Consider the following 107045-nt stretch of genomic DNA (forward strand, 5'->3'; position numbering starts at 1 on the left):
CTTGCTGAGGTGGTAGGAAATAAAAGTCGGGTAAGTGAAGTGTTGAATAGAAAAAGAAAACTTTCGCTGGATATGATTCGAAAACTGAACACCTATCTTCGAATTCCTACAGAGGTGTTGGTTCAGGAATATTGATCCCATGATTTATTTTATTTGTTGTTTAGGCTTACTTTTTCAAATTCAAGAACAGCATAGCAATAGAGTACCTTAGGATAAAATACTAAAAACCCAGGTTGCGATGACCGTGACGGGGGGAAAGGTGGTTTTCAAAAAGTAATGGGTAGAAATCTGAATTCCGATTGTACGTTGTTTGACCTTCCAGGATTTGAAAACCTGGGAGGTTTTTTTATCTCCTCATTGCAGAAAAGCAACATAAAATCTACCCTGTGGACAGCGAGAATTTTTTAGCTTGGCAAGGGCCTTGATGTATTAACCTAGGATATTCATTCTCCATGGAGAGTACTTTGCAGGGACTAGGTACCATCGAATATTTCTCAGAGACTTAATTACTAATTCTCTTATGCCTATCAATCAACAAATAAATCTTATCAGAGTAAAAACATCCTGTTAACTTGTTCGTTCAAGAATTTATTAATTGAACCTTATCAATCTGCTCTATGAAATCGAGCCTGCCTGAAACAGACAGGCATGTCGAAAGTGACAAACACTGGGATGCCCGATTGATCGGGGAACTCATGCGAGATTCTCCCGAATCAAGTTCGGGACAAGCTATCTGACCTCTAAAAAACAAATTATAAACAGATGAAAAAAAGATTTTGGATAACGCTTCTTCTCCTGTTTCCCATTTCATTTGCTAGCATTTCTTTAGCCCAAAACACCCAAGAGTCCCGAACCTACTTTCCTGGAAATTATTCTACACAACCCATCATTACCTTCAAAGAAGGCTTTTTGAATCAAACCACCTACTACTTGGATGGGCAAAAATCCAATCCCGCAGAAGTAGCGGCCTTACTAAATTCTGTACAAAGTGAAGAGTTTAGATTTTCCGCCTACCAGCGAAAAAAGAATTGGGGTACTGCCATCAATCTCACAGGCTTGGCAGTAAGTATCGGTTCGGTTGCCTATCTATTTACCAACGAAATCACCCCGGCCAATGTCCGCCCTTGGTTTTGGGTAACTTTTGGTGGAGGAGTTGTACAGGGGACTGGGAGTATTCTGATTCGGGATGCAGACAGAAGAATTCGACGTTCGATCAATGATTTCAATGCCTATCATTATTCTGGAGGTGCAGATGCATTTCTGAGCATGGATATCATGGATGGTTTTTTGGGTCCAAAAATAAATGTCTACGAAGGTCCCATGCAGCTGGAAAGGGATCAGGTTCTAACACGATTTCAATCCAATCCGGAAGCTTTGCAGCTTTATGAGGAGGTTCTAAGAAGAGAAAAAGTGAGCACAGTAGCCAATGTAGTCAACTCAGCCCTAGGGATCGGGATTTTCTTCTTGGCAGTTGGTTTCGAATCCCAGTCTTCCAGTCAGAATGATCTGCTGATCCCCTTAACATTCACTGGAGTTGGGCTGAATATTTTTTCAAGATTTTATGAGCGAAAAACGAGAAATCTTACCCGGGAGGCCCTGTACAAGTACAATTATCAGTAAGCTTGGCTAGCATTAGGATATATTCTATTCAAACGAGCTTTTGATCCTTTCTCAATTCTTCAAAAGGAAAAATTAAATGCAACAATATTGCTTTTTTTGACCATTCCTGAGATATCGCTCAGGACTATCCTTTATTTTCCCTAATTTCCTGCTTCAGAAAAAAGATTTACCAATGATCAAAAAACACTTACTCACATTCTGGGCACTTTTCCTTGTTGCCAGTTTGGCAATAGCCCAAGACACCAAACCCATTACCTGGAAAGACATCCCCACCTGGAAATACATGCCAGGTTCAGCCTTTCAGCTCTCCCCCGATGGACAATGGATGGCCTATGGGCTTGTTCAGCTGGAAGGGGATGGAGAAATCATTCTTCAAAAAGTGGGGGACGAGGACTCCAAAAAGACTTTGAAAATCGGTTCGACCAGTTATCCTTCCATGCAATTCAGCGAGGATGGAAAGTGGTTTGCCTACACCGAATACCCAACTTTCTCTCAGAAAAAAGCCAATGAAAAGAGTAAAGGAAAACCGCTCAAGAACAAGGCTATTCTAGTCAAGCTGGGCACTGAAGACAAAAAAGAATTCGAAAATGTTTCGAATTATTCATTCAATGGGGAAGCGGCGACCGTTTTAGCTATCAACCTATCCAAAGAAGGCAATGGAGATGCAAGAGGCTCGGATTTATTGATTTACCACCTCAATTCCGAGAAAGCACTCAACCTGGGTAATGTGGCTGATTTTTCATTTAACAAAGCCGGAAACTATCTAGCCTACACGGTAGATGCAGCCAACCAATCCGGAAATGGTTTGTATTTGATGAATGTAGCAGCCAATAGCATGCAGATCTTGGATTCTGATAAGGCTTCCTACCGTTACTTGGCCTGGACTGAGAAAGGAGATGCTTTTGCCGCTTTGAAAATGATCAAAGACAAAAAGTACAAACAAGATAAGGGTCAGGTCATAGGTGTGAAAAACCTAGCCGCTCCTCAAGTGACGGTTTATAATCCGGAAAAGGATTCGGTCAATTTTGATCAAGACTACACCATTTCGCAAAATAGGAGACCTATGTGGTCGGAGGATTTGACTCGTCTGTTTTATGGCATTCACCCATTGGTTTTAGCCGAGAAAAAAGAGGAGGAAAAGGAAGTGGATCAAGATTCGGTCAAGCAGGCTGAAGCTGAGGCTATGAAAAAAATCATGGCAGACACCACCATCAAATCCATCTCTGACCTCCAAAAAGCCATCGCCAAGCTGGATTCTGGCAAGGTCAAAGACAAGAAGGAAAATGATGCAGATACTCCCGACATGACTATCTGGCACTGGAATGACAGCCGCCTTCAGTCAAGACAGCAGGTCATGCAGAATCAGGACAAAAACTACAGTTTCTGGGCCATGTATGATGTCAATGCAGGTAAGCATATCCAATTGCAGGACAGCAGTATGCGGGACTTGAATATCCTAGACAAGCAGCGCTATGCCCTAGGGGCTGATTATTCAGCCTACGAACTGGATATGAATTTGGATGGACAGCGTTATCAGGATTTTTACATCGTGGATTTGAAAACCGGTGAGAAAAAGGAGCTTTTCAAAAAGATGTATCTCCCTAATTACTCCTCATTCCCCAGAGAATCTCCTGACGGAACCAAATTGATTTATGGACTTGATGGACATTACTACATCTATGATATTCCCACCGGCCAAAGCCGAAATATCACAGAGGGAATGCCCGTTTCCTTTATCAATGTCGAAGACGATCACAATATCGAAAAGCCACTTTATGGAGCCTTGGGCTGGAGTTCGGACAGTAAATACGTACTTCTCAGAGATGGATGGGACATCTGGCAGGTACCTGCCATGGCTTCCAAGGAAACGCCCATCAATTTGACCGTGAATGGCAAAACAGATCAGATTCGCTATCAGTACAGATTTGGTTTGGATCCTGAGGAAAAAGGCATCGATCTCAGCAAGCCAGCTTATATCCGTATGTATGGAGAGTGGACAAAGAAGTCTGGTATTGCACAGCTTTCTCCTGCGAAAAAAGGAGGCTTGACTCCCGGTGCTAAGGTTTTGATATGGGATGATTTCAATGTGGGAAATCTATCCAAGGCCAAGAACGCAGAAACCTATTATTTCTTCCAAGAGAAATTCAACGAGCCTACTCAAGTATATCTGGCGGATGCATCCCTTTCTAATCCCAAGCAAGTCACCAACAATGCTCCGGATGCAGAGAAATATACCTGGTCTGCCGGAACCATGCTGATCGATTATGTCTCTGACAAGGGTGACAAATTGCAGGGTACGCTGTTTTTACCTGCAGGCTATATAGAAGGGCAAAAGTATCCTACTGTGGTCTATTACTACGAAAAGCTATCTCAAACCCGTCATAACTGGTCTAACCCAGGATACAGCGGAACAGGATGGAACCCTAACGTCTATACTTCCAATGGATTTGCGGTATTCATTCCAGATATCGTGTACAAGCTTGATGATCCAGGCATGTCTGCAGTTTGGTGTGTGATTCCTGCTGTGAAGGAAGCCATTAAAACCGGAGTCATTGACGAAAATAACATCGGAATCCACGGACACTCTTGGGGTGGCTATCAAACTTCTTTCCTGATCACGCAGACGGATATGTTTAAGGCTGCTGCTGCCGGTGCACCATTGACCAATATGATCTCCATGTATGATTTGATCTACTGGAATTCAGGTGGTGGAAATATGTCCATCTTTGAAGCCTCGCAAGGCAGATTCAGAGGCGGTCCTTGGGAAAACTGGGAAGCCTATGAGCGGAACAGCCCGGTGTACCATGTGAAAAATGTGACTACACCGCTATTACTCTTGCACAATGACAAAGATGGTGCAGTGGACTTTACCCAAGGCATCGAGTACTATTCGGCCTTGAGAAGATTGAAAAAGCCAGTGGTGATGATGCAGTACAAAGGCGAAAACCACGGTTTGAGTAAACTGGAAAACCGCAAAGACTACAGCGTTCGGATGATGGAGTTTTTTGACCATCACTTGAAAGGTGAGGCAGCTCCTGACTGGTGGAAAAGCGGCGTGAATTTGCTGGACTTGGAGGAGCATTTGAAGGAAAGAGCTTTTTGATGGTCGTAAGGAAATAAAAATCAAGACAAATCCCCCGAAAGCTCTATCGGGGGATTTTTTTGAAAGGATTTTATATTTGATTTATGAAACGGTTTCTAGCCCTCACTCTATTGACCATTTGCTTGGTGAGTACCTCCCAAGCCCAGCAGGATCTGGGGTTAGAAAAGCAATTTTTGATCAAAGTATCACCTCTGAGTTTCTTCGAACCGGAGACGATCATTATTCAGGGAGGGTTGGAGTATTTTTTCAGCAAGCAAGTCAGTATTCAATCTGAAATAGGAATAAATGGGGGACTATTCGGAATGCCAGCAGGAAGAGGGAAAAATGAGAATTTTGAAATTTGGCGGAGTAAAAGTGAGCTTAAATTCTACTCTAAAAAATACTACTGGGCAATCGAATTTTTTGTAGTCAATAAGGATTTTATTCGCCTCGACGACCACTACACACCTTTCAAGCGAGAAATTCATTACGATCGGGCCCGCATTGAATTTCAGGTATTTGGAGGAGGTCTGAAGTTTGGAAAGCAGCTTTTCACCTCCAAGAATATAGTCATGGACATGTATGGAGGTTTGGGGATACAAAGTAGGTTTCGGGAAGTACAGGTCTTAGAATTAGCAGAGAATCAAAGCCGGGAATTTTTTGAAATCGGCAATCCTTTTGCAGAGCGCTATCGATTTACGGGTTGGGATGCTGTACCCCAACTTTCACTGGGAATGAAGGTGGGAATTCTTACCGGCAAATAGTCCTTTTTTCAGCTTTAGAGTACATCCAAAATAGCATACAGCCATTATTAAATCTTTCTTTCCTTTTAAAAACCCTTTCAAATCCCTAGATTAATAATCGACCCAATACTTTTAGCATGAAACCTGACAGTACTTTTGACTCAATCATCATCGGTTCAGGCCAATCAGGGAACCCTTTGGCCTTTTTCCTTGCCGATCAAGGAGAAAAAGTGGCCTTGATCGAAAAAGGAAAGTTGGGTGGTACCTGCGTCAATACAGGTTGTACACCCACCAAAACCTACGTAGCCTCCGCCAGAAGGGCATGGGAACTCTCGCAAGCCAACCGAATTGGAGTTAAAGTTTCAACCAATCCTAAAATTGACTTAGCGGAAATCTGGAAGCGAAAAGAAACCATTATTGGCTCTTCCAGAAAAGGATTGGAGAAGGGAATGGAGGAAAATGATAAAATCAGGCTATTTAAAGGTGTGGGAAAATTCCTTCAACCCAATTTGATTCAAGTAGCAAAGCATAGACTTACCGCCAAGAAAATTTACATCAATGTCGGAACGAGGCCCAGGATCATTCCAGGTTTTGAAAATGTCCGCTACTTCACGAATGAAAGCATTCTGGAAATTCAAGAAATCCCCGATCATCTCCTGATTGTGGGTGGAAGTTATGTGGGGCTGGAATTTGCCCAGATTTTCAGAAGACTGGGAAGCAAGGCGACTGTCTTAGAAAAGGGAGACCGAATCATCCATCAGGAAGATCCTGAGCATTCCAAAATGGTTCAGGAAATTTTAGAAGCTGAGGGCATTCGATTTGAACTCCAATCCAATTGCCTTTCCGGAAAAAACCGGGGAAAATCCCAAGTAGAAGTGCAAATGGATTGCCATGGAAAAAAAAAAGCTGTGCGAGGAAGCCATTTACTATTGGCCACGGGAAGAGAGCCGAATACCGATTTGCTGCAATTAGAATTAGCGAATATTTCCACCGATGAAAAGGGCTTTATCCCAGTCAATGAAAAATTGGAGGCTGAGATCCCGGGCATTTTTGCAATCGGTGATTGCAATGGGAAGGGAGCATTTACTCATACAGCCTTCCATGACTTTGAAATCATCCAAGACCATATCAGCGGTGCGGAAAAGAAAAAAACCAGCGACCGTATTCTTAATTATGCCCTCTACATCGATCCACCCTTTGCACGAGCTGGCATCACGAAAACACAAGCTCTAACCTCTAAAAAGAACTATTTATTCGCAGAAATGCCCATGTCCCAAATCAATAGAGCCAAAGAGAAAGGAGAAACTCAAGGGAAAATGGAGGTTTTGATTGAAGAGAAAAGCGGACAAATCGTGGGAGCGATGATTTGCGGTACAGGAGCTGATGAAATCATCGGTATTTTTCTAACCGCGATGTATGGTAAACTGCACTTTGAAGTTCTGATGAATGGAGTCTTTACCCATCCAACTATCACCGAATTAATTCCTACACTTTTACAATCCCTTCAACCACTCAAAAAATGAAGAAAGCCCAAAAAGCCATCGCAATTATCAACTTACTCGTCTTACTGGTCCTCATATTTTGGAATTATCGAGTCAACGCTATCGGAATCAATGGAAATACGGTAGGCTCGCTGAGCCGGGAATATGAAAACCTATTTACACCCGCATCCTATGCCTTTTCGATATGGGGTTTGATATTCTTGAGTTTGACTGCACAGGCTATCTACCTGGTCAAATCAGCCTTCAGCGATGGAAAAAGCAGGTACATCCTACAAATGGGACCATTTTTGATTCTAGCTAATCTACTAAATGGAGCTTGGCTTTGGTTTTGGCTTACTGAGCAGACAGGATTGAGTGTGGTGATCATGCTGGGAATTCTAGCCTCATTGGTGGCTGTCATCCTTCGACTGAATATGGAGCGATGGCATGCTCCCCGCTACATCATAGGCTGGATTTGGTGGCCCATTTGTTTCTATTCAGGTTGGATTGCAGTAGCCACTATTGCCAATTTTTCCGCCTACCTGGCAAAGATAGGCTGGACAGGCGGACTGGATGAACTCACATGGACGATCATCATGATTTTAGTGGCAACAGTATTGAATCTTTGGATGATTTACACCCGATCCATGCGGGAATTTTCCTTGGTTGGAATTTGGGCATTGGTAGCTATTTCAGTTCGACATTGGGGAGAAATAATGCCTTTACAGATTACCGCTTTAGCTGGAGCTGGATTGATCTTTCTTTACAGTTCATACCATGGGTTCAAAAACAGAAAGACCAACCCTTTCAATCCAAAAAATTTCACATAATCACCTGGATTTCAAATAATTGAATAACCGAAAAAATCTCAAAAAATAATTATTGACCCCTGATCTAAATGAGACTTTTTTCCATCTACATTTGCGCGATTTAATTAAAGAATTTTAATCATTCTTCAGAACTATGGTAGTTTCAATTCTCTTATTGCTCATCGGGTTAGTTCTTTTAGTCAAAGGGGCAGATTGGCTCGTGGATGGCGCCTCTGTTTTGGCAAAAAAGAAGAATGTCTCGGACCTAGCCATAGGTTTGACGATTGTAGCTTTTGGTACTTCTGCTCCAGAGCTGGTAGTCAATGTAGTGGCTGCTTCGGGAAACTATCCGGACATCGTCTTCGGGAATGTGATTGGCTCCAATAATTTCAACCTGTTCATCATCCTGGGAATTTCTGGGCTGATCATTCCTCTTTCTGTGCAGTCAAGCACGGTATGGAAGGAGATTCCTTTTTCTCTCATTGCTGCTGTAGGCTTATTTTTCCTAGCCAACAACTTCTTTTTCTCGGAGGAAAGGCTCCTATCCCGCTGGGATGGGCTGATCTTGCTTATATGCTTTGCGGCTTTTTTGTACTATGTGGCCACTCAGCTCAAATCCGACCCTCAGACCGAGCAAGTAGAGGAAAAAGATTACTCGAACCTGAAAATATGGACCTTGATCGCCATAGGACTGGCTGGATTGGTCGGCGGAGGTAAACTCGTGGTTGACAATGCAGTGTCCATGGCCCAATCTCTGGGAGTAAGTGAAAAAATCATAGGGCTTACCATCGTGGCTGCAGGAACATCCCTTCCGGAACTTGCCACTTCAGTGGTCGCGGCGATGCGGAAAAATGCCGATATCGCAATCGGAAACATCGTAGGCTCAAATATTTTCAACCTCTTTCTAATTCTTGGAGTCAGTTCAGTTATCCGACCTTTAGAATTCAATATCTCCTTCAATACTGATCTTTATATTCTCGGCGCAGGAACCGTATTTCTATTCCTCGCGATGTTTACCGGAAAGCGGCAAAAATTGGATCGCTGGGAAGCCTTGGTACTGCTGAGCTCTTACTTACTTTACACCGGCTATTTGATAGGACTTGAAAGCTAAAGTTCACTCATTCCCCTGCAGATTCAGATTATTGAGCCCATTCCATGCAATCATTTCTTCCTCCGCAATCTCCATTGCTTTCACCACGTATTGAAGGCTTTGGATATTGGGATCAGAGGCATGATCAAAATCGCTGGACCTAAAAGAGAACAGCTCTCCTTCATCAAACAGCTCATTGATATCTTTGAATTCGGAAGCCATCGCCACATTGATCAATGCTGTAAAAACCTGGATTTTAGCATTTTCTAAAGCTTCAAATGCCTCTTTAACTTTTTCCTGATAGTTCATCTTTCGATTTGTTTAAGTAGAAATTCCATTTTTGGTTGGCTTGAAGGGCTTGCTTTCCCCTTAGGTAGTGTTGATAGGCCGACCGAAACTCAGATTTGTATCGGGAATGGACTTCCAAGGGAACCAAACCGAAAATCGGATATTTGTCCAAGAGTGCAGTAAAAGCTTCCTTGAAATTGTCGAACTCTTCGATGTAGTTCACCCCCTCTTTTTTCTCAAACTCAAAGTCAGGCTCAAAGTCAAAATACCCATTCTCATCCGCAATGAAGAAAAAACGATCCCGATTTCCCTTTTTGAATCGGAAAAAACTGATCGTGCCTCCCTCCCCGCCAATTTCGCAAATCCGATCAAAGTCCAGATTGAACTCCACATCTTCCAGCACTCCCATGAAGATGAGTTCGGTATCTTCCTTTATCCTTGCCGAAGGAAAATAGGATAATCCGGCATTTTGAACCCGGTTCCAAGCTTCATTCGCTTCACAAGTCAGCGCAATCACCTCGGTTCTTATCCCCAGAGATTTAGCTTTCTTGATCATCGCAAAGAGACCATCATCATAGCCATCCGTGTAGTATTCTACCACTACTTCCTTCCCGTCCATCAGGGACATAAATGCTTCGCTGCAGGAGGCATTGATTGCTTGCAGCTCCTGATCCCCATCTTCCATCGCTTGAAAGCTTCCAAAAAGCTCTTTTGCTTTCCTCGCTATATTGAAAATGCAGACCTCTCTCTTTTCGGCATACTCCCGCTCAATAAAACTACTCTTTCCTACCCCACTTGGCCCGATGACAAAAATTACTTTCATGACAATCAGTGGTTCTTGGCATAATCCCACATCACTCCCCAAATGTCATGATAGGCAGACAGTTTGTCTCGCTGCTCCGGGTTCTGAGCGATGGCATTTTTGAAATTTGGATAGTCTATTTCCCACACCTGCTGAGAAATGACCGATACCGCTTCCTGTTTACTGACATGGACCCGGAAGCCATAGTCTGCTTCGGGAGTTTCGATGATGCTTTCCTTCGGAAAAAGCGACTCCAAATCCTTTCTTACCCGAGCTCGAAAAAGTACCTGATCTGGCTTGTCTCTATGCTGTACGATAGAAACGAACCCATTTTTACTGGCAATCCACATTTTGATTTTGAATTGATTACAGGAATAAATCTACGGGCAAAAGAATTATCGAACTAACTTTTGACAGTAAGTGTCGCTGAATAGTTTTGCTAGCATTTATTAGATCCCTACTTTTTTCAACTCAAAATTTTCTCCTGCCATTGATCAAAAAGAGAGGCTATATCACCAAATAACGAGGTAATTTTGAAACCTAATTTGGCAGACTAACCATTTGCCCTCCCAGCCTGAAAACCTATGCACCGCCCAAAAAGCCTCCTTCGGTATAGCCTTGCCGTTTTTGCACTATTTCTATTTGGAAGCAGTGCTGCTTTCTCTCAAGGGAAACTACGAGGGATGGTTCAAGACCAAACCTCCAAACAGGCCCTGCCTTTTGCCTCAGTAGCCGTTTATTCAGAAAGAGACAGTCTGATTGGAGGTGGAATTACAGAAGACAACGGAAGCTTTTCCATTGACCTCCCTTTGGGAAGGTTTTATGCTTTGGTGGAGTTTATGGGTTTTGACTCCTTCAAAAGCTCAGTCTTTGAGCTCTCTAGAGCCAATGCAAATGTCAATTTAGGAACTGTCACCCTTCAAGCATCTGATCAGAAACTGGATGAAGTAGTCGTCCAAGGCGAAAAGACGCTGATGGAGCTTTCTCTGGACAAGCGTATTTATAACGTGGGAAAAGATTTGGCAAATGCCGGTGGTACCGCCACGGATATTTTGATGAACTTACCTTCAGTAGCAGTAGATACCGAAGGCAATGTCAGCCTTCGCGGCTCCTCCAATGTCCGGATTTTGATCGACGGAAAACCGTCTGGACTCGTGAGCTTCAAAGGCTCTTCAGGGCTCAGACAGCTACAAGCCAATATGGTGGAGCGGGTCGAGGTCATCACCAATCCCTCCGCCCGTTACGAAGCCGAAGGCATGGCTGGAGTGATCAACATCATCCTGAAAAAAGACAGCAATCAGGGTTTTAACGGTTCCTTTGAAGTGATAGCAGGTACCCCGCTTAATTTGGGCTTTTCTACCAATCTGAATTACCGTAAAAACCGCATCAACTGGTTTATCAATTACAGCTTCGCCCGACGCTACCAGCCTTATGTGAGCGAGCAGTATCAGGAAGTTTATGAAAACGGGGAAACACTCATTCTCAGTCAGGCCAATGCCGGTGAGCTCCGCGGCTGGAACAACAGCATCCGGGGAGGATTGGACTATTTCTTTTCGGAGCAGAGCATTTTCACCGCTTCCTACCTCTGGAGAAGAACCGACGGAAGGAGAATCACCGACATCCGCTACGATGATTACCTGAATTCCCTGGACAACTTCCAAGGTTATTCACTACGTAGGCAGGATGAAAAAGAAAAAGAACCCAATTCCGAGATAGCTTTGAACTACAAGCGGACTTTTGGTCAAAAAGGACATGAACTGACGGCTAATTTCACCTATCTGAACTACTGGGAAAATTCCGATCAGCTATTCACCGAGTTCAGATTTGATGCCGAAGGTAAGCCAGTTCCTGAAGAGGATTTGGTGCAGACTTCTCTCAATGATGAATTTGAAAATCAATACCTCTTTCAGCTCGATTATGTCAAACCCATAGGCTCGGAGGGCAAATTCGAAACCGGGCTGCGGACCAGCTTTCGGGAAATGGAAAATGACTTCAATGTTTCCGAAGAAAACGAAAGCGGGGAATTGGTTCCCTTGCCCGGACTGGACAATATTTTCCTCTACAATGAAAATATCCTTGCTGCCTATGGAATAATCGGCAATAAAACCGGAGACTGGACCTATCAGGCAGGGCTTCGCGTAGAGCATACCGATGTGGAAACCATCCTTGCCGAAACCAACGAGCGCAACCCCAGAAACTACACCAATCTTTTCCCAAGTGCTCATTTGACTTACAATGTCTCCGAGGAAAACGCCTTCCAACTCAGCTACTCCCGAAGAGTGAGAAGGCCGGTTTACAATGACCTCAGCCCCTATGTGACTTTTTCCGATCAGCGAAATTTCTTTAGCGGAAACCCGGATCTGGACCCGGAATTTACCGATGCCTTTGAGTTGGGGCACATCAAGTATTTCGAGAAAGGAACCCTGTTTTCCACCGCTTACTTCCGAAACACGGTGGATAAAATCGAGCGGATCCGAACAGTCAATGAGGAAGGTTTTGCAACCACTTTGCCTTACAATCTGAATGGGGAAAAATCCTTTGGCCTGGAATTCAGTGCCGATTACCGGCCCAAAGACTGGTGGAAGCTGGATTTGAACCTGAACTTCTTCCATGCCAATATTGACGGAAGTAATATTCAGTCAGACTTTGAGGCAAGGACTACTTCATTCCTTGCCCGGCAGACTTCCAGATTCACCTTGGATGGAGGTTGGGACCTGCAGCTGCGCGCAAATTACGATGCCCGTCAAAAAACAGCTCAGGGAGTACGAAAAGGCATCTTTTTCATTGACCTTTCTGCCAGTAAGCAAATCATGCAGGAGCGGGGCAGGCTGATCCTGACTGCCAATGACATCTTCAATTCCCGAAGAAACCGCTACATCATCGAGGGAGAAAACTTCTTCACCGAAGGAGACTCGCAGTTTATCCGACGCCAGATCAATCTGACCTTTTCTTATCAAATCAATCCATAAAACCCTCCCTTTTGCGACTCCTGTCACTGAAATCCAAGCCTTCCTTTCTCAATTTTGGGAGGTTAAATGCTATGCTCCGATTTACCGCTTCACTTCTCTTCCTTTCTCTAGTTTGCAATAGTCACGTTCAGGCTCAAAAAATCAATGATGCCTACCGCCTTCAAATGAAGAGGGCTACATCTCCGATTTTGATCGACGGAGTGATGGATGAGCAAGCTTGGGAAGAGGCTGAGGTGGCCTCCGACTTTTTTATGATCACACCGATGGATACCAGCTTTGCACAGGTGCAGACGGACGTCCGGATGACTTACGATGATCAAAATCTATATCTCATCGTGGTCAATCATCATCTGTTGGAGGGACCTTACATGGTCGAGTCGCTTCGAAGAGATTTCTCTTTTGGTAAAAACGACAACTTCTTGCTATTCATGGACCCATTTGATGATCAGACCAACGGCTTCACCTTCGGGGCAAATGCTGCTGGAGCCCAATGGGATGGAATCATGTTCAACGGAGGATCGGTCGACCTCAGTTGGGATAACAAATGGACCTCCAAAGTCAGCAATTACGAAGACAAATGGATCTTTGAAGCGGCAATTCCTTTCAAGTCCATCCGGTATAAAAAGGGTATCAAAGAATGGGGAATCAACTTTTCCCGACTGGATCTAAAAGCCACCGAAAAGTCAGGCTGGGCGCCCGTACCCCGTCAGTTTCCTTCAGCTTCTTTGGCTTACACAGGCGTTTTGGTTTGGGATGAGGCCCCTCCGGAAGCCGGAGCCAATGTTTCCGTGATCCCTTACCTGTTGGGAGGGGTGTCCAAAGATTTCGAATCGGAAGGAGAAACCCAGTATCGAAGAGAATTTGGAATGGATGCCAAGATTGCCTTGACTTCTTCATTGAATCTGGACTTGACGGTGAACCCGGACTTTTCTCAGGTAGAAGTCGATCGCCAAGTGACCAATCTGGATCGTTTTGAGCTCTTTTTCCCCGAACGAAGGCAGTTTTTTCTGGAAAACGGAGACCTCTTCGCCAACTTCGGCTACAGCACCATTCGGCCCTTTTTCTCCAGAAGAATCGGTCTCAATGCGCCCATCCAGTTTGGAGCCCGACTCAGTGGAAAGATCAACAAGGACTGGCGGATCGGGGCTATGAATATGCAAACGGGAGCAGTGGATTCAGAGGGTCTTCCTTCCCAAAACTTCACCGTGCTGGCTTTGCAAAGACAGGTCGGTGCCCGCTCCAATATCACCGGCATCCTGATCAACAAGCAATCCCTGAACTACAACCCGGACCCCGAATCTGAGCATCCGATTTACAGTCAATTCAATCGAAATGTAGGTTTGGAATACAATTTGGCTTCATCCAATAACCTCTGGACAGGAAAAGCCATGGTTCTGAAAAGCTTTGGGCCGGATGGAACACAGGAAGGCTTTGTCCATGCCGCCAATCTCCGCTATGCTTCAGGAAACCTAACCTGGAATTGGCAACATGAGTATGTGTCTGAAAACTACACTGCTGAGGTGGGCTTTGTACCCAGAAACGGCTTTTATAAAATCAGCCCGACTGTAAGCTATCGCTGGTTTCCCAAAAGTGAAAAAATCCTTTCTCATGGACCCGATGTGGGAACTACCTTCTTTTTCAATACTACCGGCGAGCAAACCGACAATACTACTTATGCAGCGTACAATGTGAAATGGAGAAGCCAAAGTACATTCATGCTTTGGGCCGGTTATGATTTTGTAAAGCTGCAACGCCCCTTTGACCCGACCAATTTCTCGGGAGAAACCCTGCCCGCAGGAACCATTCACACTTGGAGAGCTTGGGGCACCGAGTATGCTTCCAAGCCTCAAAGTCTATTCACATACAGCTTTTCCACTCGAATGGGCGGATACTACGCTGATGGGGATCGGTACAACATCAGCACCGAGCTGGGCTATCGATTCCAGCCCTATGTCAGCATAGCCATGAGCACCAATTACAACCGGATCGTGCTGCCTGAGCCCTGGAATACGACCAATTTCTGGTTGGTCGGCCCTAGGGTAGATGTGACGATGACCAACACGCTCTTTTTCACGGCCTTTGTACAATACAATGAGCAGATCAAAAACATCAACCTGAATACCCGCTTCCAGTGGAGATTTCAGCCGGCTTCGGACTTATTTATCGTGTACACAGATAATTATCTACCCGCACCATTTTACACCAAAAACCGCTCAATCGTGCTGAAATTCACCTATTGGTGGAATGTCTGATCAAAAAATGGACTAAGTTTGAAAATCTCACGTATAAGAATTAATTTTATACGTATGAATAAAAAGCTCACACTTTCTTTGGACGAGGACATCATTGAGAAAGCAAAAATCTATGCTTCCCAAACCGGTAAAAGTCTTTCAAGTCTGGTGGAAGATTTTTTTGAAAACCTGACCGAGAAATCCTCATCCACTCAAATTTCAGCGAAAATCAAACGTATTTCAGGGAAAATCGAAGTTCCTACTGACTTTGATTGGGAGGAAGAGTTGAGAAAAGGCTTAGAAGAAAAGCACCTGAGATGAAGCTTTTTTTGGACACCAATATCATCATTGACTTTTTGGCCAATCGGCCGCCATTTACGCAGGAATCAATAGCTCTTTTTCAACTTGCAGAAGGCGGAAAAATTGAGCTTTTCACCTCCACACACGTTTTGGCCAATACCCATTATGTTTTGAAAAAGTTTGTTGAGGACAAAAAGTTAAGGGGCACTTTACTCGAATTAGCCGAAATGATTACGATCACTGATGTAACTGCCAAAGGTTTTTTGACTGCACTCAAGTCAAATCACAAGGACTTTGAAGATGCGGTTCAAATCAGCACTGCAGAGCAAATTGGAGACTTGGATTATATCATAACCCGAAATCTTAAAGATTTTAAATCCTCATCTATTCCTGCAATTTCAGTTCATGAGTTGATGAGAATACTTTCCGGAAAGTAAAATCACCCCAAAAATCAAGGAACCAACCAAGCCCCTTTCCAATCCTTTTCCTTTGAAAACATCACCCGAAGATGTCCTTCTCTTCGAAGCTGTAAAACCTCGATTTCCATAGGAGAAAATTCCAAAACGCAGAAAAAGTGATTTTCTAAATCTCCTTGGTTCCATCCTTCCTGAGAGCTAGAAATGGGTGTTCCCGGAGCTTGGGAACCGGTATACTCTGACCTTCGGTGGAAGGGAATTGTTTTCCAGATTTCTTTAGCCAAATCATCCTGAAAATGAAGCTTAGCCTGAGTTTTTACCCGGATTTGAACCTGCTTTTTGGGATGGTAAAAATGAAGCGTCGCATTCGGGTTGGACTTCAAATCCGAACATTTCTCGGATCGGTAATCGGTGTAGACAAAGAAATTAAGCTCTTCATTGACCTTCCGAAGAACCACTGTTCGTACAGAAGGAAATTTGCCTGAAACCGTTCCCAAATTAACCCAATGAAAAGGGTGTTTTATGTCCAAGGCTCCACGATGCAGCTCATGCTTGACCGCCTGCCAGATTTCTTCCAAAGTATCTGTTTCCTGAAAAAGCATTATTGCTCAATGGAATTTGCTTCAAAATAAACCAATTCTCCCTCTTCAAACTCCACCTGAAGCTCAATGGGATTGCAGCAAACTTCGCAATCCTCAATGTACTCCTGCCTGGAAACCGAGGGATCAAGCAACATGGAAATCTCCTGAAAGCAATGAGGGCATTGGAAGTAGTGTTCGTGCATGATGTAGAAACTTGTGAGGATGGAAAAAGTTAAGGCTTGGATTACAAACCCAAGCCTTATTTTAATTACAGCTATCCTGCTTTTCCGAAAGCAGGATAGAAAACTTTTAAGTAGGAATTCCTGCTTCTGGAGAAGCAGGACAGCCGGAAATCTCGTAGAAAGGTTGCGCAGATTCTCGAGAAGCAGAACACTGGAAGTAAAAAAAAGACTTTAATCTTGAAAAATTAACGGAAAAGCGTTTTTACTTTGGATTTTAGGTAGTAAACAGGATCCATAATAAATAGTAGCTGGTTTATACTCCCAATTCGGTCTTTGGGGTTCTTCTTTAGACAAAGCGAAACAGGAATTCTCACAGCTACAGGCAGCACAGTCAAATCAAATTCACATTTCAAAACTTCAGTTTTAACTTCTTCGATAGATAAATTATTTTTTCTGGTTTGGAAGGGCATTTTTCCTCCAAAGATCAGGTAAAGAACTAGACCTATCGCCCAAATCTCTGCCTTCCTATCATAATCTGAAAAGGAGTTTACCTCTGGTGCTAGAAATTCCGGTGTAGTTACAAGTAATTGATTCAGCACATCACCCTTGAAATCCAGATCAATTATTTTAAAATAATAGTTTCCTTTTTCGAGATAGATCAACAAATTGTCTGGCTTGATATCCCGGTGAAGAAGATGATTCGCATGAAGAAACGAGAATCCTTCTAGTAATCGTATGATCATCTTTTTCAAATGATTCTGTGATAAACCCGATTGGAAAACTCCGGAAGGCTGAACTGTCTGGACAAGCTCCAATACTTCCACTATGTTATAGTCTATTTCAGGATTTTCTAACTTAAAGATTTCATAATGAGTCAGAATACTGGGATGGGATTTCAATTTCGAGACTTCTGAAAAATTCTTTATATAAAACTCAACTAAATCTAGGCTGATTTTTGAAAACTTCAAGGCGACAGGACGGTCGCCTACATGTTGACTTTTGCCTACAAGAATCAGTTTAGAGTCAGATTTATAAATTGGCTCTTTTTCCTCAAACTCTAAACCTAAATGATTTCGAAGATACTCTTGGTTCATTGACTTAGAATTTTATAGGTAGGGTTTGAAAGGAAGCTACGGGTTGTCCGTTTAGCTGACCGGGAGTCCATACCGGAGAATTTTCCAAAATGGATTTCAATTCCCTCGCGGCTCGAAGTGGAATTGGCGTTTTGATGGATATCTGCCTTACTTTGCCTTCTTTATCAATTACAAAATCGATAAAGATTTTCTCTTCTAATTGGTCAAAAGTACCCTCAGGAGCATTTTTTATTGATTCAGAAAGGTAGCGGATGAATTGATTGTATCCTCCCTCAAAGTCAGGTGCAACATCTAACTGATTCAAAAGATACACTTCAGCTGGTTCAGATGTGCTTGAATGCGAGCAAGAAACCATCATCACTACCAAAAGCGAAATGAGGAAAAAATCACGAAAAACGGTATGTGTCATTTCATTCATTTTTCGCCAAAAAGGAAATCACGTCCTGAACCTCATCTGTTTTAAAACAGAGATAAAATACTGTATCAGCTTTGGATAGCAGGAGTGCAGGCCTCTCAAAACAATCACTTGCAACAGGGCGATGTTTGATTTCTGTATGTACCTGAACTCTAGGATTACTAATAAATTCCTCTCCATAATTAAGACGCAAGTCTCTTTCCCTGCTGACTCCTATCATACTAAGTCTGGTTTGGATTTTTTGCTCTTGATACTCATTTATCAAGAGATTAATGCAGCTACTGCATCCCACTTGAGGAACGAGTAACTCAAGGCTATCCCAATCCGATACACTGGAAGCAAAAACTTCCTGAGGGCTGATAGGCATATAGATCAGTTCATTCTTCAGACTAATACCACAAGCGAAACCTGTCCATAAGACCACAAAAAGTAAAGCCTTAATACTTAACCTCGAAGATTTCAAAAACATTTTTGTCTTCATCGTCAGATTGAACTGGGACAAGAAGTCCCTCTTTGACTACACGAATAAAATCCACAAAGTATCTCTCCTTGTCTAACTCTAAAATTCCTATTTCTTTGAAATTTCGATCAAATACCATGATCATTCGTTTAGGGTATTCATTTTTCTCATCCCAAGTCATAAAGTTGGATCGAGCCATATTTTCAATGGTGGTTTCGGGATAGGGTCCATTATAAACACGATAATACAAATCTCGATAAGGGTCAAAAAGAATAGATTTATTCGAAGGATTAGAATAGATATGTGGATAATAGATTTCTGGCTCTAAGGAGGGTTCGTTAAGTGAATTAAACTTACCCTCATAATATTCTGAAAAAAGCGAAGGATTATCTATTAAGTTTAGATCAAAATCATAAACCATTAGTCCGTCTTCTATTGGAAAGGATTGAATAATTGTTGAATCTTTAAAATTCACAACAGTAGAAGCCATTTCAAGTTGCATTCCCCAAAAGCCACTATCATGATAGGATTTAGGATAATTAAGGTGATAGCCAAAATTTCCATTCTCTAAGTTTAAAACAATTCCTGTATTAAAGTGTTTGTAGTTATAATTTTCAAGTGGATTCACATCGGGTCTTGCTGGCAAAAACAACTTTTTTCCAAAATCAACAATTGGGTAAGTAGGTAAACTCCCGGGCAGATAAGTTAACTCTTGAGAAGACTTTTTCTTCTCATCTAAAAGTGAATATATATTTTTAACCTCACCAACCTTATCGATTTGATAAAGTCTGTACGCAAACCTGTTTAAAACATAAATGCTATCTAAATTCTTTACATGCACTCCATCCAAGTGACCCACACCATTTGGGCCCTCAATTGAAACGTTAACTTGAAAAGTTTTTTCAGCATCATTAAGATGAGAAAAATGTATTATTTTATTTTGAGATTTGATTAGATCATGAAATACCAGATATTCATCTGTACCCAAATCCAAATACTGCAGGGTACCCCAAACTGTAGAGGTATTCTCGTCCAATGGTATTACCAACATTCGTTTCGATACTAATTCTAATTTAGAATATTTTTGTATTGAAGTTGAACATCCAAAAACCCAACAAAATGGCATAAAATAAAATAAGTAGTATTTTCCCATGACAAAAAACAAGAAATTGGGGAATCATTGAGAAATATTGACTCAATAATTCCCAATCTTTCAAATAACTGAAAATTCAGAATTAGTGCTTCAAATCATTGATTACGGTTCGGCGACATCGTAATCGCCAATTGTAACAGTTGGAAGACAAGTTCCTCCATTGTCATCGCACCACATTAGAACCACCTCATTAACCTGTACTGCATAGAAGTTCCTATACCCAAAGGAAGCACTTATAGAAAACACCAGTGCAAAGAACATAAGAATTAACTTTTTCATCTTGATTTAGAATTATGTGATAGACCCTAATTCACATCTTCCTCATAGTCAGGGTCAGAAAATCCTAGAGAAAGAAAGTCCAATTCCGGCGCCTGATTTGAACTACATTTTAAATCTACTAAATGCCCCCCCATATTTCCAGGTTTTTCTTAACTTTTTTTCCTAATTTTTTTGAAAAAACTGATTTCCCGTCACTAAGCCCAACTTTCGCAGGACAATTTCATCAGTCATTATTTCGGCAAATCTTGCTACTCTCCTTCTTCAGAAGCAGAGTAGCTGGTGAATAATATCAATTTAATCCTTCTTCGGAACCAAAATCGGAATCTTTTGATCGATCATGGACTTTTCTAAGGCTTGGGTAGAAGCCATTACCCCTTCGACTTGCCCTTTGACTTTTTCATAAACTCCCAAAAGATCTTGTGCTCGTTGCTTTTGGCCCTCGGTGATCGGAGGTTCACTTTCATTGATTGCTCCATAGATATGCAAAAGGTCGGCATCCAGTTTATTCGGGAAGTTGATCACATCCTGGAAGGTCTTCTGCTTGGTCTGAATCAATTCTGACTCGGCTTCATCGATAGCGGAAATGACTTCCTTGGCCTGAGTATGCCAAGCCTCGTATTTCTCAGCATCCACTCTTTCTGACAAATCCTTGATCTGACCTCGAAGGCTTCGAAGGTCTTCAGCCATTTTTCGGGTTGAAACAATAGCTTCCCGAAGACTCGTAAGTTGAATATCCTGCTCTTGATATTGGGCTGCGGTAGCCGTCCATCTTGGGTCGGGCTTTACTTCTATTTCCTTGCTGATTTCCTGGTCTCCGTAGCGCATCACCAACCTGTATTTACCAGGAATGACCCGCTGGGCCGAAGAACCGATTCCAGAAAACACACCTTTGACTGACTCAAAGGAATCCAAACTCAAATCCCAATTCAGTCGGTTCATACCCGCCTTCTTTTTGATTTTTCCGGTTTTGGCTTCCGAATCGGTCGTGAATTTGCGAAGCACTTTACCACTCATATCCTGAAATTCGGCTTCCAAAAGCACCGAATCCACATTTTCTTTTAGGTAATACATCACTGAAAATCCGGGATAAGGATTCTGCCCTGCTTGTGGATTATTTCCACGGAAAGCAAAATCACGAATCGCAGCCTCAGGCTCGTAAACGTAGAAGTCAGCCTCTGCGGCAGCTTTCAGCTCATACAGTGGATTCAAATCATCCATCACCCAAAATGCCCTTCCGGAAGTGGCAATGATCATATCATTGTCCTGAATCATCAGGTCATTGATGGGCACTACCGGCAAATTCTGCTGGAATTTTTCCCATTGTTGGCCTCCATTGAAAGAGACATAAAGACCCGTTTCGGTACCTGCATACAGCAAGTCCTTTTGGTTAGGATCTTCCCGCACCACTCTTACAAAAGCTTCCTCCGCTATTCCACTGACCAAACGAGTCCAAGTGGCGCCGTAATCGGTCGATTTGAAAATATGCGGGGTGAAGTCATTGTATTTGTAACTGGTAAATGCCACATAGACCGTCGCAGGGTCATGAGGAGATACCTCGATCTGATTGGCCATGCCTTCCGGTGTATTGGGGATAGTGATATTGGACCAACTTTCCCCTCCATCTTTGGTGACATGAAGCAAACCATCGTCCGCACCGGCATACAAAACATCCGGAGTATGTGGAGATTCTGCCAAATACATAATCGTGTGGAAAACTTCCCCACCTGCACCTTCATTGGTAATCGGACCTCCACCATAATCCAAATGGGCTGGATCATTTTTGGTCAGATCCGGAGAAACTTCCTCCCAGCTTAATCCTCGATTGGTCGTCTTCAAAATCACATTTCCAGCATGGTAGATCACCAAAGGATCATGCTTGGAAGCGATGATGGGTGCATTCCAGTTGAAGCGATACTTGACTTCGGCAGGCTTGGAAGCCAAGCCCTGGTAAGGATAGGCCATCACGTCCTTTTCCTGCTTGGTTTTAGCATTCCACTCGGTGATGATGCCCTGATAGCAACCCGAATAGATATAAATGGGATTTTCCGGGTCGAAAGCAGAAAATGCAGATTCGCAACCTCCTACCGGATAAAACTCATCCCAGCCGATTCCTGAACCATTTGCACGGGAAGCAATGGATACGGACGAATTATCCTGCTGACCTCCATAAATGCGATAAGGGAATTGCTGATCCACATTTACCCGATAGAATTGAGCGGTAGGCTGATTATCCTGACGGGACCAATTTTTACCGCCATCGATAGATACGTTTCCTCCCCCGTCATTAGCATTAACCATGTATTGGGGATGCATAGGGTTGATCCAGAGCGCGTGATTGTCTCCGTGTTGGGTTTGCAAATTTACAAAAGTCTTACCTCCATCTTTGGACTCTACCAAAGGCGCATTCATTATGTAAACCGTTTCTGGTTCTGTCGGGTGGGCCAAAATATGCATGTAATACCAAGAGCGTGCGCGAAGCAGTCGGTCTTCATTGACCAATTTCCAGCTTTTTCCGGCATCATCCGATCGATACAAGCCCCCGTCTTCGGCTTCGATGATAGCCCAGACGATATTGTTATTGGCACGGGAAACGGATATTCCGATTTTCCCCATCACTCCTTTAGGAAGACCTTCGGTCAGTTTGGTCCAGGTTTTTCCCATATCCGAGGACTTGTAGATTCCCGAACCCGGGCCTCCACTCTGTACCTTCCAGGGAAATCTTCGATGATCCCAATAGGCAGCATAGATCATTCGTGGATTTGTCATATCCATGCTCAGATCCGAAACACCGGAATTTTCATCCACATAATGGACTTTCTCCCAAGTTTCCCCTCCGTCTTCCGAGCGATAGATTCCCCGGGCATCGGTCGCGCCGTAGGGACTTCCCTGTCCGCCGACGATAACCAGATCCGGATTGGTTGGATGAACTACAATCTTGGAAATCTGTCGGACCTCAGAAAGCCCTATGTGCTTCCAGGTTTTTCCTCCATCCACTGATTTGTAGACTCCATCTCCATGAGATGTCATCACTCCTCTGACAGGCGCTTCTCCCATTCCTACATAGACTACATTAGGATCGGACTCTGCTACAGTGATAGCACCGACAGAAGCAGTTCCGAAAAAACCATCGGAGACATTAAACCAGCTTTCACCGGCATCGGTGGTCTTCCAGACACCCCCGACCGAACCTTGATAGAAAGTCATGGGTTCCTGAACTACTCCTGCCACGGCCGTAGCCCGACCTCCACGGAAAGGTCCGACGAGACGAAACTCCATGGCATTATAAAGGGCGGTGTCATAAGTGGCTTCTTGAGCCGGCTCAGATTTCTTTTTGGATTTCTGTGAAAAGGCGCTTTCGGGTGAAAAAAGCAAAAGCAACCCTAGTAAAAGAGGGCAAAATTTTAAACGCATGATTGATTGGGTTTGGTGGTAAGCAGTAAGTTACAAAAGGCTAAGAAAAATCAGAGTAGAAAGCTAAAATTAGCTTTCTCAAAAGCAGACAACTGACGGAATTTACATGAATTAGATCAACTGACTGACGGAATTAACATTAATTGCGTCAAATAACTGACGGAATTAACATAAATTACGTCAACTTAATTTGGATTTATTGAATGAATGAGTCAATTTTAGACTGATATTCAGTGGTATAAGATATTTAATGGTAATTTATCCAAGAGCGATTCAGGAAGTTTTTAAAAAAAAGCTAAGACCCAACAAGGTGCTGATGCTGATCGGCCCAAGAAGAGTGGGTAAGACTGCCTTTATCAGAGACTATATTTCCCAATGGAAATCAGAAGAAACACTTACCCTAAACGGCGATGACGTCTCAGACACGGCATTGGTTCAGGAAAGGTCTGTCGCAAATTATACCCGATTGCTGGCAGGTAAAAAACTGCTTGTCATCGACGAGGCGCAACATATACCTGATATTGGGATGACTCTAAAGCTAATCGTAGATACCATCGAAGGAATTCATTTGATCGCTACGGGATCTTCAGCTTTTGACCTTCATCAGCAAGTGGGTGAGCCACTGGTCGGACGGAAAAACACCCTTTACCTTTTTCCTTTAGCTCAAATGGAATTCAAGGAGCGGGAAGATTATAAGACCACGTTGGAAAAGCGTGAAGAGCGACTAATTTTTGGAGGCTATCCGGAGCTAAGTCAATATCCGGACTGGAAAGATAAACAGGATTATCTCTACCAAATCATGAATGATTATCTACTGAAGGACATTTTGATGGTGGACGGAATCAGAAACTCAGAAAAGCTTTATTCCTTGCTGAGACTTATCGCCTTTCAAGTGGGGAAAGAAGTCTCACTAGAAGAGCTGGGCCGTCAACTCAGCATGTCCAAAAATACGGTAGAACGATACTTGGATATGCTATCCAAAGTTTTTGTGGTATACCGAATAGGCGGATTCAGCAAAAATTTGAGAAAAGAAATCGTCAAAAACAGCCGTTGGTACTTTTATGACAATGGCGTACGAAATGCCTTGATTCAGAACTTCAATCGTCTGAATCTAAGAATGGATGTGGGAGAATTATGGGAAAACTATTTGGCAGCTGAGCGCCTGAAATTCCAGAGCTATACTCAAATGCACTGCAACAATTTCTTCTGGAGAACATACGATCAGCAAGAATTGGATTGGGTGGAAGAAGAAGGTGATCAATTACGAAGCTACGAATTCAAATACTCCCTGAATAAAACTCCAAAAGCCCCAACTGCTTGGTCAAAAGCCTATCCTCAAGCGCACTTTGAAGTGATTCATTCGGGGAATTATCTGGATTGGATTGGGGGGTGAAAAGAACCCCCGACCTCTATTCAAGACCGGGGGTTAAATATGATCAGTATTTTAGATTTACTCCATGTCGACAGCAGCATCCACATTCTTAAAGTAAACCTGCTTGTCGGCATCCAAATCCACCAAGACTGCTGAATCATTCTTGATGTAGCCTGCCAAAATCTGCTTGGAAAGCTCATTCAAGATCAAACGCTGCATGGTTCGCTTGAGCGGTCTTGCACCAAATTGTGGATCAAAGCCGACTTCGCCTAAGTAATCCAAAACTTCTTTCGTAGCCTCAATCTCGATATGGGACTCGGCCAGACGGTTTTGAATTTCTCTCCATTGGATATCGACAATCTTTCGGATGATCTGCTTGTTCAGTGGCTCAAACATGATCGTTTCATCGATTCGGTTTAGGAATTCTGGTCGTACTGACTTTTTGAGCAGGTCAAATACTTCCGATTTGGTTTTTTCCAAAACCTCTTCCTTATTCCAATCCTCCATGGATGCGAATCGCTCCTGAATAAGATGTGAACCGATATTCGTGGTCAGAATGATAATCGTATTCTTGAAATTAGCGATCCGGCCTTTATTGTCCGTCAATCTCCCATCATCCAATACTTGTAGAAGGATATTGAAGACATCCGGATGGGCCTTTTCGATCTCGTCAAGTAAGATTACTGAGTATGGCTTTCTTCTCACCGCTTCAGTCAATTGACCGCCCTCATCGTAGCCCACGTATCCCGGAGGCGCTCCCACTAATCGGCTCACGGCATGTCGCTCTTGATATTCGGACATATCGATTCGAACCATCGCGTTCTCATCATTGAAGAGATATTCAGCTAAGGCTTTCGCCAATTCGGTTTTACCCACGCCGGTTGTACCCATAAAGATAAAGCTACCAATCGGACGCTTCGGGTCTTGCAAACCTGCTCGACTTCTACGTACGGCATCGGAAAGCGCTGCAATTGCTTCTTTCTGACCTGCCACTCGTCTGCCCAATTCATCCTCCAAATGCAGTAATTTCTCCCGCTCGGATTGGATCATCTTTGAAACCGGTATTCCGGTCCATTTGGAAACGACTGAGGCAATATCTTCTTGATCAACTTCCTCTTTCAAAAGTGGAGACCCTGCCTGCATTTCGGCTAATTGGGTTTTGAAGGATTCAAGCTTTTTCTCGGCTTCTCCAATTTTACCGTATCGGATTTCGGCAACTTTTCCAAAATCTCCAGCCCGCTCGGCTTGCTCTGCTTCCAGCTTGAACTTATCGATATTCTCTTTTTCACGCTGAATACCCATGATTACCGCTTTCTCGCTTTCCCACTTGGCCTTTACAGACTGCCGCTTCTCGGAAAGCTCAGCGATTTCTTTGCTCAAAAGAGCCTCTTTATCCTTGTTCTTTTCTCTTCGGATTGCTTCGCGCTCGATTTCCAATTGCATGATTCGACGGTTCAGCTCATCCAATTCCTGAGGCAAGGAGTCAATTTCCATTCGAAGTTTGGCGGCAGACTCATCCATCAAATCGATAGCCTTATCGGGCAAGAATCGATCAGAAATATAGCGTTGCGACAATTCCACCGCAGCAATGACAGCATCATCCTTGATCCGTACACCATGGTGAAGCTCGTACTTATCCTTGATTCCTCGAAGGATGGAAATCGCATCGGCTGCATCCGGTTCATCTACGATCACAGCCTGGAATCGACGCTCCAGTGCTTTATCCTTCTCAATGTATTTTTGATACTCCTTCAAGGTAGTGGCTCCGATAGCATGGAGTTCGCCACGAGCCAAAGCTGGCTTGAGCAAGTTGGCAGCATCCATAGCTCCTTCCCCTCCGCCTCCGGCTCCGATCAAGGTGTGAATCTCATCGATAAAGAGAATGATCTCTCCATCCGAGTCCGTCACCTCTTTGATCACGGCCTTAAGTCGCTCCTCAAATTCTCCCTTGTACTTGGCGCCTGCGACTAGCAAACCCATATCCAGTGAGATCAAGGTTTTACTTTTCAGATTTTCCGGTACATCACCGGAGACGATTCGCTGCGCGAGTCCTTCGACAATAGCCGTCTTACCCACACCCGGCTCACCGAGTAGGATGGGGTTGTTTTTGGTTCGTCGGGCCAAAATCTGCAACACTCGCCTGATTTCTTCATCACGGCCAATTACTGGGTCGATTTTACCCTTTTTGGCCAATTCGTTCAGGTTTTTGGAGTATTTCTCCAAAGCCCTGTACTTGCTTTCTGCGTTGGGATCAGTCACTTTATTTCCTTTTCTTAGTTCCTTGATAGCTTCGATCAGTGGCTTTTCAGCCATACCCTGATCTTTCAGTAGTTGTGCGGTTGCATCGCTTCCCGCCAAAATCCCCAAGAGCAAATGCTCAATGGCGACATATTCATCTCCAAAGGTCTTCAGGTAGTCCTTTGCTTTAGTTAAAGCCTGATTGGCAGCACCGGATAAATAGGGCTGCTGATTGGCTCCGCTGACTTTGGGAAGTTTGCCCAACTGCTCCTCAAGCTTTTGGGTTAGTTGTTGCTTATTAGCACCGAGTTTTTTTAAGACAAAATCGGTGACATTTTCGTCCTCTGAGAAGATTCCTTTTAGCAAGTGTGCTGGCTCAATGGTGGGCTGCCCCATGCTCATTGCCAACTCAACTGCCTTCTGAATCGCCTCCTGAGATTTAATTGTAAATTGTTTGAAATCCATGTATCGCTAGTGGTTTAGTTCCTTTATTTTTGATTACAATCACCTATTAGCAAATCCATCTCCAATTCATTTTTTCGGTCAAAATGTCTGAAATAGAGCTTTTTTAAGATCAAAATATGAAATTTTGGCATAAAAATACCCCCTGATCAAATGAACAGGGGGGACAAAATGATTTAAGAGAATTTCAGATCAATTATTAGACTTGAGCATTTCTTTGGCAGGCGGAGCTTTTTTATTTGCCATGGATTGGCCTGCAATCAAAGAAGGAAAAAATAAGCGAATCCAGTGCCTATCAACCGTGTAAAAAAGAGTAGACATGCCGTCTGAAACTTGTCTGATAGAAGCTTCATCCCTTGCAGCCTCCCACTCCGGATCCAAAGCTTTAAACATCCGGCTCATCGGCTGATAAGATCCGTCTGTTTTTTGGATATAAACAGGGTTTGACAACTGACCATTTTGGATGGTGGCTTTGCCTAAATAGCAATCACTTTGACCGTCCATAATTACCGAAATCACTACTTCATACTCCCCGTCAGTGGGTAACTCTGCACCACGATTGTAAAACTCGATATAATAATCCGAGTAGCAGCCCTTTACGCCTTGTTTGAAAATACTGCTTTCTTCCTGAGCATGAGCTGTAAAATATGTCAGGATTGTGGCTAGAATTAAAAGAGATCGTTTCATACGCAAATCTTTAAAATAGAATTTTTTTATTTTGAATTACGCAATTAAATCTGAAAAATCATTTCTGATTGAAGAAGTTTTCCAAAATCTGGGCACAAAAAAACTTCTGATCAGAATCGAACAGAAGTTTCATGTTTAAATTCAGCTTGACCTTGGCCTAAACTTATTTCAAAAATAAATTCAGCTCAGCGTAAAAACGATTTTAATTGGTTCAGCTTCCTTTTTAAAATCCATTTCTAGCCTTGACTAGCGGCATAATCCTCTACCGCCTTCCAGACACGGAAAATATTTTTATAGCAAATCTTTTCAATATCCTCTTTGGAATACCCTCTTTTCAAAAGTTCAGCAATTAGATTGGGGAACATGGAAACATCTTTCAAGCCAGTAGGTAAAGAATCCCCTACCCCATCAAAATCCGACCCAAAGCCTACATGATCGATCCCTACTAAACTCACCACATGATCGATATGATCGGCCACCCGCTGTACGGTTGGGAATGGGTTATTGGCTGCAGAATATTCTGCCGCATAAGCTCTAAATGCCGAATCGCTTCGACTGAGACCATTGTCCACCATGTAATTCACTAAGTGCTCCCGAACCTTGGACGAACCTGCGGCATAGGCAGAATCAATGAATGTTCCTCCAAAATTGATCATCATCACTCCTCCATTTTCTGCCATGGCCGTGATCAATTCATCACTCATGTTCCGCTCAAAACCGGGAGTGAATTTTCTAGCTGAAGAATGCGAAGCAATTACTGGAACTTTTGTAATCGCCAATGCATCCCGGAAGGTATTATCAGAAACATGGCTCAAGTCAACCATAATTCCCACACGGTTCATTTCAGCAACTACCTTTTCTCCATATTCGCTCAAACCTCCATGCGTCCCGGTAGTATCATAGCTGGCATCACCGATCAGATTATCCTTCCCATGAGTCAAAGTGATGTAGCGAATTCCTCTTTTGTGAAAGTATTCCACGTTGGCCAAGTCATCCTCAAGACCTGAACCATTTTCCATCCCCATGGGTAGGGAGATCAATCCTTTTTCAAAATTAGCCTCAACATCAGCCGGACTGTAGGCCATCGCAAACTTCTCCGGAAAAGTATTTGCCAAACGCTCGGTCATCAAAATCAAGGAATCAGCAAGTGCTTTGGAAGCTCCCGGAATAGCCTGATTTCCTGCCGGAATATAAATTGACATGAATGGGGCATCCAAACCGCCCTCCTTGGAGCGAGGATAGTCAAAGTTTCCATCAGGAGTTCGAACAGATACGTCCAAAATTTCTCGCTGAAGGGTAAAACCTCCTACTTTCATTCGATAAGGAAGATCCACATGTCCATCGACCATGATGGTAGATTGAGCGATCTCCTGCGCCAGTTCCAGGCGTTCAGCATCAGAAAGTTGCGTGTAGTCTATTTCGGAATTTTTTGGCTCGCAAGAGAACAGAAGTCCTGCTGCAGCAATAAGGCTTAAATATTTGTTCATAACGTGGTTTTTCTATGATGGTAAGATACTAGCTTTCTGACACAAATAGCCAAAATATCCACAAATGGTGGATTACACCGAAGAAATGTCTATTGATGGTTTAAATTTTATCCCTTCGCCAAATAAACAATTGATTTTGCGTAAATTCCATCACATTAAATGCAGCGTCTATGAAAAATCTTCTCTTGGTGATTTTGGGCATTTTCCTTCTCGCCTCCTGCCAATCACCCAGTAATTCAAACATATCAGTCTCCATTGCACTAGAGCTTCAGGAGGACGTGAAAGACGGACGTCTTTTGTTGATTTTTTCTACCAATCATGATGCCGAGCCTCGATTTGGTATCAGCGATAATGTCAGAACCAATCAGGTTTTTGGGATGGATTTTGAAAATTATCAGTCAGGTGAAAGTATAGATTTGGACACGGAGAGTTTTGGGTATCCAATCGAATCGCTTTCAGAAATACCGGAGGGAGAATACACCGTTCAGGCCTTTATTCAAAAGCATGAAACCTTCGTCAGATCAGACGGCCACACTGTCAAATTACCCATGGATCAAGGAGAAGGAAGACAATGGGCACGAGCCCCGAAAAACATTTATTCGACCCCCAAAAAAATCAATTGGAGCGGCAATTCCAGCCTAGAATTGGTCATCGATCAAATCATCCCCTCTGTAAGCGAACCTGAGGACACTGAATACATCAAGCACATCAAAATCAAAAGCGATTTGCTCTCTGAGTTTTGGGGAAGGGATATGTATCTGGGGGCACACGTATTACTTCCGGAGGGCTTTGATGAAAACCCCAATCATTACTATCCCTTGATGGTATTTCATGGACATTTTCCTTCAGATTTTGGTGGCTTTCGTACGATTCCACCTGACCCAGAGCTGGGAGAGGATGATTACAGTGCACGATTTGGGATCTATGGCTATGAAAAAATGCAGCAGCAGGAAGCTTATGATTTCTATCAGCAATGGATTTCACCGGATTTTAAGCGCTACATCGTAATAGAGATCCAACATGCCAATCCTTACTATGATGATAGCTATGCTGTAAACTCCGAAAATCTGGGGCCTTATGGTGATGCCATTACCTATGAACTAATTCCGCATATCGAGGAGCAATTCAGAGGTATCGGAGAAGGTTGGGCAAGATTTCTTTACGGTGGATCTACGGGAGGATGGGAAGCGCTGGCTGTTCAGGTGAAATATCCAGACGAATACAATGGCTGTTTTGCGGCTTGTCCTGACCCGATTGATTTTAGGGCCTACACCTCTGTAAATATCTATGAGGATGAAAATGCCTATTACCAAGATGGACATTTCAGAAAAACCCTTCGTCCCGGTCATCGGAACTATCTGGGCCATGTAGACGCTATGCTTATAGACATGAATCACCGGGAATTGGCTCTAGGCGGAACGAAGAGCCGTTCTGGCGATCAATTTGACATCTGGCAGGCAGTTTTTTCCCCCGTTGGAGAAGATGGGTATCCAAAGCCAATTTGGGACAGATACTCAGGTGATATCGATCCAGAGGTGGCCGAATATTGGAAGGAAAATTACGATCTTCGCCATATCATGGAGCGGGACTGGAGTACTTTAGGTCCCAAACTCGAAGGCAAGGTGCATATTTACTGCGGAGATATGGACAATTACTACTTAAACAACGCCGTGTACTTAACAGAGGATTTTCTGGAGAATACCGAAAACCCTTACTATGGAGGTGAAGTTGCCTATGGTGATCGCGCCGAGCACTGCTGGAATGGAGATCCTGATTTACCCAATTACATTACACGACTTCGATACAATACGATGTATTTGGATAAAATTCAGAAAAGACTAGAGGCCTCAGCTCCTTCATCATTTGATTTGAATAATTGGACTTTAATTAAAAACAACTAACCATGAAAACTTATTTAAAAACAGCAATTTATGGAATCGGAGCAACCATGCTTTTTGCTCAATGCTCCCCACAAAAAACTACCGAAACTGAAGAGACCATGGTAGAAGAAGAGGCGAAAACACCAAGCTTAACGATGCTTTGGGAATCAGAGGCTAGCCTTGAAACTGTGGAATCTGTCCTCTATAATCCCTCCTCAGGTAAAATTTACACCTCCAATATTTTCGGACAAAACCCACAGGAAAAAGATGGAAACGGCACCATTTCGATCCTTGGCATGGATGGAAGTATTGTAGAGCAAACTTGGGTTAGTGGATTGAACGCTCCAAAGGGAATGGCGATTGCCAATGGAAATCTGTATGTAACTGATATCGATGAATTGGTGGAAATCAACTTAGAGTCAGGAGAAATCACGAACAAATGGGCCGTAGAAGGAGCTGAATTCCTCAATGATGTAGCCTCTCACAATGGCGTCGTGTATTTCACTGACATGAATACAGGCAAAGTCCATAGCTATCAGAATGGGGAGATCAGCACAATTTCCGAAGGACATGATTCAATCAATGGTATAGCTGTAAGTGCTGATGGTACAATCTATGGGCTGGATGCATCAGGTCTGAAAAAGTGGAATGCTGATGGATCAGTCGAAATCGTCAATTCGGCTGTAACCGGTGGTGATGGATTGGTGATTTTAGGTGATGGCAACTTTGTAGCGTCCAGATGGCAAGGAGAAATCTGGTTTGCTTCTGCCGAAGATCAAACCAAAATGCTAGATACCAAAGCTGAAGAATCCAATACAGCTGACATTGGATACAATCCTTCCGAAATGGTGGTTTATGTCCCTACTTTCTTCAAAAATAAGGTGGTCGCATACAAATTAGATTATTGATCAAACCAATTTTGATCCAAATCAGATCGGATCAATTGATAGGCTTGTCTTATCAATTGATCCGATTTTTTTTAAATCAAGCGACTGAGAATAATCAAGCCCAAACCCATCAGGAAAAACACAAACATCATGATCAATTGGGGGATGGTACTTTTGGGAGCATCTTTGAATTCTTTCCAAATAAAAACTCCCCAAGCAGCTGCCACCATGGTAGCACCTTGACCTAGTCCATAGGATATGGCAAAGCCTGCTTTTTCCCCGGAAATCACATTCAATACCATCCCTAGACACCAAATGAGCCCGCCAAGCCATCCAATGCTATGAAGCTTTAAATTACCTAAGCGAAAGTAATCTGAATAAGAGACGGGCTTTCCTTGGATAGGTTTATACATGAAAAATGAATTCCAGAGAAAATTGGAGCCCAAAACACCCAAGGAGAAGATAAATACCGCCGAATAAGGAGTCATTAAGCCTTCAGCAGGATTGCTAAAGTCCGTGGAAATGGATGCTGCTACAAAGCGATAGAAAAAACCCATCAAAATACCGCCAGCCAAGGCCAGCAAGATGCCTTTGATCGGAGTCTTATTTTGGCTTGCCGTCACCTGACGATAGGCCAAGGCATCCAAAATTATCGCCAAAACCACCAGAAATACGCCAATGAATAGGAGCACGGGATTACCTAGCGGATCTGCCAAGTAATTGATCAACACTCCCAAAACTAGAGCAATCCCAATTCCCACGGGAAAAGCTACAGCCATACCTGCAATGTCAATTGCCGCAACGACGAGGAGGTTTGCAAGATTGAATATAATACCGCCCAAAATCGCTGAGCCTATGGAACTTGAGCTCGCCTGAGATAAGTCTTCAAAAAACGGTCTTCCCTCCGAGCCCATTGATCCCATAGTCAGTCCTAAAATGAGTGAGGCCAATACAATTCCTATCGCATAATCCCAATAAAACAGCGGAAAGGACCATGATTTAGACGCAAGTTTCTGGGTGTTGGCCCAGGAGCCCCAGCAAAGCATGGTGATAAAGCAAAAGAATACTGCCAGGAGATAGGATTCGGGAAAAAACATAGCTTGGGTTTTAGATTTTTAAATTGAAACTTCTTTTCGGAACGGCTGCGACACTTGCGCCCCCATCCGGGTCACTGAGATAGCTGCGGCCTGAGAGGCAAACTTAATAGCCTCATCAAAAGCTTTTCCTTCAGCCAAAGCCACCACAAAGGCGCCATTAAATGTGTCCCCGGCAGCAGTGGTATCGATGGCTTTTACTACAGGAGCAGGCGTATGAAACTGCCCTTTTTCTCCCAAATAATAGGACCCCAGAGCACCGAGGGTAATCAATACATTTTTTACTCCTTGGCCAGTTAGAATTTCTGCTGAACGCTTTGCTGTGTCTATTGAATCAACTTTTTCACCCGTCAGATAACTAGCTTCATGCTCATTGGGCGTGATGAAATAGAGCTTTTGAAGTAGTTTTTGAGGTAAATCAGTCACCGGTGCAGGATTGAGAATCATCTTTTTTTGATGCCTGAAAGCCAGATCTGAAAGCACCTCAATGGTGCTTAGTGGTGTTTCCAATTGGGCTAAAATCAAGTCAGAAGACCGAATTAACTCCTCCGCTGACAAGATTTCTTCTGGCAGTAAATTCGCATTCGCACCGGAAGCAACTGAGATAGAATTTTCACCATTTTCATCCACTAGAATAAGTGCCACTCCGGTAGCAGCAGTTGAATCGATAAATACGTGCTTGGTATCTAATCCGTAGTTTTGATATTCGGCCAATGCTTGCTTACCAAAGGCATCATCACCTATTTTAGCCAAAAAGGACACCTGTCCACCAAGTTTTGCGGCAGCCACAGCCTGATTGGCTCCTTTTCCTCCTTGAAATTGAAAAAATTCACCCCCGGTGACAGTCTCACCTGGCTTAGGAAGTTTTGTAGAGCGAAGAACCAGGTCAGTATTACTACTACCAACAACCAAAATTTTTAACATATCGTGGTTTTTTTTCTAAAATAATGAAATGCTGAAAAACACTTCTCAAAATTGAAATATGAATCGATAGACCAAGCTTTAAGAAAACATCATTTTGCTTGAATCTATCCGCAGCCATTCAGCCTGAAATTTGTCCTTTACTTCAATAAATTTAATTCCTGAGGAAATTGTCCGTACCTTTATTTTTGATATAAATCAATTCAGAACCTATTAGGAAATGAAAAAATCAGAAAACATCAATTACGAGCTGGAAAAGAACATGGAGGTTATCTCCCAGTTGGACGATATCGTGGGGGACGCCGTAGACAATATCCTGGTAGATCCTGATAAGTGCTGGCAACCTTCAGATTTCCTACCCGATTTTCAAAACCCAGAAGTCTTCGAAGAGGTAAAATTGCTTCAAAAAAGAGCAGAGGGCATCCCAGATACTGTATTGACTTCTTTAGTTGGAAATATGATTACAGAGGAAGCCTTGCCTTCCTACCAGACATACTTTAACCTTTTGGAAGGTATAAACGATGAGCGATCTTTGCTTTCGCCATCAGGTTGGGTTCGTTGGTCCAAATCCTGGACTGCAGAAGAGAATCGTCATGGAGACCTGCTCAACAAATATCTTTACCTCACAGGAAGAGTAGATATGGGCGCGGTAGAACGAACCATTCACAGACTCTTAGCAAATGGGTTTGATCCTAAGTCCGAATCCGATCCATATCAGGCCATGATATATACTTCTTTTCAGGAGAGAGCTACAAAAATATCCCACGTCAATACCGGTAAATTGGCAGATAAGGCTGGAGATCATGTGCTTTCAAGAATCTGTAAAACCATCGCTGGTGATGAAGCAAGACATGAAAAGGCTTATAAGACTTTCATGAACAAAATCTTCGAAATTGATCCAAGCGGAGCAATTGTCGCATTTGAAAAAATGATGCGAAAGCAAATCGTGATGCCTGCTGTATTGATGGGAGAAGGTGGTAGTAGACCATCTTTGTACAAAGACTTCTCAGAAATCACCCAAAAAGTAGGAATCTACACAGGTTGGGACTATGCCCGAATTATTCAGCACCTAGTTGACCATTGGAAGGTGGAAGCGCTGACAGGATTGAATGATGTGGCCGCCAAAGCTCAGGATTACCTTTCAAACTTGGCCGATCGATATATGCGTCTCGCTGACCGGATGAAAGCACCAGATGAAGTTCGACTCGCCTGGCTCAAATAATTCCAGAGTCCTTCCTTTTTTGGGAAGGACTTTTTTATTTTCAGAAAAATATTTCACATGACATCGACAGGACTGAAATAAACCTATGAACCTTAGATTCACCACCCTTTCTATCATTTTTACCTTAGTTTTCAACCCCATCTTTGGCCAAGATATTCGAGTCAATTCAAACCGACTCGATTCTACGCTAATGCAGCTAGCTACTTTTGGCAAAAATGAATTTGGAGGTTCCGACCGGGTCGCTTATTCTGATTACGATGTAAAAGGAAGGGCTTATATCATTGATTTGATGAAAAAGGCCGGTTTGGAGGTAAGCATTGACTTTGCAGGAAATATCATCGGAAAGAAGGCTGGAAAGAACCCTGGATTAAAACCCATAGCCTTCGGTTCTCATATCGATGAAGTCCCAAATGGTGGGGACTATGACGGGCCTGTTGGTTCACTGAGTGCCATTGAAGTCGTTCAATCTCTCACCGAAAATAAGATTGTAACTGATCACCCACTTGAAGTGATTATTTTCGCCAATGAAGAAGGAGGAGTGATAGGAAGTCGCGCTTTGGTTGGCAGTTTAAGTAAAGAGGCTCTTCAAGTGGTCAGTAATGCGGGAATCACGCACTATGAAGGCATCAAAAAGTTAGGAGGGAATCCGGATAGAATTCCTGAATTAAAAAGAAAACCTGGAGACCTAGCCGCATTTCTAGAGCTACATATAGAGCAAGGGGCCAACCTATTCAATGAAAAAATAGATATCGGAGTGGTGGAAGGAATAGTAGCTATTCAGTGGTGGGAATTCACCTTTAAAGGATTTGCCAACCATGCAGGTACTACACCGATGGATCTTCGTCAAGACCCTATGCTTCCAGCTGCTAAGTTTATCCTTGCTGTGAATGAAACAGTTCGATCAATCCCGGGAAGACAGGTAGGTACAGTAGGAAAGATCGAGGCCAAGCCAGGTGCAGGAAATGTCATCCCGTCTGAGGTTACCTTAAACTTGGAAATTCGAGACCTCTCTTCGGAAAAAATTTGGTCCATCTATCGACAATTAGAAGAAAAAGCAAAGACCATTGCAAAGGAATTTAATACCTCAGTTTCGATCAATCATATTGAAGTTGCTTCAGACCCGGCCCTCGCTGATCCCAAGATTAGACAGATCATTCAGGAAAAGGCTGAAATGCTCGGATTATCTACATTAAGTCTTCCCAGTGGAGCTGGACATGATGCTCAGGAAATGGCAAAAATTGCTCCGATGGGTATGATTTTTATCCCCAGCAAAGATGGTATTAGCCATTCACCGCAAGAATTCTCCAGCAAAGAGGATATCGCAAATGGAGCAAATGTTTTGCTTCATACGATTCTAGAGCTGGATAAAAAACTCCAATAAGAAGCCCAAGTTCCCTGAACCTTTTACAAGGTTTTTTAATTACATGTATATACATTAAATAAGATTTTAAAATGGATTTACGAAAGATCAAGAAAGTTCACGGTTCTGAATATCGCCCTATTGCAGATCTGATCACCTATAGCCCCATGCCCACAAGAAGTTTAGACATGATTGATCCTTTTTTATTTCTCAACCATCATGGATTTCAAAAGTATCCTCAAAATAACCATGGCTTGCCTTTCGGTCCACATCCTCATCGTGGAATGGAGACAGTCACCTTCATCCTAGAAGGAGATATCATGCATAAGGATTCATCAGGACATGAATCAGTGATTGAAGCAGGCGGAGTCCAATACATGACAGCAGGAAAGGGGTTGATTCACGCAGAAGTATCCAGCTCTGAGTTCAAGAAAAATGGCGGTGATTTGGAGATACTCCAACTTTGGCTGAATCTGCCTGCCAGTAAGAAAATGCTTTCCCCAAAATACGTTGGTCTTCAAAAAGAAGAGATTCCGTCTTTCGATCTGAATGAAGGAAACGTAACTGTCCAACAGCTTTTTGGCGAGTGGAATGGTGTAAAGGGCGCTTTTGAGGGAAATTTTCCGATCTCAATGAGTACGATTTATTTAAAAAAGGGGGGCTCTTTTGAAAAAAACATCCCAGAGAATGAAAATATCTTTTTCTACATCGTCAGAGGAAAAATCAGAGTTAATGGAGAAGAAGTCCCATTTAGACACCTAGTCGAGTTTGCTAATCAGGGAGAAGTCTTGAAGGTCGAAGCATCAGAAGATTCCGTTGTCATTTTGGGACATGCCTTGCCATTCAACGAGCCTGTGGTAGCTCAAGGACCTTTCGTGATGAATACCGAAGATGAAATCCGGGAAGCCTATCGAGACTATCAGCGTGGAAAGTTTGGTAGCTGGGATGGCTAAGAATCTATGATGTCCTGAGAGATCAAACGGTAGATTTCTGCTATTTCGGGATTATAATTCAAAAAACGGTGATGCTCCTCCAGTGTCTCATAGTCTTCCCGAATAGCAGGCCCCGTTTGTGCTTTCTTGGCTCCTATTTGCAGGCTTTTTGAAATGGACTCAATAATCAGCGGCTTCATCATTTCAAAATCAAGTCCCTGTCTTCGCATGATTTCCTCGGCTATTCGGATCATGTGATTGGTGAAATTACTGGCAAAAACAGCTGCTATATGGACTGCTTTTCGATCTTTAGAACGAACAAAAAAGATATTATGCGAGATGGACTTTGCTACTTTTCTCAGGATTTTAACAATTTCCTGATCATCAGATTCAATCAAAATCGAAACATCCGATAAGTCCATTTTCTGACCAGCCGTAAAAGACTGCAAAGGATAGAAAATACCCGTGTAAGTAGCTGAGGAGTAGTTTAAAATATCAAGTGGCATCGTTCCCGAAGTATGCACTAAGATACTTTCCTCAGGCAAAATCACCGCATCTGCTACATCAGGAATAGCATCATCTTTTACCGCCAAAATAAATAGTTGCGCTTTGCTTTCTGAAAAGTCCAAATCATCCTTGGGTATCGCAGCATACAGCCTTTCGGTGACCCTTTTTGCTCCTGACAAGGATCGTGAATATACCTCGGTCACCTGATGACCGGCATTTTCCAATGCAGGGGCCAAATGCCAAGCCACATTTCCTGCTCCTAAAAAAGCTACTTTATAAGTCATGGGTGAATAAAGCCATTTTTCCTAAAAAAAGAAAAGCCATCTCCCGTGAGGAAGATGGCTTAAGCTTATGTACATCAATCAAATATGCAGCGCTCGATTCTCTGTCGCTGCCAAACAGGCTTCTTTGAATGCCTCTGTATAGGTAGGGTGCGCGTGTGACATTCGAGCAATATCTTCTGCTGACGCACGGTATTCCATAGCTACAACCGCCTCTGCAATCATATCGGCTGTACGAGGACCAATCATATGTACGCCTAGGATTTCATCAGTCTCAGCATCTGCCAATACTTTTACAAGTCCATCGGTATCCATCGAAGCTCTTGCTCGACCTGAAGCCATAAATGGAAATTTGCCAGATTTATATTTTTTACCGTGCTCTTTCAATTGCTCTTCCGTGTATCCCACAGAGGCAACCTCAGGCCAGGTATAAACCACACCAGGAATCAGCAGGTAATTGATATGGGGCTTTTGCCCTGCAATGGTTTCTGCCACAAAAACGCCTTCTTCTTCCGCTTTGTGTGCCAGCATAGCACCCTTGACAACATCGCCGATAGCGTAGATGTGAGATACGGAGGTCTGTAAATGATCATTTACTTCAACTTGTCCTCGCTCATTGACTTTGACACCAGCAGCTTCTGCATTTAGGCCATCCGTGTAAGGTCTCCTACCAATGGAAACCAAAACATAGTCCCCTTTCAACTCAACATTCTCTCCTTTGCTGTTTTCAGCAGTTACCGTAACCTCTTTACCCTTATTCTCAACGGCAGTTACTTTATGCTTGAGATAAAAATCAAATCCAAGTTTCTTAAGTGACTTCTGAAGCTCTTTACCCATGGTTTTGTCCATCGAAGGAATCAAAGAGTCCATGTACTCGACCACAGAAACTTTAGCGCCCATTCGTCCATAAACCGACCCTAGCTCCATTCCGATTACTCCACCACCTATGATGATCAAGTGCTTTGGAATTTCTTTCATCTTCAAAGCTTCTGTAGAGGTGATCACCCTTTCCTTGTCGATCTTAATGAATGGCAAAGAAGCAGGCTTAGAACCAGTGGCTATGATGATATTTTTACCTTCAATTTTTTCTTCAGAACCGTCATCTTTTGTCACCTTGATGGTATTGGCATCTACAAATGAGCCGACTCCCTGAAGCACGTCGATCTTGTTCTTTTTCATGAGGTACTGAATCCCATCCACATTCTGCTTGACCACATCCTCCTTGCGGGCAATCATTTGCTTCAGGTCAACCTTCAGGTTACTTAGGTTGATTCCATGAGTCTTAAAAGTGTGCTTTGCATTATGAAAATGCTCAGAAGAGTCCAATAAAGCTTTGGACGGAATACAGCCTACATTTAAGCAAGTCCCTCCCAAAGTTGGATATTTTTCGATAATGGCGGTTTTCATGCCCAATTGAGCACCCCGGATAGCGGCGACGTAGCCTCCAGGTCCTGAACCGATTACTATTAAGTCGTACATTATTTTTTTAGATTTTAGATGCTAGAAGCAAGACATAAGACCAAACCTCCAGCTAAATGAACGGGCTGATATTATCTGCCCTTCGTATTTCGTATTTCGTAAATCGTAATTCTTTTATACTCCAAAAAGCAATCGCTCGGGCTCTTCGAGAAGCTGCTTGACACGTACCAGGAAGCTCACCGATTCTCTACCATCGATAATTCGGTGATCGTAGGAAAGTGCCACATACATCATCGGTAGGATTTTTACTTCTCCGTTTACAGCCATTGGACGCTGCACGATATTATGCATGCCTAGAATCGCTGATTGTGGTGCATTGATAATCGGTGTGGACATCATAGAGCCAAACACACCTCCATTGGTAATGGTAAAGGTACCACCTGTCATTTCCTCGATGGAAAGCTTATTGTCTCTAGCTTTGGTTGCTAGACGAACCACTTCTTTTTCAATCTGATCGAAGCTCATTCCTTCGGCATTTCGAATCACTGGAACGACCAATCCTTTTGGTGCAGAAACAGCTATTGAGATATCACAGAAATCATGATATACGATTTCATTTCCATCGATCTTGGCATTGACTGCAGGCCATTCTTGAAGAGCCACGCATACTGCCTTGGTGAAGAAGGACATAAATCCTAGCCCTACTCCATGTTTCTCTTTGAAAAGCTCTTTGTACTTGGAGCGTAGGTCCATGATTGGCTGCATATTGACCTCATTGAATGTAGTCAACATCGCAGTTTCATTTTTCACTGATACCAGTCTCCTTGAAACTGTTCGACGAAGAGAGGACATTTTTTCGCGCTTCTCTTCTCTTGATCCTGGAACTCTCACTGCTTCTTGAGCTGGAGCTGACTCTTTCTTCTCCTCCTTCGCTGGAGCAGCTGCTTTCTTTTGAGCATTTTCAGCATCCTCCTTAGTGATTCGACCATCTTTGCCTGTTCCTTTTACTTCTTCAGGTTTGATGCCTTTTTCTGCTAGAATTTTAGACGCAGCAGGAGATGCATGGCCTGTTGCGTAGGACTCTTTGGATGGGGAAGCTGAAGTTGAGGCTGCGGATTCAGTTTTTGAATCGGCAGAAGTCTCAGCTGGCTTACCTTCCATGATCTCGATTTTGCAAATCAATCCACCAATTTCTAAGGTATCCCCTTCTTGAGCCACATGCCTCAAAATACCTGAACCCTCTGCCGGTAGTTCGAATGTAGCCTTATCGGAGTCCACTTCTGCGATGATTTCATCCAATTCCACATAATCTCCATCCCCTTTAATCCAATTGGCCAAAGTCACCTCTGTGATTGATTCTCCCACGGTAGGGACTACCATCTCTTTTATTTCTCCTGTGCTTTTGGCGGAATTGCTCTCTTTTTTTCCCTCAGAATCAGAAGGTTTATTTGTATCTGTCACTACAGAATTGGTAGATTCGTCGATTACACAGATGACTGCCCCAATCTCTAGGGTGTCGCCTTCTTCTGCCTTAATTCGAAGTGTACCTGCTGCTTCAGCGGGAAGTTCAAAAGTAGCTTTGTCTGATTCGAGTTCGCAGAGTACCTCATCCATTTCGACTTGGTCTCCATCCTTCTTGAACCACTGTCCCACGGTCACTTCCGTGATAGACTCTCCCACTGCGGGAACTTTGATTTCTTTGCTCATGAGATTGTTGTTTTAGCTTCTCCCGTACAGGTCAAAGCATCAAAAGATTATTTCGGATTGGGTATTAAAGTTTTAAGGCTTTGTTGATGATAGACTTCTGCTCCTCTACGTGTACCTTATTATATCCTGTGGCAGGAGATGCAGATACCTTTCTGGCTATGACATCCAAAGGAAGTTCTTTGTGAAGCAATCTTAAGATATAAGTCCAATAACCCATGTTTTCTGGCTCTTCTTGAACCCAAACGACCTCAGCACCTTTGTAAGGCTTTAAGGCCTCCAAGATTTGCTTTTTAGGAAGTGGATGCAATTGCTCGACTCGGATTATTGCAACTTGATCAATTTTTTCCTTTTCTCTTACTTCCTCAAGGTCGTAATACACTTTGCCTGAGCAAAGAATAACACGCTTCACTTTTTTAGGATCAGCATTGGAGTCTGTGATGATTTCCTTGAATGAACCACTAGTAAACTCATCAAGCGGAGACATCACTTTAGGATGACGCAGGAGGGATTTCGGAGACATAACCACGCAAGGTTTTCTGAATTCCCATGCCAATTGCCTTCTCAAAAGGTGGAAGAAATTAGAAGGTTCGGTAATATTTGCTACCACCATGTTGTATTCAGCAGAAAGCTGCAAGAAGCGCTCTGGTCGAGCATTGGAGTGCTCTGGACCTTGTCCTTCATAGCCATGCGGTAATAACATCACGAGACCATTTTGCTTTTGCCATTTTGATTCTCCAGAAGAAATAAACTGGTCGATCATAGTTTGGGCGCCATTAGCGAAATCTCCGAACTGTGCTTCCCAAATGGTCAACGAATTTGGATTTGCCATTCCGTAACCATACTCAAAGCCCAAAACGGCATACTCAGAAAGCAAGGAGTTGTAAATGGAGAATTTTCCTTTGCGCTCCGGCATTTCATGAAGTGAGTTGAAAGGCTGATTGGAATTCGCATCATGGATGACCGCATGACGGTGTGAGAATGTTCCTCGCTGAACATCCTGACCTGTCAGTCGGACTGTCTTTCCTTCCAAAAGAAGGGATCCATAAGCCAAAAGCTCAGCTGCAGCCCAGTTCAGGGACTTACTATCGAAAAACATATCCTTTCTTTGCTTCATCTGAACTTCAATCTGCTTGATAGCCTTGAAGCCTTTTGGAATGAAAGTAAGTGCTTTTGCTACTGTCTCTATAGCTTCCGAACTAACTCCGGTTTCTGGAGACTTATCAAAATCCTCTGGTTTAGACCTCCTTAAGGTACCCCACTCCCTCTCGAACTTGGTGGCTTGGTAAGGCAAAGGTTTTTCCTTGACCATATTCAATCGATCCTGAAGCAATTGTCGGAATTCTTTATCCATTTGCTTCGCGATTTTAGCATCAATATCACCTCGCTCGGTAAGCTTTTTGATGTAGACCTCACGTGGATTCGGGTGCTTGGAGATAATATTGTAGAGCTCCGGTTGAGTAAATTTCGGCTCATCTGATTCATTGTGACCATGACGACGATAGCATACCATATCCACAAAAATATCCTTACCGAATTTTTGTCTGAATTCAGCTGCTAGCTTCGCTGCAAAAACCACTGCTTCTGCATCGTCTCCATTCACGTGAATCACCGGTGCATCGATAATCTTTGCTACATCGGTACAATAAATCGAGGATCTCGCGTCATCAAAATCTGTAGTGAAACCAACCTGATTATTGATCACAAAGTGAATAGTGCCTCCAGTATGGTAACCTTTCAGCCCAGCCATTTGGGTAACTTCATAGACAATCCCTTGCCCGGCCACAGCAGCATCTCCATGGATCAAAATCGGCAGTGCCTTGGTTGCATCACCTTTGTGCTCCGAATCAATTTTGGCTCGGATAAATCCTTCTACCACTGGATTTACAGCTTCCAGATGCGAGGGATTTGGTGCCAACTTTAGGTGTATTTTTTTGTCCTGTGGAGTGACGATATCAGAGGAGTAACCCATGTGATATTTCACATCTCCATCACCCATGGTCAGATCAGGCTTTGCTGTTCCTTCAAATTCAGAGAAAATTTGCTCGTAGGTTTTACCCATGATATTGGCAAGCACATTCAATCTACCTCTGTGTGCCATTCCTATCATCACCTCTTCAGCGCCTAAATTGGCAGCACCATTGATAACTGCATCCAAAAATGGAATAGTACTTTCACCACCTTCTAGTGAAAAACGCTTTTGACCAAGGTATTTGGTATGGAGAAAATTTTCAAATACAACAGCCTGATTAAGCTTGAAAAGGATACGCTTCTTTTCTTCAGTAGCTGGATTAAAAGCTAAAGCCTCCTTTTCAACTTTGGTCTTAAACCAGTCTAATATTTCAGGATCCCGAATGTATAGGTACTCGAAACCCATCGAACCTTCATAGATCTTCTTTAATGCACTGATGATATCAGACAACTTAGCTTTACCAATCCCTATCTCATTACCAGCTTGGAATTCAGTATTCATGTCTGCATCGCCAAGGCCAAAATCCTGTGGATCGATCAGTGCCTTTCTATCTCTTCTTTCACGAACTGGATTGGTTTTAGATCGCAAATGAGCTCTGGACCGATGAGCATGAATCAAGGCCCGGACCTTAATCTCCTTAGGCAATTGCTCCATATCCATGATGGTACCGGGAGTTGCTAAAGAGCCATTTTTTGCTGTACTGGGCGCTGAAGCAGGTGCAGCAGATCCGTTCTCCTCTTCACCGTAATTGGTCAAGGCGAAATCGAATCCGTCAAAAAATTCTTTCCAACTTGGATCTATGGATTCAGGGTCGGATTTATAAGATGCATAAAGCTCATCGATGTAAGAAACGTGTGCGTTTGCGATATACGAAAATTTGTCCATGGTTATTTTGAATAGGCTCAACAAAACTAGCCTTTAAAAACGATATTAAAAAACCGTATATTCGTTTATTCAAATATACATATAGAAAAAAATAGCGGTATTTTCATACCGCTATTTTTCAATTATTTAGAACTTATCTCAACTGAGGCCAAGGTTTGCCATCATTTGATTTAACAGTTACCAAACCTGTTTCTCCATCGGAGTTTAACCATTGGAAAACAAGATTATTAGCATCGACACTTACAACTGTCATGCTATAGGAAGCACCGTACTTATCAGCACCTGTCATTGACAAAGCACCGCAAGCATCATTAATTCTAACACTTCCACTTCCCCAAGAATCACCGTAGCAATCCCAGAATCCAAAGGTACCATCTGTAATGGTATAAGCTCCTGGAGTTGAAGCTACAGGATTCCAAGTAGTCGTACCGGTAATAGTGCCAGCACAAGAACCATAAATAGATTCCATGTTAGACTGCTCAAACTCATAAGTACCTCCCAAATCAGAAGGACAAATTACTGCTACGTTATAAAAGAAAGGTGAGGCATAAAAAGGACTACCCTTCACGTTTGCATCAGCATTAGAGTCCGTAAACACTCTTCCAAACTTATCATTCAGAACAAGCCTAAATTCAAAAGCATCTGCACCTTCAATATCCGCAGGAGTAAGACCTAAAGCTTGGATAGCTTCAAGTGCAGGGATTTCAAAGGAAGTTCTTAAGAATCTAGATTCTGAATTAGGTTGGAAATCAGAAGCCTGAAGTGTACGAACCAATACATCATCCGTACCTATAGCAGGAATATATTCCAATCCTACACCAGGAATCAATCTTCTATGTCTAACTCTAATTTCAACGGTTTCTACAGTCGCTCCATCCTCAGCATCTACGGCTTCAAGTGTGAGCGCAAACTTAGAATTGGCTAAATCAAAGAAATTGAACGAGGTGCTTGTTCTAGAAATAGTTCTAAGATAAGCTGCTGTATCAAAATCACTGTACGGAATATTTGGCTCAACAAAGTCTCTACAGGAACTCAAAAAGACTAGAGCACTCAAAAACAGTCCGAAACTATATTTTAACATTTTCATATTTTTCAAATTTTTCGGTTAATAAACCCAAGCGTTACCAGCTGGATTAGTATCCCAGAACACCTGTACCGTTTGATCTGCCTTCTGAACAGCATTATTGTTCGTAGTCAGGTAGTTTAATGGATAGAAGAACGATCTTGGGAAATTACCAAAGTTTTGCTGTAGGCCTGGCTGCATATTATCAGGCTGACCTGTTCTTCTGTAAAGGTTAAATGCCTCTACACCATTACCATAAAGCGCTAACCAATATTCTCTACCAATAATTCTCATTTTATCAGTGTCCGTGCTTGCAGAAGAATATTCATTCGAAATATAATTTAAGTAGTTAGTAACTTGCTGTGTATAAGCATCGTCCGATGTAAAGCTTCTGATTGTTGAAGCTTCCGGGGTTGATGTTGCGAATTCACGGACAAATTCCATATTCTTTCTAATACCAGAAGTGAGATAAGCAGATGCATCTCCAGTAGTACCAAGGAACAAGGCCGCTTCAGCCAACATAAAGTCTACATAAGAAGCCAACATAATTGGATGTATTCCTGCTCCTTGAGCACCAAGAGTAATATTGTTAACTGGTGCAGCAGAATCATCATCAAACCGACCTCCAGCTGGGTAAACACCCCATACACTTCTTCTGAGACCATCTGGTGGAATACCGTCTGGATTCAAGTGATCACGTCCCCAATATCCTCTTTCACCAGGAAGACAATAAATAAAGCCATTAGCTAAATAATGCGCTGGAGGAATAGTACCAATACACTCTATTTCATCTGGGTCAGTACTATTTACCGTTGTCTGACGATAGATGTAATATCTCACTCTAGGATCATCGAAACCTTTAGCCTCAGTCAAGTGCCACATATAGTAGGTGGATTGATAGTCTCCGCCTCCACTAACATAAGTACCTGTAAATCTAGGATGACGTGAATCCGGATCAGCACTTGTAGTACCAAATTGGAAAACAAAATCATCGCCCTCTCTTAATAAGTTATTACCAGCTATCAATGCATTGATCGCAGTAGCAGATTCAGAGGGATTTACAAGTCTTGTATTTAGATAATACCTTAACTTCATGGTGTTTACTAATCTTGTCCACTTACCATAATTTCTACCATAGTAAAAATCATTTGGAGAACCAGAAGACTCAGGCGCATTGAAATGAGCCTCTGCTTCGTTCAGTAGTGCTAGGGCATCACTGTAAACTTGAGCACCTGGATCAACATTCGGAAAGAAATTACTTGGATCCAGTGCCTCTCTGTAAGGAACATCACCATAAGAATCCACCAAGTGGAAAAGGACCATTGCTTTGATAGTCTTTGCAATTCCTAAATGCCTCTGAAGATTTGATTCTTCTGCAAGTGGAACAAGAAAATCGATATCAGCAAGAATTCCAGCGTAAGCATTAGACCAATATCCATTGGTAGTGGTAGGAGTGTAAGCTCCTTCATACTGAGCACTACCTTGATTGATCATTCTTGTCAATCGCATTCCATCGTCACCAATAGTATTAAATACACCTTGGTATCCTAATTGAATGCTATTTAATAGGAAGTCCGGGTTAGCTGTACTAGCATTTACCGCATTTGGATCTTCCTGTAAGTCAAGGTCACATGAAGCAGCAAATACCATTGATGCTGCGATCATAAGACTATATATTTTTCTTTTCATAATTCTACAGTTTTGGGATTAGAATGTAAGGGTTACAGTTCCACCAAATCTTCTGGAGCTAGGACCAGTTACAAAGTCAAAGCCCAAACCATTACCTACACCAGTTCCTAACACGTCCACATCATAGTTCATGTTCGGTGGGAAGTTAAGTGCAAGGAACCAAAGGTTGGTACCGCTCAATGCGATAGATGCTCTCTTGAAAGGAGTCTTAGCCATCAAGTTCATAGGTATATCATATCCCAAGGATACTTCTCTTAATCGAATCATTGATCCATCAAACACGTTCGGTTCATCTGTTGCACCCTGATAACCAGCAAAGAAGTAGTTTGACGCAGTGATTTGAATATCATTTGGAGTTCCATCCTCCTTCACACCTGGCATGATAAACGTAAGTTCTCTATCTACAACAGGATCTTTTGTCACACCTCTAGCAAGGGTTGCAGTTACTGTATTTGAGAATACAGCTCCTTTGTGACGATATTCCATCATGGCGCTTAAAGTGAAGCCTTTCCAAGAGAATGAGTTGATCCAGGATCCATTCCAACGAGGGTTCGGGTCTCCCAAGGTAACAAGGTCAGCAGAGGGCTTGTAAAGACCATTGGCCAAAACAATTGGCTCGCCTGTTTGCTCATCTCTTTCGAATCCGATACCCTTGATTACGTTGAATGGCTCACCAGGAACTGCAAAGTTACCTAAGGTTGTAAATCCAGCAACTACGATTTGATCCAAACCAGCTCCCAATTCCATTGTAACTGATCTATATAGACCCCAGTTGATGGTAGAGTTCCAAGTAAATCCTGAAGCAGTAGATACAGGAGTTACAGTAGCTTGGAATTCAACGCCTCTTGTACGAATCTTACCAATGTTAATTGCAGTGGAAGTAAATCCAGTTGCAGGATCAATTGGAGATTGAGTAATCAAATCTCTTGTATTCTTCTCATAGAGTGATAAATCAAATGTCAACTTGTTGTTGAACATGACTCCTTCCACACCAAACTCAATTTCCTCATGAAGTTCAGGCTTCAAGTTAGGGTTACCTAATGTATTTGCAACTGCATGTGTTTGAGATACAGTTCCATCTACATCAAATGCACGAGATGTTTGAGCTAATACGTTTCTAGTTCTATATGGTCTTGGGAAACCAGCAGAAGTACCATAACCTAAACGTATTTTCAAATCATTCACGGTGCTACTATTCCAATTGAAAGCAGTTCCAGGAATGAATGAAACAGAAGCACCCGGATAAAGAATTCTTCTATTCTCCGGCTCTACAGTAGAGGTCCAGTCATTACGAGCAGAAAGGTTAAGGAACAAATAGCTATCATAATCCAAGGTTACGTTAGCATAAACTCCCATTCTTCTCTCCTCTTGGGTAAAGTTCATATTTCCACCTCCAATAGCATTTCTACTTGCAGAGGTTTCAAAGTTTTGGTGACGGAAAAGACCGAAGGCCAATTGACCTTGAGAAGAGATTCCAGATTGAACATAGCTGTCATAACGACTATTTCCACCTATCAAAGCAGACATACCAAACTTGTCTGAAAACTCTTTAGTCCAAGTCAATACCAAATCTTGATTCCAGATAGTATTCTTAATATTGATTGTAGTGTACAAACCTGATTGTACTGCCTGAGAACCACCTAAGTGACCTTTATTATACTTCGACTCTTGAGTTTCTGTATAAGTATCTAAACCAATTCTGTAGGTTAAAGATAGATTATCATTCAAGTCATATATCAAGGAGGTTGAATTAAAGAATCTAGATACATCAGATGTATTCTGATAGTATTTAACTAGCCATCGCGGATTCAAAATTCCGTTATTATTTCTATAATATGTAGGCCTTTTTGTTACTGGATCTTCGAAGGGAAGACCTCCCAAATCAATAGAACGCGGCGTAAACAAAACCTCTGCGAAGGCAGAAGGAATACCACCACTAGCACCAGAACCAAAGGCTGCGTTTACAGGTGGGGATTCCAAATCTGTGATAGCATAAGTGAAAGATGACTTAACAGTCAGCTTATCGGATACTGCAGAATTGATACCCAATCCAAAGTTATATTTCTTCAAATTGTTGCCTGGAGTAAATCCATCTTCATCTGTGTAACCGAAACTAGCACTATAACCGGTTCTGTCAGAGCCACCTGCGATTTGAACAGATGAATTAGAAATCAAGCCAGTTCTGAAGAAAACCTCGGAAGGATCAGCATAAGCCTTATACTCATAATCGATTGGAGTACCTCCAACAATTCCATCTACCCAAAATTCAGGAAAGGCTTCTCTTACGTATGCCACACCTGAAACCGCATATGGATGCGGAATAACTCTTCCTTCATCCATTCTTGGACCGAAGTTGGAGAAGAATAATCCCGGAGCCTGCTGGAATCCATTACCATAAATCTGACCATAAGTAGGAAGCGAAGCTGCCTCGTTGGTAAATACAGATTGATTGATAGTCACTTCAGCAGCCTTTCTCTTAGAGGAACCAGACTTGGTAGTGATCAAAATTACACCATTTCTACCTTGGTCACCGTATAGTACGGTAGCAGAAAGACCTTTCAACACAGAGATATTCTCAATGTTGTTAGGGTCAATATCCAAGAATCGAGATGAAGTTGTAGTACCACCCGTTGTAAAACCATTTTGGGCGTTGGTGCTTGTGTTGAAAGGAACACCATCTACTACGAACAAAGGCTGGTTAGAACCAGTCGCAGATGAATAACCTCGGATTACCATGTTAGTACCCGAACCAGACATACCATTAGTAGAAGTGATATTCACACCTGGTACTTTTCCTTGCAATACACGTGCTACGTCTTGCTCAGGTCTGTTCTCGAGTTGCTCATTACCTACAGAGGTAACTGCATAACCCAAGGCCTTTTTCTCACGCTCGATACCAATCGCCGTTACTACCACTTCGGATAGTTGCTCGGCATCAGTAGTGAGCGTCACATTAATCACGGTCCGGTTGCCAATGACCTCTTCCTTCGTTTCTAGACCTACGAAGGAGAAAATCAGCACCGTGCCTCCATCTGGGACACTGATGGAATAATTACCATCCAAATCGGTGGTAGTACCCACAGTTGTACCCTTCACGAGGACAGTTGCACCTGGCAAGCCAAGTCCATCTTCGTCGGAAATTACCTGTCCGGTAATTACCCGCTGCTGCGCCGACACCTCATAGCTGAGGGTCATGGTGAAAAGCGCAACAACAAAGAGTAAAGCTTTTCTCATAAGGTATTTAGTTTAGTTGATTTGTAAAGAAAATTCCTTTCTGTGGAATTTCAAAATTTCGAAATTTTGAAAAATATATTAAAAAAGGATATTTTAATATTTAAATATTTATATTTAAAGTTTTATCAATTGAAATATCTAATCATTTATTGGTTTTTTATAATTATTGAGAAAAAAAGAAGAATGAACGGTAAAAATTTGGTTTGCACGGCTTAAAAAGATGATTATTTGGATCAAAGCCCGGTATTAAGAAATTTTAACTGTTTCACTCAAATTATTTAACATTCGCAAAACAATATTTGGCCAAAGCAATTTTTTCGAATAATTAAATAAAAATTTACTGCTGAAAATCAGGGAAAAAATTTAATTGATTTTTGTCAATCTGAATTTTTAAGAACTTTTAGACCCCTATTAGCTAAGAATTAAAATAAAATTCTGATTGCTATATTTGAAACAAAAAAAAGATTCAAAAATTTAAAAAAAATCAAATTCTGGGTCTAATTCTTTTGAGAAACATTAGATTTTTTGCTGAATCAACAAAAGTCAGTTTATTTTTTTATCAAAAATCGAAATTTTAAAGAGAATATCTCAGAGTCAAGGCTGCTTCATCTTCCCATAACTTTGTAAAGTCTGTAAAATTATAAGCAGGCTTCCAATATAAGCCTACATAGAAGTTACTACGGTTAATATTATACTCTAAACCCACTATCGCATCTACCCCAAAGACATTGTAATCTCGATCAATTTTATAAACCCAGGGTGGTTCTCCTTTGCCATCTTTCCAAATCCCATAATGGGCACCCGCTCCTACATACCACTCTAACCCCTCAAACTCTCGAATATCCCAGTGATGCTCGTAAAGTACGGCTGCCACCCAGCCTTTCCATCGATTATAAACCAATAGGTCAACTGCCCCTGTTTCTGAAATAAACTGCTTCACTGTAGCTCCGACATTAGTGCCTCCGGTAACTCCCACCATGGTATTGTAGCTGCCAACTTGCGAAAATGCAGGGCATATCAATACGAAGCTTAAACCAAAAATCAAAAGTGCTTTTTCCATCTCCTCTTTTATAATGATCAAAATGTAAAGATTTTTTCAGGAGTTATGCAAAAATCTAAAGGAATATCATGACTCTCATAAGACAATGAGGGCTCTGGTGCAAAGTAGCTTAAGCCTACTTTTACCGGATCGAAATCAATGTTTGCCAGAAATTTATCATAATACCCTTTCCCAAAACCAATTCGATAGCCTGACCTATCATAAGCCAAGAGGGGAAGAAATATCAAAGAGAATTCCTTAACCTCCACCTCTTGGTAATAATTTGGAAAGGGGATTCCCCAGGTTGATGTTTTAAAAGAAGTATTAGGCTCTAAAAAAATAGTCTCCATATCGAGACTTTCAGAACTGATTTTTGACGAGTAAACATCCCATCCATTCTCCCAAAACCATTCAAGCAAAGGAAAGGTATCCACTTCCTTCTGTTTTTGGATTGGCAGAAAAAGATGAACCTTTTTCGGAAAATCCCCGCTCTTCAACCAATCAATCGCTCGAGCTTTGATTTTCTGATCAAGATCCATTTTATCCTGATCGCTCAGTGCAGCTCGCTTCTTTTTATACTTCTCCCTGATATACTCTTTGCCAGGAATCATAATTCAATCACAATCATAGAATAGTCGAGCGGATCAAAGGCTTTGTAAAGCTTCTCCAAAAACTCATCATCAGCTAGATAAAACTGCATCATATTTACCACTCGCTCTTGTGGAGTACCGCCTGGGGCGGCATAATCCAAAATTGCCCTCGCCCGCTCAAGAGAAATATGCTGTCTTCTCTCCTCTGCTTTTCGGAGTTTGCGGCTCATTTGATTGAGAATCTTCAGAGAACGCACTTTTGCAGCTTCAAATGACTGCTCCAAGCTCTTTTCAAGATTTTTAGCTTCCTTTCCCTTCTCTTCATAAAGCGTTGCAAGGGTAGTTCGCTCATTTTCCAAACTCACATCAATCGATGCATGCTTGGCCACAAATGATTTCTTCCACTCATCAAAGTCCTGGAAGATATCCTCCACTTGCCAGTCCAATTGCTCCAGCTTTTTCTCAAAAAGCGGCTCTAGCACCAGCGCAAAATTTCGAGGTAAAAGAACTGGAACCGGAACTTTGAAATGATCAAACACTCCTTTCAATTGCAGCCAATAAACTGTCTCGGAAGGTCCTCCCAAGTAGGCAAGGTTTGGTAAAATAGTCTCCTGATACAGTGGGCGCAGGACTACATTTGGACTAAAACGCTCCGGATGCTCCTCGATGAGTTGCTCGATCTTAGATCTGGAAAATCTTAATTCGGTATTCAGCACCACATATTCATCCCCTTGTTGCTCAATTCTCTCTCTGACCCCTTCATCCAAGTAAAAGAAGTTGATCTCTCGAGGAAAAATCTGCCCTCCATAACCCAAAGATTCCAAAGACTCGGTTTTCAAAACAGCTTCCCTATGAGGCGTGTGAGAAAATAAATCTTCCCGCATTACCTCCTTGAAAAGCGACTTGAAGCTTGCCTCTTGGGCATCTACAATCAACAAGCCCCTTCTCCCAAAAAGCTCATGTACATACTTGCGGACAGCTTCCTTCAAGGTCTTCGAAGAACCATAGGCATCCTTGAACACATCCGCTGCAAATGGAACAGTCTTGGCAAATTCCTTGAAACTTGCATCTAGCTCAAAATTTCCAACGGCGCCGCTTTGATTGGTCTTCCACTGATATTTTTTCCCATCTAGCTTGAAATAGTTGATTTCATCAAAATCATGATCTTCAGTAGCCATCCAGTAAATCGGCACAAAATGGTAATCAGGATATGCTTCCCGGAGTTTTTCGGCCAAGCGAATGGTACTGACGATCTTATATATAAAGTATAGCGGCCCGGTGTATAAGTTCATCTGATGACCTGTGGTCACAGTAAAGGTTTTGGAATCAGCTAGTTTCTGAAGCTGTAATTTTTCCTCTTCAAAAAGTTCGATTTCGGAATACTGTGCAGTCAAGGTTTCGCATAAAACCTGGCGATTTGTATCAGAGAAATGCTTTTGTTCAATGGCTTTTTGGAAGCTCTCGATTTTTGGTAAATGATTGTAAAAAGGTCTTAGCTCCGCTTTTCCTTCAATGTAGTCAAGAAAAAAATCAGAAAATTGATTCGTCTTTCGCAGGTCAATACAGTGATACTCCATGGATGATGAATGGTGGATTTTCGATAGCAAACTACTGATATTCATTCAAAGTTCGGCTTTTTTATGAAAATCCATGGAGACTTACATAAGCGGAAATCTTTTGGCGATAAATAAATAATCCAAATCAAATCCCCTTTTTGACTGTTGTAATTTGAAACCAAAAAAATTCAAAAAAGCGTAGCTTTGCTTTCCATGAGATTTCGATACGAAAGACATTTTCTCGACAACGGACTGGAAGTAATTATTCATCCGGACCCAAATTCCAAAATAGCTGTTTTTAATCTCCTGTATAAGGTAGGTTCAAAAGATGAAATACCCAGAAAAACCGGCCTGGCGCACTTTTTTGAGCATTTGATGTTTGGTAGTTCGAAAAATGTACCGGTTTTTGACCGGGCACTCGAGCGGGTAGGCGGTAATTGCAATGCTTTTACCAGCCCTGACATCACCAATTATTACATGACACTACCATCAAGCAATTTGGAAACAGCTTTTTGGTTGGAGTCTGATCGAATGTTGCAGCTCACTTTGGTGGAAAAAACCATCGAAACGCAGCGGAAGGTGGTCTTGGAGGAATTCAAGCAGCGCTATCTCAATCAGCCCTACGGTAATACCTGGCATCTGCTCCGTCCTTTGGCCTTCCATTCCCATCCTTACCGTTGGCCCACTATCGGAGAAACCACAGAAGACATCGTCAATTACACAGAAGACGATGTTTGGGATTTTTATAAAACACACTACGCTCCTAATCGAGCCATCTTAGCTGTCGGAGGAGGCGTGAATCCTAAAGAAGTACTGAAGCTGGCAGAAAAATGGTTTGGCTCCATACCAGCATCGGCTCAAGCACGCCTAGAATCCACAAAAGAAAAAGAGCAAAAAGAGCGACGAGCACTCACTTTCCAAGCAAACGTGCCTACCGATGTGCTCTACAAAACCTATAAAATGCCAGGCAAAGGAGAAGATGGCTACCTAGAAGCGGATCTGATAACCGACTATCTGGGATTTGGAAAGTCATCCCCCATGGAGCAAAAGCTGGTGAAAGGCCGAAAAGAAATTGCCTCAGCCGGAGCTTATATTTTGGGAAGTCAAGATCCCGGTTTATTGGTATTTAGTACCCGGATGGATCCAAGTTCCAGCAGCGAAGTGGGAGAGGCTATATTGGATGAATTTTTAGCTGATTTTCTCAAACAAGGAATAGACGATCATAGTCTTCAAAAGATAAAGAATCAAGGAGAGGCCATGAAAACTTATGAGTCCATTCAACTGATCAATCGAATGATGAATCTTGCCATGTATGCAAATATGGGCCATCCCGATCTCTATTGGGATGAGTTTGATCGCAAGTCATCCATCGGAACAGACCAGGTAATGGATTGGGCAAATCGACTACTCCGACCTGAAAAATCTAGTGTTTTACATTATCAAAAAGAAATATCATGACTCCCTTTCGAATAGGATTTGGATACGATGTACATCAGCTGAAGGCTGATCAGGATTTTTGGTTAGGAGGGATCAAAGTTCCCCATACCAAAGGCGCAGTGGGACATTCTGATGCGGATGTACTCATCCATGTGATCTGCGATGCCCTACTCGGCGCAGCCAATATGCGGGATATTGGTTACCACTTTTCAGACAAAGACCCAAAATTCAAAGGGATTGATAGTAAAATTTTACTAAAAAAAGTGATGGAACTGATCCGAAAGGAAGGATTTGAAATTGGAAATTTGGACACTACCATCTGCCTTCAGAATCCTAAAATCAATCCACACATCCCTGCAATGAAAACCTGTCTGGCAGAAGTCATGGCAGTGGACGAATCGGCAGTTTCCATCAAAGCCACGACCACCGAATGGTTGGGTTTTGTAGGAAGAGAAGAAGGTGTTTCCGCCTATTGTGCAGCTTTGATTTATAAAGTATGAGCGAGAAAGTAAAAATCATAACTACCGAAGATGGCTCTCACTCCCTCTATCATGAGGGTTTGAAAGAGACCTATCACAGTTTTCATGGGGCCTATCGTGAATCGCTCCATGTTTTTTTACTCTACGGCTTGGACTCCTGGCTAGCCAATAATCCTAACCGGTACCCACTTCGGGTATTTGAAGTGGGTTTTGGTACGGGGTTGAATGCCTGGCTGACGCTAGTCTGGGCAGAACAGTATCAAATACCTGTCCTTTACCATACGATTGAGCCTTTCCCTCTTTCGGAAGAGGTTTACTCCCAATTGAATTTCATTCATCAGAATGATGCCATCTGGCATTACCACAAGTTCTTTGAGGCACTTCATAAGGCTCCTTGGAATGAAGGCGGCCCTCTTTCAGAATACTTTAACTTCAAGAAAGATCAAGTATCCTTGGAAGAGGCACAACTCTATCCTTCGGATGTCGTATTTTTTGACGCTTTTGCGCCAAGCAAGCAACCGGAGCTTTGGGAAAAGAATATGCTGGAGAAGGTGACCAAGAGCATGCGCCCCGGCGGACTTTTCACGACCTACAGTGCAAAAGGTCAACTCAAACGAGATCTTCGTAACTTAGGATTAGAAGTAGAATCTCCTCCAGGACCTCCGGGTAAAAAAGAAATGACCCGAGCTTGGAAGCCGGGTCAATAAAGATTTTGATCGCTTATTTCTTTCCTTTAGGCCGAAGTGGTCTGCACTCCACCTCTGCCACAAAGTAATTGGGATGCGTTTCCAGCGTCTGTACGATGGTCGTGGCCACATCCAACGGCCGCATCATGTTTTCATGGGCATTCATGCCGGGTATTTCGTCAAAGAAATTGGTCTGCACTGATCCAGGGTAAATAGTAGACACCTTGATACCGAAGTCCCGCAATTCCATATACAAGGAATGGGAAATCCCTCGCACCGCGTGCTTGGTACCCACATATCCGGCAAACTGATTGACTCCGTTTAATCCAGCAATAGAAGCCACATTGATGATATGCCCTTCATCGGCCTTTTTCATAGCAGGTATCAAGCGCTTAGTGGTATAGAATATTCCATGGACATTGGTATCAAACATCGCTTTCCAATCCTCAGATGAAAACGTCTCGGTAGGTCCTGCAATTCCAAAACCGGCATTATTGATCAATATTCGAATATCTTTTCCCAGCTTCTCAGTAGTCTTTCTGAAGGCAGCATCTACTGAGGCCTCTTGAGCTACATCACACTTGAAAAAGTGAAAATTTTCATGATCCAAATCCGGCTCATTTCTACCCCATCCTGCGACGATGCTTCCTTTTTCCAGTAAAATCTTAACGACTTCCAGCCCAATTCCTTTGCTGACTCCTGTGACTACTGCCACTTTATTTTTAATATCCATGATTCAATTTGTTTAGATAAGAGTAAAACAGATTTTGGGCATTTGGTTCGATGAAAAGGGAATTTTTCATAGTGCTAAACAAAATTGCTTTGAAATAAATAACTTGCTCTCAAACCATCAACCAAATTTTATAATGAATAAATTAACCATTGTTCTGTTTTTGATTAGCGGAATGGCATTTTCCCAGTCCAAACTCAGATCTGATATCGACCAAAGAGCAGCTGAAATCGAAGATAAGGTCATCGAATGGAGACGGGATATTCACCAAAATCCAGAATTAGGAAACCAGGAATTTAGAACTGCCAAAAAAGTCGCAGATCACCTCCGTAGTCTTGGTATCGAGGTCACAGAAGAGGTAGCGGTGACCGGCGTAGTCGGAGTCCTTCAAGGAGGAAAACCAGGCCCAACGGTGGCGCTTCGGGCGGACATGGATGCACTACCTGTGACTGAGCGGGTAGACTTACCTTTCAAATCCACCGTGACTGCTACCTACAATGGTCAGGAAACTGGCGTCATGCATGCCTGTGGACATGACACCCACGTGGCTATCCTGATGGGCGTAGCAGAAATCCTAGCAGGGATGAAAGATGACCTTGCCGGAAATGTCAAATTCCTATTCCAACCTGCAGAGGAAGGAATCAATGAGCCCGGTGTAACTACTTGGGGAGCCAAGCAAATGGTCGAAGAAGGAGTCATGGAGGATGTGGACGCCGTATTTGGCTTGCACATCGGATCACAAATGGAAGTGGGAAAAATCGGCTATCGATCCGGTCCTGCCCTAGCAGGTGTAGATGAGTTGGAAATCACCGTGCACGGTACCCAAGCGCATGGTGCTTCCCCTTGGTCAGGCGTGGATCCGATTGTTACCTCTGCCCAAATCATCAATGGATTCCAGACCATTATCGCTCGGAATGTGAATATCACTGAGGCTCCGGCTATCGTGACAGTAGGTGCAATCCACGGAGGCATCAGACATAATATCATCCCCGAAAAAGTCGATATGATCGGAACCATCCGGACTTTTGGAGATGAGCAGCAGGCATTGGTTCACAAACGAATCACCGAGATAGCCACTCATATCGCTGAAAGTGCCGGGGCGAAAGCAGATGTACGCATCAAAAAAATGTATCCCTCAACAATTAATGATCCTGAGCTAACAGAGATGATGGGTCCAACCATTTTGGCAGCTGCAGGTGATGGCAATGTGCTTACCAATCCGCTGATCACCGGAGCGGAGGACTTTAGCTTCTATCAACGGGAAAAACCTGGACTATTTATCTCTTTGGGAGGTATGAAAAAAGGGGGAGACCCAACCAAAACTCCCTCACATCATACACCTGATTTCTATATCGATGAAAGTGGCTTTATACTCGGCCTAAGAGTGATGAGCTATTTCGTAGTAGATTATATGGGAATGAATTAAACCAAAAAAGGAGACTCTAAATCAGTCTCCTTTTTCATTTTAAACCATAATCAATTACTTAATTTTTGCCTTTGCACCTTTCTTTAAAGTGATGATGATTACGCCATTTTTTCCTTTCTCACCATACAATGAGGTAGCACCTTTATCTTTCAGCACATTGATACTTTCAATATCATTGGGATTGATATCTAGTTGCTCCATGGATGATTTCTCTATGGTTCCATCATCAGATTTGATTACGAATAGCGGCTGATCTCCATTACTACTTCCCGCAACTACTATATCTACCTTTGATGATGGGCTAGTGGTAGAAAAAGTAGAAGCGGAAGGATAACCAATCACTACCTTTTGGCCGGAACGAAGACTTGAGACTCCAAGTGTACTTGAAGCACTTCCCGAGCCAGAACTTCGGAATCCATAGAGTCTAGTGGTTTCACTCAATTTCTCGATTTGTTCTTCAGTCAATTCATTTTTGATGGCGACCAAGGTACTAAGTTGCTTTCTCTTCAATTGCGCCTCATACTTTAGAATCATATCCAAGACTGTTAGCACCTTTGTTTGATCTATTGGCCTTTGCTCAAGGAGCTTTTCAAGCTCAGCATTAGTAGCATCCAAGTCCCATTTGAGCGTAGAGAATTCTCCGGCGTTCTCAGCATGGATTTTTTTGATTTTAGTGGCTTGAGCATCTGTCAGGTTGATCTTTTCTCTTGCTTCCATGATTTGGTCAGCTGAGTACAAGTTCTTTTTGAAAATGTCCTGAGCCATCGTCAGGGACGAAAGCAGGAAAAGGGCGGTTACAAATAAAGGTTTCATCTGTTTATAATTTGATTTTTAGTGGTCAGATGGAATGCCCTGTGTAATCGTTCCCTTTATGAGAAGCAATTCTCATGGGCATTTCATAGGTATATAAATAGTTGGTTTAGCTTAGAATTCTGTGAGTAAGGAGGATGTACTGGATTCCCAGACGTCGATGTAGGCTTTTTCCTCGATGGTAAATTCCTGCTCGTTATTTTCATTTTCCTGAAGGGAAATAATAATCACCTCAGAAGGTGCTTCTGCGACCGGCTCCTGTTGGGTCAATAGAAATCCGCCCAAGAGCAAAGTGGCCGCGATTCCACTAGGAATCCACCAATTGAAGCTTCGTACCTTCGCCTCCGGAAATTCGGGAATTGGGATATTTTGATCCTGCTTTTTCATGTCTGAGAAAAAGTTTTCAATCAGTTGATCATTTTCCATCATATTCCAAGTTTTGAGATTTTACGATTAATTCTTTCAGTCTCTTTTTTCCGCGATCGTAATGTGTACGCGCGGAGCCTAGGCTTATTTGAAGGACATCGGCACTTTCTGCGATTGTCAATTGGTGGTAAAAGACCATCAACATGACTTCACGCTGCATGGGTGAAAGCTGCATAAGAAGTTTCTGGTAATCCAGCTCCTCTTCATTTTCAGTCGGCTCATCCTCCAAATCATAATTTTCTTGTAATGCCACCCAATTTCCTTTCTTTCGGAGTTCGTCGATTGCGGTGAAGCGAATCACCGAAAATAACCAGGGTTTTACTTTTTCGACCTGTTGGAGGCGTGCCTTACCCTCCAAAATCTTCAAATAACAAATCTGCAAGACATCCTTAGCTAGCTCTTCCTCAAAGCCACAGCATTGACGGGCCCAGAGATAGGCTTCCCGATGATGGTTTTTGAGTATGTTTTCTAGCTCGCTGTGATTCATCTTCGTCTTGTAATCGTAGACTTTACGAAAAATATGACAGCGGGCGACAGATTTCTTAAGGATTTTCTCTGACTCGGAAGAGATATGCCAAGGAAAGCTCCAAATTGGTGGAATTCATATCAAAAATTCGATCCTGCCCCTCCGGATTAGTGAAGTCATAGGCAAATCGGAATTCCACCGCAAGGGTGCTTTTCCCAAAAAGCTTAGAAATTCCAGCGCCTGCATTTAAGCCATACATAAAACGATTGGGTCGATCTTCCGGTCCGCCATAGGTAGGGATCTCAGGAGTCGCAGCACTGGTGAATTCCCGCTGCACATCTCTTGCATTAACTAGAAAACCCAAGTGAGGCCCGACTTTTATTTGAAACCTACCTGATCTACCCGCATAAAATGAGGCAAAAAAAGGCACTTTCAGGTAGTCAAACTCTGTCCGATTTTCAGGAAGGGTCACGGCATTTTCATTTATCTGTCGAAAGCCCAAAGTGATCCATTGCAGGTTCATTTCTATCCCGGCATTCTTGGAGGTGAAATGCTCCACGACAAGCGCAAAAGTAGGTCTGACAACACTCTCGGTGCTTTGTGATCGAAAATTGGCTGCCGGCTGATAGGAGTAGGACGAAGAGGTGTATCCAGCCCGAAAACCCACACTAGTCTGAGGGAAGGCCTCAAAAGCCAAGAAAAGCATCAAAAAAGCTAGGAGTATTTTTTTCATTTGATATAATTCGTTTTTCCAAGGCCACATGGAATCTCGCAGATTTTACGATAATTCCAGTGTATGACGGCTAATTTATGCCTATCTGCTTCATGGATGCTCGATTTCATTTCTGAGTTGAATTGATCGTAAAGGTGCCAGAAATCGGCTTTCCGTCCAAGCTAAGCCCTCGGATTTCAACAGTCATCGGTCCCCCAAAATCATTGGTGAAAAAGCTCAAAACAACCTCTCCGGACTCATCGGTTACTAAGTTCCCATTCCAATAGAGGGTCCTTCTTAGATCCTCATCTACTTCCTCACCCCCTTCATAAGCTACCTGATAAAAGCTTCTCGGAGGTTCATAGCCCTCAATTACAAAATTTGAAACCGAAGAAGTCAAAACTGGATTAGCTTGATTACTTAGACCTTCCTTAAGATAGACCGCTATTACCCCATTTCTCCCCTGATCCCCCAGCATTGAAACAGTCCTTGAGACGATTTCAACCCGATCGATATCATTGGGATTGATATTTCGGAGATTATCAGCCGCAGTCGCGCCCGGCGCGGTCACCAAAATAGCCCCATCTACCATGACAAGTGGCTCCATGGAACCGGAGACCGAGGTAGCGCCTCCACGAAGCCGGATTTGCTGCTGACCCGAAGCACCCGCTACGGTAACACGCATTCCTGGCACATTTCCCGCCAAGCTATTCACTAGGTCCACCGAGCTGCCCGTAGCCATCAGTTTGTCGGAAGTCACCACAAAGTCTGCTCTTCCATAGATCGCCTTGGGGGCTTCCAACGATTTGTCTTCCACCTCAACCAGCTCAAGATCTTCTGTCTTCAATTCTTTCTGAGAAATGGGCTGATACGAAGGATCTATTTTGAGCTCTGGCCAATTCACAGATGGAAAGGCTGCCAAAGGCGCGGCCAGTTCTTCTTTCATTTTCACCTCAGAAACGGGTTTGCCTCTAGAATCTGTGGCTTGAATGGCCAGCCTCAAGGGGCCATAAAACTCCATGCCCTCCAATTTGAACTGACCACTTCTATCAGCTTCCAACTCGACGATTCCTTCAAAATTATTGACAAACACAGTAACAGCCCCCGAAGTCCCTTTTCCTTTTTGATCCAAGATCAATCCGCTCTGCTCCAAATTAGTCTCTATCGGGTATGAGAAACGCTCCAATCCAATGTTGTCAGGTATTTTCTCCAAAGCCAGTGCTTCTTCTGCAGGCTTGATCTCTGGAAAGCTTTCCACTTGAGCCTGATCAATGACAGAAACTGCCAATCGCGCTGAAAGTGCCCTACCAGCCTCATCCACCGTTTTTATTTTCAGTTGAATTTTTTCCCTCGGTCCAGCTTTCTCCGGATTTGCTTCCAACAAAACATTTTTGGATTTCAAGGCTAGTTTGGACCCGGATTCTAGCATTTGATTGGGTCGTAGGATTGGAAGGGGCTTTAAGAAGAGGTGGTCTGGACCATAGTTTCGGTTCCAGTTGGTATATGCTCTTAGATAATACTGATTATCCGTTAAACTATCCGGGATGTAAAAACTCCCCCCAGCTGTACCGTTGAAGATTTTATACTTCTTTCTGAAAACAAAGTCCCGATCGGCAGACACCAGCTCCACATGCAAGACCTGACTCAATTGCTTCTTGAGATATGGATTTCCATAATTGATAAAAGCCTGAATAAAGACTTCTTCCCCAGCTTGATAGTAGGGCCGATCTGTGTGCAGGTAAACCCTCTCTTGATAGTTTGCGGCTGTTTTATCTAGATTCCGCAGTTGGATAGCGCGTTCGGCATCATAGTCCAAAGGCAACATGGAGGCGACACGTCTTCTATCCATATCACCGGAAAACACTACGTCTTGAGGGTTGAGAATCATACCATTTTCACGGACTCTTACCTGATCTCCTTTGACTTCTATCCAAGAAATGGGATAAGGCGCATCCTTGTAGGTATTGACAGTAGTATAGCCTTTTTCGTAGTGAATTTCTATTCTTCCCTTGAGATAAATCCAGTATTCACCGGGACGGTCAGCCGCTGTCACCAGTTGATCAGGCTTGTAAGGAATGACTGATTTGCCCAATTCATCGGCAAAAATATCCGAACGCATATTTCGGGAATCTGCCGCACTCGGCCGCTCTCCATACAGGTAAAAACCCTCCTTTTCATGAGTACCAGAGATCATGGCTCGGAACATATTCTGCGGAGATTTGGAATACACGTCCATACGATTCCGATCCCATTCCTGCTCCTGTTGATCAGACTCAGCTTCCAGCTCCTCAAATCTTGCTGCACCCGCAATCCGATAATTAACCGGATTATCATAAAACTCCTGCAAATTGAAGGTGATTTTATAGCCCAGATATTGATTGAGTATTTCGATAGGCAGTTGGGAACTTGCCAAAAAAGTATTTCGCTCTTCTGATTCAGGAAAGTCCACTACCCAGGGATTGGAAATTTCGGTTTTTGCTGCAATAGCATCATTCCCAAGGAAAAGGTTTTCAAATTTCCGTAGATCCCGCTCCCAGGATTTATCCCGTTTAGCCTTGATTTCCACATCCGAAAGCTCTGTCTCCAAGGGCTCCAAAGAAACATTCAAGGTCAGCTTGCCTCCAGGGTTGAGGGTGACTCGTTTCGTCGTGGCTATGTAGCCTAAAAACGAAAATCCTACTTCCAGCGAACCCGGCGCAAGGTCCGTTAAAGTGAATACCCCATCCAAATCCGAGGTAGTTGAGATGGTAGTATTATTTACAAATACATTGCAAAAAGGAAGAGTTTCTCCCGTGTCGGCATCCTTAACAGTTCCAGTCAAGGTGGCTGTTTGCGAATATACTAGAAATACCTGAGTAGTCAGAAATGCTACTAGGAGAATAAGTTTCTTCAAAGGAATGAGAAGTAATTGAGGCTCCAAATTAGAAAATGTCAGCTGATTAATCCTCATTTAAAACGAAGGTCCCATAAATGGGTTCACCAAGGTCAGTCATCCCTCTGATTTCAACCAAGAAAGGCCCTGCAGTCTCATTCAATTCAAATTCTACAGGAATCGAAAGGGTATTTTCATTCGAAATCAAGGAAGGACTCCAATATAGCGTAGGGTTAAAAGGTCCCAAAAAAGGAAATTTTTCTCTTGATTCTTGAACTTTATTAAAATTCACATAGTGCTGAAAACCCTCTAGTTTAAAGAGATTGAAGTTGTTTTGGGTCTTTGCGAATTCCGCTCCTGTTTTTAGAAAGATAGAAATCAAGCCATTTCTTCCCTGATCACCATACTGTGGCACTATTCTTCGAATGATCTCTATCCGATCAATGGCAAACACATTTAAGCCATCCAAAACACGATAGACGGACTCACCTGCTGTTGCACTATTGACCATCCCGCCTGAGACAGTATTTGCTGGGACTCCGTTTATTAAAATCAAAGGCTCTCCTCCTCTGAATCTGACAGACATATTGGGGGGTGAGCCCACCACATTCATTCCCGGCACCCTTGCCATCAGGGCATAAATAAACTGCATAGTAGAACCCACTAAATTCAGTTCTTCACTTTCGATAACATTGTCAGGAATTCCATAGATCATGGTACCAAAATATTTATCCTTTTTAGCCTCAACTTCTGCTGCTTCAAGAAGTATTTCTCCTTCAGCCAAGGGCTTCAGAGGCTGAATATCCTTGTCAGGAAGTATTCCTCTTCGCACCACCTCTGGAAAGTCCATTCTCAAATCAAGCTCCTCACTTGGATAAGTTTTGAGATCGAGCTTTATGGTCCGAATGGGCTGGTTTTGGACACTTATTGCTTTAAGATTAATCTCAAAGTCTTCCTCAAACCCTAAAGATGAAAAACCAAAAGAACCATCTTTTTCTGATCTGATTTTTCGTTCGTCATCATACCCATTTATAAAAGCTTGGAGAGAACCTCGAATAGGATTCCCTTCATCGTCTTGTAGCACACCCTCAAGATCAAAACCCCGCTCTATCGAATAGTTGAAATTCTCAATCTCACCTTTGGGATTTTTTTCTGCTAGCTGCTCTTCTATTCCCCTATTCTCTGGGACATACACCGCTTGCTTTAAATCCAAAACAGCAAGTGAAAAATTTGCATTGATTGGCTTTCCTTCATCTGAGGCAATCATCACATTTAAAGTGACTTTCTCTCCTGCCTTATAGCTTTGCTTATCGGTGAAGACCTTTACGTTTTTCGATTCTAAGCCTTCTGATGAAGCTTTCGGCTGGCTAAAATGATCCAGAATCTGAATTGGCAAAATATGCTCGGCTTGCTTATAGTTTAAGCTCCAGGTCGTATAGGCTCTTACAAAAAAGTTACCCGTTTCGGAGAGATCCGGCAGGGAAATTTGGCCGGCGCTAAAGCCATCGGTAATCTTAAATACCTGGTGTGACCAAATAAAACCCACTGTATCGATCAGCTCGACATGCAACACTTTGCTTAAATCCTGAGCAAGAACAGGATTGGTATAGCCAAGGTATGCTTTGAACAGGATTGTCTCTCCTGGCCAATAGTGTCTTCTATCTGTGTGAAGATAAATCCGCTCTTGCATGGTTTGGGCACTCTTCTCCAAATTTGCCAAAGCAAAAACCCTATCGGCATTAAAATTTTGAGGAACTGCATAGATCGGATTTGTTTCAAAAAGTGCTCCCCGCCATTGCAACTTGGACCAATCAGTCGGGGCGCCATTCAGTTTCACCTCAAGCTTTTCTCCTTCATAAAACATCCTTCCCTTGCTACCGTCTTCCCCCACTATTTCCAGAGGTTTGTCAAAGCTTAATAAGTACTCTCCCTCCTGATCTGAAAAAGAGACCTCCGGGTTGGGATTAGAACTAAAACTGGCAAGTTTACCAATCATCAATTGTGACAGAAAATAAGTCGGGCTTTGCTGATGGATCCTTAGCCGATTGCTCCGCCTTGTTTCTATTCCTCCATCTTCCGCTAGGTCAAAGTAGGAGTAAGCAAGCAATTGGGGCTCTTCATCCTCCAAAATAAAGGGGCTGAAGTAGACGGTGACCAAATAGCCCGTTTCTCGGTTAGAAAAGTAAATGGCTCCTTGAGAAGACACCTGTGTTTTCTTACCGGGTCGTTTTTCAAAAATTAATTGGTCAGAATTCAAAAGCTCCACCTGCCATGCACTGGGATGCTCACCCAAAAACTTTTTCTCCACCGCATTTTTAAACTTTTTGAGTTTGCCTTTCGAGAAATCAGAAGGTGTAAACCCAGCCAAAGGATCAGGTTCTAGGGAGAATACGAGCTTTTTTGTTTTTCCGGTTGAGGCCGAAATAGTTTGAGATTGGGAAATATATCCACTCCCCTTTACCTGAATTTCCCATTGTCCGTTCTGCACATTATTTAGCTGAAACCTTCCTAAAGAATCAGAAAAAGTCTGATAGGTCGTATTATGGATAAAAACATGGATATCCTGCAAAGGCATACCCGTATTTTTATCGAGTACTTCTCCTTGTATCCGGCTTGATTGCGCAAAAACCAAGGAAAGCGGTAGAAAAAGAATCAAAAGTAAAATAGAAATCCTCATGCTCCTGCTAAAAAAACAACGGATGAATTAAACTACATCTCTAATAAATAAAAAACTTGTGTAATTCCGAAAAAATTAAAAGAAAAAATTCTGTTTAAGATTTTGAGGCTGTCTCATAAGACTTTCATGATTTCGATCCGCTGCAGTGGAGAGGCCCGCCTCCCGATTTTGATGGAATCGCGATGACAGTACATCCAAACCTGAGAAAGACTCTTTATTCCTCTTCATCGGAGCCTCGCTTGATATCATCCAAGTCTTCCCGATCTTTCAATTTTTTATCTTCAACATTTTTATTCAAAAACTCATTGATCTTATCGATCGGAAAAGAGGAAGATATCTCTCCAAAAGGATCTATTTCCATCTTAAAACCCTTCAGGTCTGAATGGACCTTTGGATCTTCAGGCTTTTTCTTTTTTCGCTTGCTCATAGCTCTAATACTTATTCTGGACGCGGAAGGTTTTCGATTGCAAACTGAATGCGGTTTGCTACTTCACCTGCACCTAAGATAGCAAATATCTCCATCAAATCCGGTCCGGCCCCGACACCAGTCACAGCCAATCGGACGGCTTGCATAATCTTGCCCAGTTTGATTTCCAGTTCATCTGCAGTCTCTCCGAGTAGGGTTTTAGCGACTTCGCTATCATAAGTTCCCTCAAATTTCGAAAGCTTCTCAGCGTAAGCCGAAAGTACGGCTACCGCATCTGCATTCCACTTTTTGGAGGCTACCTGCTCATCAAATTCATTGGGAGCATTCACTAAAAAACGGCATTGAGTCCACATTTCCCCTGGGAAGGTCACGCGCTCCTTGGTCAATGAGACTATTGCCTCTGCCTTATTTGAGTTTAGCTCTACCCCATCTTTTTTGGCTGCTTCAATGACAAAGTCAGCCAAATCAGCATTTGAACGAGCCCGGAGGTATTGTTCATTATACCATTTAGCCTTGGCTATGTCGAATTTGGCACCGGCTTTCCCAATCCGCTCAATACTGAAAGCCTCTACCAATTCCTCCTTGGTAAAAAGCTCTCGCTCATCACCCGGGTTCCAGCCCAAGAAGGCCAAGAAATTCAATAAAGCTTCCGGTAGGTATTCTTGCTCACGGAATCCCATGGCCGAGTCTCCGGTCTCCTCGTTTTTCCAATCAAGTGGAAAAACAGGGAATCCCATTCGGTCACCGTCTCGCTTGGATAGTTTTCCATTTCCGTCAGGCTTCAGCAAAAGCGGCAAATGGGCAAATTCAGGCATAGTATCTTCCCATCCAAGATACTTGTAAAGTAAAACGTGTAGCGGTGCTGAAGGCAACCATTCCTCTCCACGAATCACATGTGTGATTCCCATGCGATGATCATCCACGATATTAGCCAAGTGGTAGGTTGGCATTCCATCAGACTTCATCAACACCTTATCGTCCAAAGTAGAGGTATGTACCATTACCCAACCACGGATTTGGTCATGAAAGCGTACTTCTTCTTTTCGAGGAATTTTAACTCGAATCACATAAGGCTCCCCAGACGCCAATCTTGCCTTCACCTCATCCTCAGGCAATGTCAGGGAGTTTTTCATCTGTGTACGGGTGATACTGTTGTATTGGGGCTGTACAACCCGAGCTGCAGTCAGTCGCTCGCGCATAGCTTCGAGCTCTTCCGAAGTGTCAAAAGCATAGTATGCATGCCCTTTTTCTACCAAGTCAAGCGCATATTGCATGTAATCAGCCTTCCGCTCAGATTGCCGATAAGGCCCTACATTTCCTGGATTCCAGGGACTTTCGTCAGGTGTAATCCCGAGCCATTCGAGGGATTCACGAATATATTCCTCAGCACCTGCCACGTAGCGAGCTTGATCGGTATCTTCTATTCGAAGCAGGAATTTTCCCTGATTCTTTTTTGCAAAAAGGTAATTATAAAGGGCAGTACGTACCCCTCCGATATGTAATGGCCCTGTAGGTGACGGGGCAAATCTTACGCGAATTTCTCTACTCATGAGTGATTGATTGTCTTAAAAAAACAGGCAATAATGGAGATTGTTCCCCTATTCCGGCTGCAAAGGTAGGGAAAAATGATGGCTTCTGTAGTGAAAAAGGGGATTTGAAAAGGCAGGAGTCTTAAGATTCATCCGTCGCTTTTATTCCATCATTTACCCAGCTTTAGCCCAAAAAGACCCTTACCATTTACTATCCACTCTTTACTTCCTTAGATGGACTCAATGCGAAAAATAATCAAACCCTACGCAGGAGTCTAAAACAAAAAAAGGAACCCATTTCTGAGTTCCTCTTTATGATTTTTGGAAAGCTTAGTGCTTCACCTGAATCTTTTCCTTGATACGAGCAGCTTTACCCTGACGTCCTCTCAAGTAGAACAATCGGGCTCTTCTTACTCTACCTTGTCTCAATAGATCGATCTGCTCGATAGATGGAGAAAGGATAGGGAAGATACGCTCTACACCGATACCGTTGGATACTTTTCTTACTGTGAAAGTCTCTCCATTGGAATTCGGGTTTTTACGCTGGATGACAGTTCCTTGGAACTGCTGGACTCTCTCCTTATTACCTTCCTTGATTCGTACGTGTACGTTGATGGTATCACCAGCTTTGAAAGAAGGGAATTTGGCTCTCGCCTCGCTGTATTCCGCTTCTACGATTTTCATTAGTTCGCTCATAGCTTCTATATTTTATGCTTTCGCTGTTTGGCCAACACGTGGCTTGTTATTTACTTTTTCCGTTTACTTGTTTCGCTATCCCCCAAACCTGACTTTGCCCATAGATCGGGTCTTCGTTCACGGGTTCGGCGAACCGATGCTTCAAATCTCCATTCATTGATCTTTGCTTCATGCCCTGAGAGCAATACCTCTGGAACTTCCATCCCATCCCACTCAGCAGGACGAGTATAAACCGGTGGTGCGAGCAAGTCATCCTGAAAAGAGTCAGTCAATGCAGACGTCTCATCATTTAATACTCCAGGTATCAGACGAATAATAGCGTCAGCCACTACAGCTGCTGCTAGTTCTCCACCCGACAGCACAAAATCACCAATACTGATTTCTTTGGTAATGAATCGATCTCTCACACGCTGATCTACTCCCTTATAATGACCACATAAGATCATAAGGTTTTTCTTCAGTGATAGAGAATTTGCCATAGGCTGATCGAATGTCTCCCCATCAGGCGTCATATAAATAATTTCATCATATTTTCGCTGACTTTGGAGATGTTCGATGCACCGGGCAATTGGTTCGACCATCATTACCATTCCTGCACCTCCACCAAAAGCATAATCGTCTACCTGCTTCTGTTTGCCAGTAGCAAAGTCTCGCAGGTTATGTACCCTGACAACTGCCAAGCCTTTTTCTTCTGCTCTTTTCAGAATAGAGTGTGAAAATGGGCCTTCCAGCAATCCCGGTACCACACTGATGATGTCGATATGCATATCTCAGTCTTCCAGATAAATGTCAAGCAATCCTTCGGGCAATCGACAGAAAACTTTTTTTGCTGCCTTATCCACCTTGATGATGATTCCTTCCTGGATGGGAATGAGAACCTCTTTTTCTTGATGGATGACCCCGATAAGTTCTTGGGTGTCCAAGTCGTAGATGGTTTGCACTTGGCCCAACGAGCCATGCACCTCATCTTCTACTTCAAACCCGATCAATTCGTGAAAATAGTATTGGTCTTCATCAAGTTCAGGTAGTTCAGATAGTGGAAGATATACTTCCGAGCCTACCAATTCCTCCACCTGTTCGATACGATCCAGTTCTTCAATTTTCGCGAGTGCCTTGTTACTTGCCTGTAGCACAAAGTGCTCCAGAAAATAAGGGACTAAGCGGCCATTTCGTTCTAGAAAGATGTGCTCAAGATCTTCGTAATCTTCAGGAAAATCTACGTCGAGCACGACCACTATTTCACCACGGAGTCCATGAACTTTCGAAACATAGCCTAATTGGAAGCATTGTTCCTTGTTCATGAATCAATATACTATTAAGCTTGTGGAGCTTCGTCGCCTTCTGCGGAAGCTTCAGGAGCTGATTCTTCTGCGGACTCTTCAGCAGGAGCTTCTGCAGCGGCAGCAGCTTCAGCAGCAGCTTTTGCTTCTTCTTCTCTTGCCTTGATAGCGTCCAAACGAGCCTGATTCTTAGCAGCTTCAGCTTCAAGAGCCTTCTGACGGGCTTCGTCTTTTGCTTTACCGATAGAATCGACCTTGCTTTGGATTTTGGTTTCTTTTTCTTTCAACCATGCTTCGAATTTGGCATCAGCCTGTTCTTGCGTGATTGCACCTTTTACTACCCCGATTTGGAGGTGTTTTTTAAGCATGACGCCTCTGTAAGACAGCATAGCCTTCACAGTATCGGTAGGCTGGGCTCCGTTCAACAACCACTGTAGAGCGCGCTCATTGTTGATGTTGATCGATGCAGGGTCTGTGTTCGGATTGTAAGTTCCGATCTTTTCGATGAAGCGTCCATCACGTGGAGCTCTTGCATCAGCGACAACCACGTCATACATAGCCATTTTTCTTCGGCCTCGACGTGCTAATCTGATTTTTACTGACATAGTTTATATTTGTTTGTTTAGTGGATGGAACCCGTCCATCCTAAATTTGGAGTGCAAAGATAGGGTAATTCTCTGAATCCCCATCAGTTGGACTGATTATATTTATTGGTTTTTTGGCATTTCTCGTATCTTGCGTGTCCTTTTGGCCCCGTAGTTCAATGGATAGAATAGAAGTTTCCTAAACTTTAGATACAGGTTCGATTCCTGTCGGGGCTACTACTTTCCTAAATATTATACTCCGAAGGCAGTTTGGATTTTTTTTGATGCTAAGCTAGGATTGAACAAAAAAGCATTCGCTTTATGTGATCAGAGGATTGACATATTTAACCACAGCCGTTCAGCTAAAAAGAGTCTTATCCTTCAATCCAATCAGATAATCAATAGCTAGTGGTTTTTCCAAAAAATCAATAATGGAAGTATAGTTCTCAGCTTTGATCTTATCGCCTTTATCTACCGATGAAGTTACCAAAATTACTTTTATGGTATCAAATGACCCTTTTGATTCCAAAAACTCCAAAACTTCCCACCCATCCATAATAGGCATATAGATATCAAGTAAAATCAAAAATTTTGATTGGGAATCTTCATTTTGCTTAAAAAACTCCACAAGCTTTTCAGCGTTTTGAAAATGCTCGGGATGCACATTAAAGCCCAACTTTTTTAGTGACCAATTATGAAGAAAGATGAATTGAGGATCATCATCGACCACTATTATTTGAAAGTCACTTTTCATTCTATCCTAGGGTTACATTAGTTTTTGACTGGGCCACATTGGACTTTTCAGATATCTTCCTGATTATTTGATCTAGTTCATACGAGGAATCCTTGATAATCTTTAAAAAACTAGCCGTCTCTTCATCCATTCGAGAACTAAGCTCATCATCAATTAAATCAATTACCCCCATCATTCTTGCAAGGGGAGCCCTCACCTCATGTGATTGGGACCAGGCAATCTCTTTGAAAATTTTGTTTTGATTTAGGATTGTTTCAATCTGCTCGACTTTTTCGGTTACATCCCTCAAGAAAACAACTGTCTGAATTTTATTTAACACCTCCATACTCACAAAGGAAGTTTCCATTATTCTACATTCTCCAGAATTGATTCTAATCTTTCGCTCTAGAAAAAGAGTCTCACTCTTAGAGCTCAGCTGCTCTTTGATCTTAAAGTAATAATCATCAGAATAATCACAATCCAAATCCTTTATACTTAATCCTCCAAGTTCTTCCTTGGTATATCCTAGAATTGCTTCTGTTGCTGGATTGCACTCAAAAAAGTTGGAAGGCCCTTCTTCCTGAAGATTAAAATAGAGAATCGCATCGAAGCTTGAATTGAACAATACCCGGAAATATCTTTCTCTCTTTTCGGTAAGGTCCAAAGCAGCCTTTAGATAGGCTGTCTTTTCTTCTACCATTTCCTCTAAAATGATGTTTTGATTTTGTAGTTGATCCAATACGACTGATGCCGTGATAAGATTTTGAACCCTAGATATCACTTCCCTGATATCAAAAGGCTTTGTCAAAAAATCATTAGCCCCAAGGTCAAACGCCTGATGCTTACTTTCAGATGAAATATCAGCTGTCAATACCAAGATGGGCAAAGTATCCTTTTCGGAATCTTTCCGAATGGATTTGATCAACTCATACCCACTTATATGCGGCATCATCAAATCAATGAGAAGGATGGCCGGCTTTTCAGTTTTAAGTTTAGGGAGGAGTTCTCGCTCATCTGTAGTGGACCAAATGTTTCCAAATCCAGCAGATTCCAGTACATTTTCTAAGAGAATCAAGTTCTTAATCTGATCGTCTACAATAAATATCCTAGACTCAAGAATGGACTCTTTTAAGGGTTTTTTAATCATTTCACTACAAATATTCGTCAACAATCTTACTAAGCAAGTCCATTCTCATTGGCTTGGTAATGTAACCCTCTGCTCCAAGCTTTTCCATTCTTTCCATGGAATGATTGGTCGCATCTGCACTCACAATGATAACAGGAATGTCTTTAAGTGTTGAATTTTTCTTTAATTCTTCTAAAATTTCAGAACCATGGACCTCTGGTAGATTAAGATCGAGAAGGATGATTTTTGGGTGATATTCAGTTGCCAACTGAATGGTTCCTTCCATAGTCATGGTCCAAATTAGTTGGATTTCGGGGTCAATCAGTTTAATGAACTCTTGAACCAGCTCAATGTTTGTGGGATTATCTTCCACCAATAGAATAGTAGATTTTGAGGGTTTATTATTGGGTTTTCCCTTTTGCGAGAAATCTTCCTTCAAAAGATCCCTGTAGGAGGACTTTTGAAGTGGTATTTCTATCCAGAAATCACTCCCTTCTCCGAGATTACTAGATACACCAACAGTCCCTCCCATGAGCTGCACTAATTTATCCACCACCGAGAGTCCCAAACCAGTTCCTTCGATTGAAGAAGTCGAGTTTCTTCCTCTTTCGAAAGGAGTAAATAATTTAGGAATGTCTTCTTCAGAAATTCCTACCCCAGTGTCCTTGAAATGAATTTGAATAAACTCTTGATCCTCTTCTCTATTCGTAAGTTGATATTCTATACTGATACTACCATTAGGCTTATTATATTTTATTGCGTTGTTGATTAGATTGATTATGACCTGTTTAAGTCTTTGCAAATCAGCAATGACAAATAGTTTTTCAATACTCAACGAGGGAGTGCTTATGGATATAGAATTCCGAAAGGCTGCAGTTCGGACAGAATCCACCACCTCACTTATCAAGCTTTGAAGCTCGACGGGCTCAAGAGAAACTTCGATATGGCCAGCCTCTATCCTCGATATCTCCAATACTTCATTGATAAGATTCAAAAGATGGTTTCCGCTTTCCAGAATAAAATTCAGGTTTCTTTTTTGACTATCTGATAAATTGGACAGTTGGAGTATTTGTGCAAATCCAAGTATGGAATTCAAAGGAGTCCGTAATTCATGACTCATTCTGGATAAAAATTGGCGCTGGGCCTCATTTGCCCTTTTTGCATCTAAAATAGCCCCTTCGAGTACTTCGTTGGTTATGGAAAGCTCTTGGGTTCTTGCAGCAATTTTTTCTTCCAGACTTGAATTGAGATTTAGGATCTCTTCCTGATACTTCTTGCTATCTGAGATATCCTCATAGAACAATAGTAGTTTGTGGAATTCGCCAGATAAATTGGAAATCGGAGAAACTGTTAGCTTAAACCATACTTCCTTTAAGGAAACTTTACTGACAAGTTTAATTTCCTGGCGATAAGGAGGAATCCTTTTCCCCGAACTCTTATTCTCTACTAGATTACTTGCATATTCACTTAACTTATCTAGTGGGTAATCAAAATAATCCCGAATATTTCCAATAGCTACTCCATTTGGGAGATCGACTTCCAGAATATTTACAAGAAGCTCTTTATATGCTGCATTATAATATTCAATATCTCCATCAAATGAAACAATTTTGGTGGGAGTATTGCTCTGCTCGATGGCCTCAGATAATTTCTTGATCTCTAATTCCGCGGTTTTACTTTCTGTGATTTCAATATCTGAGCCCTGATACTTTAGGATCTCTCCCTTCTCATTCAAAACAGGCTTTACTGTGCGGTTAATCCATATAATCTCTCCGTCTTTGTGTTTACCCTGAAGATCAAAGGTTACAGGTTTGCCTGTATTGACTTTATCTTTAAAACCATGAAGGCATTCTTCTATATCTGAGGTACCACAAAAGACATTAAGTGCTTTTTTGCCTATCAACTCGTCTTTTTGATAGCCATAGACAGTTTTAGAGGCCTCACTTACATACAGCAACTTCCCATCCAGATCGATTTCCCAAATGACAGATCCACTAAGTGAAGTGATTTCCTGAAATCGTTTTTCGCTCTCAATCAACTGATCACTTGCTTCCTTTTGAGCGGTGTAGTCAATTCCTATACATTGGACTTCTGAAGGGTTACCAGCTTGATCTGTTACACAAGTAATTTCCCAAAAAGTATTACATATTTTTTTGTCTACAGTATATTTATCTAACTCGACTCTAAAAACCTGACCTGGATTTTTAATACATTCCTCTACTACCTCTCTGATCCTTCCCCAATGGTATTCACAGATTGATTTGAGGATAGTTCCCTCTTCATCCTCTGCGTCAAATAAAATTTCTCCGAATCTCTGTTCATAAACAGGGTTATAATAGGTAGGTCTACCCTCAAGGTCTGTCCAGACAATATAAGTTGATTGAGACTCAAGCAAGAGTTTAAGCTGGGACTCACTTTGTTTAATCTCCCTGAGCTTTTCAGATGCATCTATAAATTGAAAAATATTAGTGCTGATAGCTTTGAGTAGAGGATATTCCTCCGGAATAAAACTAACTGATTCAGTAATATAGACCACTACCTCGCCACGGACCTTTCCATTGACGACTATATCTTCTTGAATCTTCTTGGATGTCTCCTTAAAATTGGCACTTTCAAACCTTTCCGAATCAAAGTTGATGACAGCAAAGGTCTCATCCGGTTCAAAAAAGCCTGGTGGGATGATGTCCACAGCCTTAGAAAGAAACTCCTTTACCGAACCATTGTAAAATTCATGAGACAGAGCAGATATTCCATAAATTGACTTGAGCTCTTTAAGGCGTTCAAAAATATCTCGCTCCCTTTTGAATCTTTCCTTTACCCTTCCATAAATCCCGACGAATATATCTAAAACCCTGAACTCCCTTTGGCTATATGTGTGCTTGCTCCTGACCCAATCTATTCCCACAAAACTTACACATTCATTTCCCACCATTACAGGTATGGCTAATATGCTTTGTATTCCCTGAGGCTCTAAGACTTGTCGTAAGGCGTCATCTTCATTCAGCAAAGAAACATCAGACACAGACATTATCTTTCCCTGCCGATGAGCATCTGTCCAACTTTTCAAACCTTCTAGAGGCACATTTTGCAAAGTATCTATATATGGCTCAATCTCATTTGCACACCATTCAAATGTGTTGGAGGTTTGATCATTTTCCCAATCATAATCAAAAATATACATCCGATCCGCTTCCAAGAACTTCCCGAGCTTTTCCAGACTTCTTTGAATAAATTCACCAACCTGATCCTCAGAAAGATGTATAAATGAGGAGGAAACCGAAACTAGTGTTTCGTGAAGGACAATTTCTTCCCTTAAGTTTCTTTCTGCTATGATTTGATCTGAGATATCGACAAAAGTGGTAAAGACTTGAAAAGGTTCTTGCTCATCCTTCAAAAAAATTGGGTAGGAATTGACTAAAATCCAAGTATAATCATTCTCCTTAGGATTGAAAATCCCCATTTGAACCTTGTGAACAGGCTTCCCAGTTTTCAGAGATATCATGGCAGGATGTGTCTCCCCAGGAAAATCTGAACCATCAGGGTGAACAGTATGCCACCTAGGATCGACTGACTCCATCCCTTTCATTTGGTCCAGACTTAATCCTAAGAGTTCTTCTGCTGCAGCATTGGCATCGAATATTAAGCCATTTTTATCTTGGAAAACTACACCTTCGGCTAAATGGTGATACCAATTTTTATATTCAAACTTATCTACAGTCATTGATCTTTAGAATTACTTTTTTGATGTCAAAAACACCCCTTTCAATATAAAGGCATTTATTGAACAAAATACACATTTGTATGAAATAATAAAGATTAAATATCCTCATTACCCATTTGGAGATAACTATCCCAATAACTCGCTGGTCTCCGTGAATTAATCGAAATACTTCCAGATTGTTTTAACTTACTATTTAATATAAAACATCATCTGTTAAAATCTACTGCTCCTGATCCTGTTCTTTACTGATTTATCTCATGTTTTTTAGCTTGTATTATCAGGGAATTCCCAAGGATTTTATTCTTGTTTTGATAAAAAAAAAGAAATGAGCGATCTAGAAATAGCCAAATCAGTCCCTCCCCATCCAATCCGACTTATCACCCAAAAACTTGGTCTACCAGAGGAAAAAATTGAGCCATACGGTAAGTTCAAGGCAAAGCTGGACTTGGAGTTGATTCAGGAAGAAAAAGTTCAGCAGTCAAAGTTGATTTTGGTCACTGCCATCACCCCAACTCCGGCAGGTGAAGGTAAAACTACCGTGACAATAGGCCTTAGCGACGCACTCAATGATCTCGGGAAAAACTCAATTGCAGTGATTCGGGAACCAAGTTTGGGGCCTGTATTTGGACTGAAAGGAGGAGCTGCCGGAGGCGGGTGGTCACAAGTGATACCTATGGAGGACATCAACCTCCACTTCACAGGAGACTTCCATGCCATCGAAAAGTCCAATAATCTCCTGGCGGCACTTTTGGACAATGCCATTCAAAGCAAAGTCAAAAACCTACAAATAGATCCTCGATCCATCCTCTGGAAGCGAGCCATGGATATGAATGACCGAGCCCTTAGAAATATTGTCTGTGGACTAGGCGGTAAAAGCGGTGGTGTTCCCAGAGAAACAGGTTTTCAGATCACGGCAGCTAGTGAAGTAATGGCTATTCTATGCATGAGCCAAAACCTAGAAGATCTAAAAAACCGCTTTGCGAAAATCTATCTGGGGGATCGATTAGACGGTAGTCCTGTATTTGCCTCTGATCTCAATGCGCAAGGTGCAATGGCAACCCTCATGAAAGAAGCTATCAAACCCAATATCGTACAGACCTTAGGCCATCATCCCGCCTTGATTCATGGAGGACCATTTGCCAATATTGCCCAAGGCACCAATAGCATCCTAGCCACCAAAATGGGTATGAGCTTAGGAGAATTTGCTGTGACGGAAGCTGGCTTTGGCTCTGATCTAGGTGCAGAAAAGTTTTTTAATATCAAATGCCGGGAAGCTGGCATTTCTCCAAAGGCGACTGTCTTGGTAGCTACCATTCGTGCTTTGAAATATCACGGAGGCAAGCCTCTCACTGATTTGGAAACAGAGGATTTGGAAGCTTTAGAAAAGGGCCTACCCAACCTCGAACATCATTTGGAAAGCCTCAAAAAATTTGAAATCCCCGTGGTGGTGGCTATCAATGTTTTCAAAAGCGACACGGAAGCTGAAAAGAAATTATTGATAGACTTTTGCAAAAAATTGAATGTACCTGTAGCTCTCAGCGAAGGCTGGGAGAAAGGGGGTAGTGGCTGTTTGGGTTTAGCCAAACTAGTCATCCAAGAAGCTGAAAATTGCAATCGCTCCTTCAAACCCACCTACGAGCTGGAAGACTCTGTGGTCGATAAGATCAAAAAAGTAAGCCAGAAAGTGTATGGTGCATCCGATATCATCCTTAGTCCCAAAGCACAAAACCAACTCAAGAAAATTGAAAGTCTTGGGTATCAAAAGCTTCCTATTTGCATCGCAAAAACTCAAAAAAGTATCAGCGATCAGGAAAAGCTGATCGGAAGGCCGCGCGACTTCAAGATCACAATTAGAGAATTCGAATTTGCCGCAGGTGCCGGCTTTCTTATCCCAATGGCTGGCGAGATTCTCCGAATGCCCGGGCTCCCTGCAAAGCCAGCTGCTGAGTCAATGGATATTTCTTCAAATGGGGATATTAATGGGTTGTTTTAAGACTCAAGTCAGCAGAAATTTCAAATCCAACAGGACCCCACTAAAAAAAGTCGGGCCCTTTTAGATTTTGAGTTATTCCACCGTCACATCTGTAAACCAAATGAAGCGGTTTCCCTCCCCATCTTTATGCATGGTGGCTAATTGAATAGGTCCAAAATCCTGAACATCCTCCCAAGTCCAGGTTCTGCCTTCTGCACCATTCTGCCTTCTAAATGTCCACTCTAGGATCCGATGATTCTCATCCAGATACAAGTCATAGGCATCTCCAGGAGTATACCCATCAGCAGAATTGTAAACGACAGTCAGTTTGGTGGAGTTGGTTTGATGTAGTGGAGTAGTCACGTTCTCAGCAACTTCGTATTCATACCCAGTATCCCAGGCCAGTTGGAAAGGCATCATGAGCCAATATTTATCATTGATAAAGCCTTTATCCGCATCAGGCAAAGAGTCTGAAGGCATGTCCAAGCTGTAGGTATAAGTGGTATCAGGACCCGAATAACCCACTTCATTATTTTGGATATCCCATGACCAATTTCTTGAAAAGACATTGACCGAATCACGCTGTACATTCCAAGTGTAGGAGATTTTTTTCACCTGATCAAAGTTTTCAATACCGTAGGCTTTGGCCACTTGAAAAGGAAGCGTATCTGGCATAGACTGCTTCTGATCAGTGGAGCAGGAAAAAGCAAGCAAGCTGACTACAAGAACGAGAAGAAAGTTTTTCATATGATTGATGGTTTAAGAAAGCTAACTTACTCAGAATTAGCTTTGTTTTTTACCCATCCTCTGAGTTTTTCTAATTCCATCCATTGATAAATGGGCAATATGATGGGAATAACCCTATTCATCAATCGCATCAGAGTAAACAAACGAGAGGGAAAAATCCTTTTCTTTCCTTTTTCCAGGCCTCTGAGAATTTTTCTTGCAACGGTCTTCGGATCCTGAACAGGGAATGCCTTGGGAATATTTTTACCGGCATGATCAAAAAAAGCTGTCGCTGTAGCGATAGGAAATACAAGCGTCAATTGTTGTCCGCCTTCACTCCATACTGTTCTCGCCCACTGCAGCAAGGCCGATTTGGTAGCTGCATACAAGCTGTATCCGGGGACTGCCCAATAGGACATAGCTGAAGCAATGATGACATGATGACAAGAAGCCTGTTTTTCTTGTAGCTTCATTCCCAGTTCAATTGGACTAAAGGTATTCAACTGGAATAGTGCATCCATTTCCTTCCAGTTTTGTGTTTTGGCCGGACCATATTCCGCTTTACCCGCATTGGCTATGACTAGATCGATTTGAAAGTTATTTTGATCCAGCCATTCTATAATCAGATCATTTGCTCCCTTGACGGCCAAATCAACTTGTTTGGTTTTAATTTCAGAAAACTCCCGCCTTAACTTCTCTAGTCCTAAATCCGAAATATCTACTGCGTATACTTCTGCTCCTTTTTCCAAAAGTTGAATCAAAAGCGCTTTCCCAATCCCCGAAGCAGCACCTGTGATTAGCACTTTTTTATTTTTGAAAAAATCACTCACGGATAATCGGCTTTGGAAAATGAATCTGAAAGGGGCGGATATGTACGGCCAATAAAGGCTTTACCTGATTGACAGAAGGAAAGAAATCTGCCTTGATGTTATTAAAATTGACTTTCGCCAACTTCCCCCTTCCTTTTCCTGAAGGTTTGGTGAAAAATTCTTTTCCCTCCCACTGCTGATACAAATCTATAGGGAGCAAAGCTGTACTCGCCGGAAAAGAGAATCCAAATGGACGAATCGAACAATCAAAAAAAACCTGATTTCTAGATTTTACACGCACTTGTATTTCTCCATCACTTTCCTCCCAGTCAAAGTCCATGGTCTCTTTCGGGATGCCCCAATTAGCCCGGCCATTCATCGTGCTGAGATCGGAGTCTACAAAAATCTTGGTAATGGATTGCTTTCTATGCTTTCCGAATTTTCCAGGAATCAAGAGCAATTCCCGATAAGGTCCCACGGGACTTTCGGTATAATTCACCAGCATCAAATACCCCAATCCTCCTTCAAATTGACCTTTAAGGTATCCCGGAATTTGACCATTTTCTTCTACCCACTTTTTCGGAAACTTAAAAACCAGAATAATCCCCTCCCCTTTGAGGTCCCACGGTGGTGGAAATTTCTGAAAATCTTCATTTTTCGGGGAGGCTATCATGGGCTATCAGGAGTAGGGAGAGGGACTCACGGCTGTCCAGCCTCCGTCAATGATCAAAGTCTGTCCTGTAATGTGGCGAGCAGCATCCGAGAGCAAAAAAGTGGCGGCTTCCGCGATATCCACCGTAGAAGCAGGTCTGCCTGTTGGAGTCAACTTGGACCAAGTGGCGGCATACTCGGGGTCAGAAGTAGTGCGTTCAGTGAGAGTTGCTCCAGGAGCGATGGTATTAACGCGAATCCCCAAAGGAGCCAATTCTAAGACTAGGTTTTTGGCAAGCATCTCAGTAGCGGCTTTGCTCATGGCATAAGCTGCTAAATTTTCATGGCTTTGATGACCTGTGACTGAAGAAGTAAGCAAAATGGAACCTCCTTCTTCTTGCTCTTTCATAACTCTCGCAGCAGCTTGAACGAGAAAAAAGGTCCCTTCCTGATTTACCCGCATTACTTCTCGAAAATCCTCCCTGCTATACCCCAAAAAGCTTCCAAAGAGTGTGATTCCGGCATTTGCGACAACTTGATCTAATCTCCCAAATGTTGAAAGTGCAAGTTGGACCATCTCTTCGACCGTCTCTTGACTTGCTGCATCTCCTGAGCAACCAATAATACTTCCGCTATTCATTCGGGAAAGCGTAGCGACCGATTCCTCAACCAAACCTTTTTCTACATCATTTAAAACAACCTTCCCTCCTTGTTCCAGAAGCTTCCTAGCTATTTCCAGACCAATTCCCTGTCCTGCCCCTGTGATGATGGCTACCTTTGATTTTCCCATTGGAAATAAATTATTCTAAATGTAAAAAATCCAATTTATTGAAGTCACGCTTAATGCGAATCACGCTTAACCTCCGAACCTGAGCTTCCTTGTAAGAAATCAAAGTCTACCCCGTCATGAGCCTGATTGACTTGATGAAGAAACAAGTTGACATAGCCCCGTTCATAGGGTAATTGAGTAGGTTGAAAGGCGTTTTTACGCTTCTCCATTTCCTCATCGGAAATCAGCAAGTTCAAACTTCGATTTGGCACATCAAGCTGAATCATATCTCCATTTTGCACCAAAGCTAATGGCCCGCCAATGGCAGACTCCGGGGACACGTGCAAGACAACTGTACCGTATCCCGTCCCACTCATTCGTCCATCGGAAATTCGTACCATGTCTTTGATTCCCTTTTGGAGGAGTTTGGCAGGAAGTCCCATATTTCCAACCTCAGGCATTCCTGGGTAACCTTTAGGACCCACATTTTTCATCACTAAAACAGAGTTTTCATCAACCTCTAAGTCTGGATCATCAATCTTAGCCTTATAATCGTCTATGTCTTCAAAGACCACAGCCTTGCCAGTATGAGTCAGGAGATGGGGACTAGCAGCCGAGGGCTTGATCACAGCACCGTTTGGACAGAGATTTCCTTTCAGAACCGCAATTCCTGAGTCCGGCTTGATGGGTTTTTCTAAAGTTCCGATTAGTTCTCGGTCATAGCATTCTGCCTTCTCGATATTTTCACCTAGCGTCTTTCCATTGACCGTGATGCAATCTGTGTGAAGTTTGGATTGGATTTCCCGCATGACCGCGGGTAGGCCCCCTGCATAAAACAGGTCTTCTACCCAATGCTCCCCCGAAGGCTGAACATTAGCAATCAAAGGCACTTTGGAAGAAAAATGATCAAAATCTGTCAGATCCAAATCTACCCCGATCCGACGTGCTATGGCTGTAAGGTGAAGGATAAAATTGGTTGATCCTCCAAGTGCTGCATTGACCATGATGGAGTTTTCAAAGGCCTTACGTGTCAAAATCTGACTCATTTTGAGGTCTTCCTTGACCATCTCAACAATCCGCATTCCTGACATATGCGCCAAAACTTTTCTTCGAGAATCAGCCGCTGGAATGGTAGCGTTATCTGGCATTGCCAAGCCCAAAGCCTCCACCATGGCAGCCATCGTAGATGCTGTACCCATCGGAGCACAATGCCCTCTTGAGCGGGACATCGCAGCCTCGGCTTCTATAAACTCTTCCTGAGAAAGTTTTCCTAATTTATATTCTTCGGCAAACCTCCAAACATCGGAAGTACCTATTTTTTTACCCTTAAATCTACCTACGAGCATGGGACCTCCTGATACGACCAAGGTCGGCAAGTCTACCGAGGCCGCTCCCATGACCAAGGAGGGAGTTGTCTTGTCACAGCCGCACATCAGGATCACACCATCCATTGGATTGGCTCGGATGCTTTCCTCCACATCCATGGAAGCGAGATTTCTGAAAAGCATGGCTGTGGGCTTGATGGAGCACTCTCCAAGAGACATCACCGGAAACTCAAGAGGAAAACCTCCGGCTTCCCAGATTCCCTGCTTGATTGACTCCGCTAATTCTCGAAAATGGGCATTACAGGGAGTAAACTCTGACCAGGTATTACAGATACCGATTACAGGTTTTTCACCTTCAAATAGGTGATGAGGTAATCCTTGGTTTTTCATCCAAGAGCGATAGATAAATCCGTCTTTTCCGGTTCGACCATACCACTCCTGACTCCGGAGTTTTTTCTTTGCCATAGGTTTTTGGGTTTGAGTAAAATCTGGCAGAAGATAGGAAAAAATGAAGATTTCTGCGAACCTTAGATGGATATCGGTTTATTCTTTAATCAATTGATCAACCAAGTTCTCTAAGGACTCTACATCAACTTTGAAATTAGCTAGGATGGTATCTTTTTCAGTCCCTTCGTTTAGTGTATAGTAATACTCGTGCCCTAGGACATTGGCGAGATTGAAATAACACTGATTTTGGTCATCCTCGTGATTTCTTAATTCAACCACTTTACTTCCCATCGGCAAAAAAAGCATATTGGTAAGTGCTGCCCCATGCAAAGAGATAAAAATAGCTGTCTCACCCATCAATTCGATTTGCTTCTTCACCGAAAGCTTTTCGGCATGATAGATCTCAAAACCCTTTTTATTTAGACACAGCTCTACTTCCTTTTCATTCAAAACCCTACGTTTGGGGGCCAAGCTTCTACTAATGTAGATTTTGCGGTGCGGGGTTCTTGAGATTTTGGAAAGTCGGTTTCTAGTCTCTAGCGTGTATTCCGGGTGAAAGTGTGGAAAAACAGCTGTACGTGATGTCAAAACCAATTTTTTGACTTTAAGATTTTCAAATGAAGAATAAAAGATGGCTTTGATTCCTAATAACTTGAGGCTTTGACTGACAAATGGAAGCTTTTGGTAGGATTCATGTAAGATGATTTGATCGGTCATCCCTTTTTCTAACCCTTGCCAAATTCTCGGTAAACAATCGGTCATCCAATGAAAGTAATTGGCACTCCATTCATCCTTGATCCAAATGCCACTTTCGATTGTTCGCCATTTTCTAAAAGCACAATTCAACACTCTTTTTCCCAAGGGAAGGACACCTAATCCATAAACATGGGTATGGGAAGCAAAGAATTTCAGCTCTTTCCAAGAAAAAACGGTATCCTGCAAAATCAGAGCATCATTCAATACCCAGCAGGGCTGTATAGTAAAAGATGATTGGAGCCATTCGTTAAATAAAGGCTTATCTTCCTTCCTAACATTGGTAGGGAGTCCTCTCTGTACTCTTATTTCTTCCTCAAGGCCCTCTTCTGGATTTAGCTCCATTGAAAAATTGTTACAATCGCTCTATATCTGCTCCTAGTGCGTTTAATCGCTCATCAATATACTGATATCCTCTATCAATTTGCTCAATATTATCAATAATTGATGTACCATTTGCCGACATGGCGGCGATTAATAAAGCTACTCCTGCACGAATATCAGGTGAGGTCATCCGAATCCCCCTCAGCGGGTACTTTCTGTCCAATCCAATGACCGTGGCACGATGTGGATCGCAAAGAATAATCTGGGCTCCCATATCGATCAATTTATCTACGAAAAATAAACGAGATTCAAACATTTTCTGATGCACCAGTACCGTACCCTTTGCCTGAGTAGCAGTCACCAATACGATGGAAAGCAGGTCAGGAGTAAATCCCGGCCAAATCTGGTCGGCTATAGTCAAAATAGAACCGTCAATGAAAGTCTCTATTTCGTAATGATCTTGCGCTGGGATAAAAATATCATCACCTCTGAATTCCATTTGTATACCCATTCGCCGGAAAGTATCGGGAATGATTCCAAGCTTGGGAATTTGACAGTTTTTGATGGTGATCTCAGATTGAGTCATTGCTGCCATTCCAATAAAAGAACCGATCTCAATCATGTCCGGAAGCATGGTATGAGTGGTACCACCCAGCTTATCCACTCCTTCGATATGAAGGAGATTGGACCCTACACCTGTTATTTTTGCCCCCATGCGATTAAGCATGTCGCAAAGCTGCTGCAGATAAGGTTCGCATGCAGCATTATAGATAGTCGTTTTCCCTTCGGCCATGACCGCTGCCATCACGATATTTGCCGTACCAGTTACTGAGGCCTCATCCAAAAGCATATAAGTGCCTTTTAGATTTTTTCCATCGATATGGAAAATCTCTTTCTCAGCATCATACCTGAATTCAGCTCCTAGCTTTTGAAAGCCGGTGAAGTGAGTATCCATTCGTCGACGTCCGATTTTATCTCCTCCTGGCTTAGAAAGCTTTCCTGTACCAAAACGAGTCAAAAGCGGACCTAAAATCATCACTGAGCCTCGAAGTGCAGAGGCTTTTTTCAAAAAATCTTCTGTTTCTAGGTACTCGAGGTTGACCTCATCTGCCTGAAAAGAGTAGGATTCGGGACCGAGTTTGGTGACTTTCACCCCCATATCGCTCAAAAGCTCAATGAGTTTATTTACGTCACGGATATTGGGGATTTTGTGAATGGTGACTTTTTCTCCAGTCAAAAGTACTGCGCAAAGAATTTGAAGCGCTTCATTTTTTGCTCCTTGTGGAATGATCTCGCCTTTAAGCTGATTTCCACCCCTTACCCGAAAAGATGCCATTTAATTTCGACGTTTTTTGTTATGTCCTCCGTTTCGACGGCGATTGTTGCCGCGCTTGTTTGATTTTCCACCTCGCTCCTCATGGGTAGGCACTTTGAAATCACGTCGCGTGTTGGATTCGAAAAGTGCATTTTCCTTCACTTTTTCTAAGTCGATGTGAAGCTTTCCCCGAGAGAGCGTTTTGATATCATCAATGATGATGCCATCGTCGAAATTGTCCCTGTTCCAAGTGGAATGAAAACTTCGCATCAGCTGTCCGATGTAAATGATTGCAGCTTCCTGCTCCTCATCATCTTCGATTTCAATCGCTTTTTCGATCAGCTTTTCGATGTTTCTTCCATAATGCTTGAATCGTACTTCCCCTCTAGGATAACCTATTGGAAGGGGTTTTTTGCCGAGTAATTCTTTTTCGGGCATGGGGAAAGGCCCATCCACATCCAATTTGAAATCAGACATAATATAAATATCATCCCAAAGCTTTTGATCATTTTCTTGCTTGAGGGTTGGATTCAGCTGCTTGATAATATCTATGATCGTATAGGCACTCGCAGTACGCTTTTCCCGGTCTTCAATCCCGCAGACATAGTCCACGAGGCCTTGAATGTTTTTTCCGTATTCTTTCAAAATGAGATTGTGTTTAGTCTTTTCTTCTATTCAAACATCCCTTCTAAAGCCTAAGTTATGGTAACAAAAAATCACCAAAAGGCCGGAAGTTTGACAATTAGTCTATAATTCGAAGCTTGGCAAAGCTAAGTAATAATGTCTTCTCGCCAAAATGCTCAAACTGAATGGTTGCCTTACGGTTGAGCCCATCCACCTCAATCTTCAAAACCTTCCCAAAACCGAACTTAGGATGCTCTACTAGCTGACTCTCCTGCAGGTTGTTGGTGTTACTCGGCTTGAAGTCCGGACTAGGGGTATGCACCTTCATATTGGAAGGCATGCGCGTCTCGGGTTTTTTCTTAATTCCTATAAACCCAGAACTTCCCGGCAAACCTTCCCTACGAAACGCACCGGGCATTTCACGAGTAGCTTGTCGCTTGTTGACCTTGATACAATCCGGATCGATCTCCTCCAAAAAGCGACTCGGCTCACAATTCAACAGTCGACCAAAACGGTATCTGGAAAGTGCATAGGTAAGATAAAGTTTTTCCATAGCCCGAGTGGTCGCTACATAAAACAGCCGCCGCTCCTCCTCCAGATCTTCCCGGCTTTGCATCATCATCTGAGAAGGAAACAAATCTTCCTCCATGCCTACCACAAATACCTGCTTAAATTCCAGCCCTTTGGCAGAGTGAATGGTCATCAGCGTAATCGCGTCTGTGGTATCTTTATCCCGATCATTATCGGTAAGCAATGCAATCTCCTGAAGGAAGGCTCCCAAGCTTTTGTCTTCATTTTCTTCATTGTCAACATACTCTTTGATTGCATTGAGCAATTCCTGGACGTTTTCATAGCGATTGAGCCCTTCGATGGTTTTATCTTCATAGAGCTCCCGCAGCAAGCCACTTTGCTTGGCAATGGTATTGGCGGCTTCAAAGGCATCTTTTCGCTGTACTTCTATCTGAAAAGCTTTGATCATGGTGGCAAAATCATCCACTGATGCTCCTGCACGACCACCGAGGAAACTATGGGCATTTTGCACCACCTCCCAAAGAGGCACATCATGATCGTAGGCTGACACCAGGATTTTTTCCAGGGAGGTATTACCTATCCCTCGCTTAGGATAATTGATAATTCGTTTGAAAGCCTCCTCATCAACGGGGTTCACCGTGAAGCGCATGTAGGCCATCAAGTCCTTGATCTCCTTTCGCTGATAGAAAGACAGCCCGCCTACGATTTTATAGGTAAGGTTCATTTTACGAAGCGCCTCTTCCATCGCCCGGGACTGGGAATTGGTCCGGTAGAGAATCGCAAAATCACTGTTGTCCAGCTTTTTATTGTTTTTCTCCTCAAAAATGGTTGTAGCCACTACCCGCCCTTCCTCGTTGTCGGAGGCGGCCTTGATGAGTTCGATCAGGTCTCCATCAGGATTGGAGGTCCAGACGGTCTTTTTAAGCTGGGCTTTGTTTTTATCGATGATGGAATTGGCAGCTTCTACGATGGTCTTGGTGGATCGATAATTTTGCTCCAGCTTGACGACAAAGAGATCCGGATAGTCCTTTTCGAAGTTGAGAATATTCTGAATATCCGCCCCACGGAAGGCATAGATACTTTGAGCGTCATCCCCTACCACACAGATATTTTGGTGAACAGCCGCCAACTTTTTGGTGATGAGGTACTGGGAGAGGTTGGTATCCTGAAACTCATCCACCATCACATATTTGAATCGCTGCTGGTATTTATTCAATACATCGATGTGATCTCGGAAAAGCACATTGGTATTGAAAAGCAAATCGTCAAAATCCATAGCTCCAGCCTTGAAAAGCCGGTCTTGGTAGCGCTGATAGATATCGCCCATTTTGGGTTTCATCGCAGCCTCGTCATCTGCTTTCACAAAAGGGTCAGCTTGATAGGCTTGCCAGGAAATCAATCGGTTTTTGGCACCGGAAATTCGGGAAAGGACCACGCTAGGTTTGTAAACCTTATCGTCCAATCGCATTTCCTTGACGATGGTGCGGATTAGCGATTTCGAATCGTCTGTATCGTAAATGGTAAAGTTGGAGGGATAGCCGATTTTTTCGGACTCTACCCGAAGGATTTTTGCAAAAACCGAGTGAAAAGTACCCATCCAGGTATTTCTAGCTTCCAAACCAACTAGCTTTTCGATTCGATGCTTCATCTCACTCGCCGCTTTATTGGTAAAGGTGAGTGACAAAATCTGAAATGGATCTATTCCTTTGGCATAAATCAGATGTGCAATCCGGTAGGTCAGCACACGGGTCTTTCCCGAACCCGCACCGGCAATGATCATCACCGGTCCGTCCGTATGTTCTACCGCTTCGCGCTGAGGGGGATTGAGTTCTTCTAGGTAATCCATTATTTAAAGTAGCTAGTAGCTAGATTATAGTAGCAAGTATTTAGTAGCAAGATGAAAGAAGTTAGAATCAAGAAACAAGAGTCGAGGAATTAAACTTTTTGAAATTTTTCAATTTTGAAATCTTCCAATTTTCCAATTCATCATATCTTCCATCGCTTGTGACTCCAAAGGTACATGTCCGGTTGTTCTCGAATATTTTCTTCCAGCATTTCGCAGAATCGATCCGTGATTGAGTGCGGCTTCTCACCCTCATAGGGCGGACTGGCCAAAGGAACATATTCATAACGATAATGCCCTCGTTTGACTTTGATCATTTTGCCATAGTGGACGTGCAAGTTCATCTTTTTCGATAAGAATTCAGCCCCTTCGAAAAAGACTGCCGGCCGATTTAGAAACTCACGCTGGTACCGATTTTCTGAAGAGGGCGGCCTCTGATCAGATCCCAAAAGCACGATCCGAGGATCTCTGCCCAAGGTAAGCATCCCACGTCGAAACTCCTTTTTCTCTGTCACAAATCCGCCAAATCGTGTCCTGATTTTTTTCATCAGTTCGTTGAAGAAGGGATTATTCACTTTGAGGTAAACAGTCTCCACAGGCACCTCGGTGTAGAGATTGGTGCCGACCACTCCCCACTCCCAGTTGAAGATATGCCCGGCCATCATCAGCGAGCTGACTCCGTTTTTGACTGGCTGATCAAGATCCGGCTGATTGACAATGACAAATCTGCGGCGGAATTCTGCTTCCGAAATTGTCAGGATTTTGATGGTTTCGGCAAATGTGTCAGTAAAATTCTTGTAAAAACGATTTCGGATCTTTTTTCGCTCTGTATCAGAAAGCTCAGGAAAAGCATGAAGGAGATTTTCATCGATCACCTTTTTCCGATACCGAATCACAAAGCGGGCAATCAGATAGAGAAAGTCCGTGAGTAGGTATAAGATAGAAAGCGGAAGTCGGGAGAGAAGACGAAAGAAAAACATGCCTGAAAGCGTCGAATACAATCGAACTGAGGATACAAAATAAAGGAAAAGCGGGGAAAAGTTCCCGAATCCTAGTTATAATTTCACCCAATGATTACTTTTGAATCTTATGTCGGATAGTCAGCGCAGAAAATATACGCAGGAAGAGAAAAACAGCATCTTTGACGGGGAGTTTATGCCACACATTGACTCCATGTACAATTTTGCCTTCCGGCTCACCTTCGATGAGGACGATGCCAAGGATCTGGTACAGGATACCTATCTGAAAGCTTATCGCTTCATCAATTCCTTCGAACAGGGAACCAACGCCAAAGCCTGGCTGTTTCGCATCCTGAAAAACAGTTTCATCAACGAATACCGTAAGAAGTCCAAGCAACCTGCTAAGGTAGATTATCAGGAAGTTGAAACTTATTATAACTCTGATGATGTTGACTTTCAAGGAACTACTGATCTGCGGGCTGATTCGGTCAAGGATATGCTCGGAGATGAGATTTCCAATGCGCTCAATGCCTTGGCGGTTGACTTCCGAACGGTGATTATTTTGGCGGATCTGGAAGGCTTTACCTACGAGGAAATGGCCAAGATCCTGGATATTCCGATCGGAACTGTACGGTCCAGGCTTCACAGGGCCAGAAATCTATTGAAGGACAAACTCCGGGGCTATGCACAGTCCATGGGCTACAAGACAGACGAAGAGGATTAAAACGAATACCAAATGGAAAACAACGGAAAAGAAACTTCCGAGGAGCGGAAAGTGAGCTGTGGTGATGTAAGCAAATGCTTTCAGCTGCTGGAAAGTATCCTTGACGGAGAAATGGGTGAAGAGGGTAAAGAAGTCCTCAAAGAAAAACTGGACAAATGCCAGCCTTGCTTTGAGCATTTTCACTTGGAGCAAGCCATTCGGGAAGTACTTAAAACGAAGTGCACCAAACAGCCGGTGCCTACCCAACTCGCTGACTCCATCCGTCAGATGATCCACGAAAGCAAATAAAATGACCGCAGGAAAAGCCATCATTTTTTCGGCCCCCTCAGGTTCGGGGAAGACTTCCCTTGTCAAACACCTCATTCAGCATGTGCCCAATTTGGGTTTTTCCATCTCAGCCTGCACCCGGGATCGTCGAGGCAGGCATGAAGTTCACGGCAAGGATTATTACTTTTTATCCCAGGAAGAATTCAAGCAAAAAATAGACGAAGACGCCTTCATCGAATGGGAGGAAGTCTATGCCGGCAACTTCTACGGTACGCTCAAAGAAGAAATCCAACGCATTTGGGATTCGGGAAAAGCCGTCATTTTCGATGTAGATGTCAAAGGCGGACTAGCTCTCAAAAAATACTTTGGCGAACAGGCTTTGGCTATTTTTGTCAAAGTGCCTTCGCTGGATGTACTCAAAGCCCGCCTCAACGACCGGGGTACCGAATCCGAAGAATCGCTTTCCAGACGGCTTTTTAAGGCTGAGTTTGAGATGAAATTCGAGCCGCAGTTTGATGTGACGATTGTCAATGATAACTTTGCCAAGTCCTCCGCTGAGGCAGAAAATCTAGTTCGTGAATTTCTAGCCTCCTAAGCTTTGAAAATCGGGCTTTTTTTCGGCAGCTTCAATCCCATTCATCTTGGTCATCTGATCATAGCAGAGACGATCTACGACCGAACAGACCTGGATGAAGTGTGGTTTGTGGTCAGTCCTCAGAATCCGCTGAAAAAGCGAAAATCCCTCATCCATGAATTTGATCGGCTGCGTATGGTGGAGCTGGCGATCGAAGATAATTTCCACTTTCGGGCCAGCGATGTGGAATTTCACATGCCCCGCCCGAGCTACACCATCGATACCTTGACTTATCTCAGTGAGCAGTATCCAAAGCATAATTTCAGTATTTTTTTGGGTTCAGATAATCTCAAGCAATTCAAAAAATGGAAAAACTATGAGCAGATTCTCGAGCACTATCAGGTCTATGTCTATCCTCGCCCGGGAGAAAAAGTGGACTTTTCCCATCCCTCGATCATGGAAGTAGATGCCCCCCTATTGGATATCTCGGCGACCTTTATTCGGGAGGCGATACAGCAGGAGCGATCGGTGCGCTATCTTTTGCCTGATGCGGTGGTGGACTATATCCGAGATAAAAAACTCTACTTCTAGCAGATTATTTACCGTCTGCAAAAAAAAACGCCACTGATGGAAAAAATGAATGTTTTCTGAAGTTTAAGTTTGCAATTAAAAACTAAACTCAATATGTTAGTTTCATCTTCGATAATCGAAGTAACTTTTGGCCAAAGGTTTTTAAACTAACAAAACCAATAAAAACATGAAAAAGGTATTGTTTGGATTAGCCTTCATTGGGGCTATGGCGTTTTCGGGTTCTATTCTCTTTGCACAAGGAATGGAAGAACCTGGAGGAAGTGACTACAAATGGAAACAAAGGGTATGTCCATCGACTCAAGAGACTTATGAAGTTTGCTGGATTAGCGGAGATGGAAATGCTTGTGATGAATGGGGACAAATGACAAGGGATTGTCAATTTTAAGACAATTTGAATAATTTATGCTAGCCCTTTTTGGGCTAGCCTTATTTAATTTAAAATATTTGTTTTTATCAATTGGCATGTATAAAGTAAATTTAAGTCTTATTGTATTTTATGTTTTGATAAGCTCATGTCAGGTAAGTGAAAATACATCAAAACCTACTTCATTAATAATTGATCCATCATTAGAGAAGAAGGGTCTGAAACTTTCTGATTTAGTCAGTTCGGAGATTGAAGTAATTCCTCTGCCAAACCAAGATGGGTCTGGAGAGGTTTTTTACATTAATTCTATAAATAAACTTTCATTTACGGACGAATATATTTTTGTATTAGACTATATTTTTGCGGGTAAACTTTTCCAATTCACTCGAGATGGAGAGTATGTGGGTTCTATTGGCAGCCGGGGAGAAGCTCCTGGTCAATACCTACAAATCATGGATTTTGAAATTAAAAATGATACGATTACTGTACTTGATTTTCGTAAATTACTATCTTACAATATTTCAGGCGAGTATATCGGCACAAGTCGTTTGGAAGATTTGGCTCCCTCAGGCTTTTCATCTTTCGAAAAGGGATTCGCTTTATTGGGTTCGGAATTTGGAGTAGATCATCTAAATTTAGCTAGTAAAGATCTTAGTGTTAAGAAGACCTTTTTTCCTTATGGGACTCGAGTAATGAATCCATTGATTATTAATCCATTGTTTAAAAATGGGAGTGGAGATCTAATTTTTCGTAGGCATCTAAATGATACCTTATTTGAGATCAAAGGTATTGAAAAGCCTGAACCTTATTTGATCATTGATTACGGGGGGCTGAAACTTGATCCAAAAATAATTTTGGAGAACGAAAATCCAGAAAGATATTACTCCGAGGTTAGGACTAACTACGCCATAACTCATTATTATTATGAATCAGACAACTACCAATATCTTGCTTTTTTTTATGATAATGAAAAATGGATTTATATCTATTCAAACCTTACTGGAAAGTCTATTTTATTTAAAAATTCCGAATTATTAAATGATATAACTCAAGATCCGAATAGTTACTTGGTTGGAGTGTATGAAAATAGATTTGTATTTGGAGCAAAACCCGATCGAGTCTTAGCTTCTCTTAAAAGTCAAGAAGACCTGATCAATGATGATGCGTATTTGACAAGGCTTCAACAAATTGTGGAACCTTTGGATAAAGAGGGGAATCCTATCTTATTTTCTGTAGAATTTGAGTTTTGATGCGGTTCCAGATATCTCAGCGACCTTTATCCGGGAGGCGATATAGCAGGAGCGATCGGTACGCTATCTGCTGCCTGATGCGGTGGTGGACTATATCCGAGATAAAAAACTCTACTTCTAGCTGATTATTAGCCGTCTGCAAAAAAAACGCCATTCTTGCAAAAAGTGAATCATTTTGACGGGTAAGTTTTCATTTCTGAACCTAGCCCATTAGATTAGTTTCAACTTCGGAACCGGAACCGTTTTTGGCCAAAAGTTTTACCATAAAAGCCGCCGTTCGTGTCTCACGCACGGCACCATAAACATTAAAAAAATTAATCTTTGGAATGGCCTTTTTGGGGTCAATGATGCTCACCGGGATTTCAGTTAATGCTCAGGAGGAAGAGGAAGAGGGAACGAAAACCTGCTATCAAAGAATGGTAATTTGTAATGGTGGTTACACAGTTTACCATTGTGACAACCAATTTACAAGCGAACGTTGCCGAGTCTTTGAAATTGGGTGTAATAATTGCGATTAATGTATCAACAAAACCAAAGTCACCCTCAATCCGAGGGTGGCTTTTTCTAATTTCGTGTATGAAAATCAAACCTATATTTTACTACTCAATTTTCTTCATTGGTTTTAGTTGTAACTCCCCTTCTTCTGAGGATCAACTCCAAATCACCTTAAATGATATTTCCTTATTCGATAAAGAAAACCTAACCATCCAAAAAATTATTCCTTTAGAAACCAGGAGTGAAAATCTTATGGGAACTGATATTCGAGTTAAATTTGACGAGAAAACTTTTTATTTAATGGATGAGGGTAATAAGGACGGGATTCATCGGTTCAATAAAAATGGTGAGTACCTGGGAATCGTTGCACCCGTGGGAAATGGCCCAGATTTTCTTCCTAAAATGGATGATTTTTTTATCAATTCTGACGGGAGTGTGGAGGTGCTTTCTGGAATTGGTGATCAAGCTAAGGTTTATCATATCTCTGAAGCAGGCGAAATATCAACGGTTTTTGAAACTGGGTACCTGGCAAGTTCATTTACCAAATTACCATCCGGAGAATATTTGCTTTATGGGAGTTATAATCTACCTTTCACCCAGTTTCGCTTGGTAAAAGCTAATTCAGAGGGAAAAGTGATCTCCTCTTTTTTGGACAACACTTACAAAAACAAACTTTTGCCAATGACAGAGCGTAATTTCTTCAAAAACGGAAATGACCTTCATATCATTGAGTCTTTTCAACCCTATGTTTACAACTTTCATAATGACACCTTAGAAAAGGTGATTGAAATGGATTTCGGCACTTATTCGATTCCCGATTATTTCTGGCAAGAGGACATTATGAATAGTTTTGGGAAAATGAGTGAAACTGGATTTGCCAATCTCCACGGGTTTTTTGAGGATGAGCAATTGATACTACTCAGCGTACATTTACAAAAGCCTGAAGGCATTTTCAAGGAATTGATTTTTATCGATAAATCTACCGATAAAGTCCAAAAATTATCCACCAACCTGAATGATGACATGCTCTACCATTTTCCCATTGGGATTGAAGATGGAGAAGTCATGTTTTTGACCTATCGATCTGTGATACTAAATGGCCTTCCTAAAGACCAATTGGACTTAATCCAATCTGAAATTCCTGAGAAAGACTTTGACTATCCGGTTATCCTAAAGACAAAAATTCAATTGGATGAATAGGCTTTTAAACTACTTTGCTTTGATTTTTCTGGCCTTTGCCTGCAAAGGGAAACCAGATCGAATGATTTTTCCTAAAGATTTGGAAATGATTCATAAAGGAAACCCACCATGTCCAAATTGCGATTCAAAAATAATAGGGTATCTCAATATTTCTAAGCTATCACTTTACCCATTTACCGACAATATTCTGAATTGGAAGGAATTTGCAGCATCCTATCCTAATCTTTCAATCAGTATTTATTTGGGAGGAGAAGGGAAAGATGGGAAAAACAGTCCTGGCCAGATTAGTTCTTTTTTCGAAAGGCGGGATTTCCCATATCCTGTTTATTTAGATTCTGAAGATAGATTTTTCGAGCAGAATCACCTTGAAAATGTGCCTTTTGACAATAAATCAAATCTCTTTTTTCTAGTCCAGGGAGACCTAATTTTAGACTTTTATGAATTTGGAATTCCCAACCTTCGGGAATCACAATTGGAAGAGCATTTTGGAATGAAGCCTGAAGGGCGCGAAGAGTAGATTTTTGCTTTCCATTCCCTTTTTTGCTTATTTGCCTTTGACCCAATAGCCGCACTTTTTTCTCAAACCTAAGTAAACATTCCAATGAACAAACACCTCTACGAATCCGGCTTGATCGGCAACTGTGCCTATATCGCCCATATCGAAAAGGACACCAATATTTCCTGGCTTTGCATGCCGCGTTTTGACTCAGATTTTATTTTTGGTGGGATGCTGGACCGGGAAAAAGGCGGGAAATTCACCATCCTACCTGCCTCAGGAGAATACAGCTCCGCACAGATTTATGTGGAAAATACCAACGTACTGGAGACCATCATCCGAAATGGAGACGAGTCCTATAAAGTCACTGATTTTGCACCCCGCTTCAAAAATTACGATCGCTATTACAAGCCCTTGATGCTGATACGGAAGGTAGAACCGGTAGCTGGTTCGCCGAAGATTCAGATTTGCTGTCAACCTGTCACCGATCAGGGTCGGGTACAACTCACTCCCAGTCAAGGAAGCAATCATATCCGCTATATGGGGATTGATCAAGAACTCCGACTCACCACCAATGCGCCTTTGACTTATATCTGTGAAAGTAAACCTTTTGTACTTCAGCGGCCCGTATACTTGGTTCTCACCTATGGTAGGCCTTTGGAAGCTCCCATCGAAACTACCTCAGAGCGCTTTCTTCAATCCACGACTGATTATTGGCGGTCTTGGGTGAAGTCAACCAGCATCCCAAATTTCTCTCAGCGATTGGTCTTACGGTCCGCTTTGATTCTGAAGATCCACCAATTTGAGGATACCGGTGCCATCATCGCAGCCTCGACTACTTCCCTGCCAGAGTCTCCCGGTAGCACCCGCAACTGGGACTACCGCTACTGCTGGATACGGGATACCTACTACACCCTCACCTGCTTCAATAGCTTGGGGCACTTCGAGGAGCTAGAAAAATATTTTGACTTTATCTTCAATCTCCCAACCGGACCCGACGGTCGCTATCAACCACTCTATTCCATTACAGGAGACTGGCTGCTTACAGAAGAAATCTCCGAACTGGATGGGTACTTGGGTAATAAACCAGTTCGATTTGGCAATCAGGCCTACACCCACATCCAAAATGACTTGTATGGTCAGGTATTGGTTTCACTCTTGCCCCTTTACTCCGATCAGCGATTTACGGAGTCCGAGCGTATCCATTCAGAGCCCTTGATCATGAACCTGCTGGATAAAATCGAAGCGACCATGCATGAAAAAGACGCTGGATTGTGGGAGTTTCGAAATCTGGCGCAGGAGCACTGCTATACCTTCCTTTTTCACTGGGCTGGCGCCAATGCAGCAGCCAAAATCGGCATTCGCTTGAAAAATGAAACCATGTATCAAAAGGCTATCTACCTGCGTGATGAAGCCATCAAAAAAATAGAAGCCTGCTACCTCCCCGAGCGCAAAGCTTACGCACAGGCTATCGGATCCAAGCATATGGATGCATCTACGCTTCAATTGATCACCATGGGCTATTTTGGGGATGATATCGAGCGGGCTAATGAGCATCTAAAGGCACTGGAAGAAGACTTGCTCGCCAAGGATTTTCTTTTCTACCGCTACAAGCACATGGACGATTTTGGGGTGCCGGAGACGACCTTTTTGATTTGCGCTTTTTGGTATATCGAAGCTTTGGCCTGTGTCAATAGATTGGACGAGGCCATCGAGGGCTTTGAGACCCTCGTGAAGTATTGTAATCACTTGAGTCTATTCTCTGAGGATGTAGATCAAGCTACAGGCAGCCAATGGGGCAATTTCCCTCAGGCTTATTCTCACGTAGGATTGATGAATGCAGCTTTTCGAATCGGCAAGAAATTGGATAGACCGAATTTTCTTTAACCCTTATCGAGAAAACTCCTATCTAAATTCTAAGATCGCTGAAGGCAAAAAAAAGGCGAGTCTCAAAAGACTCGCCCTTACTCACATCAATCTAAAATTACATAGTATCTACTTTCTTCCTTCTTCCTGTGTAGGAGAATCCGGATTTTCCTACCCGAAGTTCTGTACGCCTGTTGAGCTGATGCATAGCAGGAGTACAAGTCACTTCGTTACAGTTGTGGATTGGCTGAGTTTCACCATACCACTGATGCTCCATACGATTCTCTTCAATCCCTCGCTTCATCAGATAGTCCATCACTACTTTGGCGCGACGCTCTGACAATCCCACATTGTAATCATCAGAACCTCTCTGGTCAGTATGTCCTTCGATGTAAAGCATCAAGTTTGGCATACGCTGTAGCATGATGGCAGTCCGCTCGAGTTCCTTCTTGTGTACCGAACGTAGCATGGACTTATCAAAGTCAAAGTAGATAGTCGGGATCTCATTGATCTCGTCCTGAAGCATGGTGAAGATATCCTCTGGATTACAGAAGTCCATTCCGGTAAGCTCAGTGGGTACATCATATTGCTTGGTCGCATCAGGGAAGGCTTCCAATACCAACTCAGAACGTCTATTCAACTGATGATCCGCTTCAGAACATGGAACTCCATTTCCACAGTCATTCACCAGATTCTGCTCTCCAAACCACTCCAATCGGATTCGATCAGGAGAGATGTTGTATTGAGCCATATATTCTGTCACCGCCTTTGCACGATTGTTGGAAAGTGTGATATTGTACTCATCTGATGCTCTAGAGTCTGTGTGAGAAGCCACCAATAGATCTAGGAAGCTATATTTTTTCATGATCTCCGCAATCTTATCCAAGGCAGGCTTGGCATCTTCGCGGATCGCATACTTATCCAAATCATAATAAACGATGTCCACAAATACCGGCAACTGATATGGGATCGGAGACAACTTGTACTCTCGCTTCACAGTATCACCTTCAAATCCCTTAGTGGAAATGGTATTATCCGTGACTGAGAAATATCCCGGCTTACTGATAGTCAATGAGAAGTCGCTTTCCGGCTCAAGTTCTGCAGTCAAAGCTCCTTGATTCATTTGGGTAATGACATTTCCATTCTGCGTGTTATCACGCATGGTAGCCATATAGCTATCCGTTACCACTAAGCCATCACAGTCGATTACTCTAGCCAGGAATTGCTTGAAGGCATCCTCCATTACATATAGATCATCAAGCCCTTCTCCTCCTTTACGGTTGGAAGAAAGGTAGATTTCACCATTTTCAAGCTCTCTGTAGCCAAAATCATCTGCGACAGAATTAATTGGCATACCCATATTTTTCACATTAGAGGCAGTTCCATTGTTGAAATCAGCCACATAGATATCCATCCCTCCTACTCGTGGATGACCTGTGGATGAGAAATAAAACTTATCGTCTTTTCTAAAAGGGTGAGTTTCGTTTCCTTCAGTATTGAGTGGTGCTCCAAGATTTACTGGTGCAGTAAAATTCATATCTGCATCGTATTCAGAATAGTAAATATCATAACCACCAATTCCATCCGGCATATCAGAAGCGAAATAAAGTCTTTTTGCCTGCTCATCTACAAATGGATGCATGACAGAATAATTCAGAGAATCATTGAATGGAAAGGCCATGAATCCTTCCAATTGACCGTCCTCATTTACCTTGCTGTAATAAATCTCTGATTGTACGGCGATTTGTCTGTCACCTTTTGCCTTCTTTATATCCCGAGTCACAGAGTAAAACAGCACCCCAGCCTCTTTGGCATAAGAAGGATCTGCAAAGTTCTTCGTACCGGGCACATTGGAAACTATTTTAGAGACATTCCCTTCTGTGTCTTGTTTGTAAAGTGAGAAATATTGACGCCCAGTGTAATCACTTTTTTCTTCACTGAAAAACTCATTCTTGTAGTCAATTCGGATACCGGGCATTTTCTTCGAAGGAAATTCTCCACCCCGGTCTGAAACAAAATACTTATTTCCTGCTGCATCCTGAGCAACCACAAAATCAGAACCTTCAGAATTTAGACCTTCTGCCGGCTGGATATTTACCTTTTTCTGAGTCTCCGGAGAAATGAATGTTTCTAAATAACTCATCAAAGAATCAGGAGAAACATTTCTTCCCCTCAAATCGCTCTTTCCTGCTTCTAGTTTTCCTGCCTTTTGAGCTGCGGACAACAGGCTGATATAGTCTTCCCGTGAAGCATCATCTTCATAGGAAACGGTATTTTTCCACCATTCTAGAGATTTGTCATAATCTCTTACAACATCATAAGCCTGAGCGGTTTTTTTCGCAGTCTCATAATTGGGCTTCTTTGAATATGCCTGCTCATAAATATCGATGGCACGCTGGTAGTTCATCAGATCCATTTGTCCATCAGCAAATCTCACCTTACTCTTTTGAGCTGTGGCTTGCTGACCGAATCCTAAAAATAAACTAGCTGTGATACTTAATATGGTCAATGTCTTTTTCATAATCAGAACCATCTTTGATTTTTCATTACTGCTCTTCTTGGAATCATGTAGAATCCTACAGAAAGTTCATGAGAATTACTTCTGAAATCCTGCAGTACGTTGAGGTTATGATCATAAGCATAACCGAGTCTTATTCTATCTGTAGCGAAAATTTCCACAATCGCTGCAAAAGCATTTCTATTGGAAAGATTTTCTGGAAGGTTGTCATTCCAAATCTTCATATTGGATCTATAAGAACCTCCTAGCCAAATTCGCTCTCCAAATAAGAACATCGCATTGATGTCATAATTGGTTGGAGCTCCTTTCACCTCCTTGATTAAGAAACTTGGCTTGAACTTCACCGTACTTCCTAAGTCAAAGAGTGCACCTGCTGTCAAATAATAATGAAAGTCATGGTAGGCAAGAGCCACATCCTCTCTTTCAAGGGCTCTTTTACCAATCATATTGTATACACTGAAACCAGCATAGAATTTTGAGGTGTGGAAGAAAAGTCCAGAATTCAAGTTGGGAGTGAATAGATTAATTCTACCATCAGGAATTTCTGAATCAGGAAAATCATTAGGATCCAGCATACTACCATCAATAGCGTATTCGGTCACCCCGGCACTTACTCCCAGCCCTAGGTAGCTATCCCGTCCCGTTTGGATACGATAAGCGTAGGTTAGCAAACCTCCGTTGGTCCGCGCTGGCCCAATGTTATCTGACAAAATGGAGAAACCAAACCCCATGGTGCCTTCATTGGCGCTTAGGTCAGCGGTGACCGTAAAGGTTTCAGGAGATCCAGGGAAGCGGATCCACTGCGACCTGAAGGTGGATTGAATGTAGGGCTCTCCCTTGTAGCCAGCATATCCCGGATTGACATGCAATCCATTGAAAATGTACTGACTGAATTGGGGAAGCTGCTGCCCAAAAGTCCCCCCCGTGGCCATTAAGGCTAGTAGGAAGGTTATACCGATGATTTTAAAAGTAGTTTTCATCTGCTTGTTATTTGAATTTTGGAGGTCAGACCTGCCTTCCAAAGACAGGGATAATCTCGCATGGCTGCCCCGAGGACTTCGAGGAATTCTAAGAATATTTTCAGCCATGCTCGATTTCATAACGCTTCTTGATTAATCTTCTTTAATTACTTGGATCCAGCCTGTAAACTCATGCTCTCTTCCAGATCGGTCTACCGTTCTCAAGACGAAGAAGTATGTTCCTGAAACTTGTCCTGGTGCATTCCAGTCGTTTCTGTAATTCTCCTGCTCAAGGACATGGTCCCCGTATCTGTTAAAGATAGTTATTTCATTGCTTACAAACTTACCTAGTCCCTTGATCTCGAAAGAATCATTGTCTCCGTCGTTGTTTGGCGTAATAACATTCGGTATTCTGAATGGTAATACTTGATTCACATCGTCGTCTTGGTTGTTGGTAGTATCGACATCTTCTTCTTCAGCTCCCACTGTTGCGATGTTTGTGATCGTTCCGGCATCACCTGCCTGTACCCTCACTCTGAAGACAATTACTCCGTCTGCTGGTAAGAATGGTACATTCCAAGTAATTCTACTTCCCGTCACCGCTGGCGTACCTACCTGAATCTGCTCGTCATTCGTAAATACTACGCTCGAGCTTAGGTAAGTGACACTTGCTGGCAGCTCATCCACGATCTCAACATTGGTAGCTGGAGTGCCTCCGATATTTCTTACCGTGATCTCATACTCAAACTCATCACCTTCATAGATTTCTACTTCGAAGCTGGTCTTCTCTACTGAGAGATCAACCTGATCGTTCAGTAATCTGAAGAATACCAAGGCATCGTCATTGTTATCAGGGAAGGCTGTCTCTCTGAGTACATATCGCAAGGTGTAAGCTCTCGCCTCATTTACATTTGGTATCAAGCTCAATTCACCGTTATCATCGATCAATAGACCTATCACACCGTCCAATTCAGTGAATTCGAAGTCCACATCTGCAGGGTCTGGACGCTGACCTTCCAGAAGGTCATTGTCAAGGATATTTCCAAGCAGTCCGCCGTAGCTTACGAAGTACTCTCCGAAGTCATCGTCATTAGCGATAATTTCTACTTCTACCTGCTCACATACCCATCCGAAGTCCATATCCAAGTGTACCTTGTCTTGAGCAGAAACTATTGCTGAGACATTATCTTCAGTAGTCAATCCACATCGCTCTTCGAAGCGTACAGAATTGATATCTGTCATTCTACCTCCAGCATTTGGAAGGATCTTAACTAATCCTGTTGCCGCCATTGCTGAGGCATTGGAGATCAATACTGGATCCGGAATAATTTCCGCATTGTACTCTCCGTAAAGAGCTCCACCCTGATCATCGAAGGTATCATCTTCTGTAGCTCCTATTCTTTCTCTCCAGTAGCCGAGAATACCCACGATCTGATTTGTTTCAAAGCCGTTTGGACCAGTTACTCTAATATTTCCAGATTGTCCTGGTTCAGCATTACCTGCGATTCCGGCTTTGTTCAACTCACCCTCATTCTCTGGGCCATCATATCGACCGTCACCGTTCAGGTCAAACCACTCCCATTCTCTGATTGAGATCGGACCTGCAGAAAGATCGTTCATGGTTACCTGACCATCATTATTGGCATCGAACCACTCGTTCTGAATACCATCCTGATTCAGATCATACCATACAAAATCTCCAAGGATAATTCCATCAAATGGAGCATATTGGAAGTCTTCCACTATTGGAACACAGACTTCGACCTCTCTGAAGGCTAGGGAGCTCTTCTGGAAGTTGAATAGCCCCTGAGCATTTAGGTTGGCATCCTGAACCTGGATCAGGTAGTTACCGGTCGGTACATCCTTGAAGACATAGCGTCCATCAGCATCAGTGATCACAATCAGTGTTTCGCCAGGTGTATTGCCCTGTGGAATCAAGGTAATCGGAACATTAGGCAATGGCTGGTCTGTCAAGGCATTGAATACCACACCCGTTACCAATGTCCAGTCAATACATCCTACATCAACTGTTTCTTCAGCTTCTTCAGTCACTTCATCTTCGGTCACTGGATCGGTGAAGGTTGCTGTTGCTACGTTCACGATTTGTTGCTTATCTGCAAGATCAGCAATGGTCACTGTATAGCTTGTCTCAAAGCTCACTGATTCACCAGGTTGTAGTACATCAATTACTTCATCTAGACCAGTCAATGGATCAGCTACTGCAACATCAGTCAAGGTAGTATTTCCAGTATTGGTCACTACAATGGTGTAGTTGATTACCTCACCTTCATCCTGTACAGCTTCAACATCAGCTTCTTTGCTTATGGTGATAGAAGAACTTCGATCGATTGGTGTTTCAATCTCAGTCTCATCTTCTGGATCATCTTCACCTTCAGGGCTTTCACCGGTGGTCAAGGCAGTGTTCAATACAAACCCTGCATCCACATCAGCCTGAGTCACCACGTAGTCAGTATCTATAGAAGTCGATTCGCCTGGTGCAAGTGCTCCTACATTCACATCCAAACCTGTCAATGGATCCTCTACCGTCACATTGGTCAAGGTCACATTACCTGTATTGGTCACAGTCAAGGTATAAGTGATTACATCTCCTGCCTCGCTCACCTCGGCTCCGTTGTCCGTCTTAATCACTTGGATAGATGGATTGCGCTCAATCGGAGTCTCAATATCCGTATCGTCTTCAGGATCATCTTCATCTGGACTCTCACCAGTGGTCAAGGCAGTGTTCAATACAAATCCTGCATCCACATCAGCCTGAGTCACCTCGTAGTCGGTATCAACAGAAGTCGATGCGCCAGGTGCCAAAGTACCCACATTCACATCCAAGCCAGTCAATGGATCCTCTACCGTTACATTGGTCAGGGTCACATTACCGGTATTGGTGACAGTCAGGGTATAAGTGATCACATCACCTGCTTCGCTCACCTCGGCTCCGTTGTCCGTCTTAATCACTTGAATAGATGGATTGCGAATCGCTTCAACTACCGCATCATCCTCGTCGGATACCGGAGTCTGTCCGGAGAAGGCAAATACATCCGCTACGTTCACGATCGATCCGTTGTCGATGTCAGCCTGTGTCACCACATAAGTGGTTTCTCTCACAACTACCTGACCCGGTACCATCGATCCCACATTCTCACTGAATCCTGTCAATGGATCATTGATCGTCACTCCTGCAAGAGTCGTGTTACCTGTGTTGGTCACTGTCAAGGTATAAGTCACTTCCTGACCTGCTGCATCTACCGAAGTAGGATCAGCTGTCTTATCCATGGTGATGCCTGGTCGCTGAATCGCTTCAACTACCGCATCATCCTCGTCGGATACCGGAGTCTGTCCGGAGAAGGCAAATACATCCGCTACGTTCACGATCGATCCGTTGTCGATGTCAGCCTGTGTCACCACATAAGTGGTTTCTCTCACAACTACCTGACCCGGTACCATCGATCCCACATTCTCACTGAATCCTGTCAACGGATCATTGATCGTCACTCCTGCAAGAGTCGTGTTACCTGTGTTGGTCACTGTCAGGGTATAAGTCACTTCCTGACCTGCTGCATCTACCGAAGTAGGATCAGCTGTCTTATCCATGGTGATGCCTGGTCGCTGAATCGCTTCAACTACCGCATCATCCTCGTCGGATACCGGAGTCTGTCCGGAGAAGGCAAATACATCCGCTACGTTCACGATCGATCCGTTATCGATGTCAGCCTGTGTCACCACGTAAGTGGTCTCTCTCACAACTACCTGACCCGGTACCATCGATCCGACATTCTCACTGAAGCCTGTCAATGGATCATTGATCGTCACTCCTGCAAGAGTCGTGTTACCTGTGTTGGTCACTGTCAGGGTATAAGTCACTTCCTGACCTGCTGCATCTACCGAAGTAGGATCAGCTGTCTTATCTATGTTAATACTTGGATTCTGAGGAATTACTACCTCAGTACAAGTCTCACACTCAGTACTTGGATTTTCTACCGGTGTAGGATCAGAAGACTCATCTTCTACTACCTCATCAGTTGGTGAAGTTCCTTCAGCCAAAGCCAAGTTCACCACATATCCGTTATCAATATCCTGCTGAGTCAACTCATAAGTCGCAGTGAATGTCGTATTGTCACTTTCTCCAGGAGCCAAGCTGATCGGTCCTCCATTCACAGTTACCAAAGGATCCGTTACCGTGATATTACTCAAGGTCACATTTCCAGTATTGCTCACTGTGAAGATGTATGTGATTGTCTCACCTACATTTCCGAAGCCATCCTGATTCTCATCATTAAAGATTCCATCTTTCAACAATTCGATAGCTGGATTCTGAGGAATCTCAGTTTCCGTACAAGTCTCACAGTCAGTGCTTGGCTCTTCAACAGGAGTAGGATCAGAAGACTCATCTTCTACTACCTCATCAGTAGGTGAGGTTCCCTCTGCCAAGGCCAAGTTCACCACATATCCGTTATCAATATCCTGCTGAGTCAACTCATAAGTAGCAGTGAATGTCGTATTGTCACTTTCTCCAGGAGCTAAGCTGATCGGTCCGCCATTCACAGTTACCATTGGGTCTGTTACTGTGATGTCACTCAAGGTCACATTGCCGGTATTGCTCACTGTGAAGATGTATGTGATTGTCTCACCTACATTTCCGAAGCCATCCTGATTCTCATCATTAAAGATTCCATCTTTCAACAATTCGATAGCAGGTCGCTGACACAGATCAATTTGTGTTTCAACATCTGAATCAAGCGATTCACCAGACAAATCAGTTACTTCTGTTTCATTAAAGAATCCAGTTGCTAATGCCTGATTATTGATAAATCTAGCATCAGTATCCGCTAATGTTATTTCATAAGTGGCGGTATAGGTGGCAGTTTCTCCAGGCATCAAAGTACCTTCGATACTACCCATACTGCTTGACACAAATTCAACATCGCTCAATGTACCGGTTCCGGTAAAGTTTATTTCATCAAGAGTGATAGATGTCAAAGTGACGTTACCAGTATTCGTGACTACGAAAGTATAAGTCACCAAATCTCCAGTATCGAAGCAGTCATCTTCACTCTCAACTTCTGCCGATTTAACCAGTGCAATGTCAGCGTTGATGTCAAAGCATTCCTCTACACTATCCTCGTCACGAGCAAGTACTCTTCTTTCTTGAGACTGTCCATCCGAAGCTTCGCCTTCTTCCTCAGCATATGCAATGGCTGTTGCTGTGTTGGTCACACATTCTCCGTCAATCAATTCTTGATCAATTGATAGTTGAGTAGTTTCTGACCAAACTTCCTGCGGAGCCAATGATGAAATAGTCCACATATCACCCGTCAAGTCATCCATCACTTCAATGTTGAATAGTTCAACATCTCCCGTATTGGTTACTTTGATTTCATAAGTGATAAAGCCATCTACTTGATTATCATTTTCGAGAACTGACTTCTCAACCAAAATTCCAGGCGATACCACTCTTACTGTTACAATCGCTGTATCGCAATTAGTAGGATTAGGATTAGTACAGATTCGGTATTCCAAGGTGTAAATACCAGGAGCTAGACCTGGAGCCACATCTACCAGTCCAGTTGCAGGATCTAGGATTAATGCTCCCGGAGTAGATTGACCCACCTCGGTGATATCTACTAGTGTCGTGTTCAATGGAGATGTTCCATCCAACAATCGATCGTTATTGAGCACATTGACGATGTTGTCGAATCCAAATTCATATACTGGAATCGCAGTCATGTCGTCGTCCTCAGCAATTGGAGGGTTCGGATTAGGATTACAATCCTCTGTTGCGCCAGGATAAGTGACTTCAACCTGAACAGATGGGTTCAATTCAAAGATCACATAAGCCCCTGGTTCACGCACCTGATAGAAATTGAATTCACCAGCAATCCACTGCATATTCTCGAATTTCCATCCTGGCCATTGGCTACCATAACCTCCAGGAAGCGTATCTGCACCTGGGAAGAGCATAAAGCCTTCTAGTGGG

Annotated in this window: 85 protein-coding genes and 1 tRNA gene (1 of these 86 only partly in view); 32 read left to right on the top strand and 54 right to left on the bottom strand. The window is 42.7% G+C overall.

Going from position 1 to position 107045, the window contains the following annotated elements:
- The 7 genes from OU792_RS02125 to OU792_RS02155 form a co-directional block, all read left to right on the top strand.
- Window positions 1-135, top strand: the end of a protein-coding gene (locus OU792_RS02125; RefSeq protein ID WP_026947915.1) for a helix-turn-helix domain-containing protein. 222 nt of this gene lie to the left of the window's left edge; the window shows 135 of its 357 coding nt (coding positions 223-357); its start codon lies beyond the left edge, outside the window; its stop codon occupies window positions 133-135.
- 627 nt (window positions 136-762) lie between these two features.
- The gene (locus tag OU792_RS02130; RefSeq protein ID WP_026947914.1) at window positions 763-1620 is read left to right on the top strand and encodes a hypothetical protein; all 858 of its coding nucleotides are present in this window, start codon (window positions 763-765) and stop codon (window positions 1618-1620) included.
- 172 nt (window positions 1621-1792) lie between these two features.
- On the top strand, window positions 1793-4723 hold the full coding sequence (locus tag OU792_RS02135; RefSeq protein WP_274669337.1) for a S9 family peptidase: 2931 nt from the start codon (window positions 1793-1795) through the stop codon (window positions 4721-4723).
- A gap of 83 nt (window positions 4724-4806) precedes the next feature.
- Entirely contained in the window at window positions 4807-5466 is a 660-nt protein-coding gene (locus OU792_RS02140) for a DUF3575 domain-containing protein (RefSeq protein WP_134202579.1), read from the top strand.
- A 116-nt stretch (window positions 5467-5582) separates the two neighbouring features.
- Window positions 5583-6968: a mercuric reductase gene (locus OU792_RS02145; protein WP_134202580.1), complete on the top strand. Its 1386-nt coding sequence runs from the start codon at window positions 5583-5585 to the stop codon at window positions 6966-6968.
- Window positions 6965-7756: a tryptophan-rich sensory protein gene (locus OU792_RS02150; protein WP_134202581.1), complete on the top strand. Its 792-nt coding sequence runs from the start codon at window positions 6965-6967 to the stop codon at window positions 7754-7756. Before OU792_RS02145 ends, OU792_RS02150 begins: the two co-directional genes overlap by 4 nt.
- A gap of 133 nt (window positions 7757-7889) precedes the next feature.
- Window positions 7890-8846 (top strand): calcium/sodium antiporter, encoded by a 957-nt coding sequence (locus tag OU792_RS02155; protein ID WP_134202582.1) that lies wholly within the window; start codon window positions 7890-7892, stop codon window positions 8844-8846.
- Window positions 8847-8849: 3 nt separating this feature from the next.
- On the opposite strand, the gene OU792_RS02160 is transcribed toward OU792_RS02155, so the two are convergent.
- Genes OU792_RS02160 through OU792_RS02170 form a run of 3 tightly spaced genes read right to left on the bottom strand, consistent with a single transcriptional unit; the run spans window position 8850 to window position 10265 of the window.
- Window positions 8850-9134 carry a hypothetical protein gene (locus tag OU792_RS02160; protein ID WP_274669338.1) on the bottom strand — a complete coding sequence of 95 codons (285 nt, stop codon included), beginning with the start codon at window positions 9132-9134 and terminating at the stop codon, window positions 8850-8852.
- Window positions 9112-9936, bottom strand: coding sequence for a hypothetical protein (locus OU792_RS02165; protein ID WP_274669339.1), 825 nt, complete (start codon window positions 9934-9936; stop codon window positions 9112-9114). Before OU792_RS02165 ends, OU792_RS02160 begins: the two co-directional genes overlap by 23 nt.
- Before the next feature lie 5 nt (window positions 9937-9941).
- Entirely contained in the window at window positions 9942-10265 is a 324-nt protein-coding gene (locus OU792_RS02170; RefSeq protein ID WP_274669340.1) for a hypothetical protein, read from the bottom strand.
- Between the two features lie 234 nt (window positions 10266-10499).
- Here OU792_RS02170 and OU792_RS02175 point away from each other — a divergent pair, with 234 nt between their 5' ends.
- From OU792_RS02175 to OU792_RS02190, 4 genes are all read left to right on the top strand, one after another.
- Window positions 10500-12884: an outer membrane beta-barrel family protein gene (locus OU792_RS02175; protein ID WP_274669341.1), complete on the top strand. Its 2385-nt coding sequence runs from the start codon at window positions 10500-10502 to the stop codon at window positions 12882-12884.
- Between the two features lie 71 nt (window positions 12885-12955).
- The gene (locus tag OU792_RS02180; RefSeq protein WP_134202673.1) at window positions 12956-15136 is read left to right on the top strand and encodes a DUF5916 domain-containing protein; all 2181 of its coding nucleotides are present in this window, start codon (window positions 12956-12958) and stop codon (window positions 15134-15136) included.
- A gap of 54 nt (window positions 15137-15190) precedes the next feature.
- Window positions 15191-15436 (top strand): DUF6364 family protein, encoded by a 246-nt coding sequence (locus OU792_RS02185; RefSeq protein ID WP_274669342.1) that lies wholly within the window; start codon window positions 15191-15193, stop codon window positions 15434-15436.
- Window positions 15433-15852 (top strand): type II toxin-antitoxin system VapC family toxin, encoded by a 420-nt coding sequence (locus OU792_RS02190; RefSeq protein WP_274669343.1) that lies wholly within the window; start codon window positions 15433-15435, stop codon window positions 15850-15852. Before OU792_RS02185 ends, OU792_RS02190 begins: the two co-directional genes overlap by 4 nt.
- 14 nt (window positions 15853-15866) lie before the next feature.
- On the opposite strand, the gene OU792_RS02195 is transcribed toward OU792_RS02190, so the two are convergent.
- The 7 genes from OU792_RS02195 to OU792_RS02225 form a co-directional block, all read right to left on the bottom strand.
- On the bottom strand, window positions 15867-16433 hold the full coding sequence (locus OU792_RS02195; protein ID WP_274669344.1) for a pyridoxamine 5'-phosphate oxidase family protein: 567 nt from the start codon (window positions 16431-16433) through the stop codon (window positions 15867-15869).
- Window positions 16433-16615 carry a CPXCG motif-containing cysteine-rich protein gene (locus OU792_RS02200; protein WP_274669345.1) on the bottom strand — a complete coding sequence of 61 codons (183 nt, stop codon included), beginning with the start codon at window positions 16613-16615 and terminating at the stop codon, window positions 16433-16435. The genes OU792_RS02195 and OU792_RS02200 overlap by 1 nt, the downstream gene beginning before the upstream one ends.
- 224 nt (window positions 16616-16839) lie before the next feature.
- Entirely contained in the window at window positions 16840-17688 is an 849-nt protein-coding gene (locus OU792_RS02205; protein ID WP_274669346.1) for a protein kinase domain-containing protein, read from the bottom strand.
- A gap of 4 nt (window positions 17689-17692) precedes the next feature.
- Window positions 17693-18097: a hypothetical protein gene (locus tag OU792_RS02210; protein WP_274669347.1), complete on the bottom strand. Its 405-nt coding sequence runs from the start codon at window positions 18095-18097 to the stop codon at window positions 17693-17695.
- Between the two features lies 1 nt (window position 18098).
- Entirely contained in the window at window positions 18099-18470 is a 372-nt protein-coding gene (locus OU792_RS02215; protein WP_274669348.1) for a hypothetical protein, read from the bottom strand.
- Between the two features lie 70 nt (window positions 18471-18540).
- Window positions 18541-19716: a DUF4221 family protein gene (locus tag OU792_RS02220; RefSeq protein ID WP_274669349.1), complete on the bottom strand. Its 1176-nt coding sequence runs from the start codon at window positions 19714-19716 to the stop codon at window positions 18541-18543.
- A gap of 573 nt (window positions 19717-20289) precedes the next feature.
- Window positions 20290-23406, bottom strand: coding sequence for a WD40/YVTN/BNR-like repeat-containing protein (locus OU792_RS02225; protein WP_274669350.1), 3117 nt, complete (start codon window positions 23404-23406; stop codon window positions 20290-20292).
- A gap of 250 nt (window positions 23407-23656) precedes the next feature.
- Here OU792_RS02225 and OU792_RS02230 point away from each other — a divergent pair, with 250 nt between their 5' ends.
- Window positions 23657-24799, top strand: coding sequence for an ATP-binding protein (locus tag OU792_RS02230; protein WP_274669351.1), 1143 nt, complete (start codon window positions 23657-23659; stop codon window positions 24797-24799).
- A 57-nt stretch (window positions 24800-24856) separates the two neighbouring features.
- Here the strand turns inward: OU792_RS02230 and clpB are convergent, their stop codons facing one another.
- From clpB to OU792_RS02245, 3 genes are all read right to left on the bottom strand, one after another.
- Window positions 24857-27481 carry an ATP-dependent chaperone ClpB gene (gene clpB / locus OU792_RS02235; RefSeq protein WP_274669352.1) on the bottom strand — a complete coding sequence of 875 codons (2625 nt, stop codon included), beginning with the start codon at window positions 27479-27481 and terminating at the stop codon, window positions 24857-24859.
- A gap of 189 nt (window positions 27482-27670) precedes the next feature.
- Complete coding sequence (locus tag OU792_RS02240) at window positions 27671-28165, bottom strand: hypothetical protein (RefSeq protein ID WP_274669353.1); 495 nt, start codon at window positions 28163-28165, stop codon at window positions 27671-27673.
- A 236-nt stretch (window positions 28166-28401) separates the two neighbouring features.
- Window positions 28402-29652, bottom strand: coding sequence for a dipeptidase (locus OU792_RS02245; protein WP_274669354.1), 1251 nt, complete (start codon window positions 29650-29652; stop codon window positions 28402-28404).
- A gap of 170 nt (window positions 29653-29822) precedes the next feature.
- Here OU792_RS02245 and OU792_RS02250 point away from each other — a divergent pair, with 170 nt between their 5' ends.
- Both OU792_RS02250 and OU792_RS02255 read left to right on the top strand, forming a co-directional pair.
- Entirely contained in the window at window positions 29823-31553 is a 1731-nt protein-coding gene (locus tag OU792_RS02250) for an alpha/beta hydrolase-fold protein (RefSeq protein ID WP_274669355.1), read from the top strand.
- A gap of 2 nt (window positions 31554-31555) precedes the next feature.
- Window positions 31556-32440, top strand: coding sequence for an SMP-30/gluconolactonase/LRE family protein (locus OU792_RS02255; protein ID WP_274669356.1), 885 nt, complete (start codon window positions 31556-31558; stop codon window positions 32438-32440).
- Between the two features lie 71 nt (window positions 32441-32511).
- Here the strand turns inward: OU792_RS02255 and OU792_RS02260 are convergent, their stop codons facing one another.
- Window positions 32512-33516: a multidrug DMT transporter permease gene (locus OU792_RS02260; protein WP_134202597.1), complete on the bottom strand. Its 1005-nt coding sequence runs from the start codon at window positions 33514-33516 to the stop codon at window positions 32512-32514.
- Between the two features lie 18 nt (window positions 33517-33534).
- Window positions 33535-34437, bottom strand: coding sequence for a ribokinase (gene rbsK, locus OU792_RS02265; RefSeq protein ID WP_134202598.1), 903 nt, complete (start codon window positions 34435-34437; stop codon window positions 33535-33537).
- 217 nt (window positions 34438-34654) lie between these two features.
- On the opposite strand from rbsK, the gene OU792_RS02270 reads away from it, so the two are divergent.
- From OU792_RS02270 to OU792_RS02280, 3 genes are all read left to right on the top strand, one after another.
- On the top strand, window positions 34655-35656 hold the full coding sequence (locus OU792_RS02270) for an acyl-ACP desaturase (protein ID WP_026947892.1): 1002 nt from the start codon (window positions 34655-34657) through the stop codon (window positions 35654-35656).
- An 85-nt stretch (window positions 35657-35741) separates the two neighbouring features.
- Window positions 35742-37037, top strand: a complete 1296-nt coding sequence (locus tag OU792_RS02275) for a Zn-dependent hydrolase (protein ID WP_134202599.1) — start codon at window positions 35742-35744, stop codon at window positions 37035-37037.
- Window positions 37038-37108: 71 nt separating this feature from the next.
- Window positions 37109-37969 (top strand): pirin family protein, encoded by an 861-nt coding sequence (locus OU792_RS02280; protein WP_134202600.1) that lies wholly within the window; start codon window positions 37109-37111, stop codon window positions 37967-37969.
- Here OU792_RS02280 and OU792_RS02285 read toward each other — a convergent pair.
- The 10 genes from OU792_RS02285 to bshC form a co-directional block, all read right to left on the bottom strand.
- The gene (locus OU792_RS02285) at window positions 37966-38739 is read right to left on the bottom strand and encodes a Rossmann-like and DUF2520 domain-containing protein (protein WP_134202601.1); all 774 of its coding nucleotides are present in this window, start codon (window positions 38737-38739) and stop codon (window positions 37966-37968) included. The genes OU792_RS02280 and OU792_RS02285 overlap by 4 nt on opposite strands.
- Window positions 38740-38817: 78 nt before the next feature.
- A complete protein-coding gene (lpdA, locus tag OU792_RS02290; protein WP_134202602.1) occupies window positions 38818-40215 on the bottom strand; it encodes a dihydrolipoyl dehydrogenase in 1398 nt (465 codons plus the stop codon).
- A 114-nt stretch (window positions 40216-40329) separates the two neighbouring features.
- Entirely contained in the window at window positions 40330-41862 is a 1533-nt protein-coding gene (gene odhB / locus OU792_RS02295; RefSeq protein WP_134202603.1) for a 2-oxoglutarate dehydrogenase complex dihydrolipoyllysine-residue succinyltransferase, read from the bottom strand.
- 64 nt (window positions 41863-41926) lie between these two features.
- Window positions 41927-44716 carry a 2-oxoglutarate dehydrogenase E1 component gene (locus OU792_RS02300; RefSeq protein WP_134202604.1) on the bottom strand — a complete coding sequence of 930 codons (2790 nt, stop codon included), beginning with the start codon at window positions 44714-44716 and terminating at the stop codon, window positions 41927-41929.
- 133 nt (window positions 44717-44849) lie between these two features.
- A complete protein-coding gene (locus OU792_RS02305; RefSeq protein ID WP_134202605.1) occupies window positions 44850-45803 on the bottom strand; it encodes a hypothetical protein in 954 nt (317 codons plus the stop codon).
- 18 nt (window positions 45804-45821) lie between these two features.
- Window positions 45822-47468, bottom strand: coding sequence for a SusD/RagB family nutrient-binding outer membrane lipoprotein (locus OU792_RS02310; RefSeq protein ID WP_274669357.1), 1647 nt, complete (start codon window positions 47466-47468; stop codon window positions 45822-45824).
- 18 nt (window positions 47469-47486) lie between these two features.
- On the bottom strand, window positions 47487-50702 hold the full coding sequence (locus OU792_RS02315) for a SusC/RagA family TonB-linked outer membrane protein (RefSeq protein WP_134202607.1): 3216 nt from the start codon (window positions 50700-50702) through the stop codon (window positions 47487-47489).
- A 574-nt stretch (window positions 50703-51276) separates the two neighbouring features.
- Complete coding sequence (locus tag OU792_RS02320) at window positions 51277-51783, bottom strand: hypothetical protein (RefSeq protein ID WP_134202608.1); 507 nt, start codon at window positions 51781-51783, stop codon at window positions 51277-51279.
- Window positions 51780-52352 (bottom strand): 5-formyltetrahydrofolate cyclo-ligase, encoded by a 573-nt coding sequence (locus OU792_RS02325; protein ID WP_134202609.1) that lies wholly within the window; start codon window positions 52350-52352, stop codon window positions 51780-51782. Before OU792_RS02325 ends, OU792_RS02320 begins: the two co-directional genes overlap by 4 nt.
- Window positions 52349-53953, bottom strand: a complete 1605-nt coding sequence (gene bshC, locus OU792_RS02330; protein WP_274669358.1) for a bacillithiol biosynthesis cysteine-adding enzyme BshC — start codon at window positions 53951-53953, stop codon at window positions 52349-52351. Before bshC ends, OU792_RS02325 begins: the two co-directional genes overlap by 4 nt.
- 147 nt (window positions 53954-54100) lie before the next feature.
- Here bshC and OU792_RS02335 point away from each other — a divergent pair, with 147 nt between their 5' ends.
- Genes OU792_RS02335 through mnmD form a run of 3 tightly spaced genes read left to right on the top strand, consistent with a single transcriptional unit; the run spans window position 54101 to window position 56510 of the window.
- The gene (locus OU792_RS02335) at window positions 54101-55345 is read left to right on the top strand and encodes a M16 family metallopeptidase (protein ID WP_134202610.1); all 1245 of its coding nucleotides are present in this window, start codon (window positions 54101-54103) and stop codon (window positions 55343-55345) included.
- A complete protein-coding gene (ispF, locus tag OU792_RS02340) occupies window positions 55342-55824 on the top strand; it encodes a 2-C-methyl-D-erythritol 2,4-cyclodiphosphate synthase (RefSeq protein ID WP_222584515.1) in 483 nt (160 codons plus the stop codon). Before OU792_RS02335 ends, ispF begins: the two co-directional genes overlap by 4 nt.
- Window positions 55821-56510 (top strand): tRNA (5-methylaminomethyl-2-thiouridine)(34)-methyltransferase MnmD, encoded by a 690-nt coding sequence (gene mnmD / locus OU792_RS02345; protein WP_274669359.1) that lies wholly within the window; start codon window positions 55821-55823, stop codon window positions 56508-56510. The genes ispF and mnmD overlap by 4 nt, the downstream gene beginning before the upstream one ends.
- Window positions 56511-56523: 13 nt before the next feature.
- On the opposite strand, the gene OU792_RS02350 is transcribed toward mnmD, so the two are convergent.
- Entirely contained in the window at window positions 56524-57222 is a 699-nt protein-coding gene (locus OU792_RS02350; protein WP_274669360.1) for an SDR family oxidoreductase, read from the bottom strand.
- A 133-nt stretch (window positions 57223-57355) separates the two neighbouring features.
- On the opposite strand from OU792_RS02350, the gene OU792_RS02355 reads away from it, so the two are divergent.
- Window positions 57356-58645: an amidohydrolase gene (locus tag OU792_RS02355; protein WP_274669361.1), complete on the top strand. Its 1290-nt coding sequence runs from the start codon at window positions 57356-57358 to the stop codon at window positions 58643-58645.
- A gap of 54 nt (window positions 58646-58699) precedes the next feature.
- Here OU792_RS02355 and OU792_RS02360 read toward each other — a convergent pair whose 3' ends face one another.
- The 12 genes from OU792_RS02360 to OU792_RS02415 form a co-directional block, all read right to left on the bottom strand.
- A complete protein-coding gene (locus OU792_RS02360) occupies window positions 58700-59458 on the bottom strand; it encodes a Spy/CpxP family protein refolding chaperone (protein ID WP_274669362.1) in 759 nt (252 codons plus the stop codon).
- A 111-nt stretch (window positions 59459-59569) separates the two neighbouring features.
- Window positions 59570-59884, bottom strand: a complete 315-nt coding sequence (locus OU792_RS02365) for a hypothetical protein (protein WP_274669363.1) — start codon at window positions 59882-59884, stop codon at window positions 59570-59572.
- Complete coding sequence (locus tag OU792_RS02370) at window positions 59871-60368, bottom strand: RNA polymerase sigma factor (RefSeq protein ID WP_274669364.1); 498 nt, start codon at window positions 60366-60368, stop codon at window positions 59871-59873. The genes OU792_RS02365 and OU792_RS02370 overlap by 14 nt, the downstream gene beginning before the upstream one ends.
- Before the next feature lie 55 nt (window positions 60369-60423).
- Window positions 60424-61080 carry an outer membrane beta-barrel protein gene (locus OU792_RS02375; RefSeq protein ID WP_026947872.1) on the bottom strand — a complete coding sequence of 219 codons (657 nt, stop codon included), beginning with the start codon at window positions 61078-61080 and terminating at the stop codon, window positions 60424-60426.
- A 106-nt stretch (window positions 61081-61186) separates the two neighbouring features.
- Window positions 61187-64009, bottom strand: coding sequence for a carboxypeptidase regulatory-like domain-containing protein (locus OU792_RS02380; protein WP_274669365.1), 2823 nt, complete (start codon window positions 64007-64009; stop codon window positions 61187-61189).
- Window positions 63999-66608, bottom strand: coding sequence for a carboxypeptidase-like regulatory domain-containing protein (locus tag OU792_RS02385; protein ID WP_274669366.1), 2610 nt, complete (start codon window positions 66606-66608; stop codon window positions 63999-64001). Before OU792_RS02385 ends, OU792_RS02380 begins: the two co-directional genes overlap by 11 nt.
- Before the next feature lie 214 nt (window positions 66609-66822).
- Window positions 66823-67035 carry a hypothetical protein gene (locus OU792_RS02390; protein ID WP_024284501.1) on the bottom strand — a complete coding sequence of 71 codons (213 nt, stop codon included), beginning with the start codon at window positions 67033-67035 and terminating at the stop codon, window positions 66823-66825.
- Window positions 67036-67046: 11 nt separating this feature from the next.
- Window positions 67047-68585: a glutamate--tRNA ligase gene (gltX, locus tag OU792_RS02395; protein WP_274669367.1), complete on the bottom strand. Its 1539-nt coding sequence runs from the start codon at window positions 68583-68585 to the stop codon at window positions 67047-67049.
- 309 nt (window positions 68586-68894) lie between these two features.
- Window positions 68895-69260, bottom strand: a complete 366-nt coding sequence (rplS, locus tag OU792_RS02400) for a 50S ribosomal protein L19 (RefSeq protein WP_026947868.1) — start codon at window positions 69258-69260, stop codon at window positions 68895-68897.
- 50 nt (window positions 69261-69310) lie between these two features.
- Window positions 69311-70027, bottom strand: coding sequence for a tRNA (guanosine(37)-N1)-methyltransferase TrmD (gene trmD, locus OU792_RS02405; RefSeq protein WP_134202620.1), 717 nt, complete (start codon window positions 70025-70027; stop codon window positions 69311-69313).
- A gap of 3 nt (window positions 70028-70030) precedes the next feature.
- Entirely contained in the window at window positions 70031-70561 is a 531-nt protein-coding gene (rimM, locus tag OU792_RS02410) for a ribosome maturation factor RimM (RefSeq protein ID WP_134202621.1), read from the bottom strand.
- Between the two features lie 14 nt (window positions 70562-70575).
- On the bottom strand, window positions 70576-71145 hold the full coding sequence (locus tag OU792_RS02415) for a 30S ribosomal protein S16 (protein ID WP_026947865.1): 570 nt from the start codon (window positions 71143-71145) through the stop codon (window positions 70576-70578).
- 144 nt (window positions 71146-71289) lie between these two features.
- Between OU792_RS02415 and OU792_RS02420 the strand changes: the two genes are divergently transcribed.
- Window positions 71290-71361, top strand: a tRNA-Arg gene (locus OU792_RS02420).
- A gap of 121 nt (window positions 71362-71482) precedes the next feature.
- Here OU792_RS02420 and OU792_RS02425 read toward each other — a convergent pair.
- Genes OU792_RS02425 through OU792_RS02435 form a run of 3 tightly spaced genes read right to left on the bottom strand, consistent with a single transcriptional unit; the run spans window position 71483 to window position 76704 of the window.
- Window positions 71483-71878 (bottom strand): response regulator, encoded by a 396-nt coding sequence (locus OU792_RS02425; protein WP_134202622.1) that lies wholly within the window; start codon window positions 71876-71878, stop codon window positions 71483-71485.
- 1 nt (window position 71879) lies between these two features.
- On the bottom strand, window positions 71880-73004 hold the full coding sequence (locus OU792_RS02430) for a response regulator (RefSeq protein ID WP_134202623.1): 1125 nt from the start codon (window positions 73002-73004) through the stop codon (window positions 71880-71882).
- Between the two features lie 4 nt (window positions 73005-73008).
- Entirely contained in the window at window positions 73009-76704 is a 3696-nt protein-coding gene (locus OU792_RS02435; protein ID WP_134202624.1) for a PAS domain S-box protein, read from the bottom strand.
- A 325-nt stretch (window positions 76705-77029) separates the two neighbouring features.
- Here OU792_RS02435 and OU792_RS02440 point away from each other — a divergent pair, with 325 nt between their 5' ends.
- On the top strand, window positions 77030-78697 hold the full coding sequence (locus tag OU792_RS02440) for a formate--tetrahydrofolate ligase (RefSeq protein WP_274669368.1): 1668 nt from the start codon (window positions 77030-77032) through the stop codon (window positions 78695-78697).
- A gap of 72 nt (window positions 78698-78769) precedes the next feature.
- Here the strand turns inward: OU792_RS02440 and OU792_RS02445 are convergent, their stop codons facing one another.
- From OU792_RS02445 to OU792_RS02490, 10 genes are all read right to left on the bottom strand, one after another.
- A complete protein-coding gene (locus OU792_RS02445) occupies window positions 78770-79423 on the bottom strand; it encodes a hypothetical protein (protein ID WP_134202626.1) in 654 nt (217 codons plus the stop codon).
- A gap of 26 nt (window positions 79424-79449) precedes the next feature.
- Window positions 79450-80232: an SDR family NAD(P)-dependent oxidoreductase gene (locus tag OU792_RS02450; protein WP_134202627.1), complete on the bottom strand. Its 783-nt coding sequence runs from the start codon at window positions 80230-80232 to the stop codon at window positions 79450-79452.
- A complete protein-coding gene (locus tag OU792_RS02455) occupies window positions 80225-80884 on the bottom strand; it encodes an acetoacetate decarboxylase family protein (RefSeq protein WP_222584500.1) in 660 nt (219 codons plus the stop codon). Before OU792_RS02455 ends, OU792_RS02450 begins: the two co-directional genes overlap by 8 nt.
- A 6-nt stretch (window positions 80885-80890) precedes the next feature.
- Window positions 80891-81652, bottom strand: a complete 762-nt coding sequence (locus OU792_RS02460) for an SDR family NAD(P)-dependent oxidoreductase (protein WP_274669369.1) — start codon at window positions 81650-81652, stop codon at window positions 80891-80893.
- A gap of 50 nt (window positions 81653-81702) precedes the next feature.
- Window positions 81703-83421, bottom strand: coding sequence for an IlvD/Edd family dehydratase (locus OU792_RS02465; RefSeq protein ID WP_274669370.1), 1719 nt, complete (start codon window positions 83419-83421; stop codon window positions 81703-81705).
- A gap of 78 nt (window positions 83422-83499) precedes the next feature.
- Window positions 83500-84501 carry a glycosyltransferase family 61 protein gene (locus OU792_RS02470; protein ID WP_274669371.1) on the bottom strand — a complete coding sequence of 334 codons (1002 nt, stop codon included), beginning with the start codon at window positions 84499-84501 and terminating at the stop codon, window positions 83500-83502.
- A 10-nt stretch (window positions 84502-84511) separates the two neighbouring features.
- Window positions 84512-85816 (bottom strand): UDP-N-acetylglucosamine 1-carboxyvinyltransferase, encoded by a 1305-nt coding sequence (gene murA / locus OU792_RS02475; protein ID WP_026947856.1) that lies wholly within the window; start codon window positions 85814-85816, stop codon window positions 84512-84514.
- On the bottom strand, window positions 85817-86440 hold the full coding sequence (locus OU792_RS02480) for a DUF4290 domain-containing protein (protein WP_232724789.1): 624 nt from the start codon (window positions 86438-86440) through the stop codon (window positions 85817-85819). It lies immediately after the preceding gene.
- A gap of 97 nt (window positions 86441-86537) precedes the next feature.
- Complete coding sequence (locus OU792_RS02485) at window positions 86538-88796, bottom strand: ATP-dependent helicase (protein WP_222584496.1); 2259 nt, start codon at window positions 88794-88796, stop codon at window positions 86538-86540.
- Window positions 88797-88936: 140 nt separating this feature from the next.
- Window positions 88937-89794: a lysophospholipid acyltransferase family protein gene (locus tag OU792_RS02490; protein WP_274669372.1), complete on the bottom strand. Its 858-nt coding sequence runs from the start codon at window positions 89792-89794 to the stop codon at window positions 88937-88939.
- Between the two features lie 88 nt (window positions 89795-89882).
- Here OU792_RS02490 and OU792_RS02495 point away from each other — a divergent pair, with 88 nt between their 5' ends.
- From OU792_RS02495 to OU792_RS02535, 9 genes are all read left to right on the top strand, one after another.
- Window positions 89883-90476 (top strand): sigma-70 family RNA polymerase sigma factor, encoded by a 594-nt coding sequence (locus OU792_RS02495; RefSeq protein WP_024284484.1) that lies wholly within the window; start codon window positions 89883-89885, stop codon window positions 90474-90476.
- 12 nt (window positions 90477-90488) lie between these two features.
- A complete protein-coding gene (locus tag OU792_RS02500) occupies window positions 90489-90764 on the top strand; it encodes a mycothiol system anti-sigma-R factor (RefSeq protein WP_024284483.1) in 276 nt (91 codons plus the stop codon).
- Between the two features lies 1 nt (window position 90765).
- Window positions 90766-91338, top strand: a complete 573-nt coding sequence (gene gmk, locus OU792_RS02505; RefSeq protein ID WP_134202634.1) for a guanylate kinase — start codon at window positions 90766-90768, stop codon at window positions 91336-91338.
- 3 nt (window positions 91339-91341) lie between these two features.
- A complete protein-coding gene (gene nadD / locus OU792_RS02510; protein WP_134202635.1) occupies window positions 91342-91908 on the top strand; it encodes a nicotinate (nicotinamide) nucleotide adenylyltransferase in 567 nt (188 codons plus the stop codon).
- A gap of 166 nt (window positions 91909-92074) precedes the next feature.
- Window positions 92075-92293 (top strand): hypothetical protein, encoded by a 219-nt coding sequence (locus OU792_RS02515; protein WP_134202636.1) that lies wholly within the window; start codon window positions 92075-92077, stop codon window positions 92291-92293.
- Between the two features lie 17 nt (window positions 92294-92310).
- Window positions 92311-93522, top strand: a complete 1212-nt coding sequence (locus OU792_RS02520; protein WP_134202637.1) for a 6-bladed beta-propeller — start codon at window positions 92311-92313, stop codon at window positions 93520-93522.
- Window positions 93523-94098: 576 nt separating this feature from the next.
- On the top strand, window positions 94099-95217 hold the full coding sequence (locus tag OU792_RS02525) for a 6-bladed beta-propeller (RefSeq protein WP_166669421.1): 1119 nt from the start codon (window positions 94099-94101) through the stop codon (window positions 95215-95217).
- The gene (locus tag OU792_RS02530; RefSeq protein WP_134202639.1) at window positions 95210-95734 is read left to right on the top strand and encodes a hypothetical protein; all 525 of its coding nucleotides are present in this window, start codon (window positions 95210-95212) and stop codon (window positions 95732-95734) included. Before OU792_RS02525 ends, OU792_RS02530 begins: the two co-directional genes overlap by 8 nt.
- Before the next feature lie 84 nt (window positions 95735-95818).
- Window positions 95819-97600, top strand: a complete 1782-nt coding sequence (locus tag OU792_RS02535) for a glycoside hydrolase family 15 protein (protein ID WP_222584491.1) — start codon at window positions 95819-95821, stop codon at window positions 97598-97600.
- Between the two features lie 97 nt (window positions 97601-97697).
- Here the strand turns inward: OU792_RS02535 and OU792_RS02540 are convergent, their stop codons facing one another.
- The 3 genes from OU792_RS02540 to OU792_RS02550 all read right to left on the bottom strand — a co-directional run bounded on the left by OU792_RS02540 (window position 97698) and on the right by OU792_RS02550 (window position 107029).
- Window positions 97698-100100 carry an OmpA family protein gene (locus tag OU792_RS02540; protein ID WP_274669373.1) on the bottom strand — a complete coding sequence of 801 codons (2403 nt, stop codon included), beginning with the start codon at window positions 100098-100100 and terminating at the stop codon, window positions 97698-97700.
- Window positions 100101-100102: 2 nt separating this feature from the next.
- Complete coding sequence (locus OU792_RS02545; protein ID WP_026947845.1) at window positions 100103-101077, bottom strand: PorP/SprF family type IX secretion system membrane protein; 975 nt, start codon at window positions 101075-101077, stop codon at window positions 100103-100105.
- Between the two features lie 132 nt (window positions 101078-101209).
- Window positions 101210-107029, bottom strand: coding sequence for a DUF7507 domain-containing protein (locus tag OU792_RS02550; RefSeq protein ID WP_274669374.1), 5820 nt, complete (start codon window positions 107027-107029; stop codon window positions 101210-101212).
- Window positions 107030-107045: the final 16 nt, after the last annotated feature.

It is taken from the genome of Algoriphagus sp. NF, assembly GCF_028823735.1.
GTDB classification, from domain to species: Bacteria; Bacteroidota; Bacteroidia; order Cytophagales; family Cyclobacteriaceae; genus Algoriphagus; species Algoriphagus marincola.

Coding starts and splice junctions, on each gene's coding strand:
- OU792_RS02130 (WP_026947914.1), top strand. CDS start 763: ATGAAAAAAAGATTTTGGATAACGCTTCTTCTCCTGTTTCCCATTTCA.
- OU792_RS02135 (WP_274669337.1), top strand. CDS start 1,793: ATGATCAAAAAACACTTACTCACATTCTGGGCACTTTTCCTTGTTGCC.
- OU792_RS02140 (WP_134202579.1), top strand. CDS start 4,807: ATGAAACGGTTTCTAGCCCTCACTCTATTGACCATTTGCTTGGTGAGT.
- OU792_RS02145 (WP_134202580.1), top strand. CDS start 5,583: ATGAAACCTGACAGTACTTTTGACTCAATCATCATCGGTTCAGGCCAA.
- OU792_RS02150 (WP_134202581.1), top strand. CDS start 6,965: ATGAAGAAAGCCCAAAAAGCCATCGCAATTATCAACTTACTCGTCTTA.
- OU792_RS02155 (WP_134202582.1), top strand. CDS start 7,890: ATGGTAGTTTCAATTCTCTTATTGCTCATCGGGTTAGTTCTTTTAGTC.
- OU792_RS02160 (WP_274669338.1), bottom strand. CDS start 9,134: ATGAACTATCAGGAAAAAGTTAAAGAGGCATTTGAAGCTTTAGAAAAT.
- OU792_RS02165 (WP_274669339.1), bottom strand. CDS start 9,936: ATGAAAGTAATTTTTGTCATCGGGCCAAGTGGGGTAGGAAAGAGTAGT.
- OU792_RS02170 (WP_274669340.1), bottom strand. CDS start 10,265: ATGTGGATTGCCAGTAAAAATGGGTTCGTTTCTATCGTACAGCATAGA.
- OU792_RS02175 (WP_274669341.1), top strand. CDS start 10,500: ATGCACCGCCCAAAAAGCCTCCTTCGGTATAGCCTTGCCGTTTTTGCA.
- OU792_RS02180 (WP_134202673.1), top strand. CDS start 12,956: ATGCTCCGATTTACCGCTTCACTTCTCTTCCTTTCTCTAGTTTGCAAT.
- OU792_RS02185 (WP_274669342.1), top strand. CDS start 15,191: ATGAATAAAAAGCTCACACTTTCTTTGGACGAGGACATCATTGAGAAA.
- OU792_RS02190 (WP_274669343.1), top strand. CDS start 15,433: ATGAAGCTTTTTTTGGACACCAATATCATCATTGACTTTTTGGCCAAT.
- OU792_RS02195 (WP_274669344.1), bottom strand. CDS start 16,433: ATGCTTTTTCAGGAAACAGATACTTTGGAAGAAATCTGGCAGGCGGTC.
- OU792_RS02200 (WP_274669345.1), bottom strand. CDS start 16,615: ATGCACGAACACTACTTCCAATGCCCTCATTGCTTTCAGGAGATTTCC.
- OU792_RS02205 (WP_274669346.1), bottom strand. CDS start 17,688: ATGAACCAAGAGTATCTTCGAAATCATTTAGGTTTAGAGTTTGAGGAA.
- OU792_RS02210 (WP_274669347.1), bottom strand. CDS start 18,097: ATGACACATACCGTTTTTCGTGATTTTTTCCTCATTTCGCTTTTGGTA.
- OU792_RS02215 (WP_274669348.1), bottom strand. CDS start 18,470: ATGCCTATCAGCCCTCAGGAAGTTTTTGCTTCCAGTGTATCGGATTGG.
- OU792_RS02220 (WP_274669349.1), bottom strand. CDS start 19,716: ATGGGAAAATACTACTTATTTTATTTTATGCCATTTTGTTGGGTTTTT.
- OU792_RS02225 (WP_274669350.1), bottom strand. CDS start 23,406: ATGCGTTTAAAATTTTGCCCTCTTTTACTAGGGTTGCTTTTGCTTTTT.
- OU792_RS02230 (WP_274669351.1), top strand. CDS start 23,657: ATGGTAATTTATCCAAGAGCGATTCAGGAAGTTTTTAAAAAAAAGCTA.
- clpB (WP_274669352.1), bottom strand. CDS start 27,481: ATGGATTTCAAACAATTTACAATTAAATCTCAGGAGGCGATTCAGAAG.
- OU792_RS02240 (WP_274669353.1), bottom strand. CDS start 28,165: ATGAAACGATCTCTTTTAATTCTAGCCACAATCCTGACATATTTTACA.
- OU792_RS02245 (WP_274669354.1), bottom strand. CDS start 29,652: ATGAACAAATATTTAAGCCTTATTGCTGCAGCAGGACTTCTGTTCTCT.
- OU792_RS02250 (WP_274669355.1), top strand. CDS start 29,823: ATGAAAAATCTTCTCTTGGTGATTTTGGGCATTTTCCTTCTCGCCTCC.
- OU792_RS02255 (WP_274669356.1), top strand. CDS start 31,556: ATGAAAACTTATTTAAAAACAGCAATTTATGGAATCGGAGCAACCATG.
- OU792_RS02260 (WP_134202597.1), bottom strand. CDS start 33,516: ATGTTTTTTCCCGAATCCTATCTCCTGGCAGTATTCTTTTGCTTTATC.
- rbsK (WP_134202598.1), bottom strand. CDS start 34,437: ATGTTAAAAATTTTGGTTGTTGGTAGTAGTAATACTGACCTGGTTCTT.
- OU792_RS02270 (WP_026947892.1), top strand. CDS start 34,655: ATGAAAAAATCAGAAAACATCAATTACGAGCTGGAAAAGAACATGGAG.
- OU792_RS02275 (WP_134202599.1), top strand. CDS start 35,742: ATGAACCTTAGATTCACCACCCTTTCTATCATTTTTACCTTAGTTTTC.
- OU792_RS02280 (WP_134202600.1), top strand. CDS start 37,109: ATGGATTTACGAAAGATCAAGAAAGTTCACGGTTCTGAATATCGCCCT.
- OU792_RS02285 (WP_134202601.1), bottom strand. CDS start 38,739: ATGACTTATAAAGTAGCTTTTTTAGGAGCAGGAAATGTGGCTTGGCAT.
- lpdA (WP_134202602.1), bottom strand. CDS start 40,215: ATGTACGACTTAATAGTAATCGGTTCAGGACCTGGAGGCTACGTCGCC.
- odhB (WP_134202603.1), bottom strand. CDS start 41,862: ATGAGCAAAGAAATCAAAGTTCCCGCAGTGGGAGAGTCTATCACGGAA.
- OU792_RS02300 (WP_134202604.1), bottom strand. CDS start 44,716: ATGGACAAATTTTCGTATATCGCAAACGCACACGTTTCTTACATCGAT.
- OU792_RS02305 (WP_134202605.1), bottom strand. CDS start 45,803: ATGAAAATGTTAAAATATAGTTTCGGACTGTTTTTGAGTGCTCTAGTC.
- OU792_RS02310 (WP_274669357.1), bottom strand. CDS start 47,468: ATGAAAAGAAAAATATATAGTCTTATGATCGCAGCATCAATGGTATTT.
- OU792_RS02315 (WP_134202607.1), bottom strand. CDS start 50,702: ATGAGAAAAGCTTTACTCTTTGTTGTTGCGCTTTTCACCATGACCCTC.
- OU792_RS02325 (WP_134202609.1), bottom strand. CDS start 52,352: ATGATTCCTGGCAAAGAGTATATCAGGGAGAAGTATAAAAAGAAGCGA.
- bshC (WP_274669358.1), bottom strand. CDS start 53,953: ATGAATATCAGTAGTTTGCTATCGAAAATCCACCATTCATCATCCATG.
- OU792_RS02335 (WP_134202610.1), top strand. CDS start 54,101: ATGAGATTTCGATACGAAAGACATTTTCTCGACAACGGACTGGAAGTA.
- ispF (WP_222584515.1), top strand. CDS start 55,342: ATGACTCCCTTTCGAATAGGATTTGGATACGATGTACATCAGCTGAAG.
- mnmD (WP_274669359.1), top strand. CDS start 55,821: ATGAGCGAGAAAGTAAAAATCATAACTACCGAAGATGGCTCTCACTCC.
- OU792_RS02350 (WP_274669360.1), bottom strand. CDS start 57,222: ATGGATATTAAAAATAAAGTGGCAGTAGTCACAGGAGTCAGCAAAGGA.
- OU792_RS02355 (WP_274669361.1), top strand. CDS start 57,356: ATGAATAAATTAACCATTGTTCTGTTTTTGATTAGCGGAATGGCATTT.
- OU792_RS02360 (WP_274669362.1), bottom strand. CDS start 59,458: ATGAAACCTTTATTTGTAACCGCCCTTTTCCTGCTTTCGTCCCTGACG.
- OU792_RS02365 (WP_274669363.1), bottom strand. CDS start 59,884: ATGATGGAAAATGATCAACTGATTGAAAACTTTTTCTCAGACATGAAA.
- OU792_RS02370 (WP_274669364.1), bottom strand. CDS start 60,368: ATGAATCACAGCGAGCTAGAAAACATACTCAAAAACCATCATCGGGAA.
- OU792_RS02375 (WP_026947872.1), bottom strand. CDS start 61,080: ATGAAAAAAATACTCCTAGCTTTTTTGATGCTTTTCTTGGCTTTTGAG.
- OU792_RS02380 (WP_274669365.1), bottom strand. CDS start 64,009: ATGAGGATTAATCAGCTGACATTTTCTAATTTGGAGCCTCAATTACTT.
- OU792_RS02385 (WP_274669366.1), bottom strand. CDS start 66,608: ATGAGGATTTCTATTTTACTTTTGATTCTTTTTCTACCGCTTTCCTTG.
- OU792_RS02390 (WP_024284501.1), bottom strand. CDS start 67,035: ATGAGCAAGCGAAAAAAGAAAAAGCCTGAAGATCCAAAGGTCCATTCA.
- gltX (WP_274669367.1), bottom strand. CDS start 68,585: ATGAGTAGAGAAATTCGCGTAAGATTTGCCCCGTCACCTACAGGGCCA.
- rplS (WP_026947868.1), bottom strand. CDS start 69,260: ATGAGCGAACTAATGAAAATCGTAGAAGCGGAATACAGCGAGGCGAGA.
- trmD (WP_134202620.1), bottom strand. CDS start 70,027: ATGCATATCGACATCATCAGTGTGGTACCGGGATTGCTGGAAGGCCCA.
- rimM (WP_134202621.1), bottom strand. CDS start 70,561: ATGAACAAGGAACAATGCTTCCAATTAGGCTATGTTTCGAAAGTTCAT.
- OU792_RS02415 (WP_026947865.1), bottom strand. CDS start 71,145: ATGTCAGTAAAAATCAGATTAGCACGTCGAGGCCGAAGAAAAATGGCT.
- OU792_RS02425 (WP_134202622.1), bottom strand. CDS start 71,878: ATGAAAAGTGACTTTCAAATAATAGTGGTCGATGATGATCCTCAATTC.
- OU792_RS02430 (WP_134202623.1), bottom strand. CDS start 73,004: ATGATTAAAAAACCCTTAAAAGAGTCCATTCTTGAGTCTAGGATATTT.
- OU792_RS02435 (WP_134202624.1), bottom strand. CDS start 76,704: ATGACTGTAGATAAGTTTGAATATAAAAATTGGTATCACCATTTAGCC.
- OU792_RS02440 (WP_274669368.1), top strand. CDS start 77,030: ATGAGCGATCTAGAAATAGCCAAATCAGTCCCTCCCCATCCAATCCGA.
- OU792_RS02445 (WP_134202626.1), bottom strand. CDS start 79,423: ATGAAAAACTTTCTTCTCGTTCTTGTAGTCAGCTTGCTTGCTTTTTCC.
- OU792_RS02455 (WP_222584500.1), bottom strand. CDS start 80,884: ATGATAGCCTCCCCGAAAAATGAAGATTTTCAGAAATTTCCACCACCG.
- OU792_RS02460 (WP_274669369.1), bottom strand. CDS start 81,652: ATGGGAAAATCAAAGGTAGCCATCATCACAGGGGCAGGACAGGGAATT.
- OU792_RS02465 (WP_274669370.1), bottom strand. CDS start 83,421: ATGGCAAAGAAAAAACTCCGGAGTCAGGAGTGGTATGGTCGAACCGGA.
- OU792_RS02470 (WP_274669371.1), bottom strand. CDS start 84,501: ATGGAGCTAAATCCAGAAGAGGGCCTTGAGGAAGAAATAAGAGTACAG.
- murA (WP_026947856.1), bottom strand. CDS start 85,816: ATGGCATCTTTTCGGGTAAGGGGTGGAAATCAGCTTAAAGGCGAGATC.
- OU792_RS02485 (WP_222584496.1), bottom strand. CDS start 88,796: ATGGATTACCTAGAAGAACTCAATCCCCCTCAGCGCGAAGCGGTAGAA.
- OU792_RS02495 (WP_024284484.1), top strand. CDS start 89,883: ATGTCGGATAGTCAGCGCAGAAAATATACGCAGGAAGAGAAAAACAGC.
- OU792_RS02500 (WP_024284483.1), top strand. CDS start 90,489: ATGGAAAACAACGGAAAAGAAACTTCCGAGGAGCGGAAAGTGAGCTGT.
- gmk (WP_134202634.1), top strand. CDS start 90,766: ATGACCGCAGGAAAAGCCATCATTTTTTCGGCCCCCTCAGGTTCGGGG.
- OU792_RS02515 (WP_134202636.1), top strand. CDS start 92,075: ATGAAAAAGGTATTGTTTGGATTAGCCTTCATTGGGGCTATGGCGTTT.
- OU792_RS02520 (WP_134202637.1), top strand. CDS start 92,311: ATGCTAGCCCTTTTTGGGCTAGCCTTATTTAATTTAAAATATTTGTTT.
- OU792_RS02525 (WP_166669421.1), top strand. CDS start 94,099: ATGAAAATCAAACCTATATTTTACTACTCAATTTTCTTCATTGGTTTT.
- OU792_RS02530 (WP_134202639.1), top strand. CDS start 95,210: ATGAATAGGCTTTTAAACTACTTTGCTTTGATTTTTCTGGCCTTTGCC.
- OU792_RS02535 (WP_222584491.1), top strand. CDS start 95,819: ATGAACAAACACCTCTACGAATCCGGCTTGATCGGCAACTGTGCCTAT.
- OU792_RS02540 (WP_274669373.1), bottom strand. CDS start 100,100: ATGAAAAAGACATTGACCATATTAAGTATCACAGCTAGTTTATTTTTA.
- OU792_RS02545 (WP_026947845.1), bottom strand. CDS start 101,077: ATGAAAACTACTTTTAAAATCATCGGTATAACCTTCCTACTAGCCTTA.
- OU792_RS02550 (WP_274669374.1), bottom strand. CDS start 107,029: ATGCTCTTCCCAGGTGCAGATACGCTTCCTGGAGGTTATGGTAGCCAA.